The sequence below is a fragment of the Pseudonocardia ammonioxydans genome, assembly GCF_900115005.1.
Classification (GTDB): domain Bacteria; phylum Actinomycetota; class Actinomycetes; order Mycobacteriales; family Pseudonocardiaceae; genus Pseudonocardia; species Pseudonocardia ammonioxydans.
The window spans coordinates 1-114,938 of the sequence record NZ_FOUY01000018.1; the positions used below are offsets into that span (position 1 = coordinate 1).

Below are 114,938 nucleotides of genomic sequence, written 5' to 3' on the forward strand. Positions count from 1 at the left end.
CAGCCTGCATACGCTGAGCCACGAGGAGATCGTCGCGGTGATGCTGGCCCGGGCCACCGCACCCGACCCGGACACCGGCGACCCGAGCGGCACCGGTACCGACTCGGCCATCAGCACCGACACCTCCGACTCGGCCTCGGGCACCGGCACTGACTGCGGCCCCAGCTCACCATCCGGGTCCGACACCGGCTCCAACGCCGGCACCGGGATCGCTGCGCAGCATGGCGGCAGTCGCGAGCAGGGTGCCGACGACAGCGACAGCGACAGCGACAGCGACAGCGACGAAGCCGGCCACGACGACAGTGGCCGGCCGAGCCGGGCCGGCACCGAGGCCGACGGCGATACCGACAACCCCGACGAAGACGACGAAGACGACGACGGGACCAGTCCCGGGGCCTCTGGCTCCGATGCCGGAGGCGACACCAACGGTGCCGATGGCCCCGATGCGGACGCCGGTTCGGACTCGGATTCTGAGGCTGCCGACGAGGGTGCCGACGACGGGGACAGCGACGACGGGAGCGACCTCCCCGAGCCCGAACCCGATCCTGATCCTGATCTCGGCGAAGGGGACTCCGGCGGCCCGCACGATGACGGTCCCGATGGAGGCGGTCCCAGCGGCGGCGGTGGTGGTCCCCGTGGGGGCGGCCCCAACGATGATGGTGGCGGCCCTCGTGGCGACCGTTCCGGTGGTGGCGGCGGACGCCCCGTCCCGGAACGCGCCCGGCCGGGTATCGAGATCCGGCTACGCCTGTCCACCCTGCTCGGCCACGACGACCACCCCGGTGAGATCCCCGGCCTCGGCCCGATTCCGGCCCACACCGCCCGCGACTGCCTGGCCCGCCAGCAGTACGCCGAGTGGCGCTTCGCCATCACCGACGCCGACGGCTACCTGATCCTGGCCGGCACCACCCGCCGCCGCCCACCCCGACAACCCGGACCGGGTGGGCGTCCACTGATCCGCCAGGCCCACGGCGGCACCGTCGAACTGCAGGTCCCCGCCACCCTGCTCGAACAGCTCGCGGTCGACCCGCCACCCGGGTGGGAACCGTTGATCGCCGACCTGGCCGCCCAGTACGCCGACCGCGCCACCCTGCTGGCGGAGTTGGATCGGCGCTCCGGGGAGCGGTTCCCGCACCCGGCGCTGCGGCGTCACGTCGAGGTCCGGGATCGCACGTGCGTGTTCCCCGGATGCCGGCGTCCGGCGCGCAAGGCCCAGCAGGACCACACGGACGATCACCAGTACGGCGGGCCGACGACCAGCGATAATCTCGGCCCACTCTGCGTGTTCCACCATGCGATCAAGACCGCCGGACGCTGGCGGGTGCGACAACCGGTGCCGGGGGTGTTCCGGTGGCGCAGCCCGTTGGGCTGGTTCTACACCACCCGGGGTGAGCCGGTGTGTCCACCGTTGCCCGACCCGTTACCCAACCCTGGAGCCGAGGTTGGGGATGTGCCGGGACTGGGGAGTCCGCTGCAGGCCGAGTTCGACGAACGACCCCTCTACCCGGTCGGACCGGAGGAGGAACTCGAGCAGGATGACGCGTCGGCAGACCCCGCCGCGGCGTCCAATGAGGAGGAGACCACCACCCGTGAGCCGGACTCGACCATGATCGAGCGAGCACCACCGGAGGACGAGCCGCCGTTCTGATCAAACGGCTGCGACGGTGCGCTTCGCACCGTCGATCAGCCGGGTGCGACGTGCGAGTGACGGTGCCGTGCGCGTCGCGGGCTGCCCTCCCCGGGTGGGGTGTCGCCGGGGTGCGTCACGTGGGGGAGCGTTCCGCTGGGCCGACCGGTGCGGGTGTCGCCGGTGGTATGTGGTCCCGCAGGAGCGCGAGCAGCCGGTCGTCCTCACCGTGCCGCGCGACGATCTGGAGCCCCACCGGGCAGCCGTCCGGGCCGAAGCCGGCGGGGATCGAGGCGGCCGGGTGCCCGGACAGGTTGAAGGCCCAGGTCAGTGCCACGTTCATCCGGCCACCGGGGCCGTCGTGGCCGTGCGGGCCGGCCGGGGTCGTGGGCGTGAACAGCAGGTCGACCCGCTCGAAGAGCCCCCGGAGCGTCCGGTCGTTCGCTGCTCGCAGTTCGTGCGCGGCGCGCACCTCCCCGGCGTACGCGTCCGTCCGGCGCAACGTCGTCCAGGCGCGCGCCGGTTCGTGCAGGCGGAACGGGGCGTCGGTCGTGGCGAGCCCGGCGGCGACGATCAGGTTCTCGGCGGCCCTGCGGGCGATCGCGACCACGGCGGGATCGAGCTCGTCCTCGGCGAACCCGAGGGCCGGTGACCACATGACCGTCGTGGGCGCGGCGCCGGCACACCGGCCCGTGCGCCCCGGGCGCCCCATCCGGTCACGGCGTCCAGCCATGCCGGCAGCAGGGCCGGGTCACGCACCAGGACCCCGGGCACTGCGAGTCCGGTCGGGTCGATCCCGGGGACGGCGCCGGTGGTCGGCTTGTAGCCCAGCACGCCGCACCAGGCGGCCGGGATCCGGACCGATCCGGCGCCGTCGGAACCCGTCGCCAGCGGAACGACACCCGCCGCCACCGCCGCTGCCGATCCCGCGGACGACCCGCCGGGGGAGCGGTCGCCGCGCCACGGGTTGCGGGTCGGCCCCCGATCGGTCCAGCCCCACGTCTGGTGGCCGCCGCCGCGCGGCACCGAGGTCGCGCCGATCGGCACCGCGCCCGCCCCGAGCAGCCGCCGGACCGCCGGCGTCCGGAGCCCACGCAGGCCCTTCACCGCGACCGGCAACCCGTCGAGGGCCCCGGCCGCCGCAGCGGGAGTCGCCGCGGCCCGGGCCCCGTCGTGACGGGCGACGAACGCCCGCAACCACGGGTCGACCCGGTCCCGGAGGTCCCGGGCCGCCGCGACCGCGTCCGGCCCGTGAGCGGCCTCCGGGGCCGGACGGAGCCCACACGAAGTGCACGACGGCGAGGCCGGTGCGCACGGCGTGGAGGACGGTTCGCACTCGTCCCGCGACGTCACGACCCGCTCGCGCACGTCCCACAGCGCCGGAGTCCGCTCGCCCGCATCGCGCTGCGCAGGGGTTCGCTCGCCCGCATCGCGCTGCGCAGGGGTTCGCTCGCACGCATCGCTCACTGCAACAGGTCGGGCGTCGTCCACTCCTCACCCAGCACGTGCGTCGCCAGGAACGCGTAGACCGTCTCGTACCAGAGCTTCGCGTGGTTCGGCGCCAGCACCCAGTGGTTCTCGTCGGGGAAGTACAGGAACCGGTGCGGGTTCGCGGCCGGGTCCGGCTGCCGGGAAACGAGGTCCCACCACAGGCGCAGGCCGTCGCCGATCGGCACCCGGTAGTCCTTGTCCCCGTGGATCACCAGCATCGGCGTGCGGATCGCGTCGGCGTGGTGGTGCGGGCTGTTGGCCTGCGCCATCTCCGGGGTCATCTCGGTGAGCCAGTAGTGGGCGTGGTCGGTGGTCGGCCCGAACTGGTCCAGCGCCCACAGGCTGGCGTGGGTGACGATCGCCGCGAACCGGTCGGTGTGCCCGGCGACCCAGTTCGCCATGTACCCGCCGAACGAGCCACCCATCGCCGCGGTCCGGCCGGCGTCGATGTCCGGGCGGGCGACGGCCGCGTCCGTGATCGCCATCAGGTCCTCGTAGGGCGGCCCGCCCCACCGCCCCCAGCCGCGCTGGACGAACTCCTGCCCGTAACCGGTGGACAGCCCCGGGTCGGGCAGCAGCACCGCGTAGCCCCGGGCGGCCATCAGCCACGGGTTCCACCGCCACGACCAGGCGTTCCAGCTGTTCAGCGGCCCGCCGTGGATCCACAGCAGCAGTGGTGCGGGGTCGTCCGGGCCGGCGCCGGCGGGCAGTACCAGCCACGCCCGGACCCGGGTGCCGTCCGCCGCGGTCGTCTCGATCTCGGTGAGCGTGCCCGGCAGCTCCGGGGCCTCGGCCGGGCCGGGCAGGAACTCGGGGTCGGTCCCGCCGGCGCGGGCGTCCACCCGGACCGGTGCCGGGGCGGCGTCGTAGGCGTTGCGCAGGGCGTAGATCCAGTGGCCGTCCGGGCTCGGGACGGGCTCGGTGTAGCAGCCGTGGTCGGCGGTCAGCCGGACGACCCGGTCGCCGTCGGGGTCGCCCGTCGGGTCGAGGTCGATCCGGAAGAGCGGGCCGCGGCCGTCCTCGTCGGCGGTGACGATCAGCGCGGCGGAGTCCGCGGTCCACCGCGCCGCCGAGGGCCACCGGTCCCAGCCCGGCGCGACCGGCCGCGGCTCACCCCCGGTGAGCGGCACGAGCACCAGGTCGACGCGCGGGGCGAGGTCCGGGGTGGACAGCCGCTCGCGGGCGACGACGACGGTGTGCCCGTCCGGGCTGATCCGCGGGTCGCCGTACTCGTGACCGTCGTCGAACAGCAGGTCGCGGTGTTCGCCGCCGGCGACGTCGATCGCGACGACTCCCGGCCGCCGGCTGCCGTGGCCGTACGCGCGGTTCCAGCCGGTGACGACGGTGGCGCCGTCGGGGGAGACGTCGAACGCGGTCTCGTCCAGTGCCCGGCCCGGTGCCGGGGTGAGGTCGGTCCAGTCCTCGCCGTCCCGCACCAGCAGCCGGTTCTCGGCGGGCCCGAGGTCGTGGTCCCAGTGCCGGACCGGGTAGCCGGTGTGCAGGATCGCGGTGACCTTCGCATCGGAGCGGGCGGTGCGGCGCCGCTCGTCGTCCTCGCCGGTGACGGCACCCGGCAGGGTCGGTGACGAGGCCACGACCGTCCCCGAGCCGCGTCCGACGGCGACGTCGTCGACACCGCCCGGACGGCTGCCCGCCGGGCGGGCCTCACCGCCCGCCGCCGGCAGCAGCCACAACCCGGCGGGCGGGTCGGTGTCCGACGACGCGTCCGGGTCCGGGCGCGCCGACCGGAACAGCAGGTCACCGTCCGGGGTGAACACCGGGCCGGATTCACCCGCAGCACCCCGGGTCAGGCGCCGGGCGGGCGCGCGGCCCGTCGGGTCGACCTCCCAGAGCGCGGTGCGGTGGCGGGTGCCGTCGGGTTCCGGCTCGGCGACGCCGGTGACCAGCCGCGTCCCGTCCGGGGACAGCGCCAGCCCGCCGAGGCGGGGGAGCGCGACGTAGGCGTCGAGGTCGTGGAACGGGGTCTTCGCGGCATCGTCCGTCGGCACACCCGGTTCATAGCATCTCCGCCCGCACCCACGCGGGCATTACCGCGCGGCGACAGGGTGCCGTCCCCACCGCTGCCCTGGGGCCGGCCCCGCCGGTTCGCGGGCCTGCTCCACCGACCGCCGGTGCCGCCGCTGCCAGGCTCGACCGCGGTCCGCCCACCGACCCCGGGGAGACGGTATGTCCACGGCACCCGTCCAGCACCACGATCAGCAACCGGGGCTGTCCCCGCCGGAGCCGCCCGCCGGGGGCCGGTCCCGGGTGGCCGGGCTCGACGTGGCGCGCGGGCTGGCGCTGGTCGGGATGATCGCCACCCACACCCTGCCGCTCACCACCGACGACGGTGCGCCGACGGCGGTGACGACGGTGGCCGCCGGGCGTGCGGCCGCGACGTTCGTCCTCGTCGCGGGCATCGGTGTCGCCCTGCTCTCCGGCGGCCGGCACCGGCTGGACGGACGGGAGCGGGTCGCCGCGTCGGCCGGGATCCTGGTCCGGGCGCTCGCCGTCGGTGTGCTCGGGCTGGTCCTCGGTGCGCTCTCCCCGGTCAACGGGATCTGGGGGATCCTGCCGTTCTACGCGCTGCTGTTCGTGCTGGTGCTCCCGCTGCTGGGACTGGGAGCCCGCGGGGCGGCGCTCGTCACGGCCGGCGTGGTCGCCGCCGGTCCGGTGCTCCTGGTGATGGCCGAGGGCCTGGCGCTGCCCCGCGCGGGCGCCGACGACCCGACGTTCGCCGACGTGCTGCGCGAGCCGCTCGCGGTGCTCGTCCAGCTGCTCGTGACCGGCGCCTACCCGGTCGTCGTGCTGCTGGGGTTCCTCACCGCCGGGCTGGCCATCGGCCGGCTCGACCTGTCGTCGCGGCGGGTGGCGTGGTCGCTGTGCGCCGGGGGTGTCGCGCTGGCCGTCGCGGCCCGCGTCACCTCGTGGGTGCTGCTGTACCCGCTGGGCGGGCTGGCCCGTCTGGTGCAGGACGCTGAAGACCCGGCGGAGGCCACGACCTCGCTGCTGTGGGAGGAGCACCAGCCGCTGTCGACGTGGTGGCACCTCGCGCTGCCCGCGCCGCACTCCCACACCCCGGTCGACCTGCTGCACACGCTCGGGTCCGCGGTCGCCGTCCTCGGTGCGGCACTGCTGCTCACCCGGGTGCCGGTGCTGCGGCGGCTGCTGTCACCGCTCGCCGCGGCGGGCAGCCTCGTCCTGACCCTGTACTGCGCGCACCTGGTGCTCCTGGCCACCGGCTTCCTGTCCGAGTACCCGGTGGCGTTGTTCCTGGTGATGCTCGTCGGCGGCCTCGGGGGCGCCGCGGCGTGGCGGCGTGGGATCGGGCAGGGGCCGCTCGAGAAGGCCGTCTCGGTCGCAGCGGGGGCCGCCCGGCGCGCGGTCGCGACCCACACCGCACGGGCGTCCGGGGCCACGGTCCCGGCCGGGCCGGGCCCGTTCCGCGGGGTCCCGGCCGGGCCGGGGCCGCTCCGCGGGGTCGTGGCCCCGGTCGCGGCGCTGCTGCTGGTGGTCGCGCTCGGCCTCGTGGTCCGGTCGCAGGCCGGTGCGGGTGACCCGGCGGACGATGGCGGGTCGCCCGGCGTCGCGGCGGCCACCGCCGCCCCGGCCGTGCCCCCGGCGACGGGGACCGCCCGGTTCTGCGAGCTCACCGACCGGTACGCCACCCTGCTGGAGAGCCACCCCGACGACCCGCGGGCCACGCTCGACGAGGGCGCGGCGACCGTGCGCGAGCTGGAGCGCTCCGCTCCCGCCGAGCTCCGCGGTCCGGTCGGCACACTGGTCGACGAGCTGCGCGCCGAGGCGGGTACGACGGGTGCCGTCGCGCCCGGCCCGGCGGCGGTGGAGTCGGCCGAGACGGTCGTCGACGAGTTCGTCGACGACCACTGCGACTGACGACCACTGCGACTCTGACATGTCAGGACGGCAGGATCAGCAGCTTGCCCGTCGTGCGGCGGCCCTGCAGGTCCTCGTGGGCGGTACGGGCCTCGGTGAGCGGGTAGCGGTGACCGATCCGGACGTCCAGGCGCCCGGCGGCGACCTCGGCGTACACCGCCGCGGCCTTGTCCCGCAGCGACTCGGTGGTGTCGACGAAGTCGAACAGCTTCGGCCGGGTCAGGTACACCGACCCCGCCGCGTTGAGCCGCTGCGGATCGACCGGAGGCACCGGGCCGGACGCGGCGCCGTAGAGCACCAGCATCCCGCGCTTGCGCAGCGACGCCAGGCTCGCGTCGAACGTCGTCGCGCCGACGGCGTCGTAGGCCGCGTGCACGCCGGCACCGTCGGTGAGCTCGCGGACCGCCGCCGCGAGGTCGTCCACCCGGGTGTAGTCGATCACCTCGGCGGCGCCGGCACCGCGGGCCAGCTCGGCCTTCTCCGCGCTGGACGTCGTCGCGATCACACGGGCGCCCTTCGCGCTCGCCAGCTGGGTCAGCAGCAGCCCGACGCCCCCGGCCGCGGCGTGCACGAGCACGGTCTCCCCGCCGGAGAGCGGGAAGGAGTCGTTGACCAGGACGTGCGCGGTCATGCCCTGCAGCAGGGCGCCGACCGCGGCGTCGTCGCCGACCCCGTCGGGAACCGGCACGGCCTTGGCCCACGGCACCGCGACCTGCTCGGCGTAGCTGCCCAGCGTCTCGGCCCAGGCGATCCGGTCGCCGACGGCGACCCCGGTGACATCCGCGCCGAGCGCGGTGACCCGGCCGGTGCCCTCCAGGCCGGGCACGTAGGGCGTCTCCATCGGGTAGATGCCCTGCCGCTGGTAGGTGTCGATGTAGTTGACCCCGGCCGCCGCGACCTCGACGAGCACCTCACCGGGGCCCGGTGCGGGCGTGTCGACCTCGGCGACCTCCAGAACCTCCGGTCCTCCGGCCTTCGTCACCCGTACCGCACGCATGTGTCCTCCTCGTTCGACTGCGGAGCGCGCCCGCGATCATGCCCGAGACCGCAGCTCAGGCGTCGCGGCGCACCATCCGGACCATCAGCACCGCCCCGCCGACCGCCAGGTAGCCGGCCGCGACCAGCGTGCTGCGGACGAGCTCACCGGCAGGGACCGGGTCGCGCAGGACGTCGGCGGCGGCGCCCCAGCCGGTGGTGATCAGCCACGGGTGCAGCGGCTCGAGCGCCGGGATGGAGGTCAGCACCCCGAACAGGATCAGCCCGCCGAGCACCGAGGACAGCACGACCAGCGGGTGCTCGGTCCACGCGGAGACCGCGAGCGCGACGGCGCCGACGGCGGCGAGCTGGACCAGCGTCCAGGCCGCGACGAGGACGATCCGGTACAGCGCCCCGGACGGCGACAGCGTCGTCCCGGACATCGTCAGGAGCGCGCCGTCCGCGCCGAGCACCGCGGGCGGACCGATCATCAGCCAGCCCGCGGCGAGCCCGGCCACGGTGACCAGCCCGACGGCGAGCGCGGCCACCACGAGCACGCCGACGGACTTCATGGCGACCAGACGCACCCGTCCGACCGGGGCGAGCAGCAGCCCGCGCAGCGTGCCGTGCTGGCTCTCGCCGGCGATCGCGTCGGCCGCCGCCACGGCGACGACCAGCGGCAGCAACAGCGTCAGCAGGATCGACAGCGCGACCACCGGCAGGGTCAGCCCGTTGCCGGTGACCTCGGCGAGCAGGCTGCGGCGCGGGCGGTCGGACAGCACGATGCCGATCGCCATGAGCACCGGGACGGCGGTGAGCAGGACGAGCATCAGCCAGGTGCGCGGTCGGCGCAGCACCCAGCGCAGCTCGGCGCCGAGCAGCCGGCCCCAGGAGACCGGGCGTGGTGCGGTGGGGGCACCTGTGCGGTTCATGACTCGGTGATCCTCGTGAACAACGTCTCCAGGTCCGGGCGGTGCCGTCGCAGCCCGTGCACCGGCACCTCGGCCCGGACCAGCGCGGCGAACAGGACGGGCCCGTCGGGGCCGTCCTCGACGAGCACGCCGGGGCCGTCGGCACGGGCCGTGGCGCCGGCCTCCCGCAGCACCCGCAGCGCCGGGCCGGGGTCGGTGGTGGCGATCTCCCAGCCGCCCGCGACGGCGTCGAGCAGCCGTCCGAGCTCCCCGGCGGCGAGCAGCGACCCCTGCTTCAGCACGGCCACGTGCGTGCACACCGCCTCGACCTCGGAGAGCAGGTGCGACGACAGCAGCACGGTGGCACCGGTGGCCCGCAGGTCCGCCACCACCGCACGGATCTCCCGGGTCCCCGCCGGGTCGAGCCCGTTGGTCGGCTCGTCGAGCACGACCAGCCGGCGCGGCACCAGCAGCGCCGCGGCCAGTCCGAGCCGCTGCTTCATCCCCAGCGAGTAGCCGCGGAACCGTCGCCGGGCCGCGTCGGCCAGCCCGACCCGCTCCAGCGCCGCGTCCACCGCCGGGCCGGTGTCCCGGGCGGCCAGCCGCGGTTCGACGGCGGCCACCCGGCGCAGGTTCTCCCGCCCGGTCAGGAACGGGTGGAACCCGGGGCCCTCGACGAGCGCGCCGACGTCCGGCAGCGCGGCGGGCAGGCCGGCCGGGACCGGCAGGCCGAGCAGCTCCACGCTGCCCGACGTGGGCCGGGTCAGCCCGAGCAGCATCCGGATCAGGGTGGTCTTGCCGGAGCCGTTGGGGCCGAGCATCCCGAACACCGACCCGGCGGGGACGTCGAGGTCGACGCCGTCGACGGCGGTGACCCGGCCGAAGACCTTGCGCAGGGCCCGGACGCGGGCCGCGGGCGGCGCCGTGCCCGGCTCGGGCCGCTGCGCGGTCTCCTGTGCGGTCCCGATCCCGCCGGCCGTGCTCACTGCTGCAGGGCCGCGCCGAGGACGTCGGTGCCGACGGCGCCGGCGGCGAACCGGCCGTCGTCGGTGACCAGGGCCGACCCGGCGTTCGTGGTGATCTCGCGGCCGGTGCCCCACGGGCCGGAGACCGGTGTGCCCAGCGCGGACAGGTCCGGCCGGTCGGCTCCCCGCTGGTCGGACGTCTCCGGGTCGGTCGTCTGGGGGTCGGTCGCCTGCGGGCCGGTTGCCTGGGGGCCGGTTGCCTGCGGGCCACGGCCCTGCGGGACGGTCCCGACGACGACGGCGTCCCAGCCGTCCCCGACCGTCCGCAGCGCGTCGGCGCCGCCCCGATCCGGGTCGTGCCCGCGCCCCGGAGCGGCGGCGTCCGGGCCGGTCCCCTTGTCCGCGTTCCCCTTGTCCTTGAGCCCCTTGTCCTCGAACTTCTTGTCCTCGACCGTGACACCCGGCGGCGGGGTGAAGGTGAACAGCGCCGGGTCCTGGGGGCCGAACGTGACATCGTCGAACCCGATCCGCAGGACCGGTTCGGGGCCGGCGCCCAACACGGTCAGCTCGAGCGGGGTGCGGGTCTCGGCGTCCACGGCGGCACGGACCTCGCGCAGCACCGTGCGCTCGCCCGGCTGCGGGGCCAGGACCAGGGTGTAGGCGGGCCGCCCGGCCACCTCGGTCGTGCCGTCGACGTCGACGGTGCTCGTGTCGCGGAGCTTCCCGACGATCTCCCGGGCCGCGGCCTGCGGGTCCCCCTCGGCCGGGCCGGACCGGTCGTGTTCGCGGGCCGGGATGCGGGTCGCGGTGCGGTCGGCGGAGTCGTAGGCCCAGGTCACGGTGCCGTCGCGGACGTAGGTGCGCTCGCCGTCCGGCCGGGGCAGCGCGAGGCGGCCGCGACCCTCGCCGTCGGACCAGACGCGGGCGGTGGAGGTGCCGTCGGTGAACCCCTCGGCGGGGACACCGGGGATCGCAGGCAGCCCCAGCCGGTTGTCGACGGCGACGGTGCCGGCCAGCGCGGCGGGCTCCGCCTCGAGCACCGAGGCGACGAGCTCCTCCGGTGGCACCGGCGGCAGGTCGGGGGCGGCCGAGGCGCGCGCGGTGACGAACCCGACGGTGAGGGCGAGGGCCAGCGCGGCCGCCAGCGCCGCGGCGATCCCGCCACGGCGCACCCGAGATCCGGAGGTCATGGTTCCAGGGTGCCGTACCGCGGGGGTCGTGTGCACGAGTGTCCGGCGGTCAGGGCTGCTCGACCCAGGGCTGCTCGACCCAGGGCTGCTCGACCCAGGGGTGCGCGAGTCAGGGGCGCTCGGCGCCGGAGCCGGCGAGCGACCGCCCGGTGTCGGCGTCGGCGCCGGGGGCGGGACCGGGCCCGCCCGGGGCGCCGGCCGGTGCGGGGCGGCTCGCGGTGCCCGCCCACACCCAGGCCGCGGCCGCGGTCACCAGGCCGGCACCGAGCACGTGCAGCGACACCAGCAGCTCCGGGACGCCGAGCGCGTACTGCACGCCCCCGACCAGGCCCTGCGCGAGGACGACGGCGACCAGCGTCCAGTACCGCCTGCGCAGCCCGGCCGGTGCCCCGACGGCGTGGAACAGGAACCCGGTACCGGCCAGCGTGCCCAGGTAGAGGAACAGCGAGTCCACGTGCAGCTGGGTCAGCGCCGGGATGTCGGCGTCCAGGCGCGGGGTGTCGGGGTCACCGCCGTGCGGCCCGGCCCCGGTCACCAGCGTGCCCGCCACGAGCAGCACGGCCAGCACCGCGGTGGAGAACAGGATCAGCCCGCGGCCGGCCGGTGGGACGGTCCGGGTGACCGGGCCGTCGTCCTCGGTCGTCGCCGTCACCAGCAGCACCGCGAACCACACCAGCACCATCGAGGCGAGGAAGTGCAGCATCACCGTCCACCAGGCCAGCCCGGCCAGCACGGTGATCCCGCCGATCACCGCCTGCGCGACGACGCCGAGCGGCATCGCGCACGCCAGCGCGATCAGCCGGCGCCGCCGCGGCCGGGTGAACAGCGCACCGAGCAGGGTCGCGCCCGCGGTGAGCACCACCAGGACCCCGAGCAGCCGGTTGCTGAACTCGATCCACATGTGCAGTGGTGCGATCTCGGCGTGCGAGACCGGCACCATGCTGCCCGGCTCGCACTGCGGCCAGGTCGAGCACCCGAGGCCGGACCCGGTCACCCGCACCACCGAGCCGGTCACCCCGATCCCGATCTGCGCGATCAGGTTCGCGATCGCCAGCCGGCGCAGCAGCAACGGCGGGGTGGACGGCACGCGGGCGAGCAGACCGGTCGGGGTGGCCACACTACGCAGTGTAGAAGATGCAGTGCAGAAGAACGCTGCGGCCACCGGCGTTCCCGGTGTACCGGCGCCGGTTCAGCGCCAGCGCACCAGCCGCGACGCGGCGACCCCGCCGACGACCGCCCACCCGGCGAGCACCAGCAACGTTCCCGGCGCCGGGAACACCCCGGCGCCGAGCGCGTCGCGCAGCGCCTCGGCCAGCGCCCCGGACGGCAGCCAGGCCGCGATCGCGGCGAGCGGCCCGGGCAGGTCGTCGACCCCGACCACGATCCCGCCGGCGATCAGCAGCACGAACCAGACGATGTTCGCGACGGCGAGCACGATCTCCGCGCGCAGCGTGCCGCCCAGCAGGATCCCCAACGACCCGAACGCGGCCGTACCGAGCAGCACGGCGATCAGCGCCCCGTCGAGGCGGGCACCGGACGGCGTCCACCCCAGGAACAGGGCCAGCACCGCCAGCAGCACCACCTGGATCCCGACGACGGCCGCGACCGCGGTCAGCCGCCCGCAGACCAGCAGCCAGCGCGGCAACGCGGTCGCGGCGAGCCGGCGCAGCGCGCCGTAGCGGCGGTCGAACCCGAGCGCGATCGCCTGGCCGGTGAACGCCGAGCCCATGACGGCCAGTGCCAGCATCGAGGCGAGCAGCCAGCCGACCCGCGGTTCCGGCGCCGGGACGGCCGGGACGAGGGTGAGCCCGACCAGCAGCGCGGCCGGGATCAGCAGGGTCAGCAGCACCTGCTCGGCGTTGCGCAGCGCGAGCCGGGTCTCCAGCCCGCCCTGCGCGCGCAGCATCGTGAGCAGGTCGCCGCGCCCGGGGGCCGGGGTGAAGGTCCCGGCGGGGAAGAGGTCGCTCATGGCCGCAGCTCCCGTCCGGTCAGGTCGAGGAAGACGTCCTCCAGGCTGCGTCGCACGACCTGGACGTCGTCGGCCATGACGCCCTGGTCGGCGCACCAGGAGGTGATCGCGGCCAGCGCGCCGGGGTCGATCCGGCCCTGGACCCGGTAGCGCCCGGGAGTGGTCTCGGTGGTCGCGTAGCCGTCGGGCAGGCGGTCGTCGAGACCGGCCGTGTCCATGCCCGCAGGCGCCCGGAACCTCAGCTCGGTCTGGTCGCCCGCGGTGAGCTGGGCGGGCGAGCCGTGCGCGACGACCCGGCCCTTGTCGATGATCACGACGTCGTCGGCGAGCTGTTCGGCCTCGTCCATCAGGTGCGTGGTCAGCAGGACCCCGACACCGTCGCGGCGCAGCGCCCGCACCAGGTCCCACACGAGGTGCCGGGCCTGCGGGTCCAGCCCGGCGGTGGGCTCGTCGAGGAACACCAGCTCCGGGCGGCCGACGACGGCGCAGGCCAGCGCCAGGCGCTGCTGCTCACCGCCGGAGAGCCGCTTGTACGGCGTCCGTGCCCGGTGGCGCAGCCCCAGCACGTCGAGCAGCCGGCCCGGGTCGATCGGATGTGCGGCGCAGTCCGCGACCAGGTGCAGCATCTCGCCGGTCCGCACGGCCGGATAGGCGCCGCCACCCTGGGGCATCACCCCGACCCGCGGCCGGACGGCGTCGTCGTCGGGGGCGTGGCCGAGCACGGTGACCCGCCCGCCGGAGGCCGGCCGGAAGCCGGTGCAGACCTCGACGGTGCTGGACTTGCCCGCGCCGTTCGGCCCGAGCAGCGCGAGGACCTCGCCGCGGGCGAGGTCGAGGTCGATGCCGTCCACCGCGGTCGTCGGGCCGTAGCGGACGACCAGGCCGCGGGCCTCGAGCGCGGCGCTCACCGCGCGGGTTCCGCGGTGGGGCCGGTCGTGGCCGGTGCGCGCAGCAGCTGCCGCACGACCAGCAACGACAGTCCGAACATCACGATCCCGGCGATGACGGCCAGCGGCAGCTGGAACGCCCGGAAGATGAAGTCGGCCCCGGTCGGGGGCACGACCAGCGCCAGGAACGCCGAGAGCAGCAGCATCGCCCGCCGGTAGCGGGGCATCGCGCGGGTCGCGACCAGCGGCAGCAGCCCCCAGAACAGGTACCAGGGGTGCACCACCGGCGACAGCAGCACGAACGTGACCAGGCCCGCTCCGGTGCCGGTCAGCGGGTCGAGCCTGCCGCGCAGGCAGGCCAGGAGCAGCACGACGATGATGAGCACCATCGGGACGACGAACAGGCCCCGGGCCAGCGCCAGGGTCGCCTCGGTGTGGTCACCGAGCCCGGCGAGGCGGCCGACCTGGCCGGCCAGCAGGCCGAAGTCGGTGCTGACCGACATCCAGCTGAGGATCTTGCTGGGGGCCGACAGCCCGCGCAGCCAGTTGAAGCCCAGCCCGGTGGCGAAGCTGAACACGGACAGGACGACGGCGGCGATCGCGGTGAGCCAGCTGGTCATCACCACCCAGTCGACGACGCGTCCGCCCCGCCTGCGGACCAGATGGACGCCGACGAACCCGAGCGCGAGCAGCGCCGGCAGCTTCACCGCCGCGGCCGCCACGATCAGCCCCGCCCCGAGCGTGATCCGCCACCACGGCTGGATCGTGTCGTCGCGGCCGAGCACGACGTGCAGGCCCACCAGCATCAGGCCGATCATGACCGACTCGTTGTGGATCCCGCTGACCAGGTGGAACAGCACCAGCGGGTTCGCCGCGCCGAGCCAGAGCACCAGGCCGGCGTCGAGGTCGAAGCGGGCCGCGAGCCGGGGGAGCGCCCAGACGATCATCGCGACACCGGCCAGCGCCAGCAGCCGGTGCTCCATGATCCCGAGCACCACGTTCTCGCCGGAGAGCCCGGTGATGATCCGGCCGAGGCCGAGGAACAGCGGGCCGTAGGGGGCCGGGGTGTCGCGCCAGATCGTCGGGATCCCGCGGGTCAGCGGGTCGTCGATGCCCAGCGCCTGCGCCGGGCCGATCGTGTACGGGTCGATGCCGCGGGCCAGCGTCGCGCTCTGGGCCAGGTAGCTGTAGATGTCCTTGGAGAACATCGGCGGCGCGACCGCCAGCGGGATACCCCACAGGATCGCGGTGCGGGTCAGCTCGCGGCGTTCCGGGGCGGGGTGGCGGGCGCCCCGCGCGGTGAGCATCCGGGCGATCCACAACCAGGCGGTCACCACCATCAGCAGCCCGGCGTAGGTGATCGCGATGGCGAGGGTGACGTTGCGGGCCGGCAGGCCGATCACCCGCAGGCCGTTGAGCGGGTTCGGCACCGGGAAGGCCCCGGAGCCCAGGGCGCTGATCCCCATCAGGATCGCGCCGGTGAGGCCGAGCACGCGCGCGATCCGCGCCTGCTCGCGCAGGCCGCGACGGGCGGCGGGGGGCTTGCGGCCGGTGGGGCCGGCCGGGGAGCCCTCGGGCGCCGCTCGCGTCGGGGAGTCGTCGCGCCCGGGTGGGGCGACCTCGGGCGTCACCATGGCCACGGAGGTTAGCCGGGAGACTCCCGGCCTCCGGGGGCCGGTCCTCACCACAGCGGATGCCGTCGTGGACGTGAGCCCGGTCACGACCGAGGGGGGCGGTTTTGCTGCCCGCGGGGATATCCGCAACACTGGTGTTGTGAAAACACACCGGACCGCGCAGCAGCGCCAGGATCCCGCCTGCGGGCACGGGTCCGACGCCGTGCTGCCCGGCTCCGGGTCGGGGACCCGGGCCGCGGTGGCACGGGTCCTGATGGAGCAGGGCCCGGTCACGGCCGCCGTCGTGGCGGCCGAGCTGGAGCTCACCGAGGCCGCGGTGCGCAGGCACCTGGACGCGTTGCTGGCCGACGGGGAGGCCGAGGCCCGCGCCCCGGCCCGCTCGGTCCGCCCACGCGGGCGTGGGCGGCCGGCCAAGGAGTACCTGCTCACCGATACGGGCCGGGTCCGGTTCGGGCACGGTTACGACGACCTGGCGACCTCCGCCCTGCGTTTCCTGGCCGAGACGGCGGGGGAGCAGGCGGTGGACGCGTTCGCCCGCAGGCGGGTGCACGACCTCCTCGGGGCCGACCTGGAGTCGGTCACGGCGCCGGCAGGCCCCCAGGAGCGCGCCGAGGTGCTGGCCCGGGTGCTGAGCACCCGTGGCTACGCTGCCCAGACCCGCAGCGGCGGGCTGGGCGTGCAGCTGTGCCAGCACCACTGCCCGGTGGCGCACGTCGCCACCGAGTTCCCGGAACTCTGCGAGGCCGAGACGCGTGCCTTCGCCGAGCTGCTGGGTACCCACGTGCAGCGACTGGCCACGATCGCGCGCGGCGACGCCGCGTGCACCACACACGTCCCGCTCGAGGATCCCGAACTCCTCGCGCGGGCCCGGCACGGGGACCGGGACGAGGTCCCCACCCCCCGCGCCGGCAGTCCGCAACCACCTGCTCGGCTGCGGAAGATGCAAGAAGAAGAGGGCCCCGCCACCGGCACCGTCAATCAGCAACCCAGTGCTCGGCTGCGGAAGATGCAAGAAGAAGAGGGCCCCGCCACCGGCACCGTCAATCAGCAACCCAGTGCTCGGCTGCGGAAGATGCAAGAAGAAGAGGGCCCCGCCACCGGCACCGTCAATCAGCAACCCAGTGCTCGGCTGCGGAAGATGCAAGAAGAAGAGGGCCCCGCCGAAGGCGGGACCATCTCCCACCACGGTCCCCGAAAGGGAGGCAGTCCGAATGACGACCACTCCTGAAGTGCGCACAGAGCTCACGCAGGAGGAGACGATCGCGGCGCTCGGCCGGTACGACTTCGGCTGGGCGGACTCCGACGAGGCGGGTGCCGCTGCCAGGCGCGGCCTGTCCTCGGACGTCGTCGCCGACATCTCCCACCTGAAGGACGAGCCGGAGTGGATGCTCGAGTTCCGCCAGAAGGCGCTCGACATCTTCGGCAAGAAGCCGATGCCGCGGTGGGGCTCCGACCTGTCCGGGATCGACTTCGACAACATCAAGTACTTCGTGCGGTCCACGGAGAAGCAGGCCACCAGCTGGGAGGACCTGCCCGAGGACATCAAGAACACCTACGACAAGCTCGGCATCCCCGAGGCCGAGAAGGAGCGTCTCGTCGCCGGCGTCGCCGCGCAGTACGAGTCCGAGGTCGTCTACCACCAGATCCGTGAGGACCTGGAGGAGCAGGGCGTGGTGTTCCTGGACACCGACACCGCCCTCAAGGAGCACCCGGAGCTGTTCCGCGAGTACTTCGGCTCGGTCATCCCGGCCGGGGACAACAAGTTCTCCGCGCTGAACTCGGCCGTCTGGTCGGGTGGCTCGTTCATCTACGTGCCGCCGGGCGTGCACGTCGACATCCCGCTGCAGGCCTACTTCCGGATCAACACCGAGAACATGGGCCAGTTCGAGCGGACGCTGATCATCGTCGACGAGGGCGCCTACGTGCACTACGTCGAGGGCTGCACCGCGCCGATCTACAAGACCGACTCGCTGCACTCGGCCGTGGTGGAGATCGTGGTGAAGAAGGGCGGCCGCTGCCGCTACACCACGATCCAGAACTGGTCGAACAACGTCTACAACCTGGTCACCAAGCGCGCCAAGGCCGAGGAGGGCGCGACCATGGAGTGGGTCGACGGCAACCTCGGCTCCAAGGTGACCATGAAGTACCCGGCCGTGTGGCTGATGGGCGAGCACGCCAAGGGCGAGGTCCTGTCCGTCGCCTTCGCGGGCGAGGGCCAGCACCAGGACGCCGGCGCCAAGATGGTGCACCTGGCGCCGAACACGTCGTCGACGATCGTGTCGAAGTCGGTGGCACGCGGCGGCGGACGGACGTCCTACCGCGGCCTGATCCAGGTCAACCCGCGGGCACGCAACTCGCGGTCGACCGTGAAGTGCGACGCGCTGCTGGTGGACACGATCTCGCGGTCGGACACCTACCCCTACGTCGACATCCGCAACGACGAGGTGTCGATGGGGCACGAGGCCACCGTCTCGAAGGTCTCCGAGGACCAGCTCTTCTACCTGATGAGCCGCGGTCTGACCGAGGACGAGGCGATGGCGATGGTGGTGCGCGGGTTCGTCGAGCCGATCGCCCGCGAGCTGCCCATGGAGTACGCGCTGGAGCTGAACCGGCTGATCGAGCTGCAGATGGAGGGTTCCGTCGGATGACGAGTGACGTTGCCGGCCTCGCGCCTGAACTGAAGGGCGCCAAGGAGGGCCAGGGCGAGGTGCCGATCGCCTCGGCGGGCGAGCGGTTCCAGTCGTTCGACGTCGACGCCTTCGAGATCCCGGGCGGCCGCGAGGAGAACTGGCGGTTCACCCCGCTGCGCCGGCTGAAGGGCCTGCACGACGGCACCGCCGCGTTCGACGCGAAGCCCGCGGTCTCGGTGACCTCGGGCGGTCGTGACGCGTCCGGTCTCGACGGCGTGACCGTCGAGACGGTGGCGCGCGACGATGCCCGCCTCGGCGAGGGCGGGACCCCCGCCGACCGGGTCGCCGCTGCGGCGTGGTCGGCGTTCGCCGAGGCCACCGTGGTGACCCTGGACGGGACGCCCGACCCGGTGACGATCACGGTCGAGGGGCCCGGTGTGGGCGCCTCGGCGGCCGGTCACCTGCAGGTCCGCACCACCCCGCACACGCAGGCGACGGTCGTCGTCGAGCACAAGGGGTCGGGCGCGCTGGCCGACAACACCGAGATCGTGCTGGCCGACGGCTCCCAGCTGACGCTGGTCGTCACCGAGGAGTGGGCCGACGACGCCGTGCACGCCGGCGCCGAGCACTACCTGATCGGACGCGACGCGACGCTGCGGGCGACCGCGGTGCAGCTGGGCGGCGACCTGGTGCGCGTCACCTCGACCGTGCGCTACGCCGGTCCCGGTGGCGACGCCGAGCTGCTCGGGGTGGCGTTCACCGACGCGGGCCAGCACCTGGAGCAGCGGCTGCTCGTGGACCACGCGGTCGCGAACTGCCGTTCCAACGTGCTGTACAAGAACGCGCTGCAGAGCGACTCGAACGACGCCGCGCACGTGGTGTGGATCGGCGACGTGCTGATCCGGGCCGCCGCGGAGAACACCGAGACGTTCGAGTTCAACCGCAACCTGGTGCTCACCGAGCACGCCCGGGCGGACTCGGTCCCGAACCTGGAGATCGAGACCGGCGAGATCGCCGGCGCCGGGCACGCCTCGACCACCGGCCGGTTCGACGACGAGCAGCTGTTCTACCTGCGCAGCCGCGGCATCCCGGAGGAGCAGGCCCGCCGCCTCGTCGTGCGGGGGTTCTTCGGCGAGATCCTGAACAAGATCACCCTCCCCGAGCTGCGCGAACGCCTCGAGGCGGCCGTCGAGGCCGAGCTGGCCATCACGGGCGCCTGAGCGGAGCTCGCGCAGCGCACATCGGGCACAGCGACCACCACCACGAAAAGAGATCATGTCCACTCTGGAGATCAAGGACCTGCACGCCTCGGTCGAGACCGAGGACGGTCCGAAGGAGATCCTGCGCGGGGTGAACCTCACCGTCCGCGCGGGCGAGACGCACGCGATCATGGGGCCGAACGGCTCCGGCAAGTCCACGCTGGCCTACGCCGTCGCCGGACACCCGAAGTACCAGGTCACCTCCGGTGAGGTGCTCCTGGACGGCGAGAACGTCCTGGAGATGGAGGTCGACGAGCGGGCCCGCGCCGGCCTGTTCCTGGCCATGCAGTACCCGGTCGAGGTCCCGGGCGTGTCGATGGCGAACTTCCTGCGCTCGGCCGCGACCGCGGTCCGCGGCGAGGCGCCGAAGCTGCGGACCTGGGTCAAGGAGGTCAAGGACGCCATGGCGGACCTCGACATCTCCTCCGAGTTCGCCGACCGCTCGGTCAACGAGGGCTTCTCCGGCGGCGAGAAGAAGCGCCACGAGGTGCTGCAGCTCGGCCTGCTGAACCCGAAGTTCGCCGTGCTGGACGAGACCGACTCCGGCCTCGACGTCGACGCCCTGCGCGTCGTCTCCGAGGGTGTCAACCGCTACCGCGCGAGCGGCGAGACCGGCGTCCTGCTGATCACGCACTACACCCGGATCCTGAACCACATCACCCCGGACCGGGTGCACGTGTTCGCCGGTGGCCGCATCGTCGAGTCCGGCGGCCCGGAGCTGGCCGACGAGCTCGAGCGCAACGGCTACCAGCGGTTCGTCCAGGCCGAGCAGAAGGCGCTGGCCTGATCATGACGACCGTGCACGGAACCGGGACCACGGCCGGGCTGGACGCCGCCGCCGTGGCCCGGATCCGGGCGGACTTCCCGATCCTCGGGCGTACGGTGCGCGAGGAGAAGCCGCTGGTCTACCTCGACTCCGGTGCGACGTCGCAGCGTCCGCGCCAGGTGCTCGACGCCGAGCGCACGTTTCTGGAGCGGCACAACGCGGCCGTGCACCGGGGCGCGCACCAGCTCGCCGAGGAGGCCACCGACGCCTACGAGTCCGCCCGGTCGCGCATCGCGGCGTTCGTCGGCGCCGGGGAGGACGAGGTCGTGTTCGTCAAGAACGCGACCGAGGGCATCAACCTGGTCGCCTACGGCGTCGGCAACGCCTCGGTCCGGACCGGGCTCGACGCCGCCTCCGAGCGGTTCGCGCTCGGCCCCGGCGACGAGGTCGTGGTCACCGAGCTGGAGCACCACGCCAACCTGGTGCCCTGGCAGGAGCTGTGCCGGCGCACCGGGGCGACCCTGCGCTGGTACGCCGTCACCGACGAGGGCCGGATCGACCTCGACTCGCTCGAACTCTCGGACCGGACGAAGATCGTGGCCTTCACCCATCAGTCGAACGTCACCGGTGCGGTCGCGCCGGTCGCGCAGCTGGTGGAGCAGGCCCGTGCGGTGGGTGCGCTGACCGTGCTCGACGCCTGCCAGTCGGTGCCGCACATGCCGGTCGACCTGGCGGCGCTCGGCGTCGACTTCGCGGTGTTCTCCGGGCACAAGATGCTCGGGCCGTCCGGGGTCGGCGTGCTGTACGGGCGCCGGGAGCTCCTCGAGGCGCTGCCCCCGTTCCTCACCGGCGGTTCGATGATCGAGCTGGTGCGGATGGAGGGCTCGACCTACGCGCCGCCGCCGCAGAAGTTCGAGGCCGGGGTGCCGATGACGTCGCAGGCCGTGGGCCTGGGCGCCGCGGTGGACTACCTCGGGCAGATCGGGATGGACACGGTCGCGGCGCACGAGGCGACGCTGACCGCCGCGGCGCTCGAGCAGCTGTGCGCGATCGACGGTCTCACGGTCGTCGGCCCGCCGGGGGCCGAGCTGCGCGGGGGAGCGGTGTCGTTCGTGGTGGACGGCATCCACGCCCACGACCTGTCCCAGGTGCTCGACGACCGGGGCGTCGCGATCCGGGTGGGCCACCACTGCGCCTGGCCGCTGCACCGCCGGTTCGGGATCGTCGCGACGGCGCGGGCGTCGTTCGCGGTGTACAACACCACGGAGGAGGTCGAGGCGCTCGCCGACGGCGTGCGCGCGGCCCAGAAGTTCTTCGGGACGGTCTAGACGATGCAGATCCAGCAGATGTACCAGGAGCTGATCCTGGACCACTACCGCGACCCGCACGGGTCCGGCCTGCGCGAGCCCTACGACGCCGAGTCCCACCACGTGAACCCCACGTGCGGGGACGAGGTGACGCTGCGGGTGAAGGTCGACACCGCCGCGGGGGCGATCGCCGACGTCTCCTACGAGACCCTGGGCTGCTCGATCAGCCAGGCCTCGGTGTCGGTGCTGCACGACCTCCTCGTGGGGAAGTCGATCGACGAGGCGTGGCGGATCCTGGGCTCGTTCCAGGAGATGGCGCAGGGGCGCGGCCAGGTCGAGCCCGACGAGGAGGTGCTCGGCGACGGCGTCGCCTTCGCCGGCGTCGCCCGCTACCCGGCACGGGTGAAGTGCGCGCTGCTCGGCTGGATGGCGTTCAAGGACGCGGTCAGCCGTACCGACCTGACGATCGACATGCCCGACACGGAGGGATCTCCGGCATGAGTGAGACGACCGAGAACACCACCACGACCGACGACGGCGTCGTCCGCGGTGCGGCCGGGATGCCCGAGCCCCCGGCCGCGGCGGCCGGTGGCGAGGGCGCCTCGGTGGACCAGCTGGAGGAGGCGATGAAGGACGTCGTCGACCCCGAGCTGGGCATCAACGTCGTCGACCTCGGCCTGGTCTACGGCATCGACCGCGACGGCGACACCGCCGTGGTCGACATGACGCTGACGTCCGCGGCCTGCCCGCTGACCGACGTGATCGAGGAGCAGACCCGCTCCGCGCTCACCGCCGGCCCGGACGGCGGCCTGGTCTCCGACGTCCGGATCAACTGGGTCTGGATGCCGCCGTGGGGCCCGGAGAAGATCACCGAGGACGGCCGCGAGCAGCTGCGCGCCCTCGGCTTCCGGGTCTGAGGCTCGGCCCGCACCGGCAGCTCACGCGCCGGTGAAGTGGACCCGGCGGACCCGTTCCGCCAGGCCCGCGACGCCGGCGGTGTCGATGCCGAACACCTCGTCCAGCGCCTGCAGGACCTCGGCCGGGGAGCCCAGCTCGTGCTCCTCGGCCACGGTCCCGGGCCCGCGCACCGTGAGCCGGTTCCCGCTCAGCGTGCTGCGCCGGTCGGGCCCGGACAGCGCCACGGCCAGCCCGCGGCGAAACCCGGAGTCCGGGTGGTGGGTCAGGTACCACGAGCCCATCGCGTAGTCGATCGCGGGCGTCGGGGTGAGGTCGAAGACGTACTGGTCGGCCCAGTCGCCGCTGCCGCGCCGTTCCAGTACCCAGGTGTCGCCGGGGCCGCGCCGGTAGCGGTACTCGGCCTGCGCGGTGCGCTGCACCGTGCCGGCCTCCAGTCGCAACGGCTCGGTGGGGGTGGTCGCCCCGAAGCCGACGTCGGCGGTGAACACACCCTCGTCGGTCTCGACCAGGGTCAGCCGGTGCGTGCGTGAGGTCGCCGCCGCGCTCGCGTCCAGGCCCAGCCGGACCCGCCCGACCAGCGGCGTGACCCGGTAGCCGAGTTCGTCCAGCACGTCGTGCAGCAGCCGGTTGTGCTCGAAGCACCAGCCGCCGCGCCGGCCGTGCACCAGCTTCGCGGCGACGGCCCCGCCGTCCACGGGCGGCTCGGTCCCGGTGAACGGGTCGAGGTTCTCGAACGGGATCGTCGCGTTGTGGCCGCGGACGATCCGGGCCAGCAGGTCCGGTCCGACCTGCGCGTCGGCGGCGCCGATCCGGTCCAGGTAGGACGCCACGGTCGGGGTGGCGGTGGTCGTCGTCATGCGGCCCAGCGTGCCGGGTGAACCGGACTTCAAGTCAAGCGCCCGGCGGGGGATCGCTCAGTGTTTCCGAGGGCTCAGTGCTCCCGAGTGCTCAGCGTTCCCGGGCGCCGCGCAGCGCCCACGCCCGCAGGTGGCTGTACCCGCGGGTGTGCAGGGTGGCGATCCGGCGCAGGTCGAACCGCGGGTCGTCGCGCAGCGCCTCGTGCATCTCGCGGTCCACCAGCACCGTGTCCGGGCGGGCCTCCGAGGTCAGGCGGGCGGCGACGTTGACGACCTCGCCGTAGACGTCGCCGTAGCGCGCGAGCACCATGCCGTTCGCGATCCCGATCCGCAGCGGCGGCAGCGACGGCTCGCCCCGCACCCGGTCGCGCAGGCCGAGCGCGATCGCGGCGGCGTCGGCCGGGTGCTCGGTGACGTAGAGGACCTCGTCGCCGACGGTCTTGATGACCCGGCCGCGCCCGTTCGCGATCACCTCGTTGGTCACCGCGCCGAACCGCTCGATCATCTCGCCGAGCTCGTCCATCGACCGGCGCCGGGTGGTGCGGGTGAAGCCGACCATGTCGGCGAACCCGACCGCGAGCGGCCAGGTGTCGGCGGCGATGTGCTGGGCGTCGCTGCGCTGCGCGCCCGCGGTCCAGCGGGCCGCGGTGGCGGCGAGGTGGCGCCGCCACACGTAGGACTGCAGCTCCTCCAGCTCGGGCAGCACCTGCGCGGCGAGCTGGGCGGCGGCCCGCGGGGTCAGCTCACCCACCTGCGCGGCCGCCATCTGGGCCAGCATCCCGATCTGCCACTCGGCCAGCCGGGACAGCGACTGGGCGATCGCGCGCGCCACGGCCTCGCGTGCCGACGGGTCCGGCAGCCAGTCCTGGCTGAGCGTGGTGACCTTGCGCGCGGCGTGCAGGTCGGCCCGGGTGAACACACGTTCCTGCGGGTCCGAGTCCGGGAAGCCCAGGGCCTGCCACAGCCGGCCCGACTCCTCGGGGTCCAGCCCCGCCGCCTCGACGAGCTCGTCGCGGGTGAACTCGCGCGGCGTGCCCAGGATGAGCTCGTCGAGGACGCCGCCCTCCAGCTCGCTCCAGTCGACGGAGCCGGGGTCGGGCAGCGGCTGGTCCGCTCCGGCGGGACCGGGCTCGGTCGACCCTCCGGCGGAGCCGGGCTCGGTGGGCCCTGCGGCGGAGCCGGGCTCGGTGGACACAGCCCGGCCCGCTCAGGTGGTGTGGACGACCAGGACGTCCACACCGGCCCGGCGGGTGGCGTCGGACGGCACCGAGCCCAGCAGCCGTCCGGAGAGGGTGTTGAGCCCGCGGTTGCCGACGACGAGCAGGTCGGCGTGGTGGGTGGTGACGGCCTTGCGCAGGACGTCGACGGGCGCCCCGTCCTCGGCGTGGGTGGTGACGTTCTTCGCGCCCACGGCCGCGGCGCGGTCGGCGGCCTCGCGCAGCGCCTCCTCGGCCGGGGTCCAGCCGGTGACGAGGTGGGCCTCGTCCTTGAGGGCGTCCTCGGCGGCCGCGGTGTCCTCGCGGCTGGCCGGGGTGTAGGCGGACACGACGACGAGGGTCGCGCCGCTGTCGGCGGCGACACCGGCGGCGCGCTCGACGGCGGCGAACGAGGTGGACGAGCCGTCGGTCCCGACGACGATGGTCCGGTAAGCGGACATGGGCAGCCTCCGTTGGGGAGCGGGCCGGCCCGGTCGCGCCGCTCGTCGGCGGCGTCCGGTCGGCCCACGAGTGCTGTGTCTGGCGTCTGGCGTCTGGCAGGAACTGATCCGGCAAGTGCTCCGACGCTACTACGGGTAGCCCGTTAACTGATCATGACACCGCACCGTCATCGCCCGATCGAGTGAAAAGATGCCGCCGATCGAAGCATGTGGGCCTTGATCCGGGGCGTCGCCGCCCGGAAGACGCCGCTCATGCCGGCCAGGGTGCCGGGCAGGTCGTCGCGTCCGGTGAGGAACGCCCGCCCGCTGTGCCCGGCGAAGAAGGCGTCGAAGAACCCCGGCACCAGCGCCGCGGGCAGGTCCAGCACGGTGCGCAGCCCGTGCCGGCGCAGCCGGTGCACCGCCCGGGCCGACGGCGACCAGAGCAGCCGGTCCGCCGCCGCGCTCGCCCCGGCCGCGTCGCCGGGCAGGTGGCGGGCCAGCGCGGCGGCCAGCTGAGGGGCGAGCCGGAGCGCGGGGGCGACGCTGAACCCGGTCGCCGGGTGCACCAGCGGTGTCGCGGCGCCGAACGGGACCGGGTGCCGCGGCCCGCGCGGGGTGTCGACCGGGAACCGCACCCGCTCGGCCGGTGCGTCGGCCGGGATCTCGACGCCGAGTGCGGCCAGCCGGGCGGCGAGCCGTTCGCGCAGCTCGGGCAGCGGCAGCCCGGGGCGGCGGGCGAGGGAGGTCTCCTCCAGCAGCACCGTGCCGTCGCCGTAGGGCACGGCGTAGAGGAACGTCGGCCAGTCGGTCCAGCCCGCCCGTCCGGCCTCCGCCGGCGGGCGCCAGTCCATGAAGACGGCCTCTCCGGGCCCGACGACCGCGGCGGCCGTCGCCTCCGCGACGACGACGCCGTACGCGGTCTGCTCGGCCCGCACCCCCGTCGCCGGGCGCAGCCGGGAGGGGGCACCGGTGGCGTCGACGACGAGCCCGGCGGTCGTGTCCGCCGGGGCCCCGGCGGTGCCGGTCCGGCGCAACCGGACCCGGTACCGGCCGCCCGCCGCGACGACGTCGTCGCTCTCGACGCGCCCGGTCAGGACCGTCACCGCGCCGAGCCGGGAGTCCAGGTGCGCGCGCAGGCCCGCGGTGTGCAGGACGGCGTAGGGCCCCAGGTCCCGGTCGCCGCCTGCGCCGGGCAGCACCGCCCGCGCGAGCGGCCGCGCCGCGACCGCGGACCCGGGCAGGTCGTCGGGCAGCTCCTCGGGCCACGCGCAGTAGGTGGCGCTCCACGGCCGCTCCGGGGCCGGGTCGGCGAGCGCGGTCCGCAGGCCCCGCCCCGCGCACGCCCCGGCGAGCGCGCGCCCGGCGGGCCCGCCGCCGACCACCAGGACGTCGACCTCGTCCACTCGGTTCCCTCCGCGTTGCTGCTCGTTCCGCCCCGGGGGCGCCGACCCGGGCCGGGGTCAGCCGTGCCGGCCCGCGGCCAGACTGCCACCGTCGACCCGCAGCGTCTCGCCGGTGATCCAGGACGCGGCGTCGGACACCAGGAAGGCGACGGCCTCGGCGACGTCGGAGGGGACACCCAGGCGCCGCATCGGGTACCCGTCGGCGACGCCCTGCTCGTCGTGGGCGTAGAGGGCCTCGGCGAAGCGGGTCTTCACCACGGCCGGGGCGACCGCGTTCACCCGGATCCCCGGCCCGAGCTGCCCGGCCAGCTCCTCGGTCAGCTTGATCAGCGCCGCCTTCGACGCGCCGTACGCCGCGATCACCCCGGTGGGCCGCAGGCCGCCGACCGAGGCCACGTTCACCACCGATCCGCCGTGCGCACCCAGCCAGGCCCGGTGCGCCTGCTGGACGAACCCGAGCGCAGCGACCACGTTGACCTCGAAGATCTTCCGGACGGCGTCGAGGTCGGCCTCGACCAGCGGGCCGTACTGCGGGTTGACCCCGGCGTTGTTGACCAGCACGTCGAGCGACCCGAACGCCGCGACCGTGCGGTCCACCGCCTCGGCGCGGTGCTCGGCGTCGCCGGCGTTGCCGGGCACGGCGAGGACCCGCCCGGCGTCCACCCCGGCCCGGGCGGCGAGCTCCTCGGCGGCCGCGGTGAGCTCGGGGACCTTCCGCCCGGTGATCGCCACGGACGCGCCGCGCGCGAGCAGGCCCGCCGCGATGCCGTGGCCGATGCCGCGGGACGCCCCGGTGACCAGCGCCGCCCGGCCGGACAGGGAGGTGAGATCGGTCATGGATGCCGACCCTACGTCGGTATCGGCTTGCCCCCGGCCGTAGCCTGGAGCCGTGGTCCTGATCGAGTAGCCGACGTCGCCGGGGACCCGTGTGTCCTCCCGTCCGCCTCTCAGCGTCCCACCCACTCCGTCTGGAGCTCCTTCACGTGATCACCACGACCGACCTCGAACTGCGTGCCGGCTCGCGGATCCTGCTCTCCGGGGCGGACCTGCGCGTCCAGCCCGGCGACCGGATCGGCCTGGTCGGCCGCAACGGTGCGGGCAAGACCACCTCGATGCGGGTGCTCGCCGGCGAGGGCGAGCCGTACTCCGGTGCGGTCACGGCGAACTCGCCGATCGGCTACCTGCCGCAGGACCCGCGCGAGGGCGACCTGTCGATCAGCGCCCGGGACCGGGTGCTCTCCGCCCGCGGCCTGGACACGCTGCTGGCGAAGATGGAGAAGGCCCAGACCTCGATGGCCGAGCTGGTCGACGGCCCGGAGAACGAGAAGGCCGTGCGCGAGTACGGCCGCCTGGAGGAGCGTTTCGCCGCGCTCGGCGGGTACGCCGCGGAGTCCGAGGCGGCCCGGATCTGCACCCATCTCGGGCTGCCCGACCGGGTGCTCGGCCAGCCGATGCGGACGCTGTCCGGTGGCCAGCGCCGCCGGGTGGAGCTGGCCCGCATCCTGTTCGCGGCCTCCGACGGTGGCTCCCGATCGGCGACCACGCTGCTGCTCGACGAGCCGACCAACCACCTCGACGCCGACTCGATCTCCTGGCTGCGCGGGTTCCTGCAGAGCCACGAGGGCGGGCTCGTGGTGATCAGCCACGACACCGACCTGCTGGCCGCGGTCGTCAACAAGGTGTGGTTCCTCGACGCGACCCGCGGCGAGGCCGACCAGTACAACATGGACTGGCGGCGCTACCTGGAGGCGCGCGCGACCGACGAGAAGCGCCGCCGCCGGGAGCGGGCCAACGCCGAGAAGAAGGCGTCCGCGCTGCACACCCAGGCCGCCAAGATGGGGGCCAAGGCGACCAAGGCCGTCGCGGCGAAGAACATGGCGCGCCGGGCCGACCAGCTGCTCGCCGGGCTGGACGACGAGCGCCAGGCCGACCGCGTTGCCAAGATCCGGTTCCCGACGCCGGCGTCCTGCGGCCGGACCCCGATGACGGCGGAGGGGCTGTCCAAGGCCTACGGCTCGCTGGAGGTGTTCACCGGCGTCGACCTCGCCGTGGACCGTGGGGCCAAGGTCGTGGTGCTCGGCCTCAACGGTGCGGGCAAGACGACGCTGCTGCGGATGCTGGCGGGTACCGAGACCCCCGACGCGGGTGAGGTCGTGCCCGGCCACGGGCTGCGGACCGGCTACTTCGCCCAGGAGCACGACACCCTCGACATGGACGGGTCGGTCTGGGACAACATCCGGCACGCCTCGCCGGACGCCCCGGAGCAGCAGCTGCGCACGCTGCTGGGCTCGTTCATGTTCTCCGGCGAGCAGCTCGACCAGCCGGCCGGGACGCTGTCCGGCGGCGAGCGCACCCGGCTGGCGCTGGCCGGGCTGGTGTCGTCGGCGGCGAACGTGCTGCTGCTCGACGAGCCGACGAACAACCTCGACCCCGCCAGCCGCGAGCAGGTGCTCGACGCGCTGCGCCGGTTCGAGGGAGCGGTCGTGCTCGTGACGCACGACCCGGGTGCGGTCGAGGCCCTCGAGCCGGACCGGGTGATCGTGCTGCCGGACGGCACCGAGGACCACTGGTCGGCCGACTACCTCGAGCTCGTCCAGCTGGCGTGACCGGCGGCCGGGAGCCCGCACGCCCCGCCCGTCGACCGGTCGTCGCACGGTCGTGTGACCACCCGTCCGGAGCATCATGATCGTCGATCTCCGCGGAGCAGAACGCGCGCTGTTGTTCGTATTGTGTGCCACCGGTTCCATCGGGTGACGGCACTCTGCTGATCGAAGGACGGCTATTCGGCCGGTCACTGATCACTATGCGCCGTTCGGTGTAACCGTTCACCGATCCCGTTTTCCGCGTTCTGGCGGCAAATGGTCATCTGGATCATCATGGCCTGATCGTCGCGCCGGTTGCGGCGGTCCGCGGGGGCATCCGCGGTGGGGATGAGGAGGGCCGATGGCCGAGCTGAAGAAGGGCGCCCGGATCACCGGGACACAGCGGGGGAAACTCGCGGCGGACCTGAAGAAGAAGTACGAGAAGGGCGCCAGCATCCGGTCGCTCGCCGAGCAGACCGGGCGGTCGTACGGATTCGTGCACCGCGTTCTCTCCGAGACCGGTGTGACACTGCGTGGTCGCGGCGGGGCCACCCGGACCAAGAAGAAGTAGCCAGGAGCTCCGTCGGGAGCGGGCGACGCCGTCGGCCGGGCCGCAGGACCGGCCCGGGGGGCGGCGTCGTCGCAGGTCGGGCTCCACCGGGTCGCCCGGCCCGCGCCGTCGTAACGTGAACCTTCGCCGTCCACCACCGGCGAAGGGAACATCATTGGATCGCCCGCTCACCCTGATGCGCGGGGTCGTCCGGGGAGCGGACTCACCGTCCATCCGCCGCGGCTCCGTCGCGCCGGGCACCTGGCCCCGGATCTGGGGTTTCGTCCGGCCCTACCGGCGCTGGCTGATCGCCTACCTGGCGCTGACCACCGTCACCGCCGTGATCGGCGTCGTGACCCCGTTGCTGGCCGGCCGGGTGGTCAACACGATCGTCGCCGCCCGGGAGATCCCGGACGCCGCCCGCGTCGTCATCGTGATCGCCGCCGGGATCGCCGGGATGGCCGTGCTCGAGGCGGTCGTCGGGCTCGCCGGGCGCTGGTTCTCGTCCCGGCTCGGCGAGGGCCTCATCGAGGACCTGCGGGTCGCGGTGTTCTCGCACGTGCAGTCGATGCCGCTGGCCTTCTTCGCCCGCACCCGCACCGGTGCGCTGGTCAGCCGGCTCAACAACGACGTCATCGGGGCCCAGACCGCGATCACCAGCACGCTGTCGACGGTGCTGGCCAACACCATCCAGCTCGTGCTGGCCGTCGCGGTGATGATCGGGCTGGCGTGGCAGGTCACCGTGCTCGCGATGCTCCTGCTGCCGGTGTTCGTGCTCCCCGCGCGCCGGATGGGCACCTGGCTCGCCGAGCTGCGCCGCGAGGCCGCCGAGCTGAACGCGACCATGGGCAACCAGATGACCGAGCGGTTCTCCGCGCCCGGCGCCACGCTGGTGAAGCTGTTCGGCGACCCCGACGAGGAGGCGGGGGTGTTCCGGGGCCAGGTCTCCCGGGTCCGCGAGATCGGGGTGCGCTCGGCCATGGTGTCGCGGCTGTTCGTGACCGCGCTGCAGCTGGTGTCCGCGCTCGCCCAGGCGCTGATCTACGGGCTCGGCGGCTACCTGGCGGTGACCGGTGCCATCCCGGCCGGCACGGTCGTCGCGCTCGGGCTGCTGCTCACCCGGCTGTACACCCCGATGACGGCGCTGGCGAACGCCCGCGTCGACGTCATGACCGCGCTGGTCGCGTTCGAGCGGGTCTTCGAGGTCCTGGACCTGCGGCCGACGATCACCGAGCGACCGGATCCGCGGCCGGTGCCCGACGGCCCGGTCGACGTGCGGCTGCGCGCGGTGCGCTTCACCTACCCCAGCGCCGCCGACGTGTCGCTGGCCTCGCTGGAGGAGGTCGCCGTGCTCGACCAGCGGAGCCACTCCGAGGTGCTGCACGGTGTCGACCTGCACGTGCACGGCGGCGGGCTGCTCGCGCTGGTCGGGCCCTCGGGTGCGGGCAAGTCGACGCTCGCGGCACTGGTGCCCCGGCTGTACGACGTCGACTCCGGCGCCGTGGAGCTGTCCGGCACCGACGTGCGGGACCTGGACTTCGCGACGCTGCGGCGCACCGTCGGCATGGTCACCCAGGACGGGCACCTGTTCCACGACACGATCGCGCAGAACCTGCGCTACGCGGCGCCGGAGGCCGGCGAGGCCGAGATGGTCGACGCGCTGCGCCGGGCCCGCCTCGGCGAGCTGCTCGAGGCGCTGCCGGACGGGCTCGACACGGTGGTGGGGGAGCGCGGCTACCGGCTCTCCGGCGGGGAGCGCCAGCGCCTGACGATCGCCCGGCTGCTGCTCGCGAAGCCGCGGGTGGTGATCCTCGACGAGGCCACCGCGCACCTGGACTCCGAGTCGGAGGTGGCGGTGCAGGAGGCGCTGACCGAGGCCCTCGCCGGGCGGACGGCGATCGTGATCGCGCACCGGTTGTCCACCGTGCGCTCGGCGGACCGGATCGCCGTGCTGGACGCGGGCCGGGTCGTCGAGAGCGGTACCCACGAGGAGCTGCTGGCCGCGAACGGCCGGTACGCGTCGCTGTACCGGACCCAGTTCGCGCCGCAGACCGGGGAGCGGACCGCCCGGGGCGCGTGAACCCGTGCCCCGACCCCTGCCCCGAGCCCGCCCGGCCGTCGCCGAGTCACCCCGGGTGACGACCCGGGCGGAGCCCGCGGCGGTCGGCGAGGCGGGTGCTCGCCGCACGGCTCGCCGCGGTGCCCGGCCCGGGATCGTCGAGCCCGCCGGTGACGATGCTCGCCACCGGCGGCCGCGGCCCTGGGCCACGCTGTGTCAGGACCGCCGGCCCCGGGCACGCCGCCGCCGGCGCCGGCTGTAGGGGTTGCGCGCCCGGCGGCCCGGCTCGCACGGGGCGGGCGGCCCGGGCGCGGCGGCGTTCCCGGCTGCCGCGTTCCTGGCTGCCGCGTTCCCGTCGGTGGCGTCCTGGGCCCGGGCCGGCGGCAACGTGCCCGGCGGGTGCCGGCGCTGCGCCGGCACCGGTGCTACCGGCCCGTTCCGGGGTGCGGGCGGCCGGTCGGCAACCGTCGCCGGCGATGCCGCGCCGCCGTCGGCCTCCGGCGCCGTACCGGCATCGACCGGCGGCGTCGTGCGGCTGCCGCTTCCCGGTGGCGTGGTGCCGCGCCCGCCCGCCGAGGTGGTGCGCGTGCCGTCCGCCGGTGAGGTCCCGGCCGCGGACCCGACCGGGGCCGCGCTCCGGTGGACCGCGGCCGGGTGCGGGACGGCCGGGGACGCCGACGCGGCGACCGGCGGGGGAGCGACCTGGGTGGCCGCCTGCGCGGTGCCGCCGCCCGGGGCCGTCCGGACGAGCGCGACCGTCCGGAGCGCGGGCACCCGGCACCCGCCGTGCTCGGGTCGCGACCGGGCCGCGCCGGCCCCGGCCGGCCGGACCGGCACCGTGGCGGGCAGCACCGGTCGGCCCACCCCCGCCGGGATCGACACCGCGGCCGGCAGGCGTGGCGCGCGCGGTGCAGCCGGTGGCTGGTGCCGCGGTGCCGTCGCCGGGGTGTGCCGGTCCGTGACCAGCGCCGCGTCGGCCACGACCGAGCCGGCCACGACGTGGTCCGGGAGCCCGGGCGGGGCGCCGGGCCCGGCAGGGGGAGCACCCGCCACCGCGCCGGAACCCGTGTCCCCGGAACCCGGGCCGGTGCGCGCGCGCCGGGTGGGTCCGAGGCCCGGTCCGGTCGTGTCCGTCCCGGACTCGACGGCGGGACGGCCCGCCCCGGCTGCCGACGCGCCGGGCTCGGCGGCCCGCGGGTCCGCCGCTGTCCGCTGCCGCGGGATCGCCGGCGCCCGCCCGGTCCCCGCCCGGCGGGTGCGCCGGGTGCGGATCCGCCACGTCCGGATCCCGGACCCGGCGACGTAGAGCACCGCCAGCCCGGCCAGCGCCCAGGGCACCCGGGCCCACCCGGGCACGAACGCCCCGGAGTGCAGGCCCAGGCCCCCGATGCCGGTGGCCATCCCGGGCCCGGCCCGGAGCACCCCGTTCACCGCACCGGTGACCGCCCACACCAGCAGCAGCGGCAGCGCCGCCAGCGCGGCGAGGTCGTGCAGGTCGCGGTGCCGCCGGAACGGGCCGCGGTCGAACTTGGGCCGCAGCGTGGCCCGGACCGCGCGGCCGAACCGGCGCACCGGCCACCAGGCCGCCACGCCGCTCAGCGCCAGCCCGGCCAGCGCGGCGCCGAGCACGCCCAGCCCGAGCCCGCCCCAGGTCGTCCCACCCAGTCCCGGCACGGCGGCGGCGAGCGCCGGCACGTGCCCGGGCAGGTGCGGGCAGGCCAGCCCGCAGTCGTGCAGGTTGAGCAGCAGCCCCCAGAACGGCCCGTCGGCACCGTCCCCGGCGAGCTCACGCCGGTAGAGCAGCAGCGTCCCGGTGCCGAACTCGACCAGCAGCACGAGCGCGAGCCCGAGACCCACCCGCCGGTGTACGACCGCGCTCCGCCTGCGGACGCCGTTCGGTGTCCGCTTCCGTGTCCGCCCCATGGTCCCCCCGGCACATCGGCGTCGGGGACGACCGAAGTGGATCCGGCCGCCGGGGGCAACCGGGTTCCTGGCTCCGAAAAGGACGGACAGGGACGATTGCGGACCAACCGCCCGGGAGGATCACCCGGTCGTGAGGTGGGTCACGCCGCGGCCGGCAGCGGCGACGGCAGATCGGCGCCGGGCTCGGCGACCGTCGCGATCGTCCAGAACAGCAGCGCCACCCCGACCGCCCCGGGATCCTGGGCGCCCTTCGCCCGTTCCCCCAGGTAGGACGCCCGGCCGTGCCGCGCGGTGAGCTCCGCGGTCCGCTCGGCGCCCTCGCGCGCCGCGGTCGCCGCCGCGGCGTAGCCGTCGCGGCCGAGTGCGGCCACCGCGGGGGCGAGGGCGTCGACCAGCGTCCGGTCGCCCTCCTCGGCCTCGCCGACCCGCTGGATCGCGGTCAGCCCGGCCCGCGCACCGGACGCCAGCGCCGCGAGGTCGTCGTCGGCGGGGCCGGATGCTCCCGTGGCGCCGTGCGCCGTGGTCAGGGCCCGCGCGATCTCGGTGAACAGCAGCCCGAGCAGCGGCCCGCTGGTGCCGCCGACCTCGTCGAGGAACACCTCGCCCAGCGCGGCGAACCCGCGCCGCGGCCCGCGCTCGGCGAGCCCGACCGCGTGCCGCACACCGGCCCGCAGGTTGTCGCCGAAGTCGCCGTCCCCGGAATGCTGGTCGAGGTCGGTGAGCGCGCCGTGGCCGTCCTCGACGGCGCGGGCGAAGCGGTCCAGCACCGCGTCCTGGTCGATCATCGGGTCTCCTCGGTGCGGCGGGGGAACGCCGCGGTCTCGGCGGGCGCGGCCCAGTGGTCCTTCCAGGACGGCTGCATCCGGGTCAGCGTGAGCGAGAACCCGGCCATGTCCAGCGCCGGCACGAACGTGCCGACCAGCAGCCCGGCCCGGGTGAGCCCGCGTTCGGTGAGCCCGGCCGAGGCGAGCTCGGCGAGCACGTAGAGCTCCAGCAGCGTCGTCGCGCCCATCCCGTTGACGACGAGCACGCAGTCGTCGGGACCGTCCGGCAGCCCGGCGACGAGCTCGTCGAGCATCCGGGCGACGAGCTCCTCGGTCGGCGGCCGCGGGATCGACGCCCGCGCCCGCTCGCCGTGGATGCCCACGCCGTAGTCCAGCTCGCCGTCCAGGGCGAACGCCGGTTCCCCGGTCCGGGCCGAGGTCTGGGCCCGGGACGCGACGGCGAGGCTGCGCGAGGCCGCGGCGACGTCGGTGCCCAGAGCGGTGAGCTCGTCGAGGCCCGCGCCGGTGTCGGCGGCGGCGCCGAGGATCTTCTCCACGACCACGGTCGCCCCGGTCCCGCGGCGGCCGGTCGCGGTGTCGAGGCCGTCGGTGGCCAGGTCGTCGTCGACCAGCACCCGGCCGACGTCGACACCCTCCATCCGCAGCCGCTCGGCGGCGATGCCGAAGTTGATCCGGTCGCCGGTGTAGTTCTTCACGACGTGGATCACGCCCGCGGGCCCGGCCGCGGCCCGCGAAGCGTGCAGCACGGCCTTGTTGTGCGGGGAGGTGAACACCGGCCCGGGGGCGACGGCGTCGAGCATCCCGCGGCCCAGGAAGCCGGCGTGCAGCGGCTCGTGCCCGGACCCGCCGCCGGAGACGAGGCCGACCCGGCGGCCGGGTGCCCGGTGCCGGGCGACGACGTGGATCGGGTCCTCGTGCAGCTCGACGAGATCGGCGTGCGCGCGGCTGAACCCGCGGACGGCGGCCGGGACCGGATCGTCACCGGCCGGGTGGAAGGGGAACGGCATGGACCCGATCATCCGCGCCCGCGGCGGGGGCCCCGTCACGGGGTGCGGGCGGCGGCGCGCACCCCGTTCTCCACGACGTCGAGGACCGGGCCGAGGTCGTCGACGGGCAACCCCATCGCCAGGTGCGAGACCAGGCCCTCCAGCACCAGCTCCAGGTACTGGGCCAGCACCGGGATCGGCACGTCGTCGCGCAGCGCACCGGCGGCGGCCTGCCGCTCCAGCCGGGCCCGGGTCGCGGCGGTGAGCGCTCCGGAGTGCTCCTGCCAGCGGGCCCGGAACTCCGGGTCGGTGCGCAGCCGCCGGGACACCTCCAGGCGGGTCCCGAGCCAGCTGCGGTCGCCGTGCGCGTCGAGCAGGTCGCGCATCACCTGCACCAGGCCCTGCTCGGCGACGACGTCGGCCATCCGGCCCGCGTCCTGCTCGGCCAGCGCCAGGAACAGCGCCTCCTTGTCCCGGAAGTAGTGGAAGATGGCACCGCGGGACAGCCCCGTGTACTGCTCCAGGCGCCGTACGGTGGCGCCCTCGTAACCGTGGTCGGCGAAGCACGTGCGCGCGCCGTCCAGGATCTGGCGCCGGCGGGCGGCGAGCTGGTCGGTGCTCACGCGGGGCATGCCCCCAGTATTCCGTACGGTTGTCCGGCTTGCCCGGGCCCGGGCCCCCGCGACGTGTCGACGACCTGCGGGTGTCGGGGACCGGGGGTAGCGTCGGCGTGGTGAGAGCGGACGACCCGAGCACCGCGCAGGGGGACGGCGTGCTCCGGAGCCGGGCTGCGGCCGAGGCCTACGTCGCCTCGGTCTGCTTCAAACACGGCCCCCCGAGCCTCGTGGGTGTCGAGCTCGAGTGGATCCTCCACTACCCGGACCGGCCCGGGGAGGCGGTCGCCCCGGACACCCTGCGCGCCGCGCTCGGCGCGCACACCCCGCCCGCCCTCGACCCCGCGTCGCACGGGCGGGCCCTCCCGGCCGGCGGTGCCGTCACCGTCGAACCGGGGGGCCAGATCGAGATCTCCAGCCCGCCGTCGCCGGGGCTGGAACCGCTCGTCGGCGACGTCACCGCCGACACCGCACACCTGCACGAGCTGCTCGCCCGGTACGGGCTGCACCCGCACGCCCGCGCCGCCGACCCGGTCCGGCCGCCCCGGCGGGTGCTCGACCTCCCCCGCTACGCCGCCATGGAGTGCGTGTTCGACCGTGTCGGCCCGCACGGCCGCAGCGGCATGTGCTCCACCTCCGCGGTCCAGGTCTGCCTGGACGCGGGGCCGCCCGAGGCGGTCGCCGGGCGCTGGGCGGTGCTGCACGAGCTCGGCCCCGTGCTCGTCGCGGCGTTCGCGAACTCCCCGGTCCAGCACGGCCGCCGCACCGGGTGGAAGTCCTCCCGCCAGGCGTGCTGGCTGAGCCTGGACCCCTGCCGCACCGCGCCGCCACCGGGACCCGACACCGACCCCGCCGCGGCCTGGGCGGCGCGCGTGGTCGACACCCCGCTGCTGTGCGTGCGCGGCACCGGGTCCTGGGCCGTGCCCGCGGGGGTCACGTTCGCGGACTGGGCGTCCGGGGCCTGCCGCGACGGCGTGCTCGCCCGGCCGCCGACGCTCGCCGACCTCGACTACCACGTCTCCACCCTGTTCCCGCCGGTCCGCCCGCACGGGCACCTCGAGGTGCGCTACGTCGACGGCCAGCCCGGTGCCGACTGGGCCCTGCCGGTGGCCGTGCTGCTGGCGCTGACCTCCTCGCCCGCGGTCGTCGACCGGGTCCGGGAGATCTGTGAACCGGTGCGCGACGCGTGGGTGCCCGCCGCCCGCGACGCGCTCGCCGACCCGGACCTGGCCGCCGCTGCGGCCGAGCTGTTCCCGCTCGCGCACGGCCTGCTCGACGGCGCTGCGGACCCGCTGCTCGTCGCGCCCGCGGCGCTGCGGGACCGCCTGCGCGAGGTGACCGAGCACCGGGTGCTGCGCGGGCGCTGCCCGGCGGACGAGCCCGTCGGGCTGGAGGACGGTGCCCGCCCGACCACGGTGCCGTTCCCGCCCGGCCTGCACCTGGGCAGCGACACCGCCGACAGTGCCGACACCGACCCGTCCGACGGCCCCGTGCCCGTGCCGCGCCCGGAACCCGGTTCCGGCGCGCCCGTCCCGTGCATCGAGGAGAGCGTGCGATGACCGTTCCGCCCATCACCGGCCCCGCCGCCCCCGGCGACACCCCGGAGGCCGTGCGCGACCGCACGGCCGCACTGCTGGGGCGCGCCCGCGAGCGCAGCACCCGGTTGACCGCCCTCGACGACGGCGAGCTGGTCACCCAGCACTCGCCGCTGATGTCCCCGCTGGTCTGGGACCTCGCGCACATCGGTTCCCAGGAGGAGCTGTGGCTGGTGCGCGACGTCGGCGGCCGCGAACCGCTGCGCCCGGAGATCGACGGTCTCTACGACGCGTTCCAGCACACCCGGGCGTCGCGGGTGGACCTGCCGCTGCTGACCCCGCCCGAGGCGCGCCAGTACGTCGGCGAGGTCCGGGACAAGGCGCTCGACGCGCTGCACCGCAGCCCGCTGCGCGGCCGGCCGCTGGAGCACGAGGGCTTCGCCTTCGGCATGATCGTCCAGCACGAGCAGCAGCACGACGAGACGATGCTGGCCACCCACCAGCTCCGCGCCGGCGCGCCGGTGCTCGACGCGCCCGCGCCGCCGCGCCCGGCCACGCCCGCCGATCCCGGCGCGGAGGTCCTGGTGCCCGGCGGCCCGTTCGAGATGGGCACCTCGGCGGAGCCGTGGGCGCTGGACAACGAGCGTCCCGCGCACACCGTCGACGTGCCGGCCTTCCTGATCGACACCCATCCCGTGACCAACGGGCAGTACGCGGCGTTCGTCGAGGCCGGCGGCTACGACGACCCGCGGCTGTGGACCGACACCGGCTGGGCGCACCGGACCGCGGAGGGACTGACGGCACCGCAGTTCTGGAGCCGGGACACCGACGGCACCTGGTGGCGGCGCCGGTTCGGCGTCGTCGAACCGGTCCCGGTGGACGAGCCCGTGGTGCACGTGAGCTTCCACGAGGCACAGGCCTACGCCCGCTGGGCCGGCCGGCGGCTGCCGACCGAGGCCGAGTGGGAGAAGGCGGCCCGGTTCGACCCGGCCACCGGCCGGTCGCGCCGGTTCCCCTGGGGCGACGAGGAGCCCACGCCCGCCCACGCCAACCTGGGTCAGCGGCACCTGCGGCCCGCGCCGGTGGGCGCCTACCCGGCGGGGGCGTCCGCGCTGGGGGTGCACCAGCTGCTCGGTGACGTGTGGGAGTGGTGCGACTCGGGCTGGCGCCCCTACCCGGGGTTCCGGATGTTCCCGTACCCGGAGTACTCGCAGGTCTTCTTCGGCGGGGACTACCGGGTGCTGCGCGGCGGCTCGTTCGGCACCGACCCCGCGGCGATGCGGGCGACGTTCCGGAACTGGGACCACCCGGTGCGCCGGCAGATCTTCTCCGGGTTCAGGCTGGCGCGCACCGCCCGTCCCGGCGTCGACCACTGACGGTGTGCCGGCACCTGGCCCACCTCGGTCCGCCGCGCACGCTGGCGGAGATCCTGCTCGAGCCCGAGCACGGGCTGCTCGCGCAGTCCTACGCCCCGGCCGACATGCGCGGCGGCGGCACGATCAACGCCGACGGCTTCGGCGCCGGCTGGTATCCGTCGGTGCCCGGTGCGCGCCCGGAGAGCCCGGCCCCGGAACCGGTCCGGGTCCGGTCGGCGCGACCGCTGTGGACCGACACCTCGTTCGCCGCGCTGGCCGGGGCCACACGTTCGGGGGCGGTGCTGGCGGCGATCCGCTCGGCCACCGTCGGGATGCCCGTGGTGGAGACCGCGGCCGCCCCGTTCACCGACGGCCGCTGGCTGTTCAGCCACAACGGCGTCGTGCGGGGGTGGCCGGGTTCCCTGGCCGCCGCCGCGTCCGGGCTCCCGGTCACCGACCTGCTCACTCTCGACGCCCCGACCGACTCGGCGGTGCTGTGGGCGCTGGTGCGGTCCCGGCTGCGGGCCGGTGACGACCCGGCCGCGGTACTCGCCGAGACCTGCGAGCGGGTCGAGCACGACGCCCCCGGCTCCCGGCTGAACCTGCTGCTGACCGACGGCACGACGATCTGGGCGACCGCCTGGCGGCACGCGCTCGCCGTCCGCACGGAGACCGGGATCGCGGGGGAGCCCGCGGCGACCGTCGCCTCCGAGCCCACCCACGCGTTCCCCGACTGGACCGAGGTGCCCGACCGGCACCTGGTGGTGGCCTGCCCGGGCCGCCACGACCTCCACCCGCTGACCGGGGCACGACCGTCCCGCCCGAGCGGGTGACCGACGTGAGGAGCAGTGTGTGACCACTCCCGGCACGATGCAGCTGGACGTCCATCTCACCGACGCCGACGCCGAGGCGGCCCTGCGCTCGGACGTGCGCCACGGCCTGACCGCGCGCCCCAAGGAGCTGCCGCCGAAGTGGTTCTACGACGCCCGCGGATCCGCCCTGTTCGAGAAGATCACCGAGCTGCCCGAGTACTACCCGTTCCGCACCGAGCGGGCGCTGCTCACCGACTCGGTCGCCGACATCGCCCGCTCCTCGGGGGCGGACACCGTCGTCGAGCTGGGGTCGGGGTCCTCGACCAAGACCCGGCTGCTGCTCGACGCGTTCACCGCGGCGGGCACGCTGCGCCGCTACGTCCCGCAGGACGTCAGCGAGTCCGCGCTGCGCGGTGCGATGGACGAGCTGCACGAGGCGTACCCGGGGCTGGCCCTGCACGGGGTCGTCGGTGACTTCACCCGGGACCTGCACCGGCTGCCCGGGGCCGACCCCGGCGGCAAGCGCATGATCGCCTTCCTCGGCGGCACGATCGGCAACCTGCTGCCCGGGCCGCGCCAGGAGTTCCTCGGGCACGTCCGCGACGTCCTGGAGCCGGGCGAGCAGCTCCTGCTCGGGACCGGTCTGGTCACCGACCGGGAGGTGATGGTCCCCGCCTACGACGACGCGGCCGGGGTCACCGCCGAGTTCAACCGCAACGTGCTGGTGGTGCTCAACCGCGAGCTGGGAGCGGACTTCGACGTCGACGCGTTCACCCACGTCGCCTGCTGGGACGAGGCGAACGAGTGGATCGAGATGCGGCTGCGCGCGAGCCGCGACATGCGGGTGCGGGTGTCCGCACTGGACCTCGACGTCGGGTTCCTGGCGGGGGAGGACCTGGTCACCGAGGTGTCGGCGAAGTTCCGCACCGAGGTGATCGACGAGTTCGTGGCGGCGGCCGGGTTCGAGCCGACCCGGCGCTGGATCGACCCCGACCACCGGTTCGCGCTCAGCCTGCTCACCGCGATCTGAGTTGTCGTCAGACGTAATTACGGAATAACATAAGGGTGTGGTCGTCACCGGGTCTCCGTCTCCGTCGTCGCCGTCCCCGTCTCCGCCGTCGTCAGCGGGTCCGGCGGTTCCGGGGCGGCAGCGGGTCCTGGCCGTCGCGGTCGCCGGGGCGGTGCTGGCAGGGCTGCTCGGCTGGGCGGTCGCTCCGGCACCGGCCTCCCCGGGGCCGGAGCGGACGGGGGACCCGGTGCTGGCCGAACGCCTGCGCGAGGTCGCCGGGCCGGGGCAGTACGGCCTCGTCGCCGCCCTCGTCGAGGACGGCGAGCCGACCTACGCCGGGATCGGGGACGACGGCCGCGGCACGCCGGTCGGGCCGGACACCCCGTTCGAGATCGGGTCGGTCACCAAGACGATGACCGGTGCGGTGCTGGCCGGGCTGGAGTCCGAGGGCGTCGTGCGCGGCAGTGACCGGGTGCGCGACGTCGTGCCGGACCGCGAGTGGGGCCCGGTCGGGGACGTGACGCTGGGCGAGCTCGCCGCGCACCTGTCCGGGCTGCCCCGCGAGCCGGGCGGTCTCGGCGACCTCGTGGCCGGGCTCGGCAACGTCTACTTCGGGCTGCCCGCTCCGGCGCACACGCCCGAGGAGATCCTCGACGCGGCCGCCGGAGCGACGCTGGGCGAGCGCGGCGAGCCGCTGTACTCCAACCTGGCCAACGCGCTGCTCGGACAGCTGCTCGCGGTCCGCACCGGGACGCCCTACCCGGAGCTGCTGGCGCGGTACGTGACCGGCCCGCTCGACATGACCGCCACCGGGATCCCGGCGGTACCGCCGCCCGGGGCGGCGGTCGGTCACGACGAGTCCGGCGACGCCGTCGCGCCGTGGATCAGCGCGGGCGACGCGCCCGCCGGTACCGGCGTGTGGTCCACCGCCACCGACCTGGTCCGCTACACGGCGGCGCTTGACCGGCCCGGCTCGACGGTCGCGGCCGCCGCGCAGGCGCGCCATCCGTCGGAGTTCGGCCGGATCGGCTACGGCTGGTACACGGTCCCCGTGTCCGGCCCGGCCGGCACCGGCCACACGCTGCTCTGGAAGAACGGCGGCTCCGGCGGCGTCTCGACGTCGGTGCTGGCCGAACCCGCGACCGGGCGCACCGCGATCGTGCTGGGCAACTCCGAGGCGGGTGTCGACCGGATCGCCGCCGAGCTGCTGGGCGTCCCGTCGCCGTTCACGGCCCGGGAGGCCGGGGGCAGCAACGGCAGCACCGGTATCGACGCCGGCGACATCAGGGGCCTGATCGGGGTGGTGATCGCGGTCGGCTTCCCGCTGCTGGCCGGCACGACCCTGCTCGGCACGGCCCGCGGCGGGTGGGGCCGGACGCGGCGCCCGCTGCGCCGGACCGACGTCGCCTCGGCCGTGGGCACCGCGCTGTTCTTCCTGGTCGTCGCGTGGGCCGCCGGCGCCGTGAGCTGGGTCTCCGTGCCGTTCTGGATGCTGGGCTGCGTGGCGGCCGGCGCGGGTCTCGGACTGGTCGTCGCACGCCGGCGTTCCTGGGAGGCGGACGGCGGCGCCGGCGCGGCCGGGCGCCGGTGGAACGCCGGGTTCTCCCTCGTGCTCGGGGTGGGGGCGCTCGTGGCGGCCGTGGGCACCGCGCTGATGATCTGAGCGTCCGGCGCGCGGAGGTCCTACGGTCGCGGTCATGGCGATGAACGTGCTGCACCGGCGGATCTGCCGCTCCGACTCCTGGGCCGAGCGGATGCACGGGAGGACGCTGCCGTGGGCCACCCACGACGTCGACCTCACCGGCGAGGTGCTCGAGATCGGGCCCGGCTACGGGGTCACGACCCGCTGGCTGGCCCCGCGGGCCGGGGCGCTCACCGCGCTCGAGGTCGACCCGGTGATGGCCGCCGACCTGCGCGACGGCCTCGGCCGCGAGCTGGGCGTCGACGTGCGGCCCGGCGACGGTGCCGCGCTGCCGTTCCCGGACGCGAGCTTCGACGCCGTCGTCTGCTTCACGATGCTGCACCACGTCCCGACACCGGCCGAGCAGGACCGGCTGTTCGCCGAGTCGGCCCGGGTGCTGCGCCCGGGCGGGACCTTCGCCGGGATCGACACCCGGATGTCGGTGCGCTTCCGTCTGATCCACATCGGCGACACGCTGACCGCGGTGGATCCGGCGGGGTTGCCCGCCCGGCTGTCCGCGGCCGGCCTGGCCGGGCCCGGCACCGAGCTGGGGCAGCGCTCGTTCCGGTTCCGGGCCACCCGGCCGTCCTGAGCCCGGGGTTAGGGTCGGTGCATGGCCACCGACTGGCGCCACGACGGCGTCCGCGTCGTCCCCGGCGACGCCCTGGACACCCACACCCCGCAGACGCCGGGTATGCACCGGGCCGCCGCGGTCACCCACGACCGGGCCGGGTCGGAGAAGCTGTGGGCCGGCACGGTCACCATCCACCCGGGCGCCCGGACCGGCGCCCACCACCACGGCGAGCTGGAGAGCGTCATCTACGTGGTGCGCGGCCGGGCCCGGATGCGCTGGGGCGAGAACCTGGAGTTCACCGCCGAGGCAGGGCCGGGCGGGTTCATCTTCGTGCCGCCGTACGTGCCGCACCAGGAGATCAACGCGCTCGACGACGAGCCGCTCGAGTGCGTGCTGACCCGCTCCGGGCAGGAGCCGATCGTGGTCAACCTGGACATCGACGGCGTCGCCGACCCCGAGCACGTGCCCTGGATCGACCCGGGCCACCCGCACGGCTGACGGGGGCACCCGCGCGTGGCGCGGGTTCCGATTCGTCCACGCCGGCCGCGGCGGCGACCTGCGACCGTGGACCCGTGATCAGACGAGTTGTCGCGTACGCCGACGGGGGCGCGGTCGCCGCGTCCCGGGACTTCTACACCGGCGTCCTGGGGTTCGAGGCCGCGATGGAGGACCCCGCCCTGGCCCTGGTGGCGCCGGACACCCCTTCGGCGCAGGTCCTCGTGCTGCCCCCGGGGACGGAGGACCCGCCCCCGCGCTTCGGTGTCGACCTCGGCGAACCCGGCGCCGTCGACTCCGCACACGCCGAGGCCGTGCGCCGCGGACTGCGTGTCGTGTACCCGCTCACCACCGAGCCGTGGGGTGTGCGCCGCTTCTTCGTGGAGGACCCGGGCGGCACGGTCGTCAACGTGCTCGCACACGTCCGCTGAACGGCCGGGCCGGCCCTCACCGCCGGGCCGCGGCCCGGTACGGCACCAGCAGCAGCGCGGCCGCGGCACACAATCCGGCGGCCGCGACCGGGCCACCGAGGGCCCAGATCCCGAAGACGGCGATCCCGACCAGCTCGGTCCCGAGGCCGGCGACCGAGGTGACCGTCGCCCGGGCCGGGCCGGTGATCGCGTCCTGCAGCCGGGCGCCGGTCACCACCTTCACCGCCTGGAACAGTCCCCAGCAGCCGAGCAGCGCCAGCGGTCCCACCGGTGTCGCGACCCCGGACAGCGCCAGCCCGGCGGCCGAGCCCAGCATCGCCGGGACGGCGAGCGCCGGCCGGCCCGCGAGCCATCCGCCCGCCGCCGATCCGGCGGCACCGGCCAGCGGTACGGCCAGCAGTGCCACCGGGACCAGCTCGACCGGTACCCCCGAGGCCGCCGCCTGCAGCGGGAAGTACTCCTCGGCGGCGTCGATGCCGCCGACCGCCGCGACGGCGAGCAGCGGCACCCGCAGGCCGCGGGTCCGCCAGGCGAGCCGCAGCCCCGCGAGCACTCCGTCGTCGCGGGTTCCGGCAGGCCCGTCGGCGCTGTCGGTGCGACCGCCACCGCCACTGCGATCGGCACCGCCACCGGCACTGCGACCGGCACTGCCGCCGCCACTGTGACCGGCACTGCCGCCGGCACCGGCCCTGCTATCGCTGCCCGGGCCGGCGGGCCCGAACCGGTGTGGCACCGCCAGCGACACCGCCGCCGAGGCCCCGCACACCGCCACGCTCACCCACCCCGCGACCGCGTAGGTGCCGGGGCCGGGGGCGCCGTCCGGCGCGGTGAGCAGCAGCGTCGCCGCGAGCGCCGCCGGGACCTGGGCCAGCTGTGCGGTGGTCTCCAGCGCGGCCAGCACCCGCGGGTACGCGGCGGCCGCCCCGTGCGCGGCCAGCCCGTCGTAGGTCAGCGCCTCCAGGGCACCCGAGGCGAGCGCCCCGCCTCCGGACCAGAGCACGAACCCGGTGGCGAACCCGGCGAACCCGGGAGCGAGCAGCCACACCGCGAACCCGGCTCCGGTGAGCAGGCCGTCGGCCACCAGCGCGCCGCGCCGCGACCAGCGGTCGGCCAGCATCCCGGACGGGACCTCGAGCACCAGGCCGGCGACCGACCAGAGCACGAACAACGCCGAGATCCGGGCCAGGTCCAGCCCGGCGGCGTCGAACAGCAGCGCGTAGAGCGAGAACAACGGCACCGCGTGGTGCAGCGCCTGGCGCAGCAGCAACAGGCGCACCAGCACGCGGGCCGGGGGCGGGAGAGTGCGTCAACCGGGCATGGTCGGCGACCGTATCCGCCCCTGCGGCCCGCGGCCAGCGGATTCGCTCCGGCCCCGGATCAGACGTACGGGCTGGTGATCATCTCCAGGAAGTGCCCGGCCGGGTCGCGGAAGTACACGCCGCGCCCGCCGTGCCCGTGGTTGATCTCGCCAGGCCGTTGCTGCTGCGGGTCGGCCCAGTGCTCGACGCCGCCGTCGACCAGCCGCGCGTGGGCCCGGTCGAACAGGTCGTCGTCGACCAGGAACGCGTAGTGCTGGTTCTGGATCTCGGGGAACACGTCCGTCGGCAGGTCGGCGAACTGGATCAGGACGCCGCCGTCGAGCATCAGGTTGGTGAACGGGCCCCAGGACGGCGCCTCGGCGGCCTCGAAGACGTGGCGGAAGAACGCCGCGGACTCCGAGCGGTCCCGGGCGGCGACGATGGTGTGGTTGAACGTGCAGGGCATGAACGGTCTCCAGGTCGAGCGGATGTCGTGCGGATGCGGGACCGTGGCGACAGAGCGGTGGACAGCAGGTCGGGAGTACCGACACACGTCGGGGAGAACTGCGCCCGCGGGCCCGTGCGGGAAACGCCGACGCGTCGCGTCGGCGGAGGTGAACTCCTTCCGGTAGGCCCATCGGGGGCGCATCCGCGACGCTAGCAGGCTCTCAGCCGGAGGACGAGCGTGTTCCGTGCGCGAACCCGGCGGCCTCCGCGCCGCGGACCGGCGCGCTCTGGCGGCGCAGCCGCTCCAGCACCCGGCGCAGGTCGTCGAGCAGCAGCCCGGCGAGGTCGTGCCCGAACCCGTTGCGCACCACGATCCGCAGCGCCGCCAGGTCGGTCCGGTCCGGCGGGAACGTGTACGCCGGCACCAGCCACCCGCTCTCCCGCAGCGCGGCGGACACGTCGAACACCGAGAACGGCTCGGTGTCGGCGACGGTGAACGCGAACACCGGCAGCTCGGACCCGTCGGTGAGCAGCCGGAACGCCCCGGTGTCCGCGATCGCGCGGGCCAGCGCGGTCGCGACGTCGCGGCAGGTGCCCTGCACCCGCGCGTACCCGTCCCGGCCCAGCCGCAGGAACTGGTAGTACTGCGCGATCACCTGCCCGCCGGGGCGGGAGAAGTTGAGGGCGAACGTCGGCATGTCGCCGCCGAGGTAGTTCACCCGGAACACCAGGTCCTCGGGCAGGGCGTCGCGGTCGCGCCACACCGCCCACCCGACGCCCGGGTGGACCAGCCCGTACTTGTGCCCGGAGGTGTTGATCGACGCGACCCGGGCCAGCCGGAAGTCCCACTCCAGCTCCGGGTCGCAGAACGGGGCGATCATGGCCCCGGAGGCGCCGTCGACGTGCACCGGCACGTCCGGCCCGCCCCGCTGCGCCAGGTCGTCGAGCGCCGCGCACAGCTCGGCGACCGGCTCGTAGCTGCCGTCGAACGTGGACCCGAGCACGGCGACCACGCCGATGGTGTTCTCGTCGCAGCGCGCGAGGGCCTCCTCGACACCCAGGTGCAGCCGGTCGCCGTCCATCGGGACCAGCCGGGGCTCGACCTCGAAGTAGTTCGCGAACTTGTCCCAGCAGACCTGGACGTTCACCCCCATGACGATGTTGGGCCGGTCGGCCGGGCGCCCCTCGGCCCGGCGGCGGTGCTGCCAGCGCCGCTTCAGCGCCAGCCCGCCGAGCATGCACGCCTCGGACGACCCGGTGGTCGAGCAGCCGATCGCCCGGGCGGGGTCCGGCGCGTGCCAGAGGTCGGCGAGCATCCGTACGCACCGCTGCTCGAGGTCGGCGGTGCGCGGGTACTCGTCCTTGTCGATCATGTTCTTGTCGAGCGACTCGCCCATCAGCCGCACGGCCTGCGGCTCCGCCCAGGTCGTGACGAACGTGGCGAGGTTGAGCCGGGCGTTGCCGTCGAGCATCAGCTCGTCGTGCACGATCTGGCGGGCGACCTCGGGGTCGAGGCCGCCGCCGGGCAGGGTGAACCGCGGGACCTCGACGGGCTCCGCGGAGAAGACGGGGTTCACCGTCACCCCGCGGTCGTGACCGTGGTCCTCCGAGGGCGAGTGTGCACCGGGCATGTGCGCAACCTAGCCCCGCACACCCGTCCGCGGTCAGCTCCCGAGCAGCTTCTTCTGCACCTTGCCCATCGGGTTGCGCGGGAGCGCGTCGACGAAGACGACCTCGCGTGGCCGCTTGTGCCAGGACAGCTGCCCGGCCACGTGGTCGATGAGCTCCTGCCCGCTCCCGGCGGCACCGCTGCCGTCACCGACGACGTAGGCGACGATCCGCTGGCCCAGGTCCGGGTCCGGCCGTCCGACGACGGCGACCTCGGCGACCGACGGGTGGTCCAGCAGCACGGCCTCGATCTCGCCGGAGCCGATCCGGTAGCCGCCGGACTTGATCAGGTCGGTGGACTCGCGGCCGACGATCCGGTGGAACCCGCCCGGGTCGCGCACCGCGAGGTCCCCGGTGCGGAACCAGCCGTCGCCGGCCCAGCACTCGGCGTTGGCCTCCGGGCGGTCGAGGTAGCCGCCGAACAGCATCGGGCCGCGCACCTCGAGCCGGCCGACGGTCTCGCCGTCGTCGGGGACCGTGCCGGTCTCGCCGTCGCCGGCGGGCAGCAGCCGGGTCTCGGCGCCCGGGACCGGGAGCCCGACCCATCCGGCACGGCGCTCGCCGGACGCCCGGGCGCTGAGCGTGATCATGGTCTCGGTCATGCCGTAGCGCTCGACCGGCGCCTGCCCGGTGAGCCCGGCGATCTGCTCGAACAGCGAGGCGGGCAGCGGCGCGCTGCCCGAGACCAGCAGCCGGGCCTTGCCGAGCGCCCGGGCGGCGTCCGGCTCGCCGACGACCCGGTTCCACACGGTCGGCACGCCGAAGTACATGGTCGCGTCGGCCGCCGCGTACCGGGCCGGCTGCGGCTTGACCGTGTGCACCACCCGCGAGCCGCGTCGCAGCGAGCCGAGCACCCCGAGGATCAGCCCGTGCACGTGGAACAGCGGCAGCCCGTGCGCGACGGTGTCGTCGGGCGTCCAGTCCCAGACCTCGAACAGGCCGTCCAGCCCGGCCGCGATCGCCCGCCCGGACAGCTGCGCGCCCTTCGGCGCCCCGGTGGTGCCGGAGGTGTAGAGCAGCATCGCCGTGCGTTCCGGGTCGATCTCGCGCGGTGCGACGGCGGTGCTGCCGGGGCGCACCGAGGGCAGCGCGGCGACCTCGGGCCCGTCCGGGCGCTCACCGGCCCACGCCGTCGCCCCCGAGTCGCGCAGCACGTGGCCGCGCTCGGCCGGGCCCGCGTCCGGCGGCACCGGCACCACCGGGACCCCCGCGAGGATCGCGCCGGTGATCGCGACGACGGTGTCGATCGATGCCGTGGCGTGCACGGCGACCGGGCCGTCGTCGGGGATGCCGGCGGCGAAGCGGCCCGCCCGGTCGACCAGCTCGGCGCGCGACAGCGCGTCGTCGCCGACCACGACGGCGCGGTCGAGGTCGTCGGCGGCGGTGAGCGAGGTGAGGAACAACGTCGATCTCCTGAGGTCTAGAAGGCCATCGCGGGCAGCACGAGGGCGCCGACCAGCGCGAGCGGGCCGAGCACCACCATGGACAGGCCCCAGCGGGTCAGCAGCGCGGTCATCCGCGGCCGCTCGTCGGGGTCGACGGTGGTCGCGACCAGGGTCGCACCCACCGTCGAGAACGGCGACACGTCCACGATCGACGAGCAGACGCCGAGCGCGCAGATCAGGGCCCATCCGGCCAGCCCGCCCTGCTGGATCAGCGGGATCGCGAGCGGGACCAGCGCGGCCAGGATGCCGGTGGTGGAGGCGAACGCCGACACCAGCCCGCACACCGCACAGATCACCAGCGCGGCGAGCAGCGGGACGGTGAGGGTCGCGGCGAGGTCGCCGAGCAGGTCGACGGCGCCGATCTCCTGCAGCACGCCGACGTAGGTGATGATGCCGCCGACCAGCAGCACCGTCGACCAGTCGATCTCCTTCAGCGCGCCGCGGCCGTTCTCCGGGTCGATCAGGGTCAGGACGGCGCCGAAGGCGAACGCGAGCACGCCGACATCGGGCTCGTTGCCGAGCACGGCGAGCACGATCACGGACGCGACCAGGCCGAGCATCGCGACCACGGTGACGAGGTGGACGCCCCGGAACGGCTCGCGCTCGGCCGGCCCGTGCTCGGCCGGTCCGTGCTCGACCGGTCCGGTGGACGGCGTCCCACCGCCCACGGCGACGGCGCTCCGGGACCGGCGGCGCGCACCGAAGAGCAGGTGGGCGACGAGGAGCAGGACCAGGTTCGCGACGACCGCGACGGCGAGCAGCGTCATCGGGTTCAGCGCGATCCCGGCCGAGGCGGCGGTGCCCCAGGTGACGATCCCGAACAGCGACGTCGGGGCGAACCCGCCCGCCGAGAGCCCGGTCCCGACCGCCAGAGCCATGAGCATCGGGTCGATGCGCCGCCGGTGCGCCACCGACATCGCGATCGGGGCCATCACCAGGCCGCCGAGCGGGGAGCCCATCGCCGAGACGACGCCGGTGAGCACGAAGAACGTCAGCGGCAGCGCGCCGGTGTTGTCCCCGACCAGGACCAGCGCCCGGTCGACCAGACGCCCGATCGTGCCGTTGGACTTGGCGATCCCGAAGAAGAACGTGACCCCGACCAGCAGGATCAGGATGTCGACGGGGAAGCCCGCGACGATGTCCTCGAGGGCCAGGCCGGCGACCAGCAGCCCCATCCCGGTGGCGGCCGCGAACATCACGATGCCGATGTGCGTGCGGCGGATCTCCGCGATCACGAAGACCGCCGCGAACACTGCCAACGCGATGATCTGGACCGCCACGTGCGTACCCCCATCGGTAGACGCCTTGTCGGATCGGTCCACCAGGTGGCACAGTGGTTCACGTACTGGACCGGTTGCGGGAGGACCGTAGATCGCCCGTTCGGGAGGGGTCAAGTTCATGACGGCGGCTTCATGACGGCGGCGACGAACAGCGTGGTGTCCGCGATCCGCGTGCTGGAGGCAGTGGGGGAGCGGCAGCCGGTCGGGCTCTCCGAGCTCGCCCGGGCCGTCGGCCTGCCGAAGAGCACGGTGCAGCGGACCCTGCTGACCCTGGCCGAGGTCGGCTGGTGCCGCGCCGACGAGGCCGCTCGCTGGCGGCTGACCTACCGTGCGTTCGCCGTCGGCAACCAGGCCCGTGACGCCGGTGAGCTGCGTGGCCGCGCGCTGCCGGTGCTGCACGAGCTGCAGCTGGCCACGGGGGAGACGATCCACCTGGCGGCACCGGACGGCCCCGAGCTGGTGCTGGTCGAGCGGCTCGACACCGCGCACAGCCTGCGTGCGTTCCTGCCGCTGGGGCACCGGATCCCGCTCAACGCCTCGGCCACCGGGCAGGCCTTCCTCGCGGCCTGCACCGACGACGTCGTCGACACCTACCTGGCCGGCGGGGCGCTGCCCGCGCGCACCGCGGCGACGGTCACCGACCCGGATGCGCTGCGCGGGCGGCTGGCCGGGATCCGCGCGCGCGGCTGGTCGGTGAACCCGGAGGGGCTCAGCGACGGCATCGCCGCCGTCGGCGCCGCGATCCTCGGCGCCGACGGGCGACCGGCCGGGGCGCTGTCGGTCTCGGGCCCGACGGTCCGCATGACCGAGGACGTGTTCGACGACCACGGCCGGGCCGCCGCCGACGCCGCGCGGCGCATCTCCCGCGAGCTCGGCGCGCCCGGATGAGCCGGACGCGCCGGAGCCCGCCGCCCCGCAAGGGCGACGGGCTCCGTGTGGTGGTGGTGCGGCGTGCGCGTCAGTTCGCCAGCATGCCCCGCAGGACGTACTGCAGGATGCCGCCGTTGCGGTAGTAGTCGGCCTCACCGGGGGTGTCGATGCGGACCTTGGCGTCGAACTCCACGGTCTCGCCCGAGTCCTTGGTGGCGGTCACCGTCACCGACTTCGGGGTCTTCCCCTCGTTCAGCGCGGTGATCCCGGCGATGTCGAAGGTCTCGGTGCCGTCCAGCCCCAGCGACGACGCCGTCTCGCCGTCCGGGAACTGCAGCGGGACCACGCCCATGCCGATCAGGTTCGAGCGGTGGATCCGCTCGAACGACTCGACGATCACGGCCTTGACACCCAGCAGCGCGGTGCCCTTGGCCGCCCAGTCACGCGACGAGCCGGAGCCGTACTCCTTGCCGCCCAGCACGACCAGCGGGGTGCCCTGCGCGGCGTAGTTCTGCGCGGCGTCGTAGATGAACGCCTGCGGCGCACCCTCGGCGGTGAAGTCGCGGGTGTAGCCGCCGCTCACCCCGCCGTCGACGATCGCGTCCAGCAGCAGGTTGCGCAGCCGGATGTTCGCGAACGTGCCGCGGATCATCACCTCGTGGTTGCCGCGCCGCGAGCCGAAGGAGTTGTAGTCCTTCTTCTCGACGCCGTTCTCGTCGAGGTACTGCGCGGCCGGGGTGCCCGGCTTGATCGCACCGGCCGGCGAGATGTGGTCGGTGGTGACCGAGTCGCCGAGCAGCGCGAGCACCCGGGCGCCGGAGATGTCCGAGACCGGGTCCGGGGTCTGCGACATGCCCTCGAAGTACGGGGGCTTGCGGACGTAGGTGGACTGCTGGTCCCACTCGAAGATCTGGCCCTCCGGGGTGGGCAGCGCGCGCCAGCGGTCGTCGCCCTGGAAGACGTCGGAGTAGCTCGAGGTGAACATGTCCGAGTCGATCGAGGAGTCGACCACCGCGTTGATGTCCTCGGTCGAGGGCCAGATGTCGCGCAGGAAGACGTCGTTGCCGCCCGAGTCGCGCCCGAGGGGCTGGTTCTCGAAGTCGAAGTCCATCGTGCCGGCCAGCGCGTAGGCGATGACCAGCGGCGGGGACGCCAGGTAGTTCATCTTGACGTCCGGGTTGATCCGGCCCTCGAAGTTCCGGTTGCCCGAGAGCACCGAGCAGACGGCGAGGTCGGCGTCGTTCACCGCGGCCGAGATCTCCTCGGGCAGCGGGCCGGAGTTGCCGATGCAGGTGGTGCAGCCGTAGCCGACCAGGTTGTAGCCCAGCTTGTCGAGGTAGGGCCAGAGACCGGCCTTCTCGTAGTAGTCGGTGACGACCTGCGAGCCCGGGGCCATCGACGTCTTGACCCACGGCTTGACCGCGAGGCCCTTGTCGACGGCGTTCTTGGCCAGCAGCGCGGCGCCGAGCATCACCGACGGGTTCGAGGTGTTGGTGCACGAGGTGATCGAGGCGATCACGACGGCGCCGTGGTCGATCTCGAACTCGGCGCCGTTCATCGAGACGGTCGTCGGCTTGCTGGTGCGTCCACCGGCCCCGGCGGCGGCCGAGATCGCCGGGCGCGGGGCCCCGCCGCCGTTGCCCTCGGCGCTGGGTGCGGCCGGGTCGCTGGCCGGGAAGCTCTCCTCGCCGGCCTCGTCCACCGAGGACGCGCTGCCGGGCGCGTAGTCGCCCAGCGACGAGCGGAAGGCGGGCTTGGCCTCGGAGAGCGCGATCCGGTCCTGCGGGCGCTTCGGGCCGGCGATCGACGGGACGACCGTCGACAGGTCCAGCTCCAGGGTCTCGGAGTAGACCGGCTCGCGCTCCGGGTCGTGCCAGAGGCCCTGCTCCTTGGCGTAGGCCTCGACCAGCGCGATCTGGTCGTCCGAGCGGCCGGTCAGGCGCAGGTACCGGACGGTCTCCTCGTCGATCGGGAAGATCGCGGCGGTGGAGCCGAACTCCGGGCTCATGTTGCCGATGGTGGCGCGGTTGGCCAGCGGCACGGCGCCGACGCCGGCCCCGTAGAACTCGACGAACTTGCCGACGACGCCCTTGCGGCGGAGCATCTCGGTGATCGTGAGCACCACGTCGGTGGCGGTGACGCCGGTCGGGATCTCACCGGTCAGCTTGAAGCCGAGCACCTGCGGGATCAGCATCGAGACCGGCTGGCCCAGCATCGCGGCCTCGGCCTCGATGCCGCCGACGCCCCAGCCCAGCACGCCCAGGCCGTTGACCATCGTGGTGTGCGAGTCGGTGCCGACCAGCGTGTCCGGGTAGGCCTGTCCGTTACGGGGCATGACCACGCGCGCCAGCTTCTCGATGTTGACCTGGTGCACGATGCCGGTGCCGGGCGGGACGACCTTGAACTCGTCGAAGGCCCCCTGGCCCCAGCGCAGGAACTGGTAGCGCTCCTTGTTGCGGCCGTACTCGAACTCGATGTTGCGCTCGAAGGCGTCCGGGGTGCCGAAGAAGTCGATCATCACCGAGTGGTCGATGACCAGCTCGGCGGGCGCGAGCGGGTTGACCTTCGACGGGTCGCCGCCCATCTCGGTGACGGCCTCGCGCATGGTCGCGAGGTCGACCACGCAGGGGACGCCGGTGAAGTCCTGCATGATCACCCGCGCCGGGGTGAACTGGATCTCGGTGCTCGGCTCGGCCTGCGGGTCCCAGTTCGCCAGGGCGTTGATGTGGTCCGCCGTGACGTTGGCCCCGTCCTCGGTGCGGAGCAGGTTCTCGAGCAGGACCTTCAGGCTGAACGGCAGGCGCTGCGAGCCCTCCACCGCGGAGAGCCGGAAGATCTCGTAACCGGTGCCCCCGACGTCGAGCTGTCCTCTGGCGCCGAAGCTGTCGGTGCTGGCCACTTGGTGGTCCTCCCCGTGGTGGTGGTGGTGGGCGTTCTGCGTCCGGTGCGGTGAGCGTCCGCCGTGCGGCTCGCCGGTGTCGCTCGGTGTTTCTCGGTGTCGCTCGGTGTGTCGCTCGGTGTGTCGTCTCTCGGTGTCCCGGAGTCTCGCGCACCGCGTCGTCGGCGGCAGCGCGGACCCTCCCGCCTCAAATAGTACGCCTGTCCTATAAGCCGCGCGAGGCGGGTGTGGTGGTGGTCGCGTCGCCCGGGAGACGGATGTCGGCGGTGTGTCCGGTGTGTCGCGGGGTGCCCGCGTGACGGGAGTGGCAGGGTGCCGAGCGACCGCGCCCGGCCGCGCTCACTCCCCGAGCGCGCGGGTGCCCCGCTCCCCGGGAGGCATGGACGTGACGCGCGAAACGGCGACGCGCGACCGGCGCGCGAGCCGGGGCCGGTGCCCGGCCGCCCGGATGCCGGTGGGCGCCGGCGTCGTGCTGGTGCTCGCGGCGGTGCTCGTCGCGGCCCCGGGCGTCGCGGCCGGCCCGCTCCTCGACGTTCGGCCGGTCGCCGCAGCGTCCCCGGCGTTCCCCGGTCCTGCGGCGTCCCCGGCGCTGCCCGGCCTCGCGGCGTCCCCGGCGCTGCCCGCTCCTGCCGCGCTGCCCGTTCCTGCCGCGTGGCCCGTTCCTGCCCCGGCGCTCCCCGCCGGTCCCGCGGCCCCGGCCCAGCCGTCGCCGCCCCCGAACCCGGACGACGACGAGCTCGACCAGAGCCGCCGGACCGTCGAGGACCGGGCGGCCGAGGTCGGCCGGCTCACCACCCGCCTCGCCGAGCTGGACGCGCAGGCCGAACAGCTGCAGATCGAGGTCGCGGGCCGCAACGAGCAGGCCCTCGAGGCGCGCGACACCGCCGACGCGGCCGGCCGGGAGGCCGACGCGGCCGCCGCCCGCGCGTCCGAGGCACGCCGGGCGACCGAGGAGGCCGGCCGGGCGGTCGACGGCGCCCGGACGCGGCTCGACGCCTTCGTCGGCGACGTCTACACCCACGGCCTCGACCTCGGGCCGCTCGGACTGCTGTCGCGGGCGACCGACCCGCAGGACCTGATGGACCGGGCCCGGTTGACCGACGCGCTGAGCGAGGACCAGGCCGCGGTGCTCGAGGAGCTGGAACAGGCCCGGATCGCCCAGGCCAACGCCGACTCCCTGGCGCGGGCCGCGCAGGAGGAGGCCGACCGCCGCCGCGCCGCCGCCGAGGACGCGTCCGCGGCCGCCGACCAGGCCGTCGTCGCCGCGATCGCCGCCGCCGACGAACAGCAGGGCCGGCTCGACGCGGTCCGGGCCGAGCGCGCCGACGTGCAGGCCCGGCTCGACGCCGCCGCGAACTCCGACGCGGGCCTGCGGGCCCAGCGCCAGCGCTACCTCGCCTGGCAGGCCGAGCAGGAGCGGATCGCGGCGGAGGAGCAGCGGCGGGCGCGCGAGGAGGCCCGCGCCCGGGTCGCCCAGGAGTCGGCACCCGCCGACGACCCCTCGGGCCCGGGGCCCTCCGGCGACGACGGGGTGCCGCGGTCGGGCTCGTCGGCGGTCGAGACGGTGATCGACCGGGCGAAGGCCCAGCTCGGCACCATCTACGCCTGGGGCGGCGGCAACTCCCGCGGCCCGACCACGGGTATCCGCGACGGCGGCGTCGCCGACCGGCACGGCGACTACAACAAGGTCGGGTTCGACTGCTCGGGGCTGATGCTCTACGCCTTCGCCGGTGTCGGCATCGACCTGCCCCGCTACAGCGGCAACCAGGCCGACGCCGGCGAGGAGGTGCCGGTCTCGGAGATGCGCCGCGGCGACATGCTGTCCTGGGCGGAGAACGGCCGGACCCACCACATCGCGATGTACCTGGGCGACGGGAAGATGATCGAGGCGCCGTACTCCGGTGCGCGGGTGAAGATCTCCCCGGTCCGCTACGACGGGCTGGACAAGGTCACCCGGATGTTCTGAACCCCGGCCCTCCTCCGGGTATCGGCCGTCAGCCGGCCGCGGCGCCGGAGCGGACGGTGTCGGCCTCGGCGGCCAGCTCGTCGAGCACCACCCGCACCGCCGGTCGCTGCGCGGCCTCCGGGCGGCAGACGGCGCGGACCAGGCGGGCCGCGCGGACCCCGGCCAGCGGGCGCAGTGCGAGCCGGGTGCCGCCGCGGTCGTCGGTGGAGTAGCGGGGGAGCAGGGCGACGCCGTGACCGCGGGCGACGAGCTCCTCGGTGACGGAGAAGTCGTTGATCCGCTGCACGATCCGCGGGGTCGTGCCGGTCACCAGGGCGAGCGAGCTCAGGACGTCGTCGATCGGCCACCCGGCCGCCACGGAGATCCAGTCCTCGTCGGCCAGGTCGGTGAGGTCCACCGCGGCGCGGGTGCTCAGCGGATGTCCCGGCGGGAGGGCGACGTCGAGTGGCTCGCGCAGCAGCGGGTGCACCTGCAGGCGGCCACCGTCGAACGGGTCGACCCGCTCGTCGTGGTGGGAGACGACGACATCGGCCTCCGCCGCGGCGACCGGGATCTCGTCGGGCCGCAGGTCCAGGTCGCGGCAGGACAGGACCAGTCCGTCGTGGACGGTGGCCCGGTGCAGCAGCCCGGGCAGCAGCAGCCGCGCCGCGGACGGGAACAGCACCAGCCGCACGGTGCCGAGGGGCCGGTCCCGCAACCCGGCGACGGTCTCGTCGAGCCGGCCGAGCGCGGCGAGCACGTCCCCGGTCCCGGCGACGACGGCCGATCCCGCCTCGGTCAGGCGCAGGCCCCGCCCGTCGGGAACGGTCAGCGCGATGCCCGCCTCCCGCGACAGCACCTTGAGCTGCTGGGAGACCGCGGACGGGGTGTAGTTCAGGGCCGCGGCGACGGCCGTGACCGAGCCGCGGTCGGCGAGCTCGCGCAGGATCCGCAGGCGCCGCACGTCCATGCAGGAACGCTACAAGGACGTTTCAACTCCTGTCGCTGGATTGCACGGTCGATCCGGGCGACGCTCGGGAGGTGAGCGTGCGTGATCGTTGCCTGGCCGTCGTCGTCGCCGTGTTGTGGGGTGCGAACTTCATCGCCATCCACGTCGGACTCGAGTACTTCCCGCCGGTGTTCCTCGCCGGCCTGCGGATGCTCGTGCTGGCGGTGCCGGCCGTGCTGTTCGTGCCGCGTCCGCGGGTGCCGCTGCGCTGGCTGGTCGGCTACGGCCTCGGGTTCGGCACGCTGCAGTTCCTGTTCCTGTTCCTCGGCATGTACGCCGGGATGCCGACCGGGCTCGCGTCGCTGGTGCTGCAGGCGTCCGGGCCGTTCACCCTGGTGCTCGGTGCGCTGCTGCTGCGGGAGAAGGTGACCGGACGGCAGTGGGCCGGGATCGGCGTCGCCGTCGCGGGGCTCGCGACGATCGCGCTCGCCCGAGCCCAGAGTGCGGCCCTGCTGCCGGTGGTGCTCACCCTGCTCGGCGCGCTCGGCTGGGCGGTCGGGAACCTGTGCAACCGGCTCGCCCAGCGCGACGGGGCCGACGTCGACCCGCTGCACCTGACCCTGTGGATGACCGTCGTGCCGCCGGTGCCGTTGCTGGTCGCGTCCGCGGTCGTCGAGGGCCCGGCGACCGGCTGGGTCGCCACCGCTGCGGTGTTCACCCGGGACGGGTTGCCCGGGCTGGGCGCGCTGGTCTACCTGTCGGTGGTCGCGACCGTGCTCGCCGCGGGCATCTGGACGGTGCTGATGCGCCGCTACCCGGCCGGGCTCGTCGCGCCGCACTCGCTGCTCGTGCCGGTGGTCGGGATGGCGTGCGCGATGGCGCTGCTGGGGGAGCGGCCGGCGGTCGTCGAGCTGGTCGCCGGAGCCGTCGTCGTCGGCGGGGTGCTGGTGGCGTCGGCGCCGGCCCGGGGCCGGGGTGAGCGATCACTTGCTACCGTCCGGTAGTGATCGCTCGGATCCCACCGGCCACCCGTCGCGAGATGGGCCTGCTCAACGCCGCGATCACCTCGGTCCTCGGCGTCGTCGCCGGCACCGAGCGCCCGAACCTGTTCACCACGCTCGCCCGGCACCGCCGGATGTTCCGCCCGTGGCTGCGGTTCGCCGCGACGCTGATGCCCGCCGGGACGCTGCCGTCCGCGGACACCGAGCTGGTGATCCTGCGGGTCGCGCACCGGTGCGGTTGCGACTACGAGTGGCACCACCACACGGGCCTGGCCCGGGAGGCGGGGCTCACCGGCCCGCAGATCGAGGCCGTACGCGGCGGTGTGGACGATCCAGTGTGGACACCCCGGCAGCGCCTGCTGCTGACGGCGGCCGACGAGCTGCACGCCACCCGGACGATCTCCGACGAGACCTGGCGGGAGCTGACCGCCGAGCTCGCGCAGCACCAGCTCGTGGAGCTGCCGGTGCTGGTCGGTCACTACGAGATGCTGGCGATGACGATCCACGCGCTGCGGATCCAGCCGGACCGGCCGCGCCCGGACACCGCACCGGTCCGCCTGGTCCGGGCCGTGCGGTCCCGGCTCCGGGGGCGGGCGGCATGACCCGCGGATTCTCCGGTGCCACCGCGATCGTCACGGGCGCCGCCCACGGCATCGGTGCCGAGATCGCCCGGCAGCTGGCCGGAGCGGGCGCGTTCGTGCTGGTCACCGACGTCGCCGAGGCGCCGCTGGCCGGCGTCGTCGACGGGATCACCCGGGCCGGCGGCTCGGCCAGGGCGATGGTGGTCGACGTGGCCGACCGCGCCGCCGTGCAGGGGGCGGTCGACGCCGTCGTCGCCGAGTTCGGCCGGCTCGACTACATGGTCAACAACGCCGGCGTGGGGATCTTCGGCGAGGTCGAGGCGGTGAGCCTGGACGAGGCCGACACGATCGTCGACGTGAACCTGCGCGGCGTGCTGTACGGCGTGGGCGTCGCCTACCGGCAGATGCTGCGGCAGGGGTCCGGGCACATCATCAGCACCGCCTCCGCCGCCGGGCTGGTGCCGGTGCCCGCCCAGGCGCACTACACCGCCACCAAGCACGCGGTCGTCGGCCTGCACAAGGCGCTCGCCCTGGAGGCCGCCGGCGCCGGGATCCGCACCACGGTGTTCTGCCCGGCGTGGGTGGAGTCGAGCATGTTCGACACGGCCACGCTGCACGGCACGATGTCCGGCGCCGACCCGCGCACGGCCGTGCCGATCGCGCCGCTGGCCACCGACGCCGCGGTCCGCCGCCTGCTGCGTGGCGTCCGGCGCGGACGGCGGTTCGTGATCACGCCGGTGTACGGCCGGCTGGGCTGGTGGCTCGACCGTGTCTCCCCGGCGCTCAGCCACCTGCTGTACCGGGCCGCGCTCGTCCGGCTGCGGCGCCGGGCCGACGCCGGCTGAGATCGGGCGGGCCACCCGGGCGACGGCCGTGACTCCTGGGCGGCGTGCCGCACGCCGGCACCGGAGCGTCACCGCGGTCGCTGCCCGGCACCGACGCGTGGCCCCGGCGCGACGAGATCGTTCACGAGCCCGCGAAGAAGGTCACCAGCAGGTAGACCGCGGCCAGAAGGTGGAGCGCGGTGTACGGGTAGGCGACGGACGGCGGCATGCCGGCGGCCGCCTTCCTGGCCGTTCCGAGCGCCAGGTAGCGGCCCACCCCCTTCACCACGGCCATCCACCCGAGCAGGGTGATGACGAGGGCCGGGCCCCATGCCCACTCGTTCACCACAGCCAGGGACGCCGCCCCGATGACCAGCTGCAGGGACGCGGCCGAGATCACGAACCCGGTTCCGGTCTTCTCCTCCATGACCACCGTGTAGAACGACCTGCTGACCAGCGCCGGAAGATAGCCGCCCAGCACGTAGATCCCCCAGAACACCGACAGCGCGGAGATCGCCTCGTCCGAGTTCATCGCCGTCCTCCGGATCGTGGGAGCCCCGGACGCACCTCGGCCACCGGGGCCGGGTCCGGCCTCGAGCGCCCGGGACGGGGACACCTCCTTCCGCCGGCATGGCAACGGTCATCGGACCGCCGAGCCCGGTGCCGACGACGGTGACGTCCCGGCTCGTGCCGTCCCTGCTTCGGGCGCCTGGACACGACGAGTTCCTGCTGGTGGATGAGGCTCATGGGCGTAGGACACGAGCGGGGTCGTGGGCCGTGACAGTTTCGGTTGGTGATCCGCGTCACGTGTCTCCGTGGAGCGCGCGCTCGTCCGGGCGGGGAGTCGCGCGGGCGTCCGACGGCAGCTCGTCCCGGTGGGTGGCCGCCGACGGACGCCCCGGCGTCCGTGTCGGGCGGGCTGTGCCCCACGCCGCCCGGTCGGGTGTCCGCTGACAGCCGGACGCCCTGTGCCGGAGGCGGCGCCGTTTCCGGTGGTGCTCGACACGCGAACAGGACGCAGGCGTGCAGGACGGGCCGAACGTGCGCCGGGGTGCGGCCGACGGTCGGCCTCGTCGCCGAGTGGCGCTACTTCGTGCTGGCGGTCCTGCATGTGGGCGGGGTAAAATCGAACGTGTGGTCGATCAACGTGAGCGGGAGCTGGACGAGATCCTGCAGCGCCCGGTGGTGGTCGAGGATCCGTGCCCGCACGGGACGCCGGCGCATCTGTGTGCGGATCTGTGCCTGTATGACCCGTCGGCGGTGGCCGCGGTGCAGCAGGGGCGGCCGGTCGGGCACACGCTCGCGTTGGACTGTGAGCTGGCGGGGTCGGCGCCGGGGTTGCTCAGCGATGCGCAGGTCTTCGATGTCGTCGAGGGGGCGGAGCGGCTGGTGCGGTGGGCCGGGGCGTTGCGGACGCGCATGATCGCCGAGATCGTCGCGCGGCACCCGCGGGGCAGTCGTGCCGCGCCACCGGATGCCGATCCGCGGGCGGTCACGCAGGTCAGCCGGTGGTTGCCGGATCATCTGGGGATGGTGCTGGGGGTGACCCGCGAGCAGGCGCAGGGGTTGCTGGCCGAGGCGGCGCGGTTCGGGCAGGTGCTGCCCGCGACCCTGGCCGCGTGGGAGGCCGGGCAGATCGACGAGCGCAAGGCCGGTGCGATCGCGGAGTCCACCGTGGTCCTCGACGACGAGGCCGCCGCGGCGGTGGAGGCGGTGGTGCTGCCCGGGGCGGCGGAGGCCCATCACCGGCTGTTGCGGGACCGGCTGCGCCGCGCGATCGCCAAGGCCGACCCCGAGGGTGCGGCGCGCCGCCACCAGCGTGCGAAGGCGCAGCGGCGGATGTCGATCAATCGTGGGGAGGAGGGGATGGCCTCGCTGTGGTTGAACGGGACCGCTGAGCAGACCGAGGCGTCGTGGCAGTCGGTGGACCGGTTGGCGCGTGCGCTGGGCGTCGAGGATCCGCGCACGCTGGACCAGAACCGGCTCGATCTGGCCCACGGGCTGCTGCAGGGCACCCTGTCCGTCACCGACCTGGGCAGCGTGCAGACGGCGGTGGACAGCGTGCTGGCCGCGGCCGGTGCCGCCGGCAACGGCGGCGCCGGAATGGCGACCAGCTCCCACGGAACCGGCACCGCTACCGGCGCGGCAGCTCCGGGTGCGGCCTCCGATGGGCCGGTCACGGTCCCCAGTGCGGGCGCCACGGCGGCTGGGTCGGACGGCGCGGCCCCGGTGATCCCGCCGGAGGTGGTGGCGGAGGCGGTGGCCCGTGCGATGCAGCACAAGCCCGACCCGAACGAGGTGATCGGGCGTAAGCCGCTGATCCACGTCGTGGTCGCGCTGGACACCTTGATGGGCGGTGACCGGCCGGCCAAGCTGGTCGGGCACGGCCCGATCCCGGCACTGACCGCCCGTGCCCTGGCCGCCGGCGGAGTATGGAAACGACTCGTCACCGACCCTCTGTCAGGCACCCTGCTCGATCACGGCCGCACCACCTACAGCCCACCCGACGGACTCGCCGACCACGTCAAGGCCCGTGACGTCGTCTGCCGCGGCGCGCTGTGCAGCAAAACGATCCGCGAACTCGACCACCACATCCCCTGGGCCGGCGGCGGCGAGACCAACGAGGAGAACCTGTACGGCTTCTGCATGGGCGACCACAAACTCAAGGACGCCCCCGGCTGGAAGGTCCTCGCCCACCCGGACGGCTCACTGACCTGGATCAGCCCCTGCGGGCGTCGCCGGACCACCCGCCCACACGACTACCGGCCCTTCACCGACCCCATGCCCGAACAATCCGACGACGCCGCCGCCGACGAGCCTGACGCCACCGGCACCGGGAGGGCCGACGCCGACGGTGCGACGGGCCCGACCGGCGACGGGTCGCAGGACGCCGGCGAGGGCACAGTGCCCGACGACGATCCGCCGCCGTTCTGACTCGAGCACGCCTGTGCCCGGTCCTGGGGGCCACGTCTCCACCGGCCCTCCGACGGAGCTCCGGCGGAAAGCGGGATGAATCCGCCTCCCCGTGTCGTTACCCTGATCGTCATGGCACGAGGCATCTGGTCGCAGAAGGTCCGCACCGCCCGCTGACGGCGGCGCCTTCTCCCTTTTCCACAGCGTCCGCCGTTCCGGTTCCCCGCCGGGCGGCCGTTTCCTGCTGCCCGGCTCCACTGCGAGCTGCGGAGCAACCCGTGACACTCACCCCGACCCCGAGATCCTCGGCCCACCACACCGCGCCCCCGGACACGCTGTCGCTGCCCACCGCGGCGGGCGAGAGCGCCCACGTCCGCGCCGACGGCGTCGGCGTCGTCCGCGGAGCCCGGCGCGTCCTCGACGACCTGTCGGTCACCGTGTCCGCGCGGTCGCGGATCGCCGTCGTCGGCGAGAACGGCCGCGGCAAGACCACCCTGCTGCACGTCCTCGCCGGGCTGCTCACGCCCGACGAGGGCACCGTGCACCGGGCCGGCACGATCGGACTGGCCCGCCAGGAGCTGGCCGCCCGCGACGGCGAGACGGTCGGCACCCTCACCGGCGAGGCGCTCGCCGCGTCGCTGACGGCCCTGCAGGCCCTCGACGAGGCGACCCACGCGCTGGCCCGGGAAGGCGCCGACGACGAGCGGTCCGGCGACACCACTGTGGCCGACCGCTACGGCGCCGCGCTCGAGGCGGCGACCCGGCTCGACGCCTGGGACGCCGAGCGCCGCGTCGACGTCGCGCTCGACGCACTCGACGCGTGCACCGACCGGGAGCGTCCACTGTCGACGCTCTCGGTGGGCCAGCGCTACCGGGTGCGGCTGGCCTGCCTGCTCGGCGCGCGGCACGACGTCCTGCTGCTCGACGAGCCGACCAACCATCTCGACGCGGGCGGGCTGGACTTCCTGACCCGCACGCTGCGGGACCACCCGGGCGGGCTGGCCGTCGTCAGCCACGACCGGGTGCTGCTGCGCGACGTCGCGGACGACTTCCTCGACCTCGATCCCACCCGGGACGGGAAGCCGCGGCTCCACGCCGGCGGGTACGACGCCTGGCAGGACGCCCGGCGCCGCGAGCGCGCACGGTGGGAGCGGGAGTTCGCCGAGCAGCAGGCCGAGCACCGGCGCCTGCAGGACGCCGTCTCCCAGGCGCGCGACCGCCTCTCGACCGGGTGGCGTCCGGACAAGGGGACCGGCAAGCACCAGCGCCAGTCCCGCGCGCCGGGCGTGGTCCAGGCGTTGCACCGCCGCCAGGACGAGCTCGACGCCCACCGCATCGACGTCCCGCAACCGCCGCCGTCGCTGCACTGGCCCGACCTGGGCGTCCGCCGGGGCGCGCCGCAGCTGCGCGCGCACGGCGTCGCCGTCGACGCCCGGCTGGCCGGACCGCTCGACCTCACCCTCGACGGCGGCGACCGGCTGCTGGTCACCGGCCCGAACGGGGCCGGGAAGTCGACGCTGCTCGCGGTGCTGGCCGGCGCGCTGGCTCCGGACGAGGGACACGTCCGGACGGCGCGGGGCGCCCGTGTCGTCCGGCTCACCCAGGAGACGGCGGCGCAGGACCCGGCCGACACCGCGGTCGAGGTGTACGCCCGTCACATCGGGCGCCTGGTGGCGCGCGGGGAGCTGCGCGACGCCGACGTCGTGCCGCTGGGCTCGCTCGGCCTGCTCGACTCCGCCGCGCTGCGCACCCCGGTCGGACGGATGTCGCAGGGCCGCCGGCGCCGTCTCGACCTCGCACTGGCCCTGGCCGGGCGGCCGAGCACGGTCCTGCTGGATGAGCCGACGAACCACCTGTCGTCGGCCCTGGTCGACGAGCTGACCGCAGCGCTGCACGGGACGAGCGCCACGGTCGTCGTGGCGACGCACGACCGGCAGCTGCTGCGGGACCTGGCCGGTTGGCCGCGGCTCGACCTCGGCGCGCCGCGTGCTCCAGGCGTGCCGGGAGTGCCGGATCTGCCGTGAGTCCCCGGCGGGCACGCCGCCGCCGGTGCACGGCGGAACGGGGGAGGACGGCCGGGAATCGGTGGAGAATCGCGCGGTACCGGTGTCCGATCCGGCCCGGCCCGTTCGTCAGGACCATGACCGCACCACTCCGGCAGCCGCACTGTTCCGACAGCCACACCGATCCGGCAGCCACACCGATCCGATGGGGAGTCCACGATGGCCCGCTACGTGTTCCTGATGTACGACACCGAGGACTGGCACGACACCGTCGACGAGCAGGGGGTCGCCGACGAGTTCGCCCTGCACGAGGAGTTCATGGCCGCCGTGACGGCGGCCGGTGCGAGCGTGGCCGGCGGGGAGGCGCTCGAGCGGTCGTCCACCGCGAGCACCGTCCGCCGCGGCCCGGACTCCGGGTCGCGTCCGCTGGTGACCGACGGCCCGTTCGCCGAGACCAAGGAGGCCCTCGGCGGCTTCTACGTCATCGAGGCGCCGGACCTGGACGTCGCGCTGCGGCTGGCGGCCGCCTGCCCGGCCGGCACCGTCGAGGTGCGGCCGGTCATGGAGATGCCGGAGACATGACAACGCTGGACACATGACGAAGCTGGACACATGACGACGCTGGACACATGACCGCGCTGGACAGATGACGATGCTGGACAGATGACGATGCTGGAGGAGGTGTTCCGCAGTGCGTGGCCGGTCGTGGTCGCGTCGACCGCGCGGCTGACCCGGGACCTCGACCTGGCCGAGGACTGCACCCAGGAGGCCGTCGAGCGGGCCCTGCGCCGCTGGCCGGCCGGGTTCCCGGACAACCCGGCCGGCTGGCTGACCACCACCGCGCACCGGATCGCGCTCGACCGGCTGCGGCGGGAGGCGACGCTGCGGCGCAAGCTCCCGCTGCTCGTGGACCCCGTGTCCGGGGCAGGCGGCTCGGCGGTCGAGGGCTCGGCGGTCGAGGGCTGGGCGATCGGCGAGGACGCGGACCCGGAGCCGACCGACCCGCTGCGGCTCGTGTTCACCTGCTGCCACCCGGCGCTGTCGAGCGAGTCGCGGGTGGCGCTGACCCTGCGCCTGGTGTGCGGGGTCGACGTCGCGACGATCGCCGCCGTGCTGCTGGCCGGGGAGGCGGCCGTCGCGCGGCGGATCACCCGGGCCAAGCGCAAGATCGCGGTCGCGCGGGTGCCGTTCCGGGTCCCGGCCGGTGACGAGCTGGTGGAGCGTCTCGACGCGGTGCTCACCGTCGTGCACCTGGTGTACACGGCGGGGCACGTCGGGCCCGGGACCCGACTGCGCGACACCGACCTGACCGGGCGGGCGCTCGGCCTGGCCCGGATGCTGGTCGCGCTGCTGCCCGGCGAACCCGAGCCACGGGCGCTGCTCGGCCTGCTGCTGCTGACCGAGGCGCGGGGTGACGCGCGGACCGGGGCCGACGGGGAGCTCGTCCTGCTCCCCGACCAGGACCGCTCCGGCTGGGACCGGCGCCTGATCCGCGAGGGACTGGGGCTCGCGGCGTCGGCGTTGCGCGCCGGACCGGACGGGCGGTACGCACTCCAGGCGGGGGTGGCCGGCCTGCACGCGGTGGCACCGAGCTGGGCACAGACCGACTGGGCGCGGGTGGTCGTCACCTACGACGCGTTGCTGCGGGTGTGGCCGTCGCCGGTGGTCGCGCTCAACCGGGCGGTGGCGCGCAGCCGGCTGCCCGGCGCCGACCCGGTCGCCGTGCTGGCCGAGATCGACGCCCTGGCCCCGGAGCTGGCCGGCTACCCGTACCTGCCGGCTGCCCGCGCCGACCTGCTCGTCCGCCTCGGCCGGCCGGCCGAGGCCGCCGCGGCGTACGACGGTGCCCTGGCCGTGACCCGGAACCCGGTGGAACGCCGGCACCTGACCCGGCGGCGGGCGGAGACCGGGACGCCGTAACGCCGGCGCGGCCGGGAGGCCGGTCGCCGAAAGCCTGGGACGTCGGTGGAGGGGCAGGCCGAGAGCCGGGGAGGCGAAGTGGCGCGGCACCGGTCGGGGCCCCTGGCGGCCGCGGGAGTGCGGCCGGCCGGTGGCGCTGCCGGCCCGGCTGCTGCGGGCCGCCGTGTGCTCAGGCGACGGGGCCGGGAGCCGCCAGGGTCGCGTCCACGGCGTCGAGGGTCCGGCGCAGCCCGCTGTCGAACAGCGGCTCGGAGCCGCCCGGCCCGCGCACCACCGCGCCGCCGAGCAGCCGGGCGAGGACGGGCAGCTCCCCGGCCCGCCCGGACAGCTCCAGGTCGGCGGCGGTGGGCAGCCGGTCCCCCGCGAGCGCGGCGGCACCGCGGACGTAGCCGTGCACCAGGTGCAGCACCTCCACCGCCACGTGCAGCGGATGCCCCGCGGTGACGACGAGTGCCAGCAGCGCCTCGGACCAGGCGCACTCGGCCGGTCCGGCCGTGCGGTCCCCGGCCAGCAGCGGCACCGCCCAGGTGTGCTCGGCGAGCACGTCGCGCAGCGCCGTCGCCCAGATCTCGCAGCCGAGGCGCACCGCGCAGCCCCGCAGGTCCGGCGGCGCGCCCAGGGCGGCGTCGAGCACCAGCTCGACCAGCGCGTCCTTACCCGGGACGTGCCGGTACAGCGACATCGGTGCGCTCCCGAGCTCGCGGGCGAGGCGGGGCATGGACACCGCGGCGAGCCCGTCGTCGTCGGCGACCGCGAGTGCGGTGGCGACGATCGTCGCCCGGTCCAGAGCGGGGCGGGCGGGAGCGGGTGGGGGAGCCCAGCGCGGGTCGACCGTCACAAGATGATCATCATACGCGCAGCGTGTGGGGCATTACGCAGCGGGCGTAAGGGTTACTCCGCCCACTGTTCGTCCGCCGTGCAACGGTCGGTTCGTAGGGTGAGCCGCATGGAGCTGTGGGAGGTCGGGATCATCGCCCTGGCCGGGGTGTGGGCCGGGATGATCAATACCGTCGTCGGCTCCGGGACGCTCGTGACCTTCCCCGTGCTCGTCGCCCTCGGCTACCCGCCGGTGACGGCGACGACGTCGAACGCCATCGGCCTCATCTCCGGCTCCATCACCGGCGCGGTCGGCTACCGGAAGGAGCTGGCCGGGCACGGACCGCGCGTGCTCCGGTACGGCATCGCGTCGTTCCTCGGCGCGATCCTCGGCGCCGTGCTGCTGCTGTCGCTGCCGCACGACGCGTTCGAGACGATCGTGCCGGTCCTCGTCGGTCTCGCGGTGCTGCTGGTCGCGGTGCAGCCGGTGCTCGCCCGCCGGCTGCGCAATCGCGAGCAGCGGGACCGGACCTCGTCGCCGCTGCTCTACTTCCTGATCTTCCTGGTCGGGGTCTACGGCGGCTACTTCACCGCCGCGCAGGGGATCATGCTGGTCGGTGTGATGGGCCTGCTCGTGGCGGACCCGCTGCAGCGCCTCAACGCCTTCAAGAACACGCTGGCCTCGGTGGTCAACCTGGTCGCGGGGGTGATCTACGCCGTCGTCGCGCCGGTGGACTGGAGCGTCGTGGGGATCATCGCGGCGAGCTCGATCGTGGGCGGCCTGCTCGGGGCGAAGGTCGGGCGCAGGCTGCAGCCCGCGCTGCTCCGCTCGGTGATCATCGTGATCGGGATCGCCGCGGTCTTCCTGCTCGTGCTGCAGTAGGCGGTCGTGCCGGTGCGGCGGCTCGGGTGCGGTGAACTGTCGGTGGTCCGTGCTCTGCTGTCCTCCGGGACGTCGGACGGAGGCCGGGGCGGGTGGACGAGGAGACGGCGGCCGGGCTGCTCGTCGCGTTCGCGGCGCTGGCCGGCCGGGACATCGGTGACGCGGAGGCGCGCGCCGCGGTGCTGCAGGCCGGCACCCTCACGCCGTCCACCCTCAACGCGATCTGGGCGCAGCACCGGCGGGCGCCGGGCACGGTCCCGTTGCGTGACTACCTCGCCATGACCCTGCGGTTCGTCGAGCGGGGCCCGCCCGGTGGGTCCGGCCCGTGATCACCGCAGCGCCCCCGGCCCGGGCGTCGCCTGCCCGGCCTCGTCGGCCTCGCGGCGCGCGGACAGGCTCAGCAGCGCGCGGGCCCCGAACAGCGACGCCAGGCAGCAGACCGCGACGAAACCGATCGACATCCAGATCGTCCCGGTGCCGGTGAGCAGGGACTGCAGGATGAGCGGCAGGGCGCCGCCGACCATGCCGGTCAGCGCGTAGGTGCCGGCGATCCCGGTGTAGCGGACGCTCGGCGGGAAGGCCTGGGCGAGCATCCCCGCCATGATCGCGTAGTACATGACGTCCGGGACCGTCGCGATGACGGCACCGGCCATCGCCAGCGGGTAGCTGCCGGTCCCGATCAGCACGAACATCAGTGGCAGGGCGACGACCTCGAGGCCGAGCAGCACGGTCACGATCGTGCGGACGTTCCACCGGGTGGCCAGCACCGCGCCGAACGGCTGGACGACGAACTGGACCAGGCTGGAGACCAGGATGATCGTCAGGAAGCCCTCGCGGTCGAAGCCGAGGTCGCTGGTCGCCCAGGCCAGCGCGAACGTGTCCCGGGCGTAGGTTAGCGCGAACACGACGAGGATCGCGGCCACGCCCAGCAGCACCGGGCGGGTGTGCCCGCGGACGAGCGTGAGCAGCGGGATCCGCTCGGTCCGGCGCGAGGACTTCATGGCCGCGAACTCGGGCGACTCCTCCAGCCTGAGCCGGATGACCAGGCCGACGACCACCAGGATCGCCGACGCCAGGAACGGCAGCCGCCACGCCCAGCTGAGCATCGCCTCGCTGGGCAGCTGGGTGATGGCGAGGAACGAGATCGTCGCGAGGATCCGCCCGGCCGGTGAGCCCTGCTGGGCGAACGCCCCGAACAGGAACCCGCGTTCCTTCTTCGCGTGCTCGGTGGCGATCAGAACGGCGCCGCCCCACTCGCCGCCGACGGCCAGACCCTGCACGGCGCGGAGCAGGCACAGCAGGACCGGCGCGAGCACACCGGCCTGGGCGTAGGTCGGGAGCAGGCCGATGCCGACCGTGCTGACGCCCATCAGCATCAGCGTCGTGACCAGGGCCTTCTTGCGCCCCACACGGTCACCGAGGTGGCCGAAGACGATCGCGCCGACCGGTCGGGACAGGAACCCGATCCAGAACGTGGCGAACGAGAGCAGGATGCCGACCGAGGGCGGGACCTCGGCGAAGAACAGCGGCGCGAAGACCAGCGCGGACGCCAGGCCGTAGATGTAGAAGTCGTACCACTCGACGGTGGTGCCCACGAAGGACGCCCAGCCCGCCTTCCGGGCCATCTTCTCGTCGTCGCATAGACGACCGGTGATCGGCATGTGCCCTCCCCGTGGTGCGTGGCGTACCGGCGACCTCGTGGGCCGGCACGCTACGGCCGCGATTGTGTGACGGCCAACACCATTTGCCGCTATGGTTGATTCGGCAGTGCGAATCAATTGCCGGTGACCTGGGCGGACGGCGCGCGCCGTGGCGGCTCCGGCCGGGTAGGGGCCGGCCGGAACCGGGGGTCGGGGTGGAACTGAGGTATCTGCGGGCGTTCGCGGTCGTCGCCGAGGAGCTCAACTTCCGGCGGGCCGCCGAGCGCCTGGGCATCTCGCAGCCGCCGCTCTCCCAGGTGATCAAGAAGCTGGAGCGTGAGGTCGGGACGGCGCTGCTGGCGCGCACCACGCGCCGGGTCACGCTCACCGCGGCGGGGGAGGCCTTCCTGGTCGAGGCCCGGCGCGCGCTGGACGCCGTGCAGGCCGCGACCGACCGCGCCCGGGAGGCCGCGGCCGGTCACTCCGGGCACGTCCGGCTGGGGTTCACCGGGCCCGGCTCGTACCAGGTGCTGCTGGACCTGGCGCGCCGGTTCCGCGAGGAGCGGCCCGGGGTGCGGCTGGAGACGGTCGCGCCGTTCCTGACCGGGGAGCTGCTGGAGATGCTGCACCGGGGTGAGATCGACGCGGCTCTCGTCCGGCTGCCCGTATCGACCACCGGGCTCCGGGTCCGCGAGATCACCCGGGAACGCTTCCTGGTGGCGCTGCCGGCCGAGCACCGGTTCGCAGACCGCACCGAGATCACCGTTCCGGATCTGCGGGACCAGCCGTTGATCGGGTATCCCGCCCGCCGGGGCTCCGTGCTCACCACGGCGATCCACGGCGCGTTCCACCGGCACGGGATGAGTCCGACGATCCGTCAGGAGGCGCCGGACATGCACACGGCCATGGTCCTGGCCGGTGCGGGTCGGGGGGTCGGGCTGGTGCTCGAGACCGCCAGGCATCTGAAGGTGCCCGGCGTCGTGCTCGTGCCGCTGTCCGGCGGTCCGGAGGTCCCGCTCGCCCTGGCCTGGCGCGAGGACGATCCGGGCCCTGCGCTGCGCGCCATGGTCGCGCTGCTCGATGACGGCGACAGCGACAGCGAGAGCGACGGCGGCAGCGACGGCGAGGGAGCCGGCGGCGGAATCGGGGCCGGAGCCGGCTGAGCGCTCAGTGCCTGCGGCCGCGCGCGAAGTAGGCGATCGGGCCGACGACGTTGACGAGCGCGGCGAGTGCCCATGCCCAGCGCGGACCGTTCACCTCCGATTCCCGACGCCGGGCCAGGTCCGTCCACGCGGCGCCGAGCAGCCCGAACTGCAGGCCCGCGGTGAGCACCACCAGGATCCGCCCGCCGGTACCGAGGTCGTTCCACTTCAGCTTCTTCGCCATGCGGTGATCTTGCCAGTCCGAAGCGGGGCGAGGTGATGCCGTGTGGTCGGCCGGTGATCAGCGGTTCGTCGTGGATCGGTGCCAGGTCTGGCACCGATCCACTCCGAGTCCGCGATCATGCTCAGCATCGGGGTGCGGCGGCGACCACATCGCAGCACGGTCGTCCCTCGTATCGACGAAATCCGTCACCCACATCTCTTGATGTGAAGGATTGCGTCATGCAGAGTGTCCGGCGTGACGGAGACCTTCCAGTCGGACGAGCTCGACGCGCGGATCGCCGGCGCCCTGCAACTCGACGGGCGGGCGTCGTGGAGCCTGGTCGCGCGTCAGCTGGGGGTGAGCGAGTCGGCCGTGCTGCGGCGGGTCGCGGCCCTGCACGCGGCAGGCCGGCTGCGCGTGATCGGCGTCGTGGACGTGCTGCGGTGCGGGTTCGGGGTGCCGGTGCTGGTGCGGCTGCGCTGCCGCCCGGGTACGGCGAACGCGGTCGCCGACGTCGTCGCCGCCCGCCCGGAGACCCGCTACGTCACCGTGCTGACCGGCGGTGCCGACTGCGCCGCGGAGATCGTCGTCCCCGGCTACGCCGACCTGGCCCACGTCGTCGACGGCGGTTTCGGCGGGCCCGACGTCACCGCGGTCGAGTCGGCTGCGGTGATCCGGACGTTCGCCTCCAACCACGACTGGGACCCGGGCGTCCTCGACGGGGAGGCGGCGGCCGCGCTGCGGGCCGGGGCGCCGCCACGGCCGTTCGAGGAGGGCCACCCGGACGGGCCGCCCGAGCATCTCGACGCGACCGACCTCGCCGTCGTCGCCGCGCTCGGGGAGGACGGGCGGATGTCCTACACCGAGATCGCGAACCGGACCGGGGTCAGCGAGTCCACCGCCCGGCGCCGGGTCGACTCGCTGGTCCGCCGCGGCTGCCTGCGGTTCCGCACGCTCGCCGAGCCGGAGCTGTTCGGGTTCGGCGTCGAGTTCATGGCGTGGCTGTCGGTGCGCCCCGGCGACCTCGACGAGGCAGCCCGCACCCTCGCGGCCGACCCGGCGACCCGCTACCTGTCCGCCACCACCGGCACGTTCGGCCTGGTCGCCCAGGTCGCGCTGCGCCGCCACGGCGACCTCTACCGCTACCTCACCGAGGTGATCGGGACCCTGCCCGGCGTCGACCGGGCCGAGACCACCCTGCAACTGCGCACGCTCAAGCGGGCCTGGGCGCCGACGCCCGTGGCCCGGATGGAGGAGGCATGACCGACCCGACCCCACCCTGGCAGTGGGACGAGCCGACCTGGCGCGGCCACGTCGACCAGGTCCGCGCCGGGCGCTCGCTGGCCCCTGAGGCGTGGCCGGACGGCCGCCGGGTCGCCGTGGCGATCTCGTTCGACTCCGACCACGAGACCCCGGCACTGCGTGACGGCGAGGTGCTGCCCGGCAAGCTCGCCCAGGGCGAGTACGGCGCCCGCGTCGGTGTGCCCCGGATCCTGGACCTGCTGGAGCACCAGGGTGTCCCGGCGACGTTCTTCGTGCCCGCGGTGTCCGCGCTGCTGCACGACGGCGAGGTCGCCGCCTACGCCGCCGCCGGCCACGAGGTCGCGCTGCACGGCTGGATCCACGAGCGCAACACCGCCCTGGACCGCGACAGCGAGCGGGACCTGATGCTGCGCGCCGCCGACGTCCTCGAACGGCAGGCCGGCACCCGCCCCACCGGGTTGCGCACCCCGTCCTGGGACTTCTCCGCGGCCACCCTGGACCTGGTCCGCGAGCTGGGACTGGCCTACGACTCGTCGCTGATGGCCGACGACGAGCCCTACGAGCTGCTCTCGCGCGGAGAACCGACCGGCGTCGTCGAGCTGCCGGTGGAGTGGATCCGCGACGACGCGCCGTACTTCATGATGGAGCGGTTCGCGTCGCTGCGGCCCTACACCCCGCCGCGCGAGGTGGGCCGGATCTGGCGCGACGAGTTCGACGCCGCCCGGGCGCAGGGCGGGCTGTTCCAGCTCACCCTGCACCCGCACATCATCGGGCACCGGTCGCGGATGGTGGTGCTCGCCGAGCTGCTCGAGCACATCGCGGGCACCGGTGACGCCTGGTTCGCCACGCACGCCGACGTGGTCGCGCACGTCGGCACCCGGCTCGCCGGCGCAGAGCCCGGGGTGACCGCATGACCGCCACCGTCGCGGGCGGCACCCGGCTCGCCCCGCACCAGCGCAAGGCGCTCGTCGCCGGCGCCGTCGGCAACACCGTCGAGTGGGTCGACTGGGCCGTCTACGCCACGTTCGCTCCGATCTTCGCCGCGCAGTTCTTCGCCCCCGGCGACCCGACCGCGGCCCTGCTCTCGACGATGGGCGTGTTCGCGGTCGGCTTCGTGATGCGCCCGATCGGCGGTGCGGTGCTCGGTGCCTACGCCGACCGGCACGGCCGCAAGAAGGGGCTCACGCTCACCATCGGGCTGATGTCCGGCGCGTCCGCGGTGATCGCCGTCGCGCCGACCTACGACTCCGTCGGGCTGCTCGCCCCGCTGATCCTGCTGCTGGCCCGCCTGGTCCAGGGGTTCTCCGCGGGCGGCGAGTTCGGCTCGTCGTCGAGCTTCATGGTCGAGTCCGCGGCGCCGCGGCGCCGCGCCTTCGCCGGGTCCTGGCAGCAGGTCTCGGTCGGCGCCGGGACCCTGATCGCGGCCGGGATGGGCACGGTCCTGACCACCGTGCTCGACGAGAGCGCCCTGGCGAGCTGGGGCTGGCGGGTCGCGTTCGGGGTCGGCGCGCTGCTCGGCCTGATCGGGCTGTGGCTGCGCGTCTCGGTGTCGGAGACCGAGGCCTTCGCCGCGCTGACCGAACGGGCCGCCGAGCAGGCCGCGCCGCGCCGCAACGCGTTCGTCGTGATGGTCCGCGACCACCCCCGCGCCGCGCTGCGGGTCGTCGGGATCACGATCGCGGGCACGCTGATCTACTACATCTGGGTCAGCTTCATGCCGACCTACGCCCACATCGCCACCGGCATCCCGCTGCGGGACGCGTTGCTGGCCAACACGATCGCCCTGGTCGCGTTCCTGGTGCTGCTGCCCTTCGGCGGGATCCTGTCCGACCGGGTCGGCCGCAAGCCCACGATGCTGGCGTTCGCGGGCGGGTTCGTGCTGTTCGCGTGGCCGGCGTTCCACTTCCTCGGCGACAGCTTCTGGGGCCTGCTGACCATCGAGCTGATCGGGATGGTGCTGATCGTCGGGTACTCGGCGAACTGCGCCGTGGTGATGGCCGAGCAGTTCCCGGCCGAGGTGCGCAGCACCGGGATCGGGCTGCCGTACGCGCTGGCCGTGGCGCTGTTCGGGGGCACCGCCCCGTACGTCACGACCTGGCTGACCACCCACGAGCACGGCGACCTGGTGTGGCTCTACGTCGCGGTCGCCGCGCTGATCGGGGTCGCGGTCTACGCGACCATGCCGGAGACGAAGGGACGCGCGCTGTCGTGAGGCACGTACTGATCACCGGGGCCGCCGGGGGCATCGGCGCCGCGATCGCCGCCCGCTTCGCCGCCGACGACGTCCGGCTCACCCGCACCGACCTGCGCCCGCCCGGGCCGGGCGGCGACCGGCTGCCGGGAGTGTTCCGGACGGCCGACCTGACCGGCCCGGGCGTCGCCGACGAGCTGATCGACCCGGCCGACCCGCCGGACGTCCTCGTCAACGCGGCCGGGACCTACCCGGCCCGGCCCCTGCTGCAGATGACGCCCGCCGACTGGGACCGGGTGCAGGCGGTGAACGTCCGCGCACCGATGGCGCTCACCGTCGCGTGCGCGAACGCGCTGATCGCGGCCGGGCGGCCGGGTGCGGTCGTCAACATCTCCTCGGGCGCGGCCACCCGCGCCCGCCCGGGCGCGGCGCACTACGCCACCTCCAAGGCCGCGCTGGAGATGCTCACCCGCGCCTGCGCGGTCGAGCTGGGCCCGCACGGGGTCCGGGTCAACGCGGTCGCACCGGGGTTCGTGACCGTCGACAGCGAGGCCAACCCGGTCACCGAGGCCTACGCCGACGCGGTGTCGCGCAACCCGCTCGGGCGCCGCGGGGACCCGGCCGACATCGCCGGTGCGGTGCACTGGCTGTGCGGACCGGACGCGGGGTGGACGACCGGTGCGGTGCTGCGGGTCGACGGCGGCGCCACCGCCGGGACGGGCGAGCTGCCCCTGCACTGGACCGGCGAGACGTCCGTGCAGGCCGCGTCGTGACCGGCCGCTACACCGTCGTCGGGGCCGGCGCGATCGGCGGCACCCTGGCGGCGCACCTGCACCGGGCCGGACACGACGTCGACGTCGTCGACACCGACCCCGGCCACGTCGCGGCCATCCGGGCGGACGGTCTGCGCCTGCGCCATCCCGGTGGCGGCGAGACCGTCGCCCGCGTCCCGGCCGCGCTGCCCGAGCCGGGCGCCGGCGAGCTGGGTGCCGTCCTGCTCGCGGTGAAGGCGCAGGCCACCGGGGCGGCGCTGGACTGGATCGCGCCGCGGCTCGCCCCCGGCGGGTGGGTGGTGTCGCTGCAGAACGGCCTCAACGAGGACGCCATCGCCGCCCGGATCGGCGCCGGGCGCACGGTCGGGGCGTTCGTCAACCTGTTCGCCGACGTCGAGGGGCCGGGTGCGATCCGGGACGGCGGCCGCGGCGCGCTGGTGGTCGGGGAGACCGACGGCCGGCGCAGCGACCGCGTCGAGGATCTGGTCGCGGACCTGCAGGCATGGGGCCCGGCCCGGGCCACCGGCAACGTGACCGGGTTCCTGTGGTCGAAGCTCGCGTTCGGGTCGATGCTCACCGCGACCGCGCTGGCCGACGCACCGATGGCGCGGCTGATCGACCGGCACCGTGCGGTGATGCACCGGTTGGCCGGCGAGGTGCTCGCCGTCGCGCGGGCCCGGGGGATCACCCCCGAGCCGTTCGACCACTGGGATCCGGACGGCTACCCGGCGGGCGGCGCCCCGGGCGAGGCCGACCGCGCGACCGACCGGCTCGTGGCCTGGCTGGCGACGATGCCCAAGGACCGCAGCGGCATCTGGCGCGACATCGCCGTGCGGCGCAGGCCGGTCGAGGTGCACGATCACTACGCGCCGGTGCTCGCCGCGGCCGGGGAGGCCGGCGTCGGCGTCCCGGTGCTGCGGACGCTGCTGTCCCGGCTGGCCGACGTCGAGCACGGCCGGGCACCGATGAGCGAAGAGCACCTGCGGGTGCTCGAGGAGGTGGGAGCCCGATGAGCCCGACCCTGCCCGAGCGCGCGCGGGCGGCGCTGCCGTCGATGCTCGACGACCTGCGCGGCTACGTCGAGATCGAGACCCCGAGCGACGACCGTGCCGCCCTGGAGCGGGGGCTGTCCTGGTTGGACGCGCTGGTGGCCGAGCGGCTGGGACCGGCCGCGTCGTCGTCCACGGTGGACGGCGGCGAGCTCGGCGACGCGCGGCTGCTGGAGTACGACGGCTCGGCCGCCGAGCCGGTGCTGCTGCTGGCGCACTACGACACCGTGTGGCCGATCGGGACGCTGGCCGGGATGCCGTTCGCCGTCGACGGCGACCGGATCACCGGGCCCGGGGTGTTCGACATGAAGGCGGGCCTGGTCCAGGCGCTGTGGGCCCTCCGGATCGCCCGCGAGGCGGGTCTCGCGCTGCCGCCGATCCGGCTGCTGCTCACCGGCGACGAGGAGATCGGGTCACCGGTGTCCCGGCCGGTGATCGAGAAGGCGGCGGTGGGCGCGTCGGCCGGTCTGGTGTTCGAGGCCGCCGGCCCGGGGGCGGCGGTGAAGACCGCGCGCAAGGGGGTCGGGATCTTCCGGGTCGACGTCGACGGGGTCGAGGCGCACGCGGGGCTGGACCCGACGGCCGGGGCGAGCGCGGTCGACGAGCTGGCCCGGGTGGTGCTCGACCTGCACGCCGCCCGCGACCTCGAGGCCGGGACCAGCGTCAACGTCGGCGTCGTCGGGGGCGGTACCCGGACCAACGTGACCGCCGGGCACGCCTGGGGTGAGATCGACGTGCGGGTGTCGAGCACGGCCGAGATCGCCCGGATCGAGCAGGTGCTCGACGGGCTGGCGGCCCGGCACCCGGACGCCGCCGTGCGGGTGTCGGGGGAGTGGAACCGCCCGGTGATGGAGCGGACCCCGCGGACCGCCGAGCTCTACGACCTCGCCCGCACCGCGGCGTCCGGGATCGGAGTCGAGCTCGCCGAGGTCGCGGTCGGCGGGGCGAGCGACGCGAACTTCCTCGCCCCGCTCGGCCTCGGCGTGCTCGACGGCCTCGGGGCGGTCGGTGCCGGGGCGCATGCCCGGCACGAGCACGCCCTGGTGTCGGGGATGGTCCGGCAGACCGCGCTCACCGCCGCGGTGCTGCACGCGCTCGCGGGCTGACCCGGCCGGCCGGGCTCACGGACCGTGGGGTCGACGAGCTGTCCGGCGGGGAACGGCAGCGGGTGTGGATCGCGCTCGCGCTCGCGCAGGGCCCGGCGACGATGACGCGCTGGTCACCTCGGACCCGCTCACCGGGATCCCGCTGGTGCTGCAGCGGCCGCACCGACGGTCTCCCGCGTTCCGCGGCACCGGCCGAGGCCGGCCGGTCGCGGTCGTCAGGCTCCGACCGCGGTCAGTGCGGCGTCGAGCGCGTCGTCGTCGCCGACGTTTCCGGGCACCACGACCTGCACGACCGCCCGGCCGTCGGGGGTCCACAGGTCCCACACCGACACCCCGGGCAGCACCTGCCCACGCACCCGGGCCGAGGTGGCACCGAGCCCGTCGCGGGCGATCTGCGCACCGGTGATCCCGCCCTTGGTGACGACGACGTCGATCCGGTCCCGCAGCCGTGCCACCACCCCGGCGAGCACCTGCATCACCGCCTCGCCGTGGGCGAGGGTGCTGTGTTCGGCGCGGCGTTCCCGCTCGCTGGCGAGCGCGGCGTACCCGGCGTCGAGGGCCGCGGCGCACGCCTCGGCCGGCGCGTCCACCGACGACCCCGGTCCGGCCAGCGCCGCATCGGTGTCGACGACGACGGGGGCCGCCCGGCGCGCCGACGCCGCGGCCAGCTGGCGGGTGGCCGCTCCGGTGTGCGAGCCGCACACCAGCAGCGTCCGGCCCGGGCCCGCCACCGGCACCTCCAGCAGCCCGTCGCTGGTCACCCCGGCGACGGCGGCGGCCAGCGGCGCGCCGCCGCGGGCCACCAGGTCGCGGCGCGGCCACGCCGCCCGCAACGCCGCGGCGATCCGGACGACGTCGGCGTCGTCGTGCACGTCCGGGAGCAGGACCTCGCCGTCGGCCGCACCGGCCAGCACCTCCGCGAGCTCGGCGGACCGGACGACGTCCACCGGAACGGCCACCGGCGTCCGCCCGGACCGCTCGCGCACGTAGTCGGGCAGGTACCCGTGGCGGTAGCCGAACACCGGGTCGCGCGCGAACTCGGTCTCGTGTGCCGGGACCGTCCGCCCGCCGACGCGCACCAGGTGGGTGCCGTCGACCGTGGTGCGGCCGCCACCGGGGAACGCCGGGACGAACAGCACCGGGGCGTGCGGGTCGGCCGCGGCGCACTCGGCGAACACGTGCCCGCGCAGCGTCGAGTCCCCGCGCAGCACCAGCCGGACATCGGCGTCGAGCCGCCGGCCCGCCGCGGCGGCCTCGTCCCGGATCCGCGCGACGAGCGCGACGGCGTCGCCCTCGTCGAGGGCACGGGTGTTGGTCAGCAGGTACACCGCGTCGGCGCGGACCAGCGCCCCGGCCAGCACCTCGGCGTCCCACCGCAGCAGCACCTCCACGCCGGTGGCCGACTGGGTGCCGGTCGGGTCGTCGTCGCAGACGACCACCTTCACCGGCCGGGTCATCGGCGCGTCCCGGCGCCGGGGGTGTCCTCGAGCAGCTCGTCGGCGCGGGCGGTGAACAGCCGGGTTCCCCACAACATCGCCGCGGCGAGGAAGGCGAGCACGCCGAGCGAGACCACGCCCCACGCCCCGCTCGCGGTCGGGACGACGTCGTTGATCGCGGTCCGCATCACCGGCGCGACGAACCCGCCCAGATTGCCGATCGAGTTGATCAGACCGATGCCGGCCGCGGCGGCCGCCCCGGTCAGGAACGCGGTCGGGAACGCCCAGCTGATGGGGCCCGCGCACAGGAACGCCGAGACCGCCACGGTGATCGCCACGATGCCCAGCAGCGCGTGCCCGTTCGCCCCTGCCCAGGCCGAGACGAGGATCGCGACGCCGGTCAGCAGGAACGCGATCCCGCCCCAGTTGCGTCGCCGCCGGATCGTGTCGGCGTGCTTGCCGACGTAGTAGCAGAAGAACAGGCCGACCGCCCACGGCACCGCGGTGACCAGCCCGACCTCCCACCCGACCTCGCGCCCGATCAGCCCGGACACCTGCTGCGGGAGGTAGAAGGTCGTGCCGTACACCGCGACCTGCAGGCAGAAGTAGATCAGCGTGAAGTACCAGACCTTGCCGTTGACCATGGCCGACCAGACACCGCGCGGGCCGTCGGCGTCCTTGACCGCGTTCTCGTGGTCCATGACCTCCCGCATCGCGGTCTTCTCCGCGCCGGTGAGGAAGCGGGCCTTCTGCGGGGAGTCGGTGAGCAGGAACAGTGCGGCGATGCCGGCGACCACGGCCATCATGCCCTCGACGAAGAACATGACCTGCCAGCCCAGCCACGGGGTGAGCTGGTCACCGAAACTGATCAGCCCACCGGACAGCGGGGCGCCCAGCATCTGGCTGAACGGCTGCGCCAGGTAGAAGATCGCGAACAGCTGGACGCGTTTGCGGTTGGGGAACCACTGCGCCAGGAACATGATCACACCGGGGAACAGCCCGGCCTCGGTGACGCCGAGCAGGAACCGCAGGATCACGAACATGGTGTCGTTCGTGGTGAAGGCGAACGCGCTGGCGACGACGCCCCAGGTGATGGCGATGCGGGCCAGCCAGAACCGGGCTCCGAACCGGTCGAGCAGCAGGTTGGACGGGATCTCGAAGATCGCGTAGCCGATGAAGAAGATCCCGGCACCGAGCGCGAACGCCCCCGCGCTGACGCCGCGGTCGATCTGCAGGCCCTCCTCGGCGAATCCGACGTTGGTGCGGTCGAGGAAGGCGACGAAGTAGAGGATCACCAGCATCGGCATGAGCCGGGTGGTGGCCTTCTTCATCCCGGACGCCAGGTGCGGGCTGTCGAGCAGCTCCCGCGGTGCGCCGGACGTGGGAGTGGAGGACACGATCTCTCCTTCGAGGTCGTTTCCGAGCAGGGACCCGGCTCAGGTGAGGATCAGGACGAGGCCGGCGGCGACGAGGACGATCCCGATCGCGAGGAACGCGAGGCGGGACCGGCTCCAGCCGGGCAGCCCAGCCATCAGTGCATGTAGAGGCCGCCGTCGACGTTCAGGGTCTGCCCCGTCACGAAGCCGGCGTCCTCGCTGATCAGGTAGGCGGTCGCGGCCGCGACGTCGCGCGGGGTGCCGATCCGGGTCAGCACGCCGTCGGCCGCCATCGCGGCCTTGCGCTCGTCGGACAGGGTGCCGCCCATGATGTCGGTGTCGATCGGGCCGGGGGAGATCGCGTTCGCGGTCACCCCGTGCGGGCCCAGCTCGCGCGCCACCGACCGGATCAGGCCGACGATCCCGGCCTTGGCGGCGGAGTACGGCGTCTTCGAGTAGGTGCCGCCGCCGCGCTGCGCGGACACCGACGAGATCCCGACGATCCGGCCCACGCCGTGGCGGGCCATCGACCGGGCGGCCCGCTGGGTGACCCAGTGGGTGCCCTCCAGGTTGACCGACACGACCCGGCGCCACTCGTCGGCGTCGACGTCGAGGTAGGGGACGGGGGAGGCGACGCCGGCGAACGCGACCAGCGCGACGAGCTGCGGAAGCTGCCCCTCGAGGGTGTCGACGGCGGCCACGGCGGCGTCGCGGTCGGCCACGTCGGCGCCGGCGCCCGCGGCGCGCACCCCGTGCGTCGCGGCGACCTCGGCGGCGGTCTCGGCGGCCGCGGCGCCGTCGACGTCGATCAGGCCGATGTTCCAGCCGGCCTCGGCCAGGTGGAACGCGGTCGCCCGGCCGATCCCGCGCGGGGACCCGGCCCCGGTCAGGATCGCGGTGCGCTCGTCGGGGAACGGGGTGCTCACGGGGTCTCCTCCTGCTGGATCGGGGGCGGGCCCAGCTCGTCGAGGAGCTGCTGCATCCGCACGTAGGCCGTGTTGCGGTAGGCGACGAGCTCGGGCACCCGCTCGGCAGGCACGTCGAGGAAGCCGCCGCCGGACTTGGTGCCCAGCCGCCCGGCGTCGACGTGCTCGGCGAGCGCGCGCGGGGTCGCGAAGCGCTCCGGCCAGCGGCCCTGCAGCGACTCGAAGCAGAACTTGTAGACGTCCAGGCCGGCCATGTCGGCGATGGCGAACGGCCCGAAGAACGGCAGCCGGAACCCGAACGTGGTGCGGACGATCGTGTCGACGTCCTCCGCGCTCGCCACGCCCTCGTCGACCAGCTGCGAGGCCTCGGAGAACAGCGCGTACTGCAGCCGGTTGAGGACGAAGCCGTCGGCGTCGGAGATCCGGGCCGGGTGCTTGCCGGTGGCCCGCACGATGTCCTCGACACCGGGCAGGATGCCTTCGTCGGTGCCGGCGTGCGCGATCACCTCGACCCCGGGGATGAACGGTGCCGGGTTGGAGAAGTGCACGCCCAGGAAACGCTCCGGGCGCTCGACGGCCTCGGCGATCCGGCCGATGAGGATCGTCGAGGTGTTGGAGCCGATCACCGCGTCCGGTGCGGCGGCCGCGGAGACCCGGCGCAGCACGTCGTGCTTGACGTCGAGCTTCTCCGGCACGGCCTCCTCGACGAAGTCGGCGCCGTCGACGGCGTCGGCGAACGACGGTGCGGCGGTGACCCGCTCGGCGATCGTGTCCGGGGCGTGCGCGGGGAACAGCCCGTCGGCGGCGAACCGCGTCGCCTCGGCGATCAGGCGCTCGCGGTTCGAGGTGGTGACCTCGGCGCCGGCGTCGGCGATCCGGACGCGGGCGCCGGCCAGAGCCAGGACCTGGGCGATCCCGCCGCACATGTAGCCGCTGCCGATCACCGCGACCGTGCGGCCGGTGAGTGTCCCCGTCGATGTCATGCGGTGGTCTCCTTCGAGGTCACGGGCGGGGGAGCAGGGTCCGCAGGTAGTCGCGGTTGGTGGCGCAGACCCCGAGCGAGTCGCCGCCGTACTGCTCCATCAGGAACGGTCCGCGGAAGCCGAGCGCCACGGCGTCCCGGACGACCTGGCGATAGTTGATGAGTCCGAGCTCCAGCGACGTCGGCGTGGAGGTGAACCAGGAGCCGTCGCCGGCCGCGTCCCGGGCGTAGTTCTTCACGTGCCAGTAGTTGGCGTACGGCAACGTCGTGGCGTGCATCTCGCGCCAGTCCTCGATCGGCCGGTGCAGCCGGACGAGGTTGCCGATGTCCGGGTTGAGCCCCACGTTGTCCAGCCCGATCTCGTGGATGAGCTGCACGGCCGAGTCGGCGGTGCCGAGGTAGGTGTCCTCGTACATCTCCAGCGCCATCGGCAGGCCCGCCTCGCGGGCGTGCGTGCCGAGCTCACGCAGCCGGGCGACCGCGAGTGCGCGCGTGTCGGCGTCGTCGGGGTCGCGCCAGCCGGGCGCGGTCCAGAACCACAGCGCGCGGCGCTGCGCCTCGGAGAACGGGTGGTGCAGGCCGGTGGAGAACACGTCCATGCCCATCTCGGCGGCCGCGTCGATGGTGCGGTGGGCGTAGTCGAGGTTGCGTTGCTCGCGGCCCGGCTCCAGCACGCTCTGCCGCTGCACGTGCACGGAGATCATCCGGACCCCGTGCTCCCGGGCGATCGCGAGCAGCTCGGCTCGACGGCCCGGCTCCAGATCGGCCGGGCGGATGTGTGAGTCGGCGATCTCCAGCTCGGTGAACCCGAGCGCGGCGACCTCGGCGAACATCGCGTCCCAGCGCTCGGCCGGGGCGTCGTGCAGGGCGACCCCGTCCGGGCCGACCGGGGCGAACCCGTGCATGCAGACGGCGATGGGCCAGGTCTCGGCGGTGAGCTCCGCGGTGGACATGACACTCCTTCGTGTGGCTCTTTGAAAGATCCTATAGGATTGCGGATCGAGGTCAACCCGTTCCGGTGACGGGTCCGGTCCGGAGGTGGGTCGGGGTGCGGTCTGCTCAGCTGCCCGTCTCGAGGCGGAGCGAGCGTTCGCGGACGTTCTCCAGGTGCCGGTGCATCGCGGTGACCGGGGCCTCGGCGTCCCCGCCGGCGAATGCCTCCACGACGGCGGCGTGCTCGGCCACGGCCTCCTCGACGTCCGGTACGCCCTGCAGCGCGGTCTGGCGCATCCGGTGGATCTGGGCGCCGAGCGTCTCCGACATCTGCCACAGGTAACGGTTGTGGCTGTGCCGCAGGATCACGTCGTGGAAGGCGGTGTCGGCGGCGAAGTACTCGGCGGTCAGTGCCGGGTCGACCCGCCCCTGGGCCAGGGCGGCGGCCACGGCGTCACCCGCGCGGGCGTGCTGCCGCTGGGTCTCCCGCAGCTCGTCGAGCAGGTCCGGGCCGGCCGGCACAGCCATCCGGGTCGCGGTCGTCTCCAACATCAGCCGCGCGTCGAACAGCTCGGCCAGCTGCTCGGCGCCCAGCGGCGGCGCCACCCGGTAGCCCTTGAGCGCCTCCCGGGTGACCAGGCCGGTCCGCTCGAGCTGGACCATCGCCTCGCGGACAGGGGTGGGGGAGACGTCGAGCTCGCGGGCGATCGTGTCGATGCCCAGCCGGGTACCGGGTTCGAGGCCGCCGGACAGGAGCAGCTCGAGAATCCGCTCGTGGACGTGATCGCGCAGACCACGCCGTTCGATGCCGCCGCGCAGGCCGCGCTGTCCCATGCCGTCGCGCATGCCGGACGTGGGGCTCATCGGTCACCTCCGATCGTGAGTGCCTCGTCCAGGATGGCGGGCACCGCGGCCGGATCGTGCGCGAACCGCCCGAGGAACATGCCGTCCACGCTGCCGGCGATCCGTGGCAGCAGCCCGGGGCCCGCACTCCCGCCGTAGAGCACCCGGGCGTCCGGGAGGCCGGTCAGGTGATCGCGCAGGGCGTCGCCCATCTCGCGGACGTGCCCGGCCGGGGCCGGTTCCGGCGCGCCGATCGCCCACACCGGCTCGTAGGCGATCACCAGCGGCCCGCCGGCGCCCGCGGCCCGCGCAGGCGCCAGCGCGCGGTCGACCTGCGTCCGGACCTCGTCGGCTGCGCGCGGCGACCGCTCGGTCTCCCCGACGCACAGCACCGGGGTGAGGCGGTTGCGCAGGGCCGCGTGGGTCTTCGCGGCGACGACGGCGTCGGTCTCGCCGAAATGCGCCCGGCGCTCGGCGTGGCCGACCTCGGCCAGCGTGGCACCGACCTCGGCCAGCACAGCCCCGGACACCTCGCCGGTCCAGGGGCCGTCGTCGTGCACGGCGAGGTCCTGGGCGCCGATCGCGATCCCGGCGGGCGCAGCGATCTCGAGTGCGGCCGGGATCGTCGGGTACTGCGGCAGCGCGAACAGCCGGACCCGGCCGGAGGTGACCGCGTCGTGCGTCCGGGTCGTGGCCGCGACGGCGCGCAGCCAGCCCAGCGTGCGGGCGTGCGAGAACCAGGTCTTGAAACTGATGCCGATCAGCACTCCGCGGCCTCCCGCAGCCGTTCGCCCGCGGTCCGCACGACCAGCGCGAACGAGACCGCGCCCGGGTCGGGCGTGCCGATGCTGCGATCTCCGTGCGCCCGTGCCCGGCCCAGCCGTGCGCGCAGCTCCCGGGTCGCCTCGGCCGCGGTGGTCGCCTCCCGTGCCGCGGCCGCCCAGGCCGTGGCCAGGTCGTCCCCGGCCTCGGAGCGGGCGGCGAGTGCGCGGTGGAACGGCACGATCGCGTCGACCATGGTCTTGTCCCCGACGGCGGCACCGCCGGAGCGCTCGACGGCGCGTTCCGCGGCGCTCACCCCCGCGGCCACCCGCGCCGTGTCGGGTGCGGTGTCGTCGCCCAGCGCGGTCCCGAGCGCGGCGAGCATGCCTGCCCAGATCGCACCGGAGGCCCCGCCGGCCCGGTCGCCCCAGGCCTCACCCGCGCGCCGCAGGACGGTGCCGGCGCCGGCACCCCGCCCGGCCGCGTCGGCCGCGGCGTCACGGGCAGCCCGGCCACCGCGTTGCATGCCGATGCCGTGGTCGCCGTCCCCGGCGACCCGGTCGAGCCGGCCGAACTCGTCGGCGTGCTCGTCGAGGGCCGCGGCGACGTCGGCGAGCACGGCGGCGATCCGGGTGCCGCACTCCCGCGAGCCGGGGCCGGCCTCGGGGACGGGGAGGGGAGCCGTCCCGGCGGCTCCCGGCCCGCCGGGAACGGTGACGGCGTGCTGTCCGGCGTCGCGGCCGCGGCGGAACGCGGGGGTGTCGCAGGGTGCGCTCCAGAGCTGTTCGAGCTCGCCGGGGGTGTCGTCGAGCCAGAGCAGGGTGAGCGAGGCACCGGCCATGTCGAAGCTGGTGCAGAACTCGCCGACCTCGGGATCGACGACCTCGCACCCGGCCTCGGTCAGCAGCCGGTGCACCGCGCCGTAGACGACGAAGAGCTCCTCGTACTTCACCGAGCCCAGACCGTTGAGGATCGGGACGACGCGCGCACCGGCGCCGTCGGGAACTTCCGCGAGAAGTCCGTCGACCAGCAGCCCGGCCAGTCCGGCCGCGGTCGGGACGTCGGCCTCGTCGATGCCGGGCTCACCGTGGATGCCGAGGCCGACCCCCATCCGACCGGCCGGGACGTCGAACAGCGGCTCCCCGGCGCCGGGGAGCGTGCAGCCACCGAACGCCACCCCGAGCGAGCGGGTCCGGTCGTTGGCGAGCCGGGCGACCCGCTCGACGTCGTCGAGGTCGTGGCCCGCCTCGCAGGCGGCCCCGGCGACCTTGAACACGGTGAGGTCGCCTGCGATACCGCGGCGCCGGTCGCGTTCCTGCGGGCCGGCGCTGGACACGTCGTCGGTGACGACGAGTGTGCGGCAGTCCACCCCCGCGGTGCGCAGCCGCTCCTGCGCGGCGTCGAAGTTGAGGACGTCGCCGGCGTAGTTGCCGTAGGACAACAGCACCCCGCGGCCCTGGTCGGCCGTCGCGGCGACCGAGTGCACCTGCTGGGTGGACGGCGAGGCGAAGATGTTGCCCATCGCCGCACCGTGCGCCAGGCCCGGGCCGACCAGACCTGCGAAGGCGGGATAGTGACCCGAGCCACCGCCGACGACGAGCGAGACGGTCGGCTCGGCGGCCGCCGTGCTCCGGACGACGCCGCCCGGAACCGCACGCACCCAGCGGGCCGAGGCGGCGGCGAAGCCTGCGGTCATCTCGGCTGCGAAGTCGTCGGGATCGTTGAACAGACGGGTCATGCGGTCCCCCTCGTGGCCGGCGATGTAGTGCGGCAGATCCTATAGGAAGTGGGGTTGGTCGGCAGCGGGACGCCCGCTCGGGTCGACACCGACTCTCCACGCCTTCGATGTCAATGGTTCATTGACGCCAGCGTTCCGGCAACGAAACGACGACGACCCCGACCCGTCCCGACGAGCGAGCCGGCCGCCGGGGGAGCGGGGTCGCCCGGCGGGGAGCCGCCCTTTCACCGTGGTCACACGGACGTCGCGATGGGATGGCAGGGTGAGCAGCACTGGGCCGAACGCGACCGACGGCAGCCCGACGACCCCGGCCACCGACGCGGAGCGGCTCGAGCGCGCCGTGCTCGAGGTGAAGCGGGTGATCGTCGGCCAGGACCGCCTCGTCGAGCGGATGCTGGTCGGCCTGCTGGCCAAGGGCCACCTGCTGCTGGAGGGGGTCCCGGGCGTCGCGAAGACCCTCGCGGTGGAGACGTTCGCCCGGGTCGTCGGCGGCAGCTTCGCCCGGCTGCAGTTCACCCCGGACCTGGTGCCCGCCGACATCCTCGGCACCCGGATCTACCGGCAGGGGCGCGAGGAGTTCGACGTCGAGCTGGGCCCGGTCGTGGCGAACTTCGTGCTCGCCGACGAGATCAACCGGGCGCCGGCGAAGGTCCAGTCGGCGATGCTCGAGGTGATGGCCGAGCGCAAGCTCTCGCTCGGCGGGCGCGACCACCCGATGCCGGACCCGTTCCTGGTGCTCGCCACCCAGAACCCGATCGAGAACGAGGGTGTCTACCCGCTGCCCGAGGCGCAGCGGGACCGCTTCCTGTTCAAGCTGCTCATCGAGTACCCCGGGGTCGAGGAGGAGCGGGAGATCATCTACCGGATGGGGTCCACCCCGCCGGAGCCGACGCAGATCCTCACCCCGGACGAGCTGGTGCGGCTGCAGCGCACCGCCGCCGACGTCTTCGTGCACCACGCCCTGGTCGACTACGTGGTCCGCCTCGTCGTCGCGACCCGGCTGCCGGCCGAGCACGGGCTCTCCGACGTGGCGTCGTGGATCGCCTACGGCGCCTCGCCGCGGGCGTCGCTGGGCATCGTGGCCGGCGCCCGCGCGCTCGCGCTGGTCCGCGGCCGCGACTACGTGCTCCCGCAGGACGTGCTGGAGGTCGCTCCGGACGTGCTGCGGCACCGTCTGGTGCTGTCCTACGACGCCGTCGCCGACCAGGTCCCGGTCGACCACATCGTCTCCCGGGTGCTGCAGACCGTGCCGTTGCCGCAGGTCAGCGCCCGTCCGGGGGCGACGGCCGCCGCGGCGGCACCGGCCGGACCGGGATGGCCGCAGGCGCCCGGCGCGGAGCAGCCCGGCACCGGCCCGGCGGGCGGCGCGGGAGGTGGCCCGGCGTGACCGAGGGGGAGCCCGCAGGCACGACGCCCGACCTGGCGCGGCTGGAGGCCTCCCTGCGGACCCTGGAACTGACCGTGCGCCGCAAGCTCGACGGGCTGCTGCAGGGCAACCACGTCGGCCTGCTGCCGGGGCCCGGCAGCGAGCCCGGGGAGTCGCGGGCCTACCAGCCCGGTGACGACGTGCGCCGGATGGACTGGTCGGTCACCGCCCGCACCACCACCCCGCACGTGCGGGAGACGGTCGCCGACCGCGAGCTGGAGACCTGGGTGGTCGTCGACCTGTCCCGCAGCCTGGAGTTCGGCACCGCCGACACCGACAAGCGCCACCTGGCGCTGGCCGGGCTCACCGCCGTCGCCCAGCTGACCGCGGGCGGCGGGAACCGGATCGGTGCCGTCGTCGCGAACGGCGAGCGGATGCTGCGGCTGCCGGCCCGCGGGGGCCTGGCGCACACCCGCGGACTGATCCGCCGGGTCGCGACGGCCCCCGTGGCCCCCGAGGGCACCCGCGGGGACCTCGTGGGCGCGCTGGACGAGCTGCGCCGCCCGCCGCGCCGGCGCGGGCTGGTCGCGGTGATCTCCGACTTCCTCGGCGAGCCGGTGTGGGAGCGGTCGCTGCGCGCGCTGTCCGGACGGCACGACCTGCTGGCGATCGAGGTCGTCGACCCCCGCGAGCTGGAGCTGCCCGACGTCGGCTCGGTGGTCCTGGCCGACCCGGAGACCGGGCGCCAGCGCGAGGTGGAGACGACGCCGTTGCTGCGCCGCGAGTTCGCCGCCGCCGCGTCCGCGCACCGCGACCGCGTCGCCGACGCGCTGCGCCGGTGCGGCGCGGCGCACCTGACGCTGCGCACCGACCGGGACTGGGTGGCCGACATCGTCCGGTTCGCCGTCGCCCGCAAGCACGCCTGGTCCGGCGGCGGGCCGCACCGCGCGGGGAGGCCCGCATGACGTTCGCGAACCCGTGGTGGCTGCTCGCGCTGGTGATCGTCGCCGCGATGGTCGCCGGGTACGTGTGGCTGCTGCGCCGGCGGCGCCGCGACGTCGTCCGGTTCACCAACCTCGAGCTGCTCGAGACCGTGGTGCCCAAGCGCCCCGGGCGGTGGCGCCACCTCCCGGCGATCGCGATGATCGCCGCGCTGGCGGTGCTGACGGTGGCGCTGGCCGGGCCGCAGGCGATGGCGAAGGTTCCCCGGAACCGGGCCACGGTGATGCTGGTGATCGACGTGTCGCTGTCGATGAAGGCGACCGACGTCGCCCCCAGCCGGCTGGCCGCCGCGCAGGCCGCGGCCAAGCAGTTCGCCGACCAGCTGACCCCGGGCGTCAACCTGGGGCTGGTGTCGTTCGCCGGGACCGCGGCGGTGCTGGTGTCGCCGACGACCGACCGGGCCGGGGTGAAGAACGGCGTGGACAACCTGGCGCTCGCCGAGTCGACCGCGACCGGTGAGGCGATCTTCACCGCGATGCAGTCGATCGACACGTTCTCCCGGTCGCTGCAGGGCGGCCCGGACCAGGAGGGGGTGCCGCCGCCCGCCCGGATCGTGCTGCTCTCCGACGGCACCCAGACCGTGCCCGGGCCGGACGGGGAGAACGAGCCGCGCGGGTCGTTCACCGCCGCCTCGGAGGCGGCATCGCGGGGGATCCCGGTCTCGACGATCTCGTTCGGGACCAGCTACGGCTCCATCGAGCTCGACGGCGGCCGGACCCCGGTCGCGGTGGACGACGCGTCGATGGAACGCATCGCGACGCTGTCCGGCGGGCGGTTCTTCACCGCCGCGTCGGAGTCCGAGCTGCGCGCGGTCTACTCCGACCTGTCCGAGGAACTGGGCTACGAGGAACGCGAGGTCGACGCCAGCCGGCCGTGGATGATCGGCGGGTTCGTGCTGCTGATCGGCGGGCTCGGCGCGGGGATCCTGCTCGGCCGCCGCCTCCCGTGAGCGGTCGTGCGTTAGGTTCTCCCGCGTGGGACGCAGCGTGCTCGTGACCGGAGGAAACCGCGGCATCGGCCTGGCGATCGCCAAGGAGTTCGTCGCCCAGGGAGATCAGGTGGCGGTGACCTACCGCTCGGGGAAGGACGACGTGCCGGACGGTCTGCTGCCGGTGCACTGCGACGTGACCGACGCGGCGTCCGTCGACGCCGCCTTCACCGAGGCCGAGGCCGCGCACGGCCCGGTCGAGGTGCTGGTGTCCAACGCCGGGCGCAACGACGACGGCCTGCTCATGCGGATGGGGGAGGAGTCGTTCACCTCGGTCGTCGACGCCAACCTCACCGCCGCCTACCGGGTCGCCAAGCGGGCCTCGCGCGGGATGCTGAAGGCCAAGGGCGGCCGGATGATCTTCATCTCGTCGGTGGTCGGGCTGTCCGGCTCGGCGGGGCAGGTCAACTACGCGGCGTCCAAGTCGGGCCTGGTCGGACTGGCCCGCTCGGTGGCCCGTGAGCTCGGCAGCCGCGGCATCACCGCCAACGTCGTCGCGCCCGGGTTCGTCGACACCGACATGACGCGCGCGCTGCCCGAGAAGCGCCGCGACGAGATCCTCGGGACGATCCCGCTGGCCCGCTACGCCGCCCCGGACGAGGTCGCGTCCGTCGTCACGTTCCTGGCCTCGCCGGGCGCCGGCTACGTCACCGGGGCGGTCGTCCCGGTCGACGGCGGCCTCGGCATGGGCCACTAGAAGCGGCTCCGGCGAACCATCTGCGAAAGGACACCATGGGACTGCTCGACGGCAAGCGGCTGCTGATCACCGGTGTGATCACCGACGCCTCGCTCGCCTTCCACGCTGCGAAGATCGCCCAGGAACAGGGCGCCGAGGTGGTGCTCACCGGGTACGGGCGGATGCGCCTGGTCGAGCGGATCGCGCAGCGGCTGCCGAAGCCCGCGCCCGTCGTCGAGCTGGACGTGTCCGACCAGGACCAGCTCGACTCGCTGGTCGAGCGGATCACCCCGCACCTCGGCGACGAGCCGCGGCTCGACGGGGTCCTGCACTCGATCGGGTTCGCCCCGGCGGGCGCCCTCGGCGAGGGCGCGTTCCTGAGCGCGGAGTGGGAGGACGTCGCCACCACGATCCAGGTCAGCGCGTTCTCGCTGAAGTCGCTGGCGATGGCGTGCAAGCCGCTGATGGGGCCGGGGGCCTCGGTCGTCGGGATGGACTTCGACAACCGGCAGGCGTGGCCGGCCTACGACTGGATGGGCGTCGCGAAGTCGGCACTGGAGTCGGTCACCCGCTACCTCGCCCGTGACCTGGGCCGCGACGGCATCCGGGTCAACCTGGTCGCGGCCGGGCCGGTGAAGACGATGGCCGCGAAGTCGATCCCGGGCTTCGGGGCGTTCGAGGACGTGTGGGACCAGCGCGCCCCGCTCGGCTGGGACATGGGTGACCCGGTCCCGGTGGCGAAGACCGTCTGCGCGGTGCTCTCGGACTGGCTGCCCGTCACCACCGGGTCGATGGTGATGGCCGACGGCGGGGTGCACGCGGTCGGGGTGTGACCGGGGTGGCCGGGGCCCGCCCGGCGCGGCTGCGGGAGGGCGTCGATAATCGGAGGCGTGGTTGATGTTCCAGCGCCCGAGCGGTTCGACGCCATCCTGCTGCTGAGCTTCGGTGGGCCCGAGGCCCCCGACGAGGTCCGCCCCTTCCTGGAGAACGTGACCCGGGGCCGCGGTGTGCCGCCGGAACGCCTCGACGCCGTCGAGGAGCACTACCAGCACTTCGGCGGCGTCTCTCCGATCAACGCCCGCAACCGCGAGCTGGTCGACGCCATCGCCGCCCGCACCGAGCTGCCGGTCTACTTCGGCAACCGCAACTGGCACCCGTTCGCCGAGGACACCGTCCGGGAGATGACCGAGGCCGGGATCGGCCGGGCGCTGGTGTTCGCCACCAGCGCCTACGGCGGCTACTCGGCCTGCCGCCAGTACCACGAGGACATCGTCCGGGCCCGGGACGCGGTCGGGGACACCGCGCCCGAGCTGGTGAAGCTGCGGCACTTCCACGACCACCCGGACTTCGTGCGCGCCAACGCCGACGCGGTGCGCGCCGCACTGGCCGGCCTCCCCGAGGAGCAGCGCGAGCACGCCCGGCTGGTGTTCACGGCGCACTCGATCCCGAACGCCGCCGACGCCGCGGCCGGCACCCCGGACGAGGGCGGGCACCGGTACTCGCGCCAGATCGCCGAGGCCTCCGCGCTGGTCGCCGCGGAGCTGGGGGTCGACGACTTCGACGTCGTCTGGCAGTCCCGCTCGGGCCCGCCGCAGGTGCCGTGGCTGGAGCCGGACGTCGTCGACCACATCGACGACCTGGCCGCCAAGGGCGTCCCGGCGGTCGTCATCGCGCCGGTCGGGTTCGTCTCCGACCACGTCGAGGTCATCTGGGACCTCGACAACGAGGCGGCCGAGCGCGCGGCCGAGCACGGCATGGGCTTTGCCCGGGCGGCGACCGCCGGGCCGGATCCGCGCTTCGCCGACATGGTGATCGAGCTGGTGCGCGAGCACACCGACGCCGCGCCGGTCCGCCGGCTCGGCAGCGTCCCCGCGGGCGGCTGCACCCGTAACGGCGCGCCCTGCGCGGTGGACTGCTGCCTGCCGCAGCGGCGGCCGTCGCAGCCGAACTGACCGGGCCGCGGCACGCAGGGGGCGCACTGCGGCCCGGCCACGGCGGCGTGCCGGTCCGGGTGCGCGGTCAGCTCCGCCGGATCCGGGCCAGGTGTGCGGGGACCTCGACCCGGGTCCCGGCCGGTTCGCCGTAGGCATCGGCGAGCTCGGTGGTGACCACACCGCGGTAGCTCGCGGCGGTGATCTCCTCGACTGTCCACCCGGGACCGGCGAACGCGGCCTCGATCGCGGCGGCGTCGATCACCGGGCCGAACTCGGCGGCCGCGCCGGTCCGCGCGAGCGCGAGGACGTGCACGGCACCGCCGGGCCGCACGATGCCGGCCAGGGCGCGGGCGTAGCGGGCCTGGTCGGCGGCGTCGAACACGTGGAACAGGGCACTGTCGAGGACGGTGTCGACCGGGTCGAGGCCCGCCGGGTCCAGGGCGTCGGCGACGGTGAAACGGGCCGCCACCCCGGCCGCGGCCGCCCGCTCCCGGGCCCGCTCGACGGCGGCACCGGAGCCGTCGGCGCCGAGCACGTCGTACCCGAGGCGGGCCAGGTGGATCGTGTGCTCACCGGTGCCGCACCCGAGGTCGAGCACGGTGCCGCGGAACGCCCCGTCCCGGGCGAGCGCGACGACCGCCGGCTGCGGTCCGCCGATCACCCAGGGCGGGTCGCCGTCGCGGTAGGCCTGGTCGAAGCGGGCGACGGGCGGGGTGACGTCCATGGGTTCTCCTTCGCGGATGACGGGCACCACCCACCCTGCGACCTGAAGTGCGGTCGAGGTCAAGCCCCGGTGTGCGGCGAGCGGGTCACTTCGTGAGCAGGTCCGTGACGAGGTCGGCGGCGCTGCCGGCGCGGCTGCGCAGCGACCGGTCGTAGTGCCGGGTGGTCGCGATGCTGGCGTGCCCGACGTCGGCCTGGACGTGCTGGATGGGTGCCCCGGCCTCGAGCGCGAGGGTGACGTAGGCGTGCCGCAGGGCGTGCGGGTGCACGCGCTCGGCGACCTCGGCCAGCTCCGGGCCGGCGTTGCGGGCGATCCGGCGCAGCAGCAGGTGCAGGTCGTGGCGCGAGCACCGGCCACCGTCGCGGGTGGCGAGCATGGGGGAGCGGGGGGCGCCGGTGCCGCGGGCCGGGAGCGGGTCGCCGTACTCGCGGTCGCGCAGCAGCAGGTAGCCGGTCAGGGCGTCGACGGTCGCCTCCCCCGGGAAGACCTCGCGCACCGCGCCGCCCTTCCCGTGCACACGCAGCACCCGTTCCCCGCCGGTGACGACGAGGTCCGCGCGGTCCAGCCCGGTGATCTCCGAGATCCGCAGGCCCAGGCTGAGCAGCGCGACGTAGGCGACGGCCCGGCAGGCGTAGAGCTCGCGGTGCCGGGTGCGGTTGGGCAGCTCCGCCGCCGAGGTCCACAGTGCACGCACCTGCTCGGCGGTCAGCCGGATCGTGGGCGACGGGTCCCGGGAGGTCCCGGTGAGGCCCAGCCGCCCCCGGTGCAGCGCGGCCGGGTTGGCGTCGACGACGCCCTCCTCGGCCAGGAACCCGTAGAACGCCGACACCGTGGACAGCATCCGGGCCCGGGTCCGCTTGCCGGCGCCGGCAGCGTCGAGGGCGTGCAGCCAGGCCGTGACGTGCGCGGCGGTCGCCGCCCGCGGGTCCAGCGCCCGCCCGGCGCACCAGCGGAAGTAGGCCAGCCGGTGCAGCCGGCCCCGCCGGGCCGGGGGAGGAGCGCTGCGGCCCGCCCCCTCGCTCGCGCCCGGACCGGTGGGGGCGGTCCCGGTGACCGCGTCCGCCCACGCCGGGGGCAGGCCGAGCGCGTAGGCATAGGTCCGCCGGGTCTGCGCGGCGCCGTAGCCGGCCAGCCAGCGGGCGACCAGGGTGCGGAGGGCGTCGGGGTCCTCGACGCCGGGCCAGTCGGTATCGATCCCGGCGGACGCCCCGGCCGGGGGCCCCGGCAGCGGCGCATCGGCACGGCGGGGCAGCGCCTCGAGCAGGGTGCGCGCGGTGGGGAGGTGAGGGTCGGCCATCACCGACGATCGTGCCGTCAGCACGGGGCCGGGTCCGGGACCGACACGGCCCCGCCACGGCGGTTCACGGCCCCGATCGGAGGCCGGGACCGCTGCACGGGTGATTTCCGCCCGCCACCGGGTAGCAGCCGACGGCCCACCCGAAGCGCGACACCGGAAGGACCTCCCGATGGCCACGTCGTTCCAGTCGATCCCCGAGCCGGACCCGCAGAGCGGGGCCGAGGACAAGCAGCGCCGGCTCGACGCTGCCCGGCACGACCCGCAGGGCACCAACCTCACCACCAACCAGGGCGTGCGGGTCGACCACACCGACGACTCGCTGACCGTGGGGGAGCGGGGTCCGACGCTGCTCGAGGACTTCCACGCGCGCGAGAAGATCATGCACTTCGACCACGAGCGGATCCCGGAGCGTGTGGTGCACGCGCGCGGGTCGGGTGCCTACGGCTACTTCCAGCCCTACGACGACTCGCTGGCCGAGTTCACCGTCGCCCGGTTCCTGGCCGACCCGTCGGTGCAGACTCCGGTGTTCGTGCGGTTCTCGACCGTGGCGGGGTTCAAGGGTTCCGCCGACACGGTGCGCGACGTGCGCGGGTTCGCGACGAAGTTCTACACCACCCAGGGCAACTACGACCTGGTCGGGAACAACTTCCCGGTGTTCTTCATCCACGACGGGATCAAGTTCCCGGACTTCGTGCACGCGGTGAAGCCGGAGCCCGAGTCGGCGATCCCGCAGGCCCAGTCGGCGCACGACACGCTGTGGGACTTCGTCTCGCTCCAGCCCGAGGCCCAGCACGCGATCATGTGGCTGATGTCGGACCGGGCGATCCCGCGCAGCTACCGGATGATGCAGGGCTTCGGCGTGCACACGTTCCGGCTGGTCGGCGCGGACGGGCGCGGCACGTTCGTGAAGTTCCACTGGACGCCGGTGCTGGGCACCCACTCACTGCAGTGGGACGAGGCGCAGAAGATCCAGGGCAAGGACCCGGACTTCAACCGCCGCGACCTCTGGGAGGCGATCGAGAAGGGCGCGTTCCCGGAGTACGAGCTGGGCGTGCAGCTGGTGCCCGAGGCCGACGAGCACCGGTTCGACTTCGACCTGCTGGACGCCACCAAGATCATCCCGGAGGAGGAGGTGCCGGTGCAGCCCGTCGGGAAGATGGTGCTCAACCGCAACCCGGACAACTTCTTCGCCGAGACCGAGCAGGTCGCGTTCCACACCGCGAACGTGGTGCCCGGGATCGACTTCACCAACGACCCGCTGCTGCAGGCCCGCAACTTCTCCTACCTCGACACCCAGCTCAACCGGTTCGGCTCGGCGAACTTCCACCACCTGCCGGTCAACCGGGCCGTCACCGAGGTCAGCAACAACCAGCGCGACGGGTTCATGCAGATGCAGATCCACCAGGGACGCGCGCCCTATCACAAGAACACCCTGCAGGGCGGCTGCCCGGCCATCGCCGACAGCGAGGTGTTCCGGCACTACCAGGAGCGGGTGGACGGCGAGAAGATCCGCAAGCGCAGCCCCAGCTTCCAGGAGTACCACAGCCAGGCCACGCTGTTCTGGAACAGCATGGCCGGCTGGGAACGCGAGCACATCGTCGCGGCCTACCGCTTCGAGCTGAACAAGTGCGATCACATGCACGTGCGCGAGCAGCAGGTCGAGCAGCTCAACCACATCGACCACGACCTCGCGGTCGCGGTGGCCGAGGGCGTCGGCGTCACACCGCCCTCCGGCACACCGACGCCGAACCACGGCCGGACCTCACCGGCGCTGAGCCAGGTCAACACGCTGTACGGGTCGGTGGCCTCGCGCAAGATCGCGATCCTGGTGGCCGACGGCGTGGACCCGGTCGCGGCCGAGCTGGCCGAGGCGCTGGGGGCGCGGGGCGCGCTGCCCGAGCTGCTCGCGCCCACCGCCGGGTCCGTGCGCGGCTCGCACGACGCGGACGTCCCGGTCGACCGGGCGATCAACTCGATGGCCTCGGTGGTCTACGACGCGGTGATCGTGCCCGGCGGCACGGGGTCCGTCGCGACGCTGGGCCAGGACGGCTACGCGGTCCACTTCGTCGCCGAGGCGATCAAGCACGCCAAGGCGGTCGGCGCCCTCGGAGCCGGGACCGGGCTGGTGGCCCGGGCGGCGGCCGGGTCGGCCCGGGTCGAGGTCGACGGCGACCGGGTCGTCGAGGACCTGGGGGTCGTCTCGGCGCCGGGCGCGACGGGCTCGGTGCCCGAGGAGTTCGTCGAGTCCTTCTGCACGGCGCTCGGCAGGCACCGGGCGTGGGAGCGCCGCACCGACGCCGTGCCCGCCTGATCACCCGGCCGGCGCGGGCGGGGGCGGCCCGCTCCGCGCCGGCCGGGACCTCCGCGGGTGCGGCTCGCCGTGATCGCGGACCGGGCGGGGCGGTGGGTAGGGTCCGGCACGGTCGCAGGAATCGCCTGCAGCCGGGTTGCGGAGGTGCGGATGGCCGGGCTGAGCCGTCACGATCACGGCGCCGTCGGCGTCCTGATGCCGGAGAACGGGGGGCGCTACCCCTACGGCAACTCGTTGCTGATCCGCGGGAGCGGCGAGACCGTGCTGGTCGACCCGTCGCTCGCGGTCGGGGAACAGGGCCCGGCCGGGATCGAGGGCGGCGAGCGGGTCGACGCGATCGTCGTCAGCCACGGCCACGAGGACCACCTGGCGGGCGTGCACCGCTACCCGGACGTGCCCGTGTACGCGCACGACGCGGACCTGGCGGCGGTGCGGTCGGTCGACACCCTGGTCGAGGGCTACGGCCTGCCCGCGGACCGGACCGGGGAGTTCCGGGCCGAGCTGGTGCGCGACTTCGGGCTGGTGGACCGCCCGGACGCCACCGGCCTGGCCGACGGCACCCGGCTGGACCTGGGGGACCGGACGGTGACCGTGGTGCACCTGCCCGGGCACACGGCAGGCCACTGCGGGCTGCTGATCGAGCCCGACGACTTCTTCTTCGTCGGTGACATCGACCTGAGCCGGTTCGGCCCGTACTACGGCGACACGGGCAGCGACCTCGAGGCGTTCGAGGCCTCCATCGAACGCTGCCTGCAGGTGCAGGCCCGCTGGTACGGCACGTTCCACCACAAGGGTGTGGTGACCGGCGCGCAGCAGTTCGCCGAGCAGCTGCGGGCCTACCGCGACGTGATCGGCACCCGCGAGCAGCGGCTGCTGGAGTTCCTCGGTGAGCCGCGCACCCTCGACGAGGTGGTGGCCCACCGGATCGTCTACCGCCCGCACGTGGACCTGCCGTGGGCGGACACCGTCGAGCGACGGACCTCCGAGCAGCACCTGGCCCGGCTGGTCGCCGACGGGACCTGCGAGATCGTCGAGCCGGGGCGGTTCCGCCGGGCGCGCTGAAACCCGCATCCGTGGCCCTGCCCGGATGCTCGGTACTCCTGTGGTCAACGAATCATTGACGCCAGCAATTCGTCATCGAAACGACGACAACCCCAGGTCACGACGCCGGAGGCGCCGGCGCGATGCCGGCGCCCCGGTAGCGGGGTGGGGGAGGCCCGTGCCTCAGCACCGCGAGGGGCGGGCCTGCCGGTGGTCGCCGGGAGCGCGAGGCCGGCTCACCGGCGTCCGGCACGACGACGCGGCTCACGCCTGCCGGGGCGCGAGCCGAGCGGGGTCAGCGGCCCCGGTAGGTGGCCCGGCCGGGGCCCTCGGTCAGGAAGGAGGCGACGGCCCCGCGCAGGTCCTCGGTGCCGAACAGGGCACCGGAGAGCTGCGGGGTGATCGCGTCGGCGGCCCGCACGCCGTCCCGGACGGCGGTGCCGACGAGCTGCTTGGTGGCCGCGTGCGCCCTGGTCGGGCCCGCCGCCAGCGTGCCGGCGAACGCGCGGGCGGCCTCGGCGAACCCGTCACGAGGCAGCACCCGGTTGACCACGCCCCACTCGCGCAGCACCTCGGCCCCGAACCGCTCGCCGGTGAGGACGAGCTCCTTCGCCCGGGCCGGCCCGGCGCGTTCGGCCAGGCGCTGCGGTCCGCCCATCGACGGGGTGAGGCCGACGACGATCTCGACGAGCCCGAACGAGGCGTTCTCGGTGGCCAGCAGCAGGTCACAGGCCAGGGACAGCTCGAACGCCGCGGTGAGGGTGAGGCCGTGCGCGGCGAAGACCGTCGGCACCGGCAGGTCCTCGATGCCCTGGGCCAGGCGCATCAACCGGCTCCACAGCGTGGTGCCCTGCCCGACCGGGTCGGGCCCCTCGGCGATCTCCTGGAAGCCGTGGACGTCCACCCCGCCGGAGACGACCTTGCCGCGTGCCTCGAACAGGACCGCGCGGGCGCGGTCCGGGTGGCCGGGCGCGGTGATCGCGGCCAGCTCGGCGACGGCGCTCTCGAAGCCGGCGAAGACCGACTCGTCGAACAGGTTGAGCGGGGGATGGTCGAGCACGACGACGGCGAGGTCGCCGTCGCGCTCGACGCGCACCGGGGTGGCGGGGGCGTCACTCATCGGCCGGACGCTACCGGGTGATCCACCGGCGTCCCCTTCCGTGCCGGACGGTGAGTGGGGTAGACCACAACCATGACGTCAGCACTCTCCGGACGGGTCGTCCTGGTCACCGGTGGCGCGAGCGGGATCGGCGCGGAGGTCTGCCGGCGGGCGGCCGCCGCCGGGGCGTCGGTGGTCGTGGCCGACATCGCCGAGGAGCGGGCCCGTGAGCTCGCCTCCGAGGTCGGCGGGCACGCCGTGGTCATGGACGTGACCTCCGAGGACTCCGTCTCCTCCGCAGTGGACCGTGCAGAGGAGACGGCCGGGCCGATCGACGTCCTGGTGACCTCGGCGGGGATCACCCAGCCGCCGCTCCCGCCGGAGGAGCTGGACCAGTCCATGTGGGACAAGGTCCTGGACGTGGACCTGCGCGGCACCTGGCTCTGCGCGGTCGCCGTCGGCCGCCGGATGGCGGTGCGGGGCAGCGGCAACATCGTGACGATCGCGTCGATCGCCGGGATGCGGTCGATGCCGCTGCACTCCTACACGCCGGCCAAGGCCGCGGTGATCGCGCTGACCGCGGACCTGGCGACCGAGTGGGGCCGGTCGGGGGTCCGGGTGAACTCGGTGTCGCCGGGCTACACGCTGACGCCGCTGTTGCAGGAGCAGATCGACCAGGGCCAGCGCGACCCCGCCAACCTGGTGGAGGCCTCGGTGCTGGGCCGGATGGTCCGGACCGAGGAGGTCGCCGACGCCGTGTGCTTCCTCGCCTCCGATGCCGCCTCGGCGATCACCGGGGTGAACCTGCCGGTCGACGCGGGCTGGTTGATCGCGCCGTCCTGGCGGACCTACCGGGGCGTTCCGGACAAGCGCTGAACCGGGTGGGGGAAACCTCTTGACCTGAACTGAACTTCAGGTCCCAGGCTCTGTCCCATGAGCGAAACCACAACCGTCCACACCGTTCACCCGACCGCCGCCGGCACGCCGGTGGCACGCCGGCGGCTGCTGCGACTGGCCGGCGTCGCGGCGACCGTCGTCGTCACCCTCGCCGTCTGGGCCGTCGGTGCACTCGCCGGCGCCGACTACGTCCTGCGGGACCCGACCGGCGCCGTGGTCATCGACGCCTGGACCACCGCGGTGGTCACGCTCGTCGTGTCCCTGCTGGGCTGGGCCGGCCTGGCAGTGCTCGAACGCCTCACCCGGCACGCCGCCCGGATCTGGACGGGCCTGGCCGCGGTGGTGGTCACCGCGTCGATGGTCCCGATCTTCCTGATCGTCGCGACACCGGCGACCCAGGTGGCGTTGTTCTTCGTGCACCTCGCGGTGGCCGTGCTGGTCCCCGCCCTGCTGCAGGCCCGTCGCCGGTAGGAGCCGGCACAGGTGCCACCCGCCGTGAGGGGTCGGCGGGTGGCACCGTCGGTTCGGCATCCGCCGAGCTCGAGCGGTGCGATCGCCGACGCTACGTGTCGGGCCGGGTGGGCAGGTCCCGTGTCGCGACCAGCGTGCACGCCGCCGAGGAGAGCAGCAGCAGTCCCACGGCGTGGAAGATCGCCCCGGCACCACCGGTGAGCCCGGCCAGACCGCCCGCGCCGAGCGGGACCAGGACCTGCCCGATGCGGTTGCCCGCCAGTCGTACCGACAGTGCGGCAGCGCGGTTGTGGTGATCGGCGACCAGGGTCACCCAGGACATCGTGAGCGGCTGCCCGAGACCCCAGAAGAATCCGACCGACCACCAGCATCGCGACGGCCAGCAGTACGACGTCGTCGGTCAGGGGCAGCAGCGCCATCGGGATGCCGGAGGCGAGCGTGGCCGACACGAGGAGTGCCCGCCGGGGCAGCCGGCGCAGCAGCAGGGGCATCGCCGCGCGCGAGACCACCGAGGTGACCGTGCGCGCCGTCAGCAGCAGGGTGACGGTCCCGACTCCGAGTCCGGTCTCCTGGCCGAGCACCGGGAGATAGGCCATGAGCAGATCCATCCCGGTGAGGACGGTCAGGCTGGAGTAGATGGCGGGCTTCATCCCCGGGGTGTTGAGGATGGCGAGCGTGGACTGTTCGGTCCCGACCGCCTCGGCCGTGCCGACCCGGCCCCGGCGGACCGGGGCGAAACCGAAGGCGAGCGGTACCGCCGCGGCGGCGAGTCCCGCCATCACCAGCAACGCCGGTGTGGTCGCGACCTGCCCGGGCTCGACGCCCCGATCGGTGAGCGTCGTGACGGCCCCGGCGAGCGGGAAGCCGACGAGCTGGCCGACCGAGACCCCGAGCGTGAGGTGGCCGAACCGGTTGTCGATCGTGCCGGGTGGCGACCACAGGGGGATCAAGCTCTGACACGCCACGGTGTGCAACATCTGCCCGAGCCCGAGCACGGCGCTGGCGACGATCAGAACGGCGAGGGAGGGGCTGAGCGCGGCGGCCAGGACCGCGACGACGGTCAGCGTCAGACCGAGCCGCACGACCAGCACACCGCGGCCGCGGTCGACTGCGCGCCCGATCCGTAGTGCGACGACGAGGGGGAGCAGCGCGAACACGGCCGTGATGAGGCCGACCGCCACAGCGTCCCCGCCGAGCGCGAGAGCGCGGTAGGACATGAGCGTCCGCACACCGCTGAGGACGGCGTGGGAGAGCAGCGTGGCGAGGACCAGGGACAGGAACCACGGCGGCCGGCGCCCGAGGGGTCGGAGGTGGGGCACCTGGGGTCAGGAGGCTTCGGAGTCCGACTCGTTCGTGCTCGTCGGGCCTGTGGCGCGCAGCTCCTTGCTCGTCTGGCGCAGCTCCCACGCGTGCATGATGTGGGCGTGCATGGCGGCCCGTGCGGCCGGTCCGTCGCGACGGGCGAGCGCGTCCAGGATCCCCGCGTGGTCGTGGTCGAGGGCCTGGCTGAACTCGGTGACCCCCCACAACGTCACCGACGGTTTGAACCGGGCCCACAGCAGCTGCAGGCCCTCGATCATCACCGAGGATGTGCTCTCGTAGATGGAGAAGTGCAGGTCCTTGTTGAGCAGGGACAAGGTCGCGGGCTCGACGCCGTCGGCCGTCGCCCGGACCAGGCGCTCGTTCGCCGCGAGCACGGCCGCGTAACGCTCGTCGGTCATCCGCTCGACCGCCACCTCGCAGGCGAGGCCCTCCAGCTCGGCTCGCATCCGGTACAGGTCGCGGGCCATCTCCGGCGTGAAGTCGCGCACCGTGGCGCCACGGTGGCTCGTGTACTCGATCGTGCCGTCGGCGGCCAGGATGCGCAGCGCCTCGCGGACCGGAGTCGGGCTCACCCCGTAGCGCTTGGCGATCGCGGTCTGGCGTAGCTGATCGCCCGGGTTGATCACTCCCTGTTGGAGGTCGGCCTTGAGTCGATCGAGCACGTAGGCCGTACGGCTCTTGGGCGGCGCGTCGCTCTCGCTCATGGACTCCGGAGCTCCTGGTCTCGTCCGTGTGGCCCGGTCCCGGGCGGTCCGAATCTACCACGACGCTACTTTCCATGTTCGGTGGAGTAGATTTTATAGAATCTATTGACCCCTCGGTCGTCCTCGTGTTTGCCTCTGTGTCGCCCCGACCGGGTGACACCGGTCACCGACGGGAGTCGTCGATGCCGACAGCACGGGAGGAACCTTGGTGATCGGGAGCATCACGGGCACGAGCCGGGAGGTGCGTGCGGCGCGGCCCGGATCGGCAGCCGATCCGGGCCGGTGGTCCGGCCTGGCCCCTGAGCAGCGCGACCGCCTGCAGCACCTGCTGGTCGACGCACTCGGTCTCGCCGCGGCCGGTGCCGCGAACGACGACGCACGGTCCGTACTCGCGGGTCTCGCCGCGGTCTCGCCCGGCGAGAGCAGGGTCCCGTGGACCCGTCTGCGTCTCGCCGCGCCGCAGGCCGCCACCGCGCTCTCCACGCTGATCCACGCCTGGGACTTCGACGACACGCACGACGAAGCCGTCGTGCACACCGCCGCCGTCGTCGTCCCGGCGGCGGTCGCGGCAATGGCCACCTCGCCGGCGCCGGGGGAGCGGTTCCTCGACGGCCTGGCCACCGGCGTGCAGCTCTTCTCCCGGCTGGCCCGCCTCGTCGGGCCCCGTCCCGGGGTCATCCGCACCGCCGGGCTGGGCGCACTCGCCGCTGCGGCCACGGCCGCGACCGTGTGGGGACTCGACGAGGCGGACACCGAGAACGCCGTCGCGCTGTGCCTGGGTGCTGCGCTCGCGCCGGCGACCCGCCAGGCCGTGGTCGACGGCTCGGTGGCCAAGCGGCTCCAGCCCGGGCTCGCCACCGCCCACGGCGTGACAGCGGCGTCGCTCGCCCGTTCCGGCGTCATCGGACCGGCGGGCTGGCTCGGCGGCACCTACGGCGTGCTGCCCGGCTCCGAGCTGCGGCTCGCCGACCTGCTGACCGGACCGGCCGAGCTCGACGCGGTCGCGCTCAAGCCCTATCCCGCCTGCCGCTACACGCATGCCGCGCTGGCCGCCGGTGAGCAGTTGTATGCGCGGCACCCGGGCCCGGAGGCGTTGCACCGGATGGTGGCGCATCTGCCCGCGGGCGCCGCCTACGAGCTCGTCGCCCGCCCGTGGCGGGACCGCGGCAGCCCACTGGTCGACGCCCAGTTCTCGCTGCCGTGGCAGCTCGCCGCGCTGTGGGTGACCGGCCGTTACGACCTCACGACCCTGCGCGGCGACCTCGGCCGCGCCGATATCGCCGCCGCGGCTGCCCGCATCGAGGTCCGTCAGGACCTGCCCGAGAGCACCGTGATGGCCGGCGCCCGGCTCGAGCTCGAGACCCCGGACGGCCGGCACGACACCGCCGAGGCCCGGATGCCCGGTACCGGCGACGCGCGCCCCGGCCGGGACGCCGTCGACCGCAAGCTCCTCGGCTGTCTGGACGTCGCCGGCGCAGCCGACCCGCGCGCTGTCGCCGACGGCCTGTGGCAGCTGGCCGCCGAGCTGCCCTCACTCGACGCGAGCGGCGTCGGCGCGGCGCTGCGTCGACGAACCGCCGTCCCGTGAGGGCGGCGCCACGACCTGCGGCCCCGCAGCAGCGGACAGCCCTGACTGCCCAGCCCTGACTGCCCAGCCCTGACTGCTCAGCGACGACTCCTCAGCCCTGACTGCTCAGCGACGAACGACGAACGACGAGAAGGAACCCATCATCATGGACTTCGGCCTCACCCCCGAGCAGACCACGCTCGTGGAGTCGGTCTCCAAGCTTGCCGAGCGCGAGTTCGGTGCCCGCGCCTTCCAGCGCACCGAGTTCGCCTGGGACTCGCTCAAGGTGCTCGCGGAGCACGACCTGACCGGGCTCACCCTCCCGGTCGAGGTCGGGGGCCAGGGCGCCTCGCTGCTGGACGCGGTACTCGTGATGATGGCGATCACCAAGGTGTGCCCGCACAGCGCCGACGCGTTGCAGGCCAGCAACTTCGGCGCCATCCGGCAGGTCGCGAACTTCGGCTCCGACTACGTCCGCGCCGAGGTCCTGCCGCTGTTCCTGCGCGGCGAGGGCCTGGTCACCGCCGGGATGAGCGAGCCGGATGCCGGCAGCGCGCTGACCGACCTGCGCACCAGCGCCCGCTACGAGGGCGAGCACGTGGTGCTCAACGGTCAGAAGTGCTGGAACTCGCACGGCCCGGACGCGACGCACTCGGTGGTCTGGTGCCGGTTCGGCCCCTCCTCGCGCGACATCGGCGCCGTGCTGGTCCCGTTCGACTCCCCGGGCTTCACCCGGGGCAAGCGCGAGCTGCACATGAGCGGCGAGTCGCACTGCCAGCTGTTCTTCGACGAGTGCCGGGTGCCGAAGGAGTACGTGCTCGCCGACAGCGGCGCGCTGGGGAAGATGCTCTCGATCTTCGGTGTCGAGCGGATGGGCAACGCCTCGCGGGCCCTGGCCCTGGCCGAGACCGCCTACGAGCGCGCCGTCGAGCACGCGAAGGTACGGCAGGCCTTCGGCAAGGACCTGTGCGAGTTCCAGGGCCTGCAGTGGAAGTTCGCCGACATGAAGGTCGAGCTCGACGCGGCGCGGATGCTGCTGCTGCGGGCCGTCGCGAACGCCGACGCCGGCGCCCCGGACGCCACCGAGGCCGCGGTCGCCAAGCTGCACGCCAACCGGACCGCCTTCCAGGTGGCCAACGAGGCGATGCAGGTCTTCGGCGCCTCGGGCTACAGCCAGGAGTACCCGCTGGAGTACATCGTCCGCCGCACCCGCGGCTGGATGATCGCCGGCGGCTCGGTGGAGATCCTCAAGAACACCATCGCCGGGTCGATCTTCGGCCGGCGTTTCGACCAGCGGGCGGGGGCCGGCAAGTGAGCGTCACCGGAACCACCCACGACACCGTCGCCGCCGCGGGCCGGAGCCTGGACGGGGCGACCGACGCCGTCGTCGACTGGGTCGTCGCGGCGCAGGAGCGCCCGCTGCCGCCGGAGGTCGAGCACCACGTGCGCCGGCTGCTCGTCGACTACATGGCCGCCGTGATCCCCGGTGCGGCCACCGACGTCGCCCGCGGTGTGGCGGCCCACGTCGGCACGACCTACGGCGCCACCGGCCGCGCCGCGACGGCGATCGGCCTGGGCCGGGTGTCGGCACCCGGTGCCGCGTTCCTGAACGGCACGAGCGCGCACAGCCTCGAGGTCGACGACGGCTACACCCCCGGCAGCGTGCATCCGAGCAGCGTCTGCTTCCCGGCCGTGCTCGCCGCCGCGGAGGCCCGCGGCAGCGACACGACCACCACCGTGCGCGCGCTCGCGGTCGCCCTGGAGGCCGTGTCCCGGCTCGCCGCCGCAGGCCACCCGGCCACCTGGCGCAACCACTTCCACAACACCCCGCTCGCCGGCGTCGTCGGTGCGACCTGTGGCGTTGCGGTGCTGCACGGACTCGATGCCGATCGGCTGCACGACGCGCTCGGCGTCGCCGCATCGCACGCCGGGGGGCTGTTCGCCTTCCTCGGCAAGGACGCCGAGGTCAAGCGAATCCACCCGGGCAAGGCCGCGCGCGACGCGATCGTCAGCGTCGAGCTCGCCGAGGCCGGGGTGACCGGCCCGCGCCCGATCCTGGAGACCCCGCACGGCTACGTCGACGCGTTCGCCGACGGCGGTTTCGACGCCGGCGTCCTGCTCGACGGGCTCGGGGAGCGCTGGGTCGTGCTCGACTCCTACGTCAAGCCCTACCCGTCCTGCCGGCACCTGCACGGGCCGATCGACGCCGTTCGGGCGCTGCGCGCCGCACACGGGGTGGCCGCGCCGGACGTCGCGCGGGTCGACGTCGCCACCTACACGGTCGCCTCGCACCACGCGGGTACCCGGGTGGAGGCGCTGCTCGACGCGCAGATGAGCATCCCGTTCGCGGTGGCCACCGCGCTGGTGCACGACGAGGTCGGACTCACCGAGTTCGGCCGGGACGCCCGTCGTGACCCGGGTGTGCTCGATCTGGTCGACCGGGTGCACGTACGTGCCGACCGGCAGGCCGACGCCGACTACCCGACGCTGCGCACCGCGGTCGTGACGCTGACCTGCCACGACGGCCGCGAGCTGACCGAGCGGGTACCGCTGCCCTACGGCGAGCCGGGCAACCCGGTGAGCGACGAGGAGATGACCGCGAAGCTGGTGCGGCTCGCCGCGCCGGTGATCGGCCGCGACGCCGCCACCGCGCTGGCCGAGCAGCTCTGGACGTTCGCCTCGCTCGACGTGGTCGCCCGGACCGACGAGTACTGCCGGGGTGTGGCATGACCCAGCTGACCGACCGGCCCGCCGGCGCCCCCGGTACGACCCGGGCCGACCTGGGGCGCGCGCTGCTCGCGCCGCGCTCCGTCGCGATCATCGGGGCGTCCGACGACGCCCGGAAGACCACCGCGCGCCCCTTGCGGTTCCTGCGCGAGGCCGGGTTCACCGGCGGGGTCTACCCGATCAACCCGCGCCGCGAGACCGTGCTCGGTGAGCAGGCCTGGCCCGACATCGCCTCGCTGCCGGAGGTGCCCGATCACGTCTTCGTCGTGACCGACACCGCGCGGGTGGTCGACGCGGTCCGCGAGTGCGGCGAGGCCGGCGTGCCGCTGGTGACCATCCTGTCCGGTGGCTTCGGTGAGGGTGGTCCGGAGGACCGGGAACGGCTGGCCGAGCTGCTCGAGGTCGCCGACACCTACGGCGTGCGCGTCCTCGGGCCGAACAGCATCGGCGTGGTCAACCCGCGCAACGGCATGCTGCTCACCGCGAACGCCGCGTTCGCCGAGTCCGACCTCCCGGTCGGGCCCTCGTTCGTGGCGTCCCAGTCCGGCAGTGTCATCGGCGCCCTGATGACCCGGGCGAAGGCCCGCGGGCTCGGCTTCGCCGGGCTGGTCTCCACCGGCTCCGAGGTCGACCTGACCCTCGGTGAGATCTGCGAGGCGACCCTCGACGACCCCGAGATCGGCTCGTACACGCTGTTCGTGGAGTCGATGGAGAACGCCGGGCCGCTGGCCCGGTTCGCCGCGGCTGCCGCCGAGCGGGGCAGGCCGGTCACGGTCTACAAGCTGGGCCGCAGCGACGCCGCCGCCGCGCTGTCGGTCTCGCACACCGGAGCCCTCGCCGGCGAGGACGACGAGGCCGACGCGTTCTTCCGGGCCTGTGGCTTCGCCCGGGTCGACAACTTCGAGGCGTTGATCGAGGCCGAGGCCCTGCAGCGCCGGATCGGCAGCCCCGGTGCCACCCGGGCCGACCGGATCGCGGTGATCACCTCCACCGGCGGCGGTGCCGCGATCCTCGTCGACCAGCTCGAGACCCGCGGCGTGACGGTGGCCCGGCCGAGCCCGGCGGTGTTCGAGCGCCTCGGGGGGCTCGGGCTCGCCGTTGCGGAGAACCTCATCGTCGACCTGACGCTGGCCGGTACCCGGCACGACCTGGTCCTCGGCGCCCTCGACGTGCTCCGTTCCAGCGGCGAGTTCGACCTGGTGCTCTTCGTGATCGGCTCGTCGGCCCGGCTCAACCCGGAGCTGGCCGTGCGGGCGATCGCCGAGGCGGCGGGCGACGGCCCGGTCCCGATCGCGGCCTGGGCGCTGCCGGACGCGCTCGACTCGCTGCGGATGCTCAACGACGCGGGCGTGCCCGCGTTCCGCACGGCGGAGGCCTGCGCCGAGGCGGTTGCCGCGACCCTGGCCCGCCGCCCGGTCGACCCGCAGGTGCTGGCCACCCGCGAGCCCGCACCGGCAGCCCGGTCGACCCGCACGCTCGACGAGGCCGCCTCGGCCCGGCTCCTGGGCGAGCTGGGGGTGCGGTTCCCTGCCGCGACGACCTGCGACGGTTCCGCAACGCCCGCGGCGGGGCAGAGCTACCCCGTCGTGGTGAAGGCGCTGTCGGATCGGCTGCCGCACAAGTCCGACGCCGGAGCGGTCGTGCTGGGCGTCGGAGACGCGGACGGCCTCGCCGATGCGGTCCGGACGATCCGCACCAATGTCGCCGCGCACGAGCCCACGCTGCAGCTCGAGCAGTTCCTCGTGCAGGAGATGGTCGACGACACGGTCGTGGAGGCGCTCGTCGGCTACCGGGTGAGTCCGGCGGTGGGGCAGCTGGTCGTGCTCGCGGCCGGCGGGATCCATGCCGAGCTCTACGAGGACTCCACGCTGCGGCTGGCACCGGTCACCGCGGAGGTGGCCCGGGAGATGATCGAGGAGGTGACCGCGATGAGGATCGCCCGGGGGTTCCGCGGGGGACCGGTCGGGGACCTCGACGGGCTCGTCGACACCGTCGTCGCGATGTCCCGGCTCGCGGTGACGCACCCCGACGTGGTCGAGGCCGAGATCAACCCGGTCGCGGTGCGCCCGCGCGGCCGCGGGGCGGTCGCGCTCGACGCACTGGTCCAGCAGGCCGACGAGGCCTGATCGGCCCGCCCGACCATGAACCGACACACATCCGAGGACACACCATGGACGTGAAGATCACCGACTTGTCGCTGACCTACGGCGACTTCACCGCGGTCGAGCACCTGAGTCTCCACATCGAGGACGGCGAGTCCCTGGTGCTGCTCGGGCAGTCGGGCTGCGGCAAGACCAGCACGATGCGGTGCGTCGCCGGGCTGGAGGACCCCAGCGGGGGCTCGATCAGCATCGGTGGCACGACGGTCTTCGACGCCGCCGCCGGGACCAACGTCGCTCCGAACCGGCGCAACGTCGGGCTGGTGTTCCAGTCCTACGCCGTCTGGCCGCACATGACGGTCCTGGAGAACGTCTCCTTCCCGCTGCGCATGAAGCGGCGCCCGAAGAAGGAGATCCGGACCCGGGCGCAGGAGACCCTGGAGCTCGTCGGCCTGGGCCACCTGGCCGACAAGGGTGCGAGCAAGCTCTCCGGTGGCCAGATGCAGCGGGTGGCGCTGGCCCGCAGCCTCGCGATGGAACCCAACGTGATGCTGCTCGACGAACCCCTGTCGAACCTCGACGCCCGGCTGCGTGACGACCTGCGCGTCGAGCTGCGACGGCTCCAGCTCGAACTCGGGCTCACCAGCATCTACGTCACCCACGACCAGTCCGAGGCACTGGCGCTCGCGGACCGCATCGCGATCATGCAGCACGGACGGATCTCCCAGCTGGCCACGCCGGTCGAGACCTATCGCAACCCCGCCTCGGCGTCGATCGCCGAGTTCCTCGGGGTCGCGAACATCTTCCGCACCTGTGCGCCGCGGGCGGGGGAGCACCGGCTGCGCCTGGCCGACCACGCCCTCGAGATCGCGGTCGGGACCGCCGTCCCGGCCGGGGACGACCTGAGCGTCTGCGTGCGCCCGGAACACGTGCGGCTCGCGACGCAGCCGGGTGCGGGAGCCCCCAACTCCTGGCCGGGCACCGTCGAGGTCAGCGTCTTTCAGGGCTCGTACGCCCGCTGCACCGTCGCGCTCGACGCCGGACCGAGCCTCGAGGTCCACACGCAGGACGCCACGTTCGTGCCGCGCCAGCACGACCGCGTGCACGTCGAGATCGACCCCGCGCACGTCCAGGTGCTCCCGCAGGAGGTCGGCCCGGTCGTCGGGGACGGTGTCCGGGACGACGCCGCGCCGGCGGAGCCGGGCGTCGACGACGACCACGGGCGTCGGGTCGTGGCCCACGCCGCGACGATGTCCGGGGAGGGCTGAGCCGTGGCGTTGCTCGACGACCGGCGCCGGGCCCGGGGTGCGGGCGCGGCACCGGCCCGCACCCCGGGCCCGGCGCGGTCGGCCCGCGGCCGGCGCCGCCGGTGGCTGCCCACCGGGCTGGTCCTGCTCGTGCTGACCGTCCTGATCCTCATCCCGGCCGCGATGGTGCTGCTCGCCGCGTTCAGCGTGGACGTGCCACGGCCCGGGAACATCACCTGGGACCTGACCGCGGCCAACTTCGGGATCTTCGCCGACCCGCAGACGCTGCGGGCGTTCCTCAACTCCATGGTGGTCGGTGTCGTGGCGACGGCGCTGGCCTGCCTCATCGGCGCGGCGCTGGCGTTCCTCGCCGCGCGCACCGACATCCCGGCGGCGCCGTTCGTGTTCCTGGTCGGCCTGATGCCGATGTTCCTGCCGTCCTACGTCGGCGCGCTCGCCTGGTCGATGCTCGCCGGCCCGAACGCCGGGCTGCTCAACATCGCGCAGAGCGACCTGGGGACGTCGCTGCCGCTCGACATGTACTCGGTGCCGGGGATGATCTTCGTCTTCGCCCTGTACTACTCGCCGTACACCTTCCTGATGGTGCACGGGGCGATGTCGCTGATGAGCCCGGACCTCGAGGAGGCCGCCCGGGTGCACGGCGCGAGCTCGCGCCGGATGCTGGGCCTGGTCTCGTTCCCGCTGGCCACGCCGGCGCTGATCGGCTCGGCGATGCTCACCTTCGTCCTGATCTTCGAGAACTTCCCGGTCGCCCAGGTGCTGGGCACCCCGGGCGGCGTCGACACCCTGCCGACACTGATCTTCCGGCTGCTCAACACCAGCCCGTCGCGCGGTAACGAGAGCGCGGCCATCGCGGTCGTGCTCGTCGGGGTCGTGCTGCTGGCCACCTGGCTGCAGCAGCGGATGCTGGCCAAGCGGTCGTTCACCACGGTCACCGGCAAGGGTGTCCGCCAGAAGAAGGTCGCCCTGGGCCGGGCCCGGATCCCGCTGTTCCTCGGCGTCCTGGTCTTCTTCTTCCTGTCCATCGTGCTGCCGGTGCTGGCGCTCGTGGTGGTCTCCGGGCAGAGCTCCCCGTACATGTCGTCCCTGAGCGAGCTCGCCGAGCCGGGCGGTCTCGACTTCAGCTCGTTCGCCGACGTCCTGGGCTCCTCGAGCTTCCGGGAGGCGACGTGGCACAGCCTGGTCGTCGGGGTGTGCGCGGCGGGCGCGGGCGTCGTGCTGGCATTCCTGTGCAGCTACGTCGTCTACCGCACCAAGGCGTCCGGCCGATCGCTGGTCGAGGGCGTGTCGATGGTGCCGCTGGCGCTGCCGGCAGTGGTGCTCGGCATGGGGCTGCTGTGGACCTGGCTGGTCATGCCGGTCCCGCTCTACGGCACCCTCGCGGTCCTGGTCGTCGCGTTCCTCGCGGTGCAGGCCCCGCAGGGCTTCCGAGGCGTCTCCTCCTCGATCCTCGCCACGGACCGCGACCTCGAGGACTCCGCGGTCATGCTCGGCGCCTCCCGGGGCCGCGCGGTGACGAGCGTGACGGTGCCCCTGATGAAGGTCGGGCTGCTGTCGACGTTCCTGCTGCTGCTCATGCTCAGCATGCGTGAGCTCACCGTGCCGCTGTTCCTCTACACCAGCGACACCGAGATCCTCTCGATCGCGATCTACGACGCGTTCGAGAACGGCGGCGCGCTCCAGGAGGCGGCCGCGATGAGCGTCATCTACACCGCCTTCATGTTCGTCCTGTCCTACATCCCCCGCCGCCTCGCGCGGTAGTTCCCCCCCCCGCGGACGACAGCGTCGTCCGCTCTCAGCAAAGGAGCTGACCCATGAAGCGGACACGCCTGAGTGTCCTGGCCGCCACACTCACCGCGGGCAGCCTGCTCCTCGCAGGCTGCGGCGGAGCGGGCGCCGCCGACGCCACCACGGAGGAGATGCTCGCGCTCCCCGCCGTCGACGACGCCAACGGGCTGGTCGTCGACGGCGAACAGGTCGCCGACGCGAGCCTGCTCGAGGCCGCCCGCGACGACACGCTCGTCTGGTTCACCGGGTCGGGCAGCGAGAGCGCCGAGCTCACCGCCGACCGGTTCACCGCCGAGACCGGGGTCGAGGTCGAGGTGACCCGGATGCCGTCGGCGAAGCTGAACGAGCGGGTGCCGAGCGAGGCGGGCGCGGGACGGCTGTCCGCCGGCGTCGTGACCGTCACCGACCCGATGATCGCCGAAGGGCTCGAGGACAACGGCGTCTACGTGCCCTACACCGAGATGCCGACTCACGACACCCTGGCCGGGACGAAGGACGTGCAGTGGGCCGACGGCGCCTACTACACGTCGTACTACTCGGCCTACGCCTTCGCCTACAACACCCAGGCGGTCGATGCCGCCGCCGTGCCGACCAGCTGGGACGACCTGCTCGACCCGAGGTGGAAGGGCCGGATGGGGGTCGTCAACGCCGGTGCGGGTGGCACCGTCCAGGGCCTCGCCGCATTCCAGGAGCAGGTCATGGGCCCGGACTACTGGGGCGGTCTGGCGGCCCAGGATCCGCGCTTCTTCGACACGACGTCCGTGCAGCTCGAGTCCCTCGCGCGCGGCGAGATCGACATTGCGACCGCCGGCTTCAACAGCACCTACGGTGCCGAGCTGTCCGGGGCACCCATCAAGCTCGTGGTGCCGGAGGAAGGCGTGTCCGGCACGTTCAACATGCAGGGCCTGACCAGCGCCGGCCAGGACAGTCCGGCCGCGAAGCTGTTCATGAACTGGACCTGGTCGAAGTCGGGCCAGCAGTTCGCCGCCGCGCAGGGCTTCATCGGAGCGCGAACCGACATCGAGCAGTGGCCGACCGGCCAGTACCGGCTCCCGAAGGCCGACGATCCCAGCTTCGTCGTCTACTCCCCGCAGGAGGCGGCGGCGCAGGGTGCCGACGTCGTCCGGCGCTGGAACGCGGCGTTCGGGTTCAACGGCTGACCCGCAGGAGAGAATCCCTGACCGACGCCTCCGGTTCCGTCGAACCGGAGGCGTCCGGCGTTCTGCCGGGCGGTTCAGTCGAGCAGCAGCAGCGACAGCTTGCGGGCCACACAGGCCGGTCGCCGGGAGTCCTCGAGCTCGACGGTGACGTCGATCGCCACGAGGACCCCGCCGGTCCGCGGCTCGGTGCTCGCGATGGTGGCGCGCAGCCGTACCCGGGAGCCGGACGGGACCGGAGCGGGGAAGCGCACCCGGTCCATCCCGTAGTTGAGCCGTGCGGAACCGAGCTCGAGACGGTAGAGGTCCCCGGCCAGCGAGGAGATCAGGGACAGCGTCAGCTGACCGTGCGCGATGGTGGTTCCGTGCGGCCCGGCAGCGGCCCGTGCGGGGTCGACGTGGATCCACTGGTGGTCACCGCTCGCCGCGGCGAAGGTGTCGATCCGGTCCTGGTCGACGACGAACCACGGCCCCGGGCCGAGCTCGACGCCGACGGCGGCATCGAGCTCGGCCGGGGTGGCGACCACGAGCGGCCGCGTGGTGGTCACGCGGGCACCCGCTCCAGGACGGCGGCCAGGCCCTGTCCGCCACCGATGCACAGCGTGGCGAGCCCGTAACGCCCCGCACGCCGGTCGAGCTCGCGGGCGAGCGAGCCGACCAGCCGGGTGCCGGTGGCGCCGACCGGGTGGCCGAGCGAGATGCCCGAGCCGTGCACGTTGACCCGCTCCCGGTCGTCGGCGCCGAAGCCCCACTCGCGCAGCACGGCCAGCGCCTGCGCGGCGAAGGCCTCGTTGAGCTCGACGAGGTCGATGTCGGACAGCTTCAGCCCGGCCCGCTCCAGGGCGAGTGCGCTCGCCGGGACCGGTCCGATCCCCATGGTGCGGGGCGGCACGCCGGCGACCGCCCACGAGACCACCCGCACCAGGGGGCGCAGCCCGAGCTGCTCGGCGCGTTCCGGGGTGGTCACCAGGCACATCGCGGCGGCATCGTTCTGCCCGCTGGAGTTGCCTGCGGTCACGGTCGCGCCGTGGATCGTGCGGCCCAGGACCGGGCGCAGGGCTCCCAGCGACTCCATCGAGGTGTCGCGGCGGGGATGCTCGTCGGTGTCGACGACGGTCTCGGTGCCGCGGCGGCCGGGAACCGTCGTCGGCACGATCTCGTCGCCGAACACCCCGGAATCCTGGGCGGCGACCGCCCGGCGGTGCGATTCGACCGCCAGTGCGTCCTGCTCCTCGCGGCCGATGCCGTACTCGGCGCGGAGGTTCTCGGCGGTCTCGAGCATGCCGCCGGGCACCGGGTAGCCGGGGCCACCGGCGGTCTCCCGGGCGCGGGCCAGCCCGTCGTGCATGGTCATGCCGCCGCGGGCGGCGCCCCAGCGGGCATCGGTGGTGTAGAAGGCCACGTTGCTCATCGACTCGGTGCCCCCGGCGACGACGAGGGACGCGGCTCCGGTCTGCACCGTCATCGCGGCGTTGAGCACGGCCTGCAGGCCGGAACCGCAACGCCGGTCGAGCTGCTGGCCGGGCACCTCGACCGGGAGGCCCGCGGTCAGCGACACCACCCGCCCGATCGCGGGTGCCTCGCTGCTCGGGTTGCAGTGGCCGAGGATGACGTCGTCCACGGCCTCGCCGGGGACACCCGTGCGAGCGAGCAGCTCGCGCAGCACGGTGGTGCCCAGGTCGACCGCGCTGAGTGGCTTCAGCACACCGCCGTACCTGCCGATCGGGGTCCGCAGGGGTTCGCAGATCACGGCGTCGGGCACGGGTCCTCCAGGGCGGTGTCGAAGCGGTGGGTGTCGAAGCGGTGGGCGGGGAGCTCTCCGGGCGCGCAGCTCACATGAACCGTCCCCCGGTGACCTCGGCGGTCGTCCCGGTCATGTACGACGACAACGACGACGCGTAGAACAGCGCCACGTTCGCGACCTCGTCGACCTCGCCCACCCGCTGCATGGGGATCTCGGACATCTTCTGGTCCCAGGCCTTCTGCGGCATCGCCTCGGTCATCGCGGACCGGATCAGGCCGGGCTGGATGGCGTTGACGCGCACGCCGTGGTGCGCCATCTCCTTGGCGGCGGCCTTGGTGAGCCCCACGATGCCGGCCTTCGCAGCCGAGTAGTTGGTCTGCCCGACCATCCCGACCTTGCCGGACAGCGAGCTGATGTTCACGATCGCTCCCGACTTCTGCTGCCGCATGTGGGCGGCGGCGAGGCGCGTGCCGTTCCAGCTGCCCTTGAGATGCACCTGCAGGACCAGGTCGAAGTCCTCCTCCGACATGGTCCGCATCGTGGCGTCCCGGGTGATGCCGGCGTTGTTCACGAACACGTCCAGCGAACCGAACGTCGCGACGGCGGCGTCGATCAGCGCCTGCACGTCTGCGGCGGAGACCACGTCGCAGCGCACGCCCAGGGCGACGCCATCGCCGCCCAGTTCCTCGGCGGCGGCCTGGGCGGCGGCCTCGTCGAGGTCGCCGAGCACGACACGGGCGCCGTGCGCGACGTAGGTGCGGGCGATGGCGAGCCCGATGCCCTGGGCCCCGCCGGTGATGACGGCGGTGTGGCCCTCCAGCAGGCTGGTCATGTGCGGTCCCTTCTCCTGATCCGGATCGGTCGTGTCGGGTCGCCGGACGGGTTCCGGCGGCCGGGTCATGCGAATCGGGGGC

At 74.3% G+C, this 114,938-nt stretch carries 101 protein-coding genes and 3 pseudogenes (1 of these 104 running past the window's edge); 55 read left to right on the forward strand and 49 right to left on the reverse strand.

Translation table 11 applies throughout. The annotated features are described in order from the left end of the window. The coding region (locus tag BM093_RS36030) for an HNH endonuclease signature motif containing protein (RefSeq protein WP_483880039.1) at positions 1-1,648 on the forward strand (1,648 nt) is incomplete at its 5' end. 115 nt (positions 1,649-1,763) lie between these two features. Here BM093_RS36030 and BM093_RS35195 read toward each other — a convergent pair. The 3 genes and pseudogenes from BM093_RS35195 to BM093_RS17780 form a co-directional block, all read right to left on the reverse strand. Beyond that, on the reverse strand, positions 1,764-2,360 hold the full coding sequence (locus BM093_RS35195; RefSeq protein WP_245773600.1) for an amidase family protein: 597 nt from the start codon (positions 2,358-2,360) through the stop codon (positions 1,764-1,766). Positions 2,361-2,437: 77 nt separating this feature from the next. Then, a pseudogene (locus BM093_RS38195) lies at positions 2,438-3,118 on the reverse strand (amidase family protein); the annotation flags it as partial. Next, positions 3,091-5,127, reverse strand: a complete 2,037-nt coding sequence (locus tag BM093_RS17780) for a S9 family peptidase (RefSeq protein WP_093344828.1) — start codon at positions 5,125-5,127, stop codon at positions 3,091-3,093. The pseudogene BM093_RS38195 and the gene BM093_RS17780, both read right to left, overlap by 28 nt. Before the next feature lie 178 nt (positions 5,128-5,305). Between BM093_RS17780 and BM093_RS17785 the strand changes: the two genes are divergently transcribed. After that, positions 5,306-7,015, forward strand: coding sequence for a heparan-alpha-glucosaminide N-acetyltransferase domain-containing protein (locus BM093_RS17785; protein ID WP_093344833.1), 1,710 nt, complete (start codon positions 5,306-5,308; stop codon positions 7,013-7,015). 22 nt (positions 7,016-7,037) lie between these two features. On the opposite strand, the gene BM093_RS17790 is transcribed toward BM093_RS17785, so the two are convergent. The 8 genes from BM093_RS17790 to mptB form a co-directional block, all read right to left on the reverse strand. Then, a complete protein-coding gene (locus tag BM093_RS17790; protein ID WP_093344837.1) occupies positions 7,038-8,012 on the reverse strand; it encodes a quinone oxidoreductase family protein in 975 nt (324 codons plus the stop codon). A gap of 55 nt (positions 8,013-8,067) precedes the next feature. Next, entirely contained in the window at positions 8,068-8,922 is an 855-nt protein-coding gene (locus BM093_RS17795; RefSeq protein ID WP_093344842.1) for an ABC transporter permease subunit, read from the reverse strand. Beyond that, complete coding sequence (locus BM093_RS17800) at positions 8,919-9,887, reverse strand: ABC transporter ATP-binding protein (RefSeq protein ID WP_093344847.1); 969 nt, start codon at positions 9,885-9,887, stop codon at positions 8,919-8,921. Before BM093_RS17800 ends, BM093_RS17795 begins: the two co-directional genes overlap by 4 nt. Continuing rightward, on the reverse strand, positions 9,884-11,056 hold the full coding sequence (locus tag BM093_RS17805; RefSeq protein ID WP_093344854.1) for a LolA family protein: 1,173 nt from the start codon (positions 11,054-11,056) through the stop codon (positions 9,884-9,886). The genes BM093_RS17800 and BM093_RS17805 overlap by 4 nt, the downstream gene beginning before the upstream one ends. Before the next feature lie 109 nt (positions 11,057-11,165). After that, entirely contained in the window at positions 11,166-12,173 is a 1,008-nt protein-coding gene (locus BM093_RS37945; protein ID WP_093344860.1) for a COX15/CtaA family protein, read from the reverse strand. A 72-nt stretch (positions 12,174-12,245) separates the two neighbouring features. After that, positions 12,246-13,025, reverse strand: a complete 780-nt coding sequence (locus BM093_RS17815) for an ABC transporter permease (protein WP_093344865.1) — start codon at positions 13,023-13,025, stop codon at positions 12,246-12,248. Then, positions 13,022-13,933, reverse strand: a complete 912-nt coding sequence (locus tag BM093_RS17820) for an ABC transporter ATP-binding protein (RefSeq protein WP_093344870.1) — start codon at positions 13,931-13,933, stop codon at positions 13,022-13,024. The genes BM093_RS17815 and BM093_RS17820 overlap by 4 nt, the downstream gene beginning before the upstream one ends. Then, the gene (mptB, locus tag BM093_RS17825) at positions 13,930-15,546 is read right to left on the reverse strand and encodes a polyprenol phosphomannose-dependent alpha 1,6 mannosyltransferase MptB (RefSeq protein WP_093344874.1); all 1,617 of its coding nucleotides are present in this window, start codon (positions 15,544-15,546) and stop codon (positions 13,930-13,932) included. Before mptB ends, BM093_RS17820 begins: the two co-directional genes overlap by 4 nt. Before the next feature lie 139 nt (positions 15,547-15,685). On the opposite strand from mptB, the pseudogene BM093_RS17830 reads away from it, so the two are divergent. The 7 genes and pseudogenes from BM093_RS17830 to BM093_RS17860 all read left to right on the forward strand — a co-directional run. Then, a pseudogene (locus BM093_RS17830) lies at positions 15,686-16,435 on the forward strand (helix-turn-helix transcriptional regulator); the annotation flags it as partial. Between the two features lie 322 nt (positions 16,436-16,757). Then, complete coding sequence (gene sufB / locus BM093_RS17835; RefSeq protein WP_093344878.1) at positions 16,758-18,194, forward strand: Fe-S cluster assembly protein SufB; 1,437 nt, start codon at positions 16,758-16,760, stop codon at positions 18,192-18,194. Beyond that, a complete protein-coding gene (sufD, locus tag BM093_RS17840; protein ID WP_093344883.1) occupies positions 18,191-19,396 on the forward strand; it encodes a Fe-S cluster assembly protein SufD in 1,206 nt (401 codons plus the stop codon). The genes sufB and sufD overlap by 4 nt, the downstream gene beginning before the upstream one ends. 55 nt (positions 19,397-19,451) lie before the next feature. Then, entirely contained in the window at positions 19,452-20,222 is a 771-nt protein-coding gene (gene sufC / locus BM093_RS17845; RefSeq protein ID WP_093344887.1) for a Fe-S cluster assembly ATPase SufC, read from the forward strand. A gap of 2 nt (positions 20,223-20,224) precedes the next feature. Next, positions 20,225-21,529 (forward strand): cysteine desulfurase, encoded by a 1,305-nt coding sequence (locus BM093_RS17850; RefSeq protein ID WP_093344891.1) that lies wholly within the window; start codon positions 20,225-20,227, stop codon positions 21,527-21,529. A 3-nt stretch (positions 21,530-21,532) separates the two neighbouring features. Further along, positions 21,533-22,009, forward strand: coding sequence for a Fe-S cluster assembly sulfur transfer protein SufU (gene sufU / locus BM093_RS17855; protein ID WP_093344895.1), 477 nt, complete (start codon positions 21,533-21,535; stop codon positions 22,007-22,009). Beyond that, positions 22,006-22,425: a metal-sulfur cluster assembly factor gene (locus BM093_RS17860; protein ID WP_093344898.1), complete on the forward strand. Its 420-nt coding sequence runs from the start codon at positions 22,006-22,008 to the stop codon at positions 22,423-22,425. The genes sufU and BM093_RS17860 overlap by 4 nt, the downstream gene beginning before the upstream one ends. Positions 22,426-22,446: 21 nt before the next feature. On the opposite strand, the gene BM093_RS17865 is transcribed toward BM093_RS17860, so the two are convergent. The 5 genes from BM093_RS17865 to BM093_RS17885 form a co-directional block, all read right to left on the reverse strand. Then, complete coding sequence (locus BM093_RS17865) at positions 22,447-23,283, reverse strand: arylamine N-acetyltransferase family protein (protein ID WP_093344901.1); 837 nt, start codon at positions 23,281-23,283, stop codon at positions 22,447-22,449. 91 nt (positions 23,284-23,374) lie between these two features. Next, positions 23,375-24,478, reverse strand: a complete 1,104-nt coding sequence (locus BM093_RS17870) for an adenylate/guanylate cyclase domain-containing protein (protein ID WP_245773601.1) — start codon at positions 24,476-24,478, stop codon at positions 23,375-23,377. Positions 24,479-24,490: 12 nt separating this feature from the next. Continuing rightward, on the reverse strand, positions 24,491-24,940 hold the full coding sequence (locus BM093_RS17875; protein ID WP_093344905.1) for a universal stress protein: 450 nt from the start codon (positions 24,938-24,940) through the stop codon (positions 24,491-24,493). Between the two features lie 167 nt (positions 24,941-25,107). After that, the gene (locus tag BM093_RS17880; protein WP_093344908.1) at positions 25,108-26,325 is read right to left on the reverse strand and encodes a lycopene cyclase family protein; all 1,218 of its coding nucleotides are present in this window, start codon (positions 26,323-26,325) and stop codon (positions 25,108-25,110) included. A 57-nt stretch (positions 26,326-26,382) separates the two neighbouring features. Further along, complete coding sequence (locus BM093_RS17885) at positions 26,383-27,162, reverse strand: SDR family oxidoreductase (protein WP_093344911.1); 780 nt, start codon at positions 27,160-27,162, stop codon at positions 26,383-26,385. Positions 27,163-27,308: 146 nt separating this feature from the next. Here BM093_RS17885 and BM093_RS17890 point away from each other — a divergent pair, with 146 nt between their 5' ends. The 3 genes from BM093_RS17890 (at position 27,309) to BM093_RS17900 (ending at position 31,537) form a co-directional block, all read left to right on the forward strand. After that, positions 27,309-28,931: an ABC-F family ATP-binding cassette domain-containing protein gene (locus BM093_RS17890; RefSeq protein ID WP_093344914.1), complete on the forward strand. Its 1,623-nt coding sequence runs from the start codon at positions 27,309-27,311 to the stop codon at positions 28,929-28,931. A 337-nt stretch (positions 28,932-29,268) separates the two neighbouring features. Next, positions 29,269-29,478 (forward strand): helix-turn-helix domain-containing protein, encoded by a 210-nt coding sequence (locus BM093_RS17895; protein ID WP_010240451.1) that lies wholly within the window; start codon positions 29,269-29,271, stop codon positions 29,476-29,478. 154 nt (positions 29,479-29,632) lie between these two features. Beyond that, a complete protein-coding gene (locus tag BM093_RS17900; protein WP_093344917.1) occupies positions 29,633-31,537 on the forward strand; it encodes an ABC transporter ATP-binding protein in 1,905 nt (634 codons plus the stop codon). 195 nt (positions 31,538-31,732) lie between these two features. On the opposite strand, the gene BM093_RS17905 is transcribed toward BM093_RS17900, so the two are convergent. The 4 genes from BM093_RS17905 to BM093_RS17920 all read right to left on the reverse strand — a co-directional run bounded on the left by BM093_RS17905 (position 31,733) and on the right by BM093_RS17920 (position 35,842). Next, a complete protein-coding gene (locus BM093_RS17905) occupies positions 31,733-33,373 on the reverse strand; it encodes a PepSY domain-containing protein (RefSeq protein WP_177238548.1) in 1,641 nt (546 codons plus the stop codon). 206 nt (positions 33,374-33,579) lie between these two features. Next, positions 33,580-34,224: a DAK2 domain-containing protein gene (locus BM093_RS17910; protein ID WP_093344924.1), complete on the reverse strand. Its 645-nt coding sequence runs from the start codon at positions 34,222-34,224 to the stop codon at positions 33,580-33,582. Then, complete coding sequence (locus tag BM093_RS17915; protein ID WP_093344928.1) at positions 34,221-35,231, reverse strand: dihydroxyacetone kinase subunit DhaK; 1,011 nt, start codon at positions 35,229-35,231, stop codon at positions 34,221-34,223. Before BM093_RS17915 ends, BM093_RS17910 begins: the two co-directional genes overlap by 4 nt. Positions 35,232-35,266: 35 nt before the next feature. Beyond that, on the reverse strand, positions 35,267-35,842 hold the full coding sequence (locus BM093_RS17920) for a TetR/AcrR family transcriptional regulator (RefSeq protein WP_093344933.1): 576 nt from the start codon (positions 35,840-35,842) through the stop codon (positions 35,267-35,269). Between the two features lie 101 nt (positions 35,843-35,943). Here BM093_RS17920 and egtA point away from each other — a divergent pair, with 101 nt between their 5' ends. From egtA to BM093_RS17960, 8 genes are all read left to right on the forward strand, one after another. Further along, complete coding sequence (gene egtA / locus BM093_RS17925; RefSeq protein ID WP_245773602.1) at positions 35,944-37,383, forward strand: ergothioneine biosynthesis glutamate--cysteine ligase EgtA; 1,440 nt, start codon at positions 35,944-35,946, stop codon at positions 37,381-37,383. Further along, positions 37,380-38,735 carry an ergothioneine biosynthesis protein EgtB gene (egtB, locus tag BM093_RS17930; RefSeq protein ID WP_093344937.1) on the forward strand — a complete coding sequence of 452 codons (1,356 nt, stop codon included), beginning with the start codon at positions 37,380-37,382 and terminating at the stop codon, positions 38,733-38,735. Before egtA ends, egtB begins: the two co-directional genes overlap by 4 nt. Positions 38,736-38,737: 2 nt before the next feature. After that, on the forward strand, positions 38,738-39,547 hold the full coding sequence (egtC, locus tag BM093_RS17935) for an ergothioneine biosynthesis protein EgtC (protein ID WP_093344942.1): 810 nt from the start codon (positions 38,738-38,740) through the stop codon (positions 39,545-39,547). 37 nt (positions 39,548-39,584) lie between these two features. Next, positions 39,585-40,556, forward strand: coding sequence for an L-histidine N(alpha)-methyltransferase (egtD, locus tag BM093_RS17940; RefSeq protein ID WP_093345335.1), 972 nt, complete (start codon positions 39,585-39,587; stop codon positions 40,554-40,556). A 151-nt stretch (positions 40,557-40,707) separates the two neighbouring features. Next, entirely contained in the window at positions 40,708-42,198 is a 1,491-nt protein-coding gene (locus BM093_RS17945; RefSeq protein ID WP_177238549.1) for a serine hydrolase domain-containing protein, read from the forward strand. A 34-nt stretch (positions 42,199-42,232) separates the two neighbouring features. Beyond that, a complete protein-coding gene (locus tag BM093_RS37950) occupies positions 42,233-42,808 on the forward strand; it encodes a class I SAM-dependent methyltransferase (RefSeq protein ID WP_093344951.1) in 576 nt (191 codons plus the stop codon). Between the two features lie 21 nt (positions 42,809-42,829). Next, a complete protein-coding gene (locus tag BM093_RS17955; RefSeq protein ID WP_093344956.1) occupies positions 42,830-43,288 on the forward strand; it encodes a cupin domain-containing protein in 459 nt (152 codons plus the stop codon). Positions 43,289-43,362: 74 nt separating this feature from the next. Continuing rightward, on the forward strand, positions 43,363-43,716 hold the full coding sequence (locus tag BM093_RS17960; protein ID WP_093344960.1) for a VOC family protein: 354 nt from the start codon (positions 43,363-43,365) through the stop codon (positions 43,714-43,716). A gap of 16 nt (positions 43,717-43,732) precedes the next feature. Here BM093_RS17960 and BM093_RS17965 read toward each other — a convergent pair whose 3' ends face one another. The 5 genes from BM093_RS17965 to BM093_RS17985 form a co-directional block, all read right to left on the reverse strand. After that, positions 43,733-44,998, reverse strand: a complete 1,266-nt coding sequence (locus tag BM093_RS17965; RefSeq protein WP_093344963.1) for an MFS transporter — start codon at positions 44,996-44,998, stop codon at positions 43,733-43,735. Positions 44,999-45,093: 95 nt separating this feature from the next. After that, positions 45,094-45,480 (reverse strand): VOC family protein, encoded by a 387-nt coding sequence (locus BM093_RS17970; RefSeq protein WP_093344968.1) that lies wholly within the window; start codon positions 45,478-45,480, stop codon positions 45,094-45,096. Between the two features lie 202 nt (positions 45,481-45,682). Beyond that, a complete protein-coding gene (gene gad / locus BM093_RS17975) occupies positions 45,683-47,092 on the reverse strand; it encodes a glutamate decarboxylase (RefSeq protein ID WP_093344973.1) in 1,410 nt (469 codons plus the stop codon). Between the two features lie 33 nt (positions 47,093-47,125). Further along, positions 47,126-48,532 (reverse strand): acyl-CoA synthetase, encoded by a 1,407-nt coding sequence (locus BM093_RS17980; protein ID WP_093344980.1) that lies wholly within the window; start codon positions 48,530-48,532, stop codon positions 47,126-47,128. Positions 48,533-48,549: 17 nt separating this feature from the next. Further along, positions 48,550-49,854 (reverse strand): SLC13 family permease, encoded by a 1,305-nt coding sequence (locus BM093_RS17985; RefSeq protein WP_093344986.1) that lies wholly within the window; start codon positions 49,852-49,854, stop codon positions 48,550-48,552. 132 nt (positions 49,855-49,986) lie between these two features. On the opposite strand from BM093_RS17985, the gene BM093_RS17990 reads away from it, so the two are divergent. Next, positions 49,987-50,742, forward strand: a complete 756-nt coding sequence (locus tag BM093_RS17990) for an IclR family transcriptional regulator (protein WP_093344990.1) — start codon at positions 49,987-49,989, stop codon at positions 50,740-50,742. A 70-nt stretch (positions 50,743-50,812) separates the two neighbouring features. Here BM093_RS17990 and BM093_RS17995 read toward each other — a convergent pair whose 3' ends face one another. Next, positions 50,813-53,623, reverse strand: coding sequence for an aconitate hydratase (locus BM093_RS17995; RefSeq protein ID WP_093344994.1), 2,811 nt, complete (start codon positions 53,621-53,623; stop codon positions 50,813-50,815). Positions 53,624-54,008: 385 nt separating this feature from the next. Here BM093_RS17995 and BM093_RS18000 point away from each other — a divergent pair, with 385 nt between their 5' ends. Then, the gene (locus tag BM093_RS18000; protein WP_143105421.1) at positions 54,009-55,589 is read left to right on the forward strand and encodes an NlpC/P60 family protein; all 1,581 of its coding nucleotides are present in this window, start codon (positions 54,009-54,011) and stop codon (positions 55,587-55,589) included. Between the two features lie 28 nt (positions 55,590-55,617). Here the strand turns inward: BM093_RS18000 and BM093_RS18005 are convergent, their stop codons facing one another. After that, positions 55,618-56,538, reverse strand: coding sequence for a LysR family transcriptional regulator (locus BM093_RS18005; protein WP_093345002.1), 921 nt, complete (start codon positions 56,536-56,538; stop codon positions 55,618-55,620). A gap of 71 nt (positions 56,539-56,609) precedes the next feature. Between BM093_RS18005 and BM093_RS18010 the strand changes: the two genes are divergently transcribed. The 3 genes from BM093_RS18010 to BM093_RS18020 are packed head-to-tail and all read left to right on the forward strand — an operon-like array spanning position 56,610 to position 58,944. Continuing rightward, positions 56,610-57,521 (forward strand): EamA family transporter, encoded by a 912-nt coding sequence (locus tag BM093_RS18010; RefSeq protein WP_093345006.1) that lies wholly within the window; start codon positions 56,610-56,612, stop codon positions 57,519-57,521. Then, positions 57,521-58,120, forward strand: a complete 600-nt coding sequence (locus BM093_RS18015; protein WP_245773603.1) for a carboxymuconolactone decarboxylase family protein — start codon at positions 57,521-57,523, stop codon at positions 58,118-58,120. Before BM093_RS18010 ends, BM093_RS18015 begins: the two co-directional genes overlap by 1 nt. After that, positions 58,117-58,944 (forward strand): SDR family oxidoreductase, encoded by an 828-nt coding sequence (locus BM093_RS18020; RefSeq protein WP_093345011.1) that lies wholly within the window; start codon positions 58,117-58,119, stop codon positions 58,942-58,944. The genes BM093_RS18015 and BM093_RS18020 overlap by 4 nt, the downstream gene beginning before the upstream one ends. 121 nt (positions 58,945-59,065) lie before the next feature. Here BM093_RS18020 and BM093_RS18025 read toward each other — a convergent pair whose 3' ends face one another. Continuing rightward, positions 59,066-59,455: a hypothetical protein gene (locus BM093_RS18025; protein WP_093345014.1), complete on the reverse strand. Its 390-nt coding sequence runs from the start codon at positions 59,453-59,455 to the stop codon at positions 59,066-59,068. A 602-nt stretch (positions 59,456-60,057) separates the two neighbouring features. On the opposite strand from BM093_RS18025, the gene BM093_RS18030 reads away from it, so the two are divergent. From BM093_RS18030 to BM093_RS18045, 4 genes are all read left to right on the forward strand, one after another. Beyond that, a complete protein-coding gene (locus tag BM093_RS18030; protein ID WP_093345018.1) occupies positions 60,058-61,857 on the forward strand; it encodes an HNH endonuclease in 1,800 nt (599 codons plus the stop codon). A gap of 314 nt (positions 61,858-62,171) precedes the next feature. Then, positions 62,172-63,860 carry an ATP-binding cassette domain-containing protein gene (locus BM093_RS18035; protein WP_218162821.1) on the forward strand — a complete coding sequence of 563 codons (1,689 nt, stop codon included), beginning with the start codon at positions 62,172-62,174 and terminating at the stop codon, positions 63,858-63,860. Between the two features lie 198 nt (positions 63,861-64,058). Beyond that, a complete protein-coding gene (locus BM093_RS18040) occupies positions 64,059-64,421 on the forward strand; it encodes a YciI family protein (protein WP_093345027.1) in 363 nt (120 codons plus the stop codon). Between the two features lie 81 nt (positions 64,422-64,502). Further along, complete coding sequence (locus BM093_RS18045; RefSeq protein ID WP_093345030.1) at positions 64,503-65,759, forward strand: RNA polymerase sigma factor; 1,257 nt, start codon at positions 64,503-64,505, stop codon at positions 65,757-65,759. A gap of 169 nt (positions 65,760-65,928) precedes the next feature. Here the strand turns inward: BM093_RS18045 and BM093_RS18050 are convergent, their stop codons facing one another. Continuing rightward, positions 65,929-66,597: a TetR/AcrR family transcriptional regulator gene (locus BM093_RS18050; protein ID WP_093345036.1), complete on the reverse strand. Its 669-nt coding sequence runs from the start codon at positions 66,595-66,597 to the stop codon at positions 65,929-65,931. Between the two features lie 108 nt (positions 66,598-66,705). Here BM093_RS18050 and BM093_RS18055 point away from each other — a divergent pair, with 108 nt between their 5' ends. Beyond that, positions 66,706-67,458 carry a sulfite exporter TauE/SafE family protein gene (locus BM093_RS18055; protein WP_093345041.1) on the forward strand — a complete coding sequence of 251 codons (753 nt, stop codon included), beginning with the start codon at positions 66,706-66,708 and terminating at the stop codon, positions 67,456-67,458. 92 nt (positions 67,459-67,550) lie between these two features. Next, complete coding sequence (locus BM093_RS18060; protein WP_093345046.1) at positions 67,551-67,787, forward strand: hypothetical protein; 237 nt, start codon at positions 67,551-67,553, stop codon at positions 67,785-67,787. On the opposite strand, the gene BM093_RS18065 is transcribed toward BM093_RS18060, so the two are convergent. Next, positions 67,788-69,119: an MFS transporter gene (locus BM093_RS18065; protein WP_245773604.1), complete on the reverse strand. Its 1,332-nt coding sequence runs from the start codon at positions 69,117-69,119 to the stop codon at positions 67,788-67,790. Positions 69,120-69,313: 194 nt separating this feature from the next. Here BM093_RS18065 and BM093_RS18070 point away from each other — a divergent pair, with 194 nt between their 5' ends. Beyond that, positions 69,314-70,261, forward strand: a complete 948-nt coding sequence (locus BM093_RS18070; RefSeq protein WP_177238550.1) for a LysR family transcriptional regulator — start codon at positions 69,314-69,316, stop codon at positions 70,259-70,261. A gap of 4 nt (positions 70,262-70,265) precedes the next feature. On the opposite strand, the gene BM093_RS18075 is transcribed toward BM093_RS18070, so the two are convergent. Then, the gene (locus tag BM093_RS18075; protein ID WP_093345057.1) at positions 70,266-70,484 is read right to left on the reverse strand and encodes a PLDc N-terminal domain-containing protein; all 219 of its coding nucleotides are present in this window, start codon (positions 70,482-70,484) and stop codon (positions 70,266-70,268) included. A 234-nt stretch (positions 70,485-70,718) separates the two neighbouring features. On the opposite strand from BM093_RS18075, the gene BM093_RS18080 reads away from it, so the two are divergent. Genes BM093_RS18080 through BM093_RS18105 form a run of 6 tightly spaced genes read left to right on the forward strand, consistent with a single transcriptional unit; the run spans position 70,719 to position 76,845 of the window. Beyond that, positions 70,719-71,726, forward strand: coding sequence for an Lrp/AsnC family transcriptional regulator (locus tag BM093_RS18080; protein ID WP_093345343.1), 1,008 nt, complete (start codon positions 70,719-70,721; stop codon positions 71,724-71,726). After that, positions 71,723-72,640: a polysaccharide deacetylase family protein gene (locus BM093_RS18085; protein WP_093345062.1), complete on the forward strand. Its 918-nt coding sequence runs from the start codon at positions 71,723-71,725 to the stop codon at positions 72,638-72,640. Before BM093_RS18080 ends, BM093_RS18085 begins: the two co-directional genes overlap by 4 nt. Beyond that, complete coding sequence (locus tag BM093_RS18090; RefSeq protein ID WP_093345066.1) at positions 72,637-73,938, forward strand: MFS transporter; 1,302 nt, start codon at positions 72,637-72,639, stop codon at positions 73,936-73,938. The genes BM093_RS18085 and BM093_RS18090 overlap by 4 nt, the downstream gene beginning before the upstream one ends. Then, positions 73,935-74,690 (forward strand): SDR family NAD(P)-dependent oxidoreductase, encoded by a 756-nt coding sequence (locus BM093_RS36035; RefSeq protein WP_093345071.1) that lies wholly within the window; start codon positions 73,935-73,937, stop codon positions 74,688-74,690. The genes BM093_RS18090 and BM093_RS36035 overlap by 4 nt, the downstream gene beginning before the upstream one ends. Continuing rightward, on the forward strand, positions 74,687-75,703 hold the full coding sequence (locus BM093_RS18100) for a ketopantoate reductase family protein (RefSeq protein WP_177238551.1): 1,017 nt from the start codon (positions 74,687-74,689) through the stop codon (positions 75,701-75,703). Before BM093_RS36035 ends, BM093_RS18100 begins: the two co-directional genes overlap by 4 nt. Then, a complete protein-coding gene (locus BM093_RS18105; protein ID WP_093345081.1) occupies positions 75,700-76,845 on the forward strand; it encodes a M20/M25/M40 family metallo-hydrolase in 1,146 nt (381 codons plus the stop codon). The genes BM093_RS18100 and BM093_RS18105 overlap by 4 nt, the downstream gene beginning before the upstream one ends. A 215-nt stretch (positions 76,846-77,060) precedes the next feature. Here the strand turns inward: BM093_RS18105 and BM093_RS18110 are convergent, their stop codons facing one another. The 8 genes from BM093_RS18110 to BM093_RS18145 all read right to left on the reverse strand — a co-directional run bounded on the left by BM093_RS18110 (position 77,061) and on the right by BM093_RS18145 (position 85,841). Then, positions 77,061-78,302, reverse strand: coding sequence for a four-carbon acid sugar kinase family protein (locus tag BM093_RS18110; RefSeq protein WP_093345084.1), 1,242 nt, complete (start codon positions 78,300-78,302; stop codon positions 77,061-77,063). Next, positions 78,299-79,678: an MFS transporter gene (locus BM093_RS18115; protein ID WP_218162813.1), complete on the reverse strand. Its 1,380-nt coding sequence runs from the start codon at positions 79,676-79,678 to the stop codon at positions 78,299-78,301. Before BM093_RS18115 ends, BM093_RS18110 begins: the two co-directional genes overlap by 4 nt. Positions 79,679-79,812: 134 nt before the next feature. Further along, positions 79,813-80,583 carry an SDR family NAD(P)-dependent oxidoreductase gene (locus tag BM093_RS18120; RefSeq protein WP_093345089.1) on the reverse strand — a complete coding sequence of 257 codons (771 nt, stop codon included), beginning with the start codon at positions 80,581-80,583 and terminating at the stop codon, positions 79,813-79,815. Beyond that, entirely contained in the window at positions 80,580-81,566 is a 987-nt protein-coding gene (locus tag BM093_RS18125; RefSeq protein WP_093345092.1) for a 3-hydroxyacyl-CoA dehydrogenase family protein, read from the reverse strand. Before BM093_RS18125 ends, BM093_RS18120 begins: the two co-directional genes overlap by 4 nt. A 19-nt stretch (positions 81,567-81,585) precedes the next feature. Further along, complete coding sequence (locus BM093_RS18130; RefSeq protein WP_093345097.1) at positions 81,586-82,518, reverse strand: sugar phosphate isomerase/epimerase family protein; 933 nt, start codon at positions 82,516-82,518, stop codon at positions 81,586-81,588. A 106-nt stretch (positions 82,519-82,624) separates the two neighbouring features. Beyond that, positions 82,625-83,362 (reverse strand): GntR family transcriptional regulator, encoded by a 738-nt coding sequence (locus BM093_RS18135; RefSeq protein WP_218162814.1) that lies wholly within the window; start codon positions 83,360-83,362, stop codon positions 82,625-82,627. Next, positions 83,359-84,108 carry a triose-phosphate isomerase family protein gene (locus tag BM093_RS18140; RefSeq protein WP_093345103.1) on the reverse strand — a complete coding sequence of 250 codons (750 nt, stop codon included), beginning with the start codon at positions 84,106-84,108 and terminating at the stop codon, positions 83,359-83,361. The genes BM093_RS18135 and BM093_RS18140 overlap by 4 nt, the downstream gene beginning before the upstream one ends. Continuing rightward, entirely contained in the window at positions 84,102-85,841 is a 1,740-nt protein-coding gene (locus BM093_RS18145; RefSeq protein WP_093345106.1) for a dihydroxyacetone kinase family protein, read from the reverse strand. The genes BM093_RS18140 and BM093_RS18145 overlap by 7 nt, the downstream gene beginning before the upstream one ends. 262 nt (positions 85,842-86,103) lie before the next feature. On the opposite strand from BM093_RS18145, the gene BM093_RS18150 reads away from it, so the two are divergent. Genes BM093_RS18150 through BM093_RS18175 form a run of 6 tightly spaced genes read left to right on the forward strand, consistent with a single transcriptional unit; the run spans position 86,104 to position 91,825 of the window. Next, positions 86,104-87,228: an AAA family ATPase gene (locus tag BM093_RS18150; protein ID WP_093345108.1), complete on the forward strand. Its 1,125-nt coding sequence runs from the start codon at positions 86,104-86,106 to the stop codon at positions 87,226-87,228. Further along, complete coding sequence (locus tag BM093_RS18155) at positions 87,156-88,172, forward strand: DUF58 domain-containing protein (RefSeq protein ID WP_093345110.1); 1,017 nt, start codon at positions 87,156-87,158, stop codon at positions 88,170-88,172. The genes BM093_RS18150 and BM093_RS18155 overlap by 73 nt, the downstream gene beginning before the upstream one ends. Further along, entirely contained in the window at positions 88,169-89,158 is a 990-nt protein-coding gene (locus tag BM093_RS18160) for a VWA domain-containing protein (RefSeq protein WP_093345113.1), read from the forward strand. Before BM093_RS18155 ends, BM093_RS18160 begins: the two co-directional genes overlap by 4 nt. A gap of 25 nt (positions 89,159-89,183) precedes the next feature. After that, on the forward strand, positions 89,184-89,894 hold the full coding sequence (gene fabG, locus BM093_RS18165) for a 3-oxoacyl-ACP reductase FabG (RefSeq protein WP_093345117.1): 711 nt from the start codon (positions 89,184-89,186) through the stop codon (positions 89,892-89,894). A gap of 35 nt (positions 89,895-89,929) precedes the next feature. Then, positions 89,930-90,706, forward strand: a complete 777-nt coding sequence (fabI, locus tag BM093_RS18170) for an enoyl-ACP reductase FabI (RefSeq protein WP_093345124.1) — start codon at positions 89,930-89,932, stop codon at positions 90,704-90,706. 57 nt (positions 90,707-90,763) lie between these two features. Further along, positions 90,764-91,825, forward strand: coding sequence for a ferrochelatase (locus tag BM093_RS18175; RefSeq protein ID WP_093345129.1), 1,062 nt, complete (start codon positions 90,764-90,766; stop codon positions 91,823-91,825). A gap of 67 nt (positions 91,826-91,892) precedes the next feature. Here the strand turns inward: BM093_RS18175 and BM093_RS18180 are convergent, their stop codons facing one another. Together BM093_RS18180 and BM093_RS18185 are read right to left on the reverse strand one after the other, a co-directional pair. Further along, positions 91,893-92,531 (reverse strand): class I SAM-dependent methyltransferase, encoded by a 639-nt coding sequence (locus tag BM093_RS18180; protein WP_093345132.1) that lies wholly within the window; start codon positions 92,529-92,531, stop codon positions 91,893-91,895. An 85-nt stretch (positions 92,532-92,616) separates the two neighbouring features. Continuing rightward, positions 92,617-93,828 carry a tyrosine-type recombinase/integrase gene (locus BM093_RS18185; protein ID WP_093345135.1) on the reverse strand — a complete coding sequence of 404 codons (1,212 nt, stop codon included), beginning with the start codon at positions 93,826-93,828 and terminating at the stop codon, positions 92,617-92,619. Positions 93,829-93,997: 169 nt separating this feature from the next. On the opposite strand from BM093_RS18185, the gene BM093_RS18190 reads away from it, so the two are divergent. Together BM093_RS18190 and BM093_RS18195 are read left to right on the forward strand one after the other, a co-directional pair. Further along, positions 93,998-96,139 carry a catalase gene (locus BM093_RS18190; protein ID WP_093345140.1) on the forward strand — a complete coding sequence of 714 codons (2,142 nt, stop codon included), beginning with the start codon at positions 93,998-94,000 and terminating at the stop codon, positions 96,137-96,139. Positions 96,140-96,289: 150 nt separating this feature from the next. Next, positions 96,290-97,201 carry an MBL fold metallo-hydrolase gene (locus BM093_RS18195; protein ID WP_093345144.1) on the forward strand — a complete coding sequence of 304 codons (912 nt, stop codon included), beginning with the start codon at positions 96,290-96,292 and terminating at the stop codon, positions 97,199-97,201. A gap of 274 nt (positions 97,202-97,475) precedes the next feature. Here the strand turns inward: BM093_RS18195 and BM093_RS18200 are convergent, their stop codons facing one another. Continuing rightward, a complete protein-coding gene (locus BM093_RS18200; protein WP_093345148.1) occupies positions 97,476-98,300 on the reverse strand; it encodes an enoyl-CoA hydratase/isomerase family protein in 825 nt (274 codons plus the stop codon). A 72-nt stretch (positions 98,301-98,372) separates the two neighbouring features. Here BM093_RS18200 and BM093_RS18205 point away from each other — a divergent pair, with 72 nt between their 5' ends. Continuing rightward, complete coding sequence (locus tag BM093_RS18205) at positions 98,373-99,155, forward strand: SDR family NAD(P)-dependent oxidoreductase (protein WP_093345153.1); 783 nt, start codon at positions 98,373-98,375, stop codon at positions 99,153-99,155. A gap of 57 nt (positions 99,156-99,212) precedes the next feature. Further along, on the forward strand, positions 99,213-99,647 hold the full coding sequence (locus tag BM093_RS37390) for a DUF6069 family protein (RefSeq protein ID WP_093345158.1): 435 nt from the start codon (positions 99,213-99,215) through the stop codon (positions 99,645-99,647). Positions 99,648-99,738: 91 nt separating this feature from the next. On the opposite strand, the gene BM093_RS37395 is transcribed toward BM093_RS37390, so the two are convergent. The 3 genes and pseudogenes from BM093_RS37395 to BM093_RS18220 all read right to left on the reverse strand — a co-directional run bounded on the left by BM093_RS37395 (position 99,739) and on the right by BM093_RS18220 (position 101,674). Next, a complete protein-coding gene (locus tag BM093_RS37395; protein ID WP_245773606.1) occupies positions 99,739-99,960 on the reverse strand; it encodes a hypothetical protein in 222 nt (73 codons plus the stop codon). A 103-nt stretch (positions 99,961-100,063) separates the two neighbouring features. After that, positions 100,064-100,864 (reverse strand): annotated as a pseudogene (locus BM093_RS38365) (MFS transporter); the annotation flags it as partial. 108 nt (positions 100,865-100,972) lie between these two features. After that, positions 100,973-101,674, reverse strand: coding sequence for a GntR family transcriptional regulator (locus BM093_RS18220; RefSeq protein ID WP_093345164.1), 702 nt, complete (start codon positions 101,672-101,674; stop codon positions 100,973-100,975). 208 nt (positions 101,675-101,882) lie between these two features. Between BM093_RS18220 and BM093_RS18225 the strand changes: the two genes are divergently transcribed. From BM093_RS18225 to BM093_RS18255, 7 genes are all read left to right on the forward strand, one after another. Beyond that, positions 101,883-103,262, forward strand: a complete 1,380-nt coding sequence (locus BM093_RS18225; protein ID WP_177238552.1) for an MmgE/PrpD family protein — start codon at positions 101,883-101,885, stop codon at positions 103,260-103,262. A gap of 145 nt (positions 103,263-103,407) precedes the next feature. Then, positions 103,408-104,556, forward strand: a complete 1,149-nt coding sequence (locus BM093_RS18230; protein ID WP_093345173.1) for an acyl-CoA dehydrogenase family protein — start codon at positions 103,408-103,410, stop codon at positions 104,554-104,556. Further along, positions 104,553-105,971 carry an MmgE/PrpD family protein gene (locus tag BM093_RS18235; RefSeq protein ID WP_177238553.1) on the forward strand — a complete coding sequence of 473 codons (1,419 nt, stop codon included), beginning with the start codon at positions 104,553-104,555 and terminating at the stop codon, positions 105,969-105,971. Before BM093_RS18230 ends, BM093_RS18235 begins: the two co-directional genes overlap by 4 nt. Next, complete coding sequence (locus BM093_RS18240) at positions 105,968-108,094, forward strand: acetate--CoA ligase family protein (RefSeq protein ID WP_093345184.1); 2,127 nt, start codon at positions 105,968-105,970, stop codon at positions 108,092-108,094. The genes BM093_RS18235 and BM093_RS18240 overlap by 4 nt, the downstream gene beginning before the upstream one ends. 44 nt (positions 108,095-108,138) lie before the next feature. Beyond that, positions 108,139-109,335 carry an ABC transporter ATP-binding protein gene (locus BM093_RS18245; RefSeq protein ID WP_093345188.1) on the forward strand — a complete coding sequence of 399 codons (1,197 nt, stop codon included), beginning with the start codon at positions 108,139-108,141 and terminating at the stop codon, positions 109,333-109,335. A 3-nt stretch (positions 109,336-109,338) separates the two neighbouring features. Further along, a complete protein-coding gene (locus BM093_RS18250) occupies positions 109,339-111,096 on the forward strand; it encodes an ABC transporter permease (RefSeq protein ID WP_218162816.1) in 1,758 nt (585 codons plus the stop codon). 53 nt (positions 111,097-111,149) lie between these two features. Continuing rightward, positions 111,150-112,283, forward strand: a complete 1,134-nt coding sequence (locus BM093_RS18255) for an ABC transporter substrate-binding protein (protein WP_093345192.1) — start codon at positions 111,150-111,152, stop codon at positions 112,281-112,283. A 74-nt stretch (positions 112,284-112,357) separates the two neighbouring features. Here BM093_RS18255 and BM093_RS18260 read toward each other — a convergent pair whose 3' ends face one another. The 4 genes from BM093_RS18260 to BM093_RS18275 all read right to left on the reverse strand — a co-directional run. Then, a complete protein-coding gene (locus tag BM093_RS18260) occupies positions 112,358-112,828 on the reverse strand; it encodes a MaoC family dehydratase (protein WP_177238554.1) in 471 nt (156 codons plus the stop codon). Next, complete coding sequence (locus BM093_RS18265; RefSeq protein ID WP_093345200.1) at positions 112,825-114,042, reverse strand: acetyl-CoA C-acetyltransferase; 1,218 nt, start codon at positions 114,040-114,042, stop codon at positions 112,825-112,827. The genes BM093_RS18260 and BM093_RS18265 overlap by 4 nt, the downstream gene beginning before the upstream one ends. A gap of 70 nt (positions 114,043-114,112) precedes the next feature. Next, on the reverse strand, positions 114,113-114,856 hold the full coding sequence (gene fabG / locus BM093_RS18270) for a 3-oxoacyl-ACP reductase FabG (protein WP_093345370.1): 744 nt from the start codon (positions 114,854-114,856) through the stop codon (positions 114,113-114,115). Positions 114,857-114,921: 65 nt separating this feature from the next. After that, on the reverse strand, positions 114,922-114,938 hold the final stretch of the coding sequence (locus BM093_RS18275) for an enoyl-CoA hydratase/isomerase family protein (RefSeq protein ID WP_093345205.1). Its footprint extends 760 nt past the window's final position; the window shows 17 of its 777 coding nt (coding positions 761-777); its start codon lies beyond the right edge, outside the window — the gene reads right to left on this strand; the stop codon is at positions 114,922-114,924.

Excerpts from the sequence above, each read along its gene's own strand:
- BM093_RS35195 (WP_245773600.1), bottom strand. The coding sequence starts at position 2,360 with ATGGCTGGACGCCGTGACCGGATGGGGCGCCCGGGGCGCACGGGCCGG.
- BM093_RS17785 (WP_093344833.1), top strand. The coding sequence starts at position 5,306 with ATGTCCACGGCACCCGTCCAGCACCACGATCAGCAACCGGGGCTGTCC.
- BM093_RS17790 (WP_093344837.1), bottom strand. The coding sequence starts at position 8,012 with ATGCGTGCGGTACGGGTGACGAAGGCCGGAGGACCGGAGGTTCTGGAG.
- BM093_RS17795 (WP_093344842.1), bottom strand. The coding sequence starts at position 8,922 with ATGAACCGCACAGGTGCCCCCACCGCACCACGCCCGGTCTCCTGGGGC.
- BM093_RS17805 (WP_093344854.1), bottom strand. The coding sequence starts at position 11,056 with ATGACCTCCGGATCTCGGGTGCGCCGTGGCGGGATCGCCGCGGCGCTG.
- BM093_RS17815 (WP_093344865.1), bottom strand. The coding sequence starts at position 13,025 with ATGAGCGACCTCTTCCCCGCCGGGACCTTCACCCCGGCCCCCGGGCGC.
- mptB (WP_093344874.1), bottom strand. The coding sequence starts at position 15,546 with ATGGTGACGCCCGAGGTCGCCCCACCCGGGCGCGACGACTCCCCGACG.
- sufB (WP_093344878.1), top strand. The coding sequence starts at position 16,758 with ATGACGACCACTCCTGAAGTGCGCACAGAGCTCACGCAGGAGGAGACG.
- sufD (WP_093344883.1), top strand. The coding sequence starts at position 18,191 with ATGACGAGTGACGTTGCCGGCCTCGCGCCTGAACTGAAGGGCGCCAAG.
- sufC (WP_093344887.1), top strand. The coding sequence starts at position 19,452 with ATGTCCACTCTGGAGATCAAGGACCTGCACGCCTCGGTCGAGACCGAG.
- BM093_RS17850 (WP_093344891.1), top strand. The coding sequence starts at position 20,225 with ATGACGACCGTGCACGGAACCGGGACCACGGCCGGGCTGGACGCCGCC.
- sufU (WP_093344895.1), top strand. The coding sequence starts at position 21,533 with ATGCAGATCCAGCAGATGTACCAGGAGCTGATCCTGGACCACTACCGC.
- BM093_RS17860 (WP_093344898.1), top strand. The coding sequence starts at position 22,006 with ATGAGTGAGACGACCGAGAACACCACCACGACCGACGACGGCGTCGTC.
- BM093_RS17865 (WP_093344901.1), bottom strand. The coding sequence starts at position 23,283 with ATGACGACGACCACCGCCACCCCGACCGTGGCGTCCTACCTGGACCGG.
- BM093_RS17875 (WP_093344905.1), bottom strand. The coding sequence starts at position 24,940 with ATGTCCGCTTACCGGACCATCGTCGTCGGGACCGACGGCTCGTCCACC.
- BM093_RS17885 (WP_093344911.1), bottom strand. The coding sequence starts at position 27,162 with ATGACCGATCTCACCTCCCTGTCCGGCCGGGCGGCGCTGGTCACCGGG.
- BM093_RS17895 (WP_010240451.1), top strand. The coding sequence starts at position 29,269 with ATGGCCGAGCTGAAGAAGGGCGCCCGGATCACCGGGACACAGCGGGGG.
- BM093_RS17910 (WP_093344924.1), bottom strand. The coding sequence starts at position 34,224 with ATGATCGACCAGGACGCGGTGCTGGACCGCTTCGCCCGCGCCGTCGAG.
- BM093_RS17915 (WP_093344928.1), bottom strand. The coding sequence starts at position 35,231 with ATGCCGTTCCCCTTCCACCCGGCCGGTGACGATCCGGTCCCGGCCGCC.
- BM093_RS17920 (WP_093344933.1), bottom strand. The coding sequence starts at position 35,842 with ATGCCCCGCGTGAGCACCGACCAGCTCGCCGCCCGCCGGCGCCAGATC.
- egtB (WP_093344937.1), top strand. The coding sequence starts at position 37,380 with ATGACCGTTCCGCCCATCACCGGCCCCGCCGCCCCCGGCGACACCCCG.
- egtD (WP_093345335.1), top strand. The coding sequence starts at position 39,585 with ATGCAGCTGGACGTCCATCTCACCGACGCCGACGCCGAGGCGGCCCTG.
- BM093_RS37950 (WP_093344951.1), top strand. The coding sequence starts at position 42,233 with ATGGCGATGAACGTGCTGCACCGGCGGATCTGCCGCTCCGACTCCTGG.
- BM093_RS17955 (WP_093344956.1), top strand. The coding sequence starts at position 42,830 with ATGGCCACCGACTGGCGCCACGACGGCGTCCGCGTCGTCCCCGGCGAC.
- BM093_RS17970 (WP_093344968.1), bottom strand. The coding sequence starts at position 45,480 with ATGCCCTGCACGTTCAACCACACCATCGTCGCCGCCCGGGACCGCTCG.
- gad (WP_093344973.1), bottom strand. The coding sequence starts at position 47,092 with ATGCCCGGTGCACACTCGCCCTCGGAGGACCACGGTCACGACCGCGGG.
- BM093_RS17990 (WP_093344990.1), top strand. The coding sequence starts at position 49,987 with ATGACGGCGGCGACGAACAGCGTGGTGTCCGCGATCCGCGTGCTGGAG.
- BM093_RS18005 (WP_093345002.1), bottom strand. The coding sequence starts at position 56,538 with ATGGACGTGCGGCGCCTGCGGATCCTGCGCGAGCTCGCCGACCGCGGC.
- BM093_RS18020 (WP_093345011.1), top strand. The coding sequence starts at position 58,117 with ATGACCCGCGGATTCTCCGGTGCCACCGCGATCGTCACGGGCGCCGCC.
- BM093_RS18025 (WP_093345014.1), bottom strand. The coding sequence starts at position 59,455 with ATGAACTCGGACGAGGCGATCTCCGCGCTGTCGGTGTTCTGGGGGATC.
- BM093_RS18040 (WP_093345027.1), top strand. The coding sequence starts at position 64,059 with ATGGCCCGCTACGTGTTCCTGATGTACGACACCGAGGACTGGCACGAC.
- BM093_RS18045 (WP_093345030.1), top strand. The coding sequence starts at position 64,503 with ATGACGATGCTGGAGGAGGTGTTCCGCAGTGCGTGGCCGGTCGTGGTC.
- BM093_RS18055 (WP_093345041.1), top strand. The coding sequence starts at position 66,706 with ATGGAGCTGTGGGAGGTCGGGATCATCGCCCTGGCCGGGGTGTGGGCC.
- BM093_RS18065 (WP_245773604.1), bottom strand. The coding sequence starts at position 69,119 with ATGCCGATCACCGGTCGTCTATGCGACGACGAGAAGATGGCCCGGAAG.
- BM093_RS18075 (WP_093345057.1), bottom strand. The coding sequence starts at position 70,484 with ATGGCGAAGAAGCTGAAGTGGAACGACCTCGGTACCGGCGGGCGGATC.
- BM093_RS18085 (WP_093345062.1), top strand. The coding sequence starts at position 71,723 with ATGACCGACCCGACCCCACCCTGGCAGTGGGACGAGCCGACCTGGCGC.
- BM093_RS18090 (WP_093345066.1), top strand. The coding sequence starts at position 72,637 with ATGACCGCCACCGTCGCGGGCGGCACCCGGCTCGCCCCGCACCAGCGC.
- BM093_RS18105 (WP_093345081.1), top strand. The coding sequence starts at position 75,700 with ATGAGCCCGACCCTGCCCGAGCGCGCGCGGGCGGCGCTGCCGTCGATG.
- BM093_RS18110 (WP_093345084.1), bottom strand. The coding sequence starts at position 78,302 with ATGACCCGGCCGGTGAAGGTGGTCGTCTGCGACGACGACCCGACCGGC.
- BM093_RS18125 (WP_093345092.1), bottom strand. The coding sequence starts at position 81,566 with ATGACATCGACGGGGACACTCACCGGCCGCACGGTCGCGGTGATCGGC.
- BM093_RS18130 (WP_093345097.1), bottom strand. The coding sequence starts at position 82,518 with ATGTCCACCGCGGAGCTCACCGCCGAGACCTGGCCCATCGCCGTCTGC.
- BM093_RS18135 (WP_218162814.1), bottom strand. The coding sequence starts at position 83,362 with ATGAGCCCCACGTCCGGCATGCGCGACGGCATGGGACAGCGCGGCCTG.
- BM093_RS18145 (WP_093345106.1), bottom strand. The coding sequence starts at position 85,841 with ATGACCCGTCTGTTCAACGATCCCGACGACTTCGCAGCCGAGATGACC.
- BM093_RS18155 (WP_093345110.1), top strand. The coding sequence starts at position 87,156 with ATGGCCGCAGGCGCCCGGCGCGGAGCAGCCCGGCACCGGCCCGGCGGG.
- BM093_RS18160 (WP_093345113.1), top strand. The coding sequence starts at position 88,169 with ATGACGTTCGCGAACCCGTGGTGGCTGCTCGCGCTGGTGATCGTCGCC.
- fabI (WP_093345124.1), top strand. The coding sequence starts at position 89,930 with ATGGGACTGCTCGACGGCAAGCGGCTGCTGATCACCGGTGTGATCACC.
- BM093_RS18180 (WP_093345132.1), bottom strand. The coding sequence starts at position 92,531 with ATGGACGTCACCCCGCCCGTCGCCCGCTTCGACCAGGCCTACCGCGAC.
- BM093_RS18185 (WP_093345135.1), bottom strand. The coding sequence starts at position 93,828 with ATGGCCGACCCTCACCTCCCCACCGCGCGCACCCTGCTCGAGGCGCTG.
- BM093_RS18190 (WP_093345140.1), top strand. The coding sequence starts at position 93,998 with ATGGCCACGTCGTTCCAGTCGATCCCCGAGCCGGACCCGCAGAGCGGG.
- BM093_RS18195 (WP_093345144.1), top strand. The coding sequence starts at position 96,290 with ATGGCCGGGCTGAGCCGTCACGATCACGGCGCCGTCGGCGTCCTGATG.
- BM093_RS18200 (WP_093345148.1), bottom strand. The coding sequence starts at position 98,300 with ATGAGTGACGCCCCCGCCACCCCGGTGCGCGTCGAGCGCGACGGCGAC.
- BM093_RS18205 (WP_093345153.1), top strand. The coding sequence starts at position 98,373 with ATGACGTCAGCACTCTCCGGACGGGTCGTCCTGGTCACCGGTGGCGCG.
- BM093_RS37390 (WP_093345158.1), top strand. The coding sequence starts at position 99,213 with ATGAGCGAAACCACAACCGTCCACACCGTTCACCCGACCGCCGCCGGC.
- BM093_RS18220 (WP_093345164.1), bottom strand. The coding sequence starts at position 101,674 with ATGAGCGAGAGCGACGCGCCGCCCAAGAGCCGTACGGCCTACGTGCTC.
- BM093_RS18230 (WP_093345173.1), top strand. The coding sequence starts at position 103,408 with ATGGACTTCGGCCTCACCCCCGAGCAGACCACGCTCGTGGAGTCGGTC.
- BM093_RS18240 (WP_093345184.1), top strand. The coding sequence starts at position 105,968 with ATGACCCAGCTGACCGACCGGCCCGCCGGCGCCCCCGGTACGACCCGG.
- BM093_RS18245 (WP_093345188.1), top strand. The coding sequence starts at position 108,139 with ATGGACGTGAAGATCACCGACTTGTCGCTGACCTACGGCGACTTCACC.
- BM093_RS18255 (WP_093345192.1), top strand. The coding sequence starts at position 111,150 with ATGAAGCGGACACGCCTGAGTGTCCTGGCCGCCACACTCACCGCGGGC.
- fabG (WP_093345370.1), bottom strand. The coding sequence starts at position 114,856 with ATGACCAGCCTGCTGGAGGGCCACACCGCCGTCATCACCGGCGGGGCC.